At 49.4% G+C, this 115,343-nt stretch carries 95 protein-coding genes (2 of these 95 cut by a window edge); 38 read left to right on the forward strand and 57 right to left on the reverse strand.

Translation table 11 applies throughout. From position 1 onward, the window contains the following. Nucleotides 1-1,322, reverse strand: the 5' portion of a protein-coding gene (locus J3369_RS19660; RefSeq protein WP_349590144.1) for an MFS transporter. It extends 22 nt beyond the left edge of the window; the window shows 1,322 of its 1,344 coding nt (coding positions 1-1,322); it begins with the start codon at nt 1,320-1,322; the stop codon falls past the left edge of the window. Between the two features lie 172 nt (nt 1,323-1,494). Here J3369_RS19660 and uvrA point away from each other — a divergent pair, with 172 nt between their 5' ends. Together uvrA and J3369_RS19670 are read left to right on the forward strand one after the other, a co-directional pair. Then, entirely contained in the window at nt 1,495-4,317 is a 2,823-nt protein-coding gene (gene uvrA / locus J3369_RS19665; RefSeq protein WP_349590147.1) for an excinuclease ABC subunit UvrA, read from the forward strand. A 182-nt stretch (nt 4,318-4,499) separates the two neighbouring features. After that, nucleotides 4,500-4,982, forward strand: a complete 483-nt coding sequence (locus tag J3369_RS19670; RefSeq protein WP_349590149.1) for a DUF3299 domain-containing protein — start codon at nt 4,500-4,502, stop codon at nt 4,980-4,982. A 23-nt stretch (nt 4,983-5,005) separates the two neighbouring features. Here the strand turns inward: J3369_RS19670 and J3369_RS19675 are convergent, their stop codons facing one another. Both J3369_RS19675 and J3369_RS19680 read right to left on the reverse strand, forming a co-directional pair. Then, nucleotides 5,006-5,713 carry a 2OG-Fe(II) oxygenase gene (locus J3369_RS19675; RefSeq protein ID WP_119502898.1) on the reverse strand — a complete coding sequence of 236 codons (708 nt, stop codon included), beginning with the start codon at nt 5,711-5,713 and terminating at the stop codon, nt 5,006-5,008. 3 nt (nt 5,714-5,716) lie between these two features. Next, complete coding sequence (locus J3369_RS19680) at nt 5,717-6,124, reverse strand: acyl-CoA thioesterase (RefSeq protein WP_119502899.1); 408 nt, start codon at nt 6,122-6,124, stop codon at nt 5,717-5,719. Between the two features lie 453 nt (nt 6,125-6,577). Here J3369_RS19680 and J3369_RS19685 point away from each other — a divergent pair, with 453 nt between their 5' ends. Genes J3369_RS19685 through J3369_RS19695 form a run of 3 tightly spaced genes read left to right on the forward strand, consistent with a single transcriptional unit; the run spans nt 6,578 to nt 10,456 of the window. Next, nucleotides 6,578-7,237: a (2Fe-2S)-binding protein gene (locus J3369_RS19685; RefSeq protein WP_303572177.1), complete on the forward strand. Its 660-nt coding sequence runs from the start codon at nt 6,578-6,580 to the stop codon at nt 7,235-7,237. A 9-nt stretch (nt 7,238-7,246) separates the two neighbouring features. After that, nucleotides 7,247-8,227: an FAD binding domain-containing protein gene (locus J3369_RS19690; RefSeq protein ID WP_349590154.1), complete on the forward strand. Its 981-nt coding sequence runs from the start codon at nt 7,247-7,249 to the stop codon at nt 8,225-8,227. A 9-nt stretch (nt 8,228-8,236) separates the two neighbouring features. Beyond that, on the forward strand, nt 8,237-10,456 hold the full coding sequence (locus tag J3369_RS19695; RefSeq protein ID WP_349590157.1) for a xanthine dehydrogenase family protein molybdopterin-binding subunit: 2,220 nt from the start codon (nt 8,237-8,239) through the stop codon (nt 10,454-10,456). A 78-nt stretch (nt 10,457-10,534) separates the two neighbouring features. Here J3369_RS19695 and J3369_RS19700 read toward each other — a convergent pair whose 3' ends face one another. Beyond that, a complete protein-coding gene (locus J3369_RS19700; RefSeq protein ID WP_502877478.1) occupies nt 10,535-10,696 on the reverse strand; it encodes a type II toxin-antitoxin system CcdA family antitoxin in 162 nt (53 codons plus the stop codon). 530 nt (nt 10,697-11,226) lie between these two features. On the opposite strand from J3369_RS19700, the gene J3369_RS19705 reads away from it, so the two are divergent. Beyond that, nucleotides 11,227-12,522 (forward strand): hypothetical protein, encoded by a 1,296-nt coding sequence (locus J3369_RS19705; RefSeq protein WP_349590159.1) that lies wholly within the window; start codon nt 11,227-11,229, stop codon nt 12,520-12,522. A gap of 1 nt (nt 12,523) precedes the next feature. Here the strand turns inward: J3369_RS19705 and J3369_RS19710 are convergent, their stop codons facing one another. From J3369_RS19710 to J3369_RS19735, 6 genes are read right to left on the reverse strand one after another with little or no spacing between them, the layout of a single operon-like run. After that, nucleotides 12,524-13,504, reverse strand: coding sequence for a cation diffusion facilitator family transporter (locus J3369_RS19710; RefSeq protein WP_502877479.1), 981 nt, complete (start codon nt 13,502-13,504; stop codon nt 12,524-12,526). Between the two features lie 53 nt (nt 13,505-13,557). Then, complete coding sequence (locus J3369_RS19715) at nt 13,558-15,063, reverse strand: ATP-binding cassette domain-containing protein (RefSeq protein ID WP_349590161.1); 1,506 nt, start codon at nt 15,061-15,063, stop codon at nt 13,558-13,560. Beyond that, on the reverse strand, nt 15,060-16,721 hold the full coding sequence (locus tag J3369_RS19720; RefSeq protein ID WP_349590164.1) for an ATP-binding cassette domain-containing protein: 1,662 nt from the start codon (nt 16,719-16,721) through the stop codon (nt 15,060-15,062). Before J3369_RS19720 ends, J3369_RS19715 begins: the two co-directional genes overlap by 4 nt. Nucleotides 16,722-16,729: 8 nt before the next feature. Continuing rightward, complete coding sequence (cydX, locus tag J3369_RS19725; RefSeq protein WP_349590166.1) at nt 16,730-16,843, reverse strand: cytochrome bd-I oxidase subunit CydX; 114 nt, start codon at nt 16,841-16,843, stop codon at nt 16,730-16,732. An 8-nt stretch (nt 16,844-16,851) separates the two neighbouring features. Then, the gene (gene cydB, locus J3369_RS19730; RefSeq protein WP_349590168.1) at nt 16,852-17,988 is read right to left on the reverse strand and encodes a cytochrome d ubiquinol oxidase subunit II; all 1,137 of its coding nucleotides are present in this window, start codon (nt 17,986-17,988) and stop codon (nt 16,852-16,854) included. Further along, on the reverse strand, nt 17,985-19,559 hold the full coding sequence (locus J3369_RS19735; protein ID WP_349590170.1) for a cytochrome ubiquinol oxidase subunit I: 1,575 nt from the start codon (nt 19,557-19,559) through the stop codon (nt 17,985-17,987). The genes cydB and J3369_RS19735 overlap by 4 nt, the downstream gene beginning before the upstream one ends. Before the next feature lie 345 nt (nt 19,560-19,904). Between J3369_RS19735 and J3369_RS19740 the strand changes: the two genes are divergently transcribed. Beyond that, a complete protein-coding gene (locus J3369_RS19740; RefSeq protein WP_349590172.1) occupies nt 19,905-21,215 on the forward strand; it encodes a sigma-54 interaction domain-containing protein in 1,311 nt (436 codons plus the stop codon). Here the strand turns inward: J3369_RS19740 and J3369_RS19745 are convergent. The 11 genes from J3369_RS19745 to J3369_RS19795 form a co-directional block, all read right to left on the reverse strand. Beyond that, nucleotides 21,212-21,985, reverse strand: a complete 774-nt coding sequence (locus J3369_RS19745; protein ID WP_349590174.1) for a sulfite exporter TauE/SafE family protein — start codon at nt 21,983-21,985, stop codon at nt 21,212-21,214. The genes J3369_RS19740 and J3369_RS19745 overlap by 4 nt on opposite strands. A gap of 34 nt (nt 21,986-22,019) precedes the next feature. Beyond that, nucleotides 22,020-23,000 carry a DUF2955 domain-containing protein gene (locus tag J3369_RS19750; RefSeq protein WP_349590176.1) on the reverse strand — a complete coding sequence of 327 codons (981 nt, stop codon included), beginning with the start codon at nt 22,998-23,000 and terminating at the stop codon, nt 22,020-22,022. 100 nt (nt 23,001-23,100) lie between these two features. After that, on the reverse strand, nt 23,101-24,168 hold the full coding sequence (locus J3369_RS19755; RefSeq protein WP_349590179.1) for an HlyD family secretion protein: 1,068 nt from the start codon (nt 24,166-24,168) through the stop codon (nt 23,101-23,103). Next, on the reverse strand, nt 24,165-24,605 hold the full coding sequence (locus J3369_RS19760; protein WP_349590181.1) for a MarR family transcriptional regulator: 441 nt from the start codon (nt 24,603-24,605) through the stop codon (nt 24,165-24,167). The genes J3369_RS19755 and J3369_RS19760 overlap by 4 nt, the downstream gene beginning before the upstream one ends. A gap of 77 nt (nt 24,606-24,682) precedes the next feature. Then, complete coding sequence (locus tag J3369_RS19765) at nt 24,683-25,393, reverse strand: hypothetical protein (RefSeq protein ID WP_349590184.1); 711 nt, start codon at nt 25,391-25,393, stop codon at nt 24,683-24,685. Between the two features lie 5 nt (nt 25,394-25,398). Next, nucleotides 25,399-26,325 (reverse strand): EamA family transporter, encoded by a 927-nt coding sequence (locus tag J3369_RS19770; RefSeq protein WP_349590186.1) that lies wholly within the window; start codon nt 26,323-26,325, stop codon nt 25,399-25,401. A 95-nt stretch (nt 26,326-26,420) separates the two neighbouring features. Next, on the reverse strand, nt 26,421-26,630 hold the full coding sequence (locus J3369_RS19775; RefSeq protein WP_349590188.1) for a YgaP family membrane protein: 210 nt from the start codon (nt 26,628-26,630) through the stop codon (nt 26,421-26,423). Between the two features lie 2 nt (nt 26,631-26,632). Beyond that, nucleotides 26,633-27,964: a hypothetical protein gene (locus tag J3369_RS19780; RefSeq protein WP_349590190.1), complete on the reverse strand. Its 1,332-nt coding sequence runs from the start codon at nt 27,962-27,964 to the stop codon at nt 26,633-26,635. Between the two features lies 1 nt (nt 27,965). Next, nucleotides 27,966-28,784, reverse strand: a complete 819-nt coding sequence (locus J3369_RS19785; protein WP_502877480.1) for an outer membrane lipoprotein-sorting protein — start codon at nt 28,782-28,784, stop codon at nt 27,966-27,968. A gap of 12 nt (nt 28,785-28,796) precedes the next feature. Beyond that, entirely contained in the window at nt 28,797-31,334 is a 2,538-nt protein-coding gene (locus J3369_RS19790; RefSeq protein ID WP_349590192.1) for an efflux RND transporter permease subunit, read from the reverse strand. Between the two features lie 169 nt (nt 31,335-31,503). Then, nucleotides 31,504-32,820 (reverse strand): PAS domain-containing methyl-accepting chemotaxis protein, encoded by a 1,317-nt coding sequence (locus tag J3369_RS19795; RefSeq protein WP_303572194.1) that lies wholly within the window; start codon nt 32,818-32,820, stop codon nt 31,504-31,506. Between the two features lie 219 nt (nt 32,821-33,039). On the opposite strand from J3369_RS19795, the gene J3369_RS19800 reads away from it, so the two are divergent. Both J3369_RS19800 and J3369_RS19805 read left to right on the forward strand, forming a co-directional pair. After that, nucleotides 33,040-34,146, forward strand: coding sequence for a Gfo/Idh/MocA family protein (locus J3369_RS19800; protein WP_349590195.1), 1,107 nt, complete (start codon nt 33,040-33,042; stop codon nt 34,144-34,146). A gap of 109 nt (nt 34,147-34,255) precedes the next feature. Next, nucleotides 34,256-34,987 carry a MauE/DoxX family redox-associated membrane protein gene (locus J3369_RS19805; protein WP_349590197.1) on the forward strand — a complete coding sequence of 244 codons (732 nt, stop codon included), beginning with the start codon at nt 34,256-34,258 and terminating at the stop codon, nt 34,985-34,987. Here J3369_RS19805 and J3369_RS19810 read toward each other — a convergent pair. Beyond that, nucleotides 34,979-36,106, reverse strand: a complete 1,128-nt coding sequence (locus J3369_RS19810) for a hypothetical protein (RefSeq protein WP_349590199.1) — start codon at nt 36,104-36,106, stop codon at nt 34,979-34,981. The genes J3369_RS19805 and J3369_RS19810 overlap by 9 nt on opposite strands. Before the next feature lie 112 nt (nt 36,107-36,218). Continuing rightward, nucleotides 36,219-38,921 carry an ATP-binding protein gene (locus tag J3369_RS19815; RefSeq protein WP_349590201.1) on the reverse strand — a complete coding sequence of 901 codons (2,703 nt, stop codon included), beginning with the start codon at nt 38,919-38,921 and terminating at the stop codon, nt 36,219-36,221. A gap of 343 nt (nt 38,922-39,264) precedes the next feature. Between J3369_RS19815 and J3369_RS19820 the strand changes: the two genes are divergently transcribed. Further along, complete coding sequence (locus J3369_RS19820) at nt 39,265-39,825, forward strand: BON domain-containing protein (RefSeq protein ID WP_349590203.1); 561 nt, start codon at nt 39,265-39,267, stop codon at nt 39,823-39,825. 341 nt (nt 39,826-40,166) lie between these two features. Next, nucleotides 40,167-40,952, forward strand: coding sequence for a siderophore-interacting protein (locus J3369_RS19825; protein ID WP_349590206.1), 786 nt, complete (start codon nt 40,167-40,169; stop codon nt 40,950-40,952). A gap of 12 nt (nt 40,953-40,964) precedes the next feature. Here J3369_RS19825 and J3369_RS19830 read toward each other — a convergent pair whose 3' ends face one another. The 4 genes from J3369_RS19830 to J3369_RS19845 all read right to left on the reverse strand — a co-directional run bounded on the left by J3369_RS19830 (nt 40,965) and on the right by J3369_RS19845 (nt 42,958). Next, nucleotides 40,965-41,393 (reverse strand): hypothetical protein, encoded by a 429-nt coding sequence (locus tag J3369_RS19830; protein WP_119502924.1) that lies wholly within the window; start codon nt 41,391-41,393, stop codon nt 40,965-40,967. Between the two features lie 108 nt (nt 41,394-41,501). After that, nucleotides 41,502-41,951: a hypothetical protein gene (locus J3369_RS19835; protein ID WP_119502925.1), complete on the reverse strand. Its 450-nt coding sequence runs from the start codon at nt 41,949-41,951 to the stop codon at nt 41,502-41,504. Nucleotides 41,952-42,040: 89 nt separating this feature from the next. Continuing rightward, nucleotides 42,041-42,601 carry a CBS domain-containing protein gene (locus J3369_RS19840; RefSeq protein WP_303572203.1) on the reverse strand — a complete coding sequence of 187 codons (561 nt, stop codon included), beginning with the start codon at nt 42,599-42,601 and terminating at the stop codon, nt 42,041-42,043. A gap of 57 nt (nt 42,602-42,658) precedes the next feature. Further along, the gene (locus J3369_RS19845; RefSeq protein WP_303572204.1) at nt 42,659-42,958 is read right to left on the reverse strand and encodes a hypothetical protein; all 300 of its coding nucleotides are present in this window, start codon (nt 42,956-42,958) and stop codon (nt 42,659-42,661) included. A gap of 259 nt (nt 42,959-43,217) precedes the next feature. Here J3369_RS19845 and J3369_RS19850 point away from each other — a divergent pair, with 259 nt between their 5' ends. From J3369_RS19850 to J3369_RS19865, 4 genes are all read left to right on the forward strand, one after another. Next, nucleotides 43,218-45,599: a TonB-dependent receptor gene (locus tag J3369_RS19850; protein ID WP_349590210.1), complete on the forward strand. Its 2,382-nt coding sequence runs from the start codon at nt 43,218-43,220 to the stop codon at nt 45,597-45,599. Nucleotides 45,600-45,749: 150 nt separating this feature from the next. Then, nucleotides 45,750-46,616, forward strand: a complete 867-nt coding sequence (locus tag J3369_RS19855) for a DUF2608 domain-containing protein (RefSeq protein WP_349590213.1) — start codon at nt 45,750-45,752, stop codon at nt 46,614-46,616. A 5-nt stretch (nt 46,617-46,621) separates the two neighbouring features. After that, nucleotides 46,622-47,035, forward strand: coding sequence for an alternative ribosome rescue aminoacyl-tRNA hydrolase ArfB (arfB, locus tag J3369_RS19860; RefSeq protein WP_349591098.1), 414 nt, complete (start codon nt 46,622-46,624; stop codon nt 47,033-47,035). Between the two features lie 140 nt (nt 47,036-47,175). Continuing rightward, on the forward strand, nt 47,176-48,681 hold the full coding sequence (locus J3369_RS19865; protein WP_349590216.1) for a S10 family peptidase: 1,506 nt from the start codon (nt 47,176-47,178) through the stop codon (nt 48,679-48,681). A 93-nt stretch (nt 48,682-48,774) separates the two neighbouring features. On the opposite strand, the gene J3369_RS19870 is transcribed toward J3369_RS19865, so the two are convergent. The 3 genes from J3369_RS19870 to J3369_RS19880 all read right to left on the reverse strand — a co-directional run bounded on the left by J3369_RS19870 (nt 48,775) and on the right by J3369_RS19880 (nt 54,908). Then, a complete protein-coding gene (locus J3369_RS19870) occupies nt 48,775-51,108 on the reverse strand; it encodes a glycosyltransferase family 61 protein (protein ID WP_349590219.1) in 2,334 nt (777 codons plus the stop codon). Nucleotides 51,109-51,226: 118 nt separating this feature from the next. Continuing rightward, nucleotides 51,227-52,519 (reverse strand): NAD(P)/FAD-dependent oxidoreductase, encoded by a 1,293-nt coding sequence (locus tag J3369_RS19875; protein ID WP_349590221.1) that lies wholly within the window; start codon nt 52,517-52,519, stop codon nt 51,227-51,229. A 295-nt stretch (nt 52,520-52,814) separates the two neighbouring features. Next, nucleotides 52,815-54,908, reverse strand: coding sequence for a TonB-dependent receptor (locus tag J3369_RS19880; protein ID WP_349590224.1), 2,094 nt, complete (start codon nt 54,906-54,908; stop codon nt 52,815-52,817). Nucleotides 54,909-55,280: 372 nt separating this feature from the next. On the opposite strand from J3369_RS19880, the gene J3369_RS19885 reads away from it, so the two are divergent. The 7 genes from J3369_RS19885 to J3369_RS19915 all read left to right on the forward strand — a co-directional run bounded on the left by J3369_RS19885 (nt 55,281) and on the right by J3369_RS19915 (nt 64,635). Next, complete coding sequence (locus J3369_RS19885; protein WP_349590226.1) at nt 55,281-56,447, forward strand: porin; 1,167 nt, start codon at nt 55,281-55,283, stop codon at nt 56,445-56,447. Between the two features lie 141 nt (nt 56,448-56,588). After that, the gene (exaC, locus tag J3369_RS19890; RefSeq protein WP_119502934.1) at nt 56,589-58,106 is read left to right on the forward strand and encodes an acetaldehyde dehydrogenase ExaC; all 1,518 of its coding nucleotides are present in this window, start codon (nt 56,589-56,591) and stop codon (nt 58,104-58,106) included. A gap of 116 nt (nt 58,107-58,222) precedes the next feature. Beyond that, complete coding sequence (locus J3369_RS19895; RefSeq protein WP_349590229.1) at nt 58,223-59,191, forward strand: ABC transporter substrate-binding protein; 969 nt, start codon at nt 58,223-58,225, stop codon at nt 59,189-59,191. Beyond that, the gene (locus tag J3369_RS19900) at nt 59,133-59,969 is read left to right on the forward strand and encodes an ABC transporter permease (protein ID WP_303572213.1); all 837 of its coding nucleotides are present in this window, start codon (nt 59,133-59,135) and stop codon (nt 59,967-59,969) included. The genes J3369_RS19895 and J3369_RS19900 overlap by 59 nt, the downstream gene beginning before the upstream one ends. Continuing rightward, nucleotides 59,966-60,697, forward strand: coding sequence for an ABC transporter ATP-binding protein (locus J3369_RS19905; protein WP_349590231.1), 732 nt, complete (start codon nt 59,966-59,968; stop codon nt 60,695-60,697). The genes J3369_RS19900 and J3369_RS19905 overlap by 4 nt, the downstream gene beginning before the upstream one ends. 67 nt (nt 60,698-60,764) lie before the next feature. Continuing rightward, nucleotides 60,765-61,976 (forward strand): nitric oxide-sensing protein NosP, encoded by a 1,212-nt coding sequence (gene nosP, locus J3369_RS19910; RefSeq protein ID WP_303572215.1) that lies wholly within the window; start codon nt 60,765-60,767, stop codon nt 61,974-61,976. Further along, nucleotides 61,942-64,635 (forward strand): hybrid sensor histidine kinase/response regulator, encoded by a 2,694-nt coding sequence (locus tag J3369_RS19915; RefSeq protein WP_349590234.1) that lies wholly within the window; start codon nt 61,942-61,944, stop codon nt 64,633-64,635. Before nosP ends, J3369_RS19915 begins: the two co-directional genes overlap by 35 nt. 81 nt (nt 64,636-64,716) lie before the next feature. Here J3369_RS19915 and J3369_RS19920 read toward each other — a convergent pair whose 3' ends face one another. Further along, nucleotides 64,717-65,871: a rhomboid family intramembrane serine protease gene (locus J3369_RS19920; RefSeq protein ID WP_349590236.1), complete on the reverse strand. Its 1,155-nt coding sequence runs from the start codon at nt 65,869-65,871 to the stop codon at nt 64,717-64,719. Between the two features lie 134 nt (nt 65,872-66,005). Further along, a complete protein-coding gene (locus J3369_RS19925; protein ID WP_349590239.1) occupies nt 66,006-66,893 on the reverse strand; it encodes a LysR family transcriptional regulator ArgP in 888 nt (295 codons plus the stop codon). A 112-nt stretch (nt 66,894-67,005) separates the two neighbouring features. Here J3369_RS19925 and J3369_RS19930 point away from each other — a divergent pair, with 112 nt between their 5' ends. Next, nucleotides 67,006-67,614, forward strand: a complete 609-nt coding sequence (locus J3369_RS19930) for a LysE/ArgO family amino acid transporter (RefSeq protein WP_303572219.1) — start codon at nt 67,006-67,008, stop codon at nt 67,612-67,614. 39 nt (nt 67,615-67,653) lie between these two features. Here the strand turns inward: J3369_RS19930 and J3369_RS19935 are convergent, their stop codons facing one another. The 5 genes from J3369_RS19935 to J3369_RS19955 form a co-directional block, all read right to left on the reverse strand. Further along, nucleotides 67,654-68,319: a response regulator gene (locus J3369_RS19935; RefSeq protein ID WP_119502941.1), complete on the reverse strand. Its 666-nt coding sequence runs from the start codon at nt 68,317-68,319 to the stop codon at nt 67,654-67,656. A gap of 74 nt (nt 68,320-68,393) precedes the next feature. Continuing rightward, nucleotides 68,394-69,191 carry a lanthanide ABC transporter permease protein PedC gene (locus J3369_RS19940; RefSeq protein ID WP_349590243.1) on the reverse strand — a complete coding sequence of 266 codons (798 nt, stop codon included), beginning with the start codon at nt 69,189-69,191 and terminating at the stop codon, nt 68,394-68,396. Continuing rightward, nucleotides 69,188-69,925: a lanthanide ABC transporter ATP-binding protein PedB/LutE gene (locus J3369_RS19945; RefSeq protein WP_349590246.1), complete on the reverse strand. Its 738-nt coding sequence runs from the start codon at nt 69,923-69,925 to the stop codon at nt 69,188-69,190. Before J3369_RS19945 ends, J3369_RS19940 begins: the two co-directional genes overlap by 4 nt. Further along, nucleotides 69,922-70,878, reverse strand: a complete 957-nt coding sequence (locus J3369_RS19950; protein WP_349590249.1) for a YVTN family beta-propeller repeat protein — start codon at nt 70,876-70,878, stop codon at nt 69,922-69,924. The genes J3369_RS19945 and J3369_RS19950 overlap by 4 nt, the downstream gene beginning before the upstream one ends. A gap of 2 nt (nt 70,879-70,880) precedes the next feature. Then, a complete protein-coding gene (locus tag J3369_RS19955) occupies nt 70,881-72,128 on the reverse strand; it encodes a lanthanide ABC transporter ABC transporter substrate-binding protein PedA1 (protein ID WP_349590252.1) in 1,248 nt (415 codons plus the stop codon). Between the two features lie 230 nt (nt 72,129-72,358). On the opposite strand from J3369_RS19955, the gene pedF reads away from it, so the two are divergent. The 4 genes from pedF (at nt 72,359) to J3369_RS19975 (ending at nt 78,144) form a co-directional block, all read left to right on the forward strand. Further along, complete coding sequence (pedF, locus tag J3369_RS19960) at nt 72,359-72,805, forward strand: cytochrome c-550 PedF (protein ID WP_303572225.1); 447 nt, start codon at nt 72,359-72,361, stop codon at nt 72,803-72,805. A 5-nt stretch (nt 72,806-72,810) separates the two neighbouring features. Next, on the forward strand, nt 72,811-73,698 hold the full coding sequence (locus J3369_RS19965) for a substrate-binding periplasmic protein (protein ID WP_349590256.1): 888 nt from the start codon (nt 72,811-72,813) through the stop codon (nt 73,696-73,698). A 446-nt stretch (nt 73,699-74,144) separates the two neighbouring features. Then, nucleotides 74,145-75,911, forward strand: a complete 1,767-nt coding sequence (locus J3369_RS19970) for a methanol/ethanol family PQQ-dependent dehydrogenase (RefSeq protein WP_349590258.1) — start codon at nt 74,145-74,147, stop codon at nt 75,909-75,911. A gap of 103 nt (nt 75,912-76,014) precedes the next feature. Then, nucleotides 76,015-78,144, forward strand: coding sequence for a 4Fe-4S binding protein (locus J3369_RS19975; RefSeq protein WP_349590260.1), 2,130 nt, complete (start codon nt 76,015-76,017; stop codon nt 78,142-78,144). A 21-nt stretch (nt 78,145-78,165) separates the two neighbouring features. Here the strand turns inward: J3369_RS19975 and J3369_RS19980 are convergent, their stop codons facing one another. The 3 genes from J3369_RS19980 to J3369_RS19990 form a co-directional block, all read right to left on the reverse strand. Beyond that, nucleotides 78,166-79,185: a proline iminopeptidase-family hydrolase gene (locus tag J3369_RS19980; protein WP_349590263.1), complete on the reverse strand. Its 1,020-nt coding sequence runs from the start codon at nt 79,183-79,185 to the stop codon at nt 78,166-78,168. Nucleotides 79,186-79,231: 46 nt separating this feature from the next. Then, on the reverse strand, nt 79,232-79,705 hold the full coding sequence (locus J3369_RS19985) for an NYN domain-containing protein (protein ID WP_349590266.1): 474 nt from the start codon (nt 79,703-79,705) through the stop codon (nt 79,232-79,234). Nucleotides 79,706-79,883: 178 nt separating this feature from the next. Further along, nucleotides 79,884-80,789 (reverse strand): LysR family transcriptional regulator, encoded by a 906-nt coding sequence (locus J3369_RS19990; RefSeq protein ID WP_349590269.1) that lies wholly within the window; start codon nt 80,787-80,789, stop codon nt 79,884-79,886. 100 nt (nt 80,790-80,889) lie between these two features. Between J3369_RS19990 and J3369_RS19995 the strand changes: the two genes are divergently transcribed. Together J3369_RS19995 and J3369_RS20000 are read left to right on the forward strand one after the other, a co-directional pair. Next, nucleotides 80,890-82,062, forward strand: coding sequence for an MFS transporter (locus tag J3369_RS19995; RefSeq protein WP_349590271.1), 1,173 nt, complete (start codon nt 80,890-80,892; stop codon nt 82,060-82,062). A 236-nt stretch (nt 82,063-82,298) separates the two neighbouring features. Next, nucleotides 82,299-83,576: an aminotransferase class V-fold PLP-dependent enzyme gene (locus J3369_RS20000; protein ID WP_349590274.1), complete on the forward strand. Its 1,278-nt coding sequence runs from the start codon at nt 82,299-82,301 to the stop codon at nt 83,574-83,576. 23 nt (nt 83,577-83,599) lie between these two features. Here J3369_RS20000 and J3369_RS20005 read toward each other — a convergent pair whose 3' ends face one another. From J3369_RS20005 to J3369_RS20030, 6 genes are all read right to left on the reverse strand, one after another. After that, entirely contained in the window at nt 83,600-85,450 is a 1,851-nt protein-coding gene (locus J3369_RS20005; RefSeq protein WP_349590277.1) for a metallophosphoesterase family protein, read from the reverse strand. 123 nt (nt 85,451-85,573) lie between these two features. Next, the gene (locus J3369_RS20010; protein WP_349590279.1) at nt 85,574-86,854 is read right to left on the reverse strand and encodes a sensor histidine kinase; all 1,281 of its coding nucleotides are present in this window, start codon (nt 86,852-86,854) and stop codon (nt 85,574-85,576) included. Nucleotide 86,855: 1 nt separating this feature from the next. After that, nucleotides 86,856-87,527 (reverse strand): response regulator transcription factor, encoded by a 672-nt coding sequence (locus J3369_RS20015; protein WP_349590281.1) that lies wholly within the window; start codon nt 87,525-87,527, stop codon nt 86,856-86,858. Continuing rightward, on the reverse strand, nt 87,505-90,666 hold the full coding sequence (locus J3369_RS20020) for an efflux RND transporter permease subunit (RefSeq protein ID WP_349590284.1): 3,162 nt from the start codon (nt 90,664-90,666) through the stop codon (nt 87,505-87,507). The genes J3369_RS20015 and J3369_RS20020 overlap by 23 nt, the downstream gene beginning before the upstream one ends. Then, nucleotides 90,653-91,912 carry an efflux RND transporter periplasmic adaptor subunit gene (locus J3369_RS20025; protein WP_349590287.1) on the reverse strand — a complete coding sequence of 420 codons (1,260 nt, stop codon included), beginning with the start codon at nt 91,910-91,912 and terminating at the stop codon, nt 90,653-90,655. Before J3369_RS20025 ends, J3369_RS20020 begins: the two co-directional genes overlap by 14 nt. Next, nucleotides 91,909-93,279, reverse strand: a complete 1,371-nt coding sequence (locus J3369_RS20030; RefSeq protein WP_349590290.1) for a TolC family protein — start codon at nt 93,277-93,279, stop codon at nt 91,909-91,911. Before J3369_RS20030 ends, J3369_RS20025 begins: the two co-directional genes overlap by 4 nt. Before the next feature lie 169 nt (nt 93,280-93,448). On the opposite strand from J3369_RS20030, the gene J3369_RS20035 reads away from it, so the two are divergent. Beyond that, on the forward strand, nt 93,449-93,892 hold the full coding sequence (locus J3369_RS20035) for a DUF2721 domain-containing protein (RefSeq protein ID WP_119502960.1): 444 nt from the start codon (nt 93,449-93,451) through the stop codon (nt 93,890-93,892). Between the two features lie 43 nt (nt 93,893-93,935). On the opposite strand, the gene J3369_RS20040 is transcribed toward J3369_RS20035, so the two are convergent. The 5 genes from J3369_RS20040 to J3369_RS20060 form a co-directional block, all read right to left on the reverse strand. Beyond that, nucleotides 93,936-95,783, reverse strand: a complete 1,848-nt coding sequence (locus tag J3369_RS20040) for a serine hydrolase domain-containing protein (protein WP_349590293.1) — start codon at nt 95,781-95,783, stop codon at nt 93,936-93,938. A gap of 86 nt (nt 95,784-95,869) precedes the next feature. Beyond that, nucleotides 95,870-97,102: a diguanylate cyclase gene (locus tag J3369_RS20045; RefSeq protein WP_349590296.1), complete on the reverse strand. Its 1,233-nt coding sequence runs from the start codon at nt 97,100-97,102 to the stop codon at nt 95,870-95,872. Nucleotides 97,103-97,203: 101 nt separating this feature from the next. Then, entirely contained in the window at nt 97,204-98,247 is a 1,044-nt protein-coding gene (locus J3369_RS20050; protein WP_349590299.1) for a 5'-methylthioadenosine/S-adenosylhomocysteine nucleosidase family protein, read from the reverse strand. 123 nt (nt 98,248-98,370) lie between these two features. Further along, nucleotides 98,371-99,198, reverse strand: a complete 828-nt coding sequence (locus J3369_RS20055; protein WP_119502963.1) for a DUF4198 domain-containing protein — start codon at nt 99,196-99,198, stop codon at nt 98,371-98,373. After that, the gene (locus tag J3369_RS20060; RefSeq protein WP_349590301.1) at nt 99,199-99,744 is read right to left on the reverse strand and encodes a DUF2271 domain-containing protein; all 546 of its coding nucleotides are present in this window, start codon (nt 99,742-99,744) and stop codon (nt 99,199-99,201) included. Nucleotides 99,745-100,030: 286 nt separating this feature from the next. Here J3369_RS20060 and J3369_RS20065 point away from each other — a divergent pair, with 286 nt between their 5' ends. Further along, a complete protein-coding gene (locus J3369_RS20065) occupies nt 100,031-100,915 on the forward strand; it encodes a LysR family transcriptional regulator (protein WP_349590303.1) in 885 nt (294 codons plus the stop codon). A 49-nt stretch (nt 100,916-100,964) separates the two neighbouring features. Here the strand turns inward: J3369_RS20065 and J3369_RS20070 are convergent, their stop codons facing one another. Continuing rightward, entirely contained in the window at nt 100,965-101,138 is a 174-nt protein-coding gene (locus J3369_RS20070; protein WP_303572246.1) for a hypothetical protein, read from the reverse strand. Between the two features lie 376 nt (nt 101,139-101,514). Between J3369_RS20070 and gpmA the strand changes: the two genes are divergently transcribed. The 4 genes from gpmA (at nt 101,515) to J3369_RS20090 (ending at nt 105,591) form a co-directional block, all read left to right on the forward strand. Beyond that, a complete protein-coding gene (gpmA, locus tag J3369_RS20075; RefSeq protein ID WP_119502966.1) occupies nt 101,515-102,261 on the forward strand; it encodes a 2,3-diphosphoglycerate-dependent phosphoglycerate mutase in 747 nt (248 codons plus the stop codon). Between the two features lie 128 nt (nt 102,262-102,389). Next, nucleotides 102,390-103,109, forward strand: coding sequence for a glycosyltransferase family 2 protein (locus J3369_RS20080; protein WP_349590306.1), 720 nt, complete (start codon nt 102,390-102,392; stop codon nt 103,107-103,109). 61 nt (nt 103,110-103,170) lie between these two features. Further along, entirely contained in the window at nt 103,171-103,857 is a 687-nt protein-coding gene (locus J3369_RS20085) for a TVP38/TMEM64 family protein (RefSeq protein WP_349590308.1), read from the forward strand. A 3-nt stretch (nt 103,858-103,860) separates the two neighbouring features. Beyond that, nucleotides 103,861-105,591 (forward strand): ArnT family glycosyltransferase, encoded by a 1,731-nt coding sequence (locus tag J3369_RS20090; protein WP_349590311.1) that lies wholly within the window; start codon nt 103,861-103,863, stop codon nt 105,589-105,591. 6 nt (nt 105,592-105,597) lie between these two features. Here J3369_RS20090 and J3369_RS20095 read toward each other — a convergent pair whose 3' ends face one another. Together J3369_RS20095 and J3369_RS20100 are read right to left on the reverse strand one after the other, a co-directional pair. Further along, nucleotides 105,598-107,157, reverse strand: coding sequence for a serine hydrolase domain-containing protein (locus tag J3369_RS20095; RefSeq protein ID WP_349590313.1), 1,560 nt, complete (start codon nt 107,155-107,157; stop codon nt 105,598-105,600). After that, complete coding sequence (locus J3369_RS20100; protein ID WP_349590315.1) at nt 107,150-108,946, reverse strand: glycoside hydrolase family 3 protein; 1,797 nt, start codon at nt 108,944-108,946, stop codon at nt 107,150-107,152. The genes J3369_RS20095 and J3369_RS20100 overlap by 8 nt, the downstream gene beginning before the upstream one ends. Before the next feature lie 297 nt (nt 108,947-109,243). On the opposite strand from J3369_RS20100, the gene J3369_RS20105 reads away from it, so the two are divergent. Continuing rightward, entirely contained in the window at nt 109,244-110,443 is a 1,200-nt protein-coding gene (locus J3369_RS20105) for an anhydro-N-acetylmuramic acid kinase (RefSeq protein WP_349590317.1), read from the forward strand. 102 nt (nt 110,444-110,545) lie between these two features. On the opposite strand, the gene J3369_RS20110 is transcribed toward J3369_RS20105, so the two are convergent. Beyond that, a complete protein-coding gene (locus J3369_RS20110) occupies nt 110,546-111,109 on the reverse strand; it encodes a cytochrome b (protein ID WP_119502971.1) in 564 nt (187 codons plus the stop codon). A gap of 242 nt (nt 111,110-111,351) precedes the next feature. On the opposite strand from J3369_RS20110, the gene J3369_RS20115 reads away from it, so the two are divergent. After that, nucleotides 111,352-112,659 (forward strand): methyl-accepting chemotaxis protein, encoded by a 1,308-nt coding sequence (locus J3369_RS20115; protein WP_349590320.1) that lies wholly within the window; start codon nt 111,352-111,354, stop codon nt 112,657-112,659. 65 nt (nt 112,660-112,724) lie between these two features. Here the strand turns inward: J3369_RS20115 and J3369_RS20120 are convergent, their stop codons facing one another. After that, a complete protein-coding gene (locus J3369_RS20120; RefSeq protein WP_349590322.1) occupies nt 112,725-113,852 on the reverse strand; it encodes an S-(hydroxymethyl)glutathione dehydrogenase/class III alcohol dehydrogenase in 1,128 nt (375 codons plus the stop codon). A 127-nt stretch (nt 113,853-113,979) separates the two neighbouring features. Here J3369_RS20120 and J3369_RS20125 point away from each other — a divergent pair, with 127 nt between their 5' ends. Next, a complete protein-coding gene (locus J3369_RS20125) occupies nt 113,980-114,858 on the forward strand; it encodes a LysR family transcriptional regulator (RefSeq protein WP_349590324.1) in 879 nt (292 codons plus the stop codon). A 36-nt stretch (nt 114,859-114,894) separates the two neighbouring features. Here J3369_RS20125 and J3369_RS20130 read toward each other — a convergent pair whose 3' ends face one another. Further along, nucleotides 114,895-115,343: the 3' portion of a patatin-like phospholipase family protein gene (locus J3369_RS20130; RefSeq protein ID WP_349590327.1), read on the reverse strand. The gene runs 889 nt beyond the window's last position; 449 of the gene's 1,338 nt are visible here — the last part of the coding sequence; its start codon lies beyond the right edge, outside the window; the stop codon is at nt 114,895-114,897.

Consider the following 115,343-nt stretch of genomic DNA (forward strand, 5'->3'; position numbering starts at 1 on the left):
GCCCGCGCGGCCGACGTATCAAATGCTTTGGTGATTTTCAGATAAACTGCACTTTCATCACGGGAAGCCACCACTTCATGGACACCTTCCAGTTTATGCAGTTCAGTTTCCAGTACCGTAGGATCAACCTTATCGAATGATACCTGCATGGAAAGCCGCTTTAGCTTCATCACTTCTTTCAGGCCAAACAGTATGACCATCCAGACACACGCACCGATGGCGCCTGCGAGGTAAGCGGTTTTAGGTGTCCAGATGTCGGTCACAACGCCGGACAACACACCGCCCAGGAACGCTCCGAAGAACTGAAAGCTGGCATAAATGCCCATTGCACTGCCCTTCTGCCCGGCCGGAGCAATAGTAGAGACCAGTGCCGGCAGGCTGGCTTCAAGATAGTTAAACCCGGTAAAAAACAGAATGACGGCGGCAAACACGACCCACATGTGGTGGTCCTGCATATTCAGCATCAGAAAAGCGGTCATCATCAAGGCTGCAGCGGTAATCACCACGGATTTCGGCGTTTGTCCCCGGCTGATCCCCATCAGCACTATCAGACCGATAATCGACACGGCTAATACCGGTAAATAAATCATCCAGTGGCTCTCCAGTGTCATATCAAACTGAGTCAGGGTAATGGGCAACTGAACAAATAACAGGGTTATCATCATATGTAACGCCATCACGCTGACATTCAGTCGCCAGAGCTGGGGTGAAACAAACAGAGATTTGATTTCAGAAACATGCGGAAGGGTATCTCCGCTGGCGCTGATACTGACATCAGGCACCACCCATTTGACCAGCGGCATACAACAAATAGCAAGCACACCGGTGACACCAAATACACCGGACAATCCCCAGTTCTGGGCAATTAAGGGACCGACCAGTACCGCAAGATAGAATGAGAAACCAATGGCAATACCAATGACGGCCATGACTTTGGCACGCTGGGTTTCACGGCTCACGTCAGTGGCCAGCGCCATAATTGCACCGGCAATAGCACCCGCCCCCTGCAGGATACGTCCTGCAATCATCATCACCATACTGTCGGCTGATGCGGCGATGAAAGAGCCGGCGGCAAAAATACACAGTCCGAGCAGAATAACCGGTTTGCGGCCCCAACGGTCTGACATCATGCCCATGGGAATTTGCAGCGCTGCCTGAGTCAGTCCGTAACCACCTATCGCCAGACCCACCAGCAAAGGTGAATAATCAGGGTAATCCATCGCCGCCACGGCCAGCACGGGCATGACCATAAACAGCCCCATCATGCGCAATACATATACCAGCGCCAGTGCTAATGCGGCGCGAACTTCAAGTGCGTTCAAGTGTGTTCCCGTGCTTCTCTTTCTCAGGCCGCGAAGTGTAACACAAATCCAACATTCGCCCAGTGTCTGATAATGCTCCGGGTGTGATCCCACTAATAACTTAAACGTAGTTAATGATTAATTTTCGTGCCCGTTGTGGCATACTTTCTCTTTTGGCAATTCTCAGGCTTCAATGGATAAAATCGAAATTCGCGGTGCCCGCACCCACAACCTCAAAAACATCGATTTAACCCTTCCCAGAGACAAACTTGTTGTGATTACGGGTCTGTCTGGCTCCGGTAAATCCTCATTAGCATTCGACACACTGTACGCTGAAGGTCAGCGACGTTATGTTGAATCATTGTCGGCGTATGCCCGTCAGTTTTTATCGATGATGGAAAAACCGGACGTGGATCATATTGAAGGGTTGTCACCGGCCATTTCCATTGAACAGAAGTCGACATCGCACAACCCCCGCTCAACCGTTGGTACCATTACAGAAATTTATGATTACTTACGTTTAATGTTTGCGCGGGTCGGTACACCACGTTGTCCTGACCACGATGTACCGCTGGACGCCCAGACTATCAGTCAGATGGTAGATAAAGTGCTGTCTATGCCTGAAGGTACCAAGCTGATGCTGCTGGCACCGGTGATTCAGGAGCGGAAAGGTGAGCATGTTAAAACATTGCAGAATCTTGCTGCACAAGGCTTTATCCGTGCCCGCATCGACGGCGAAGTGTGTGATTTATCCGATCCACCCGAACTGGATTTGCGCAAGAAGCACACCATTGAAGTGGTGGTCGACCGGTTTAAAGTACGGGACGATCTGCAACTTCGTCTGGCAGAGTCCTTTGAGACAGCATTGGAACTGGCAGGCGGAAATGCCAAAGTCGCTTACATGGATGAGCCGGACGCGGACGAAATCATGTTCTCCGCAAATTTTGCCTGTCCTCATTGTGGTTACAGTTTAAGTGAACTGGAGCCACGGTTGTTCTCATTTAACAACCCTGCCGGTGCCTGCCCGACGTGTGACGGACTGGGAACAAGACAGTTCTTCGATCCGGTTCTGGTGGTCTCGAATGACGAGCTGAGTTTATCCGGCGGCGCGATCCGTGGCTGGGATAAACGAAGCTACTACTACTTTCAAATGCTGCAAGCTGTAGCCGATGCCTACAAATTCAGCCTTACAGCGCCTTTCAGCGAGCTCTCTGATGAGGCCCGCGATGTAGTGCTGTACGGTTCAAAGGGTAAGTCTCTAAACTTCAAGTACATCAACGAGCGCGGCGATGTGATGGAGCGCAAGCATCCGTTCGAAGGCATCATTCCGAATATGGAACGTCGCTACCGCGAAACTGAGTCCAATGCAGTCAGGGAAGAACTGGCTAAAAACCTGAGTCAGCAACCCTGTAACAGCTGCGGCGGAACACGACTGCGTACGGAAGCGCGAAACGTATTTATTGAAGGCACCAATCTGCCGAAAATCGCAGATATGTCTATCGCAGACGCCTTTAATTTCTTTGAAACACTGAGTCTGAGCGGGCAGAAAGCGCAGATTGCCGAGAAGATTTTAAAAGAAATTCTCGACCGCCTGGGCTTCCTGGTTAACGTAGGTCTGAATTACCTGTCTATGTCCCGCAGTGCCGACACCCTTTCAGGCGGTGAAGCGCAACGTATCCGTCTGGCCAGCCAGATTGGTGCCGGACTTGTCGGCGTTATGTACGTCCTCGATGAACCTTCTATCGGTCTGCACCAACGTGATAACGAACGCCTGCTGAAGACGCTCACGCACCTGCGGGATTTAGGTAACACCGTATTAGTGGTCGAGCACGATGAAGATGCTATCCGCGAGGCGGATTACATTGTTGATATCGGCCCCGGCGCCGGTGTTCATGGTGGTCAGGTCATTGCTGCCGGCACCATGCAGGACATTCTTGACAGTGAAGACTCACTTACCGGCAAATATCTGTCTGGTCGTGAGAAAATTGAAGTACCGGAAAAGCGCAACTGTGCGAAAGATGATAAATGGTTAACGCTGACAGGTGCCTCAGGCAACAACCTGAGAGATGTAACCCTGAAGATCCCGGTTGGCGTAATGACCTGTGTTACCGGCGTATCGGGCTCAGGCAAATCGACGCTGATTAACGATACCTTCTTTAAAATTGCGCACCGCGAACTGAATAAAGCCACCACATCTGAGCCGGCTCCGTACAAAACCATGGAAGGGCTGGAAATGATGGATAAAGTGGTCGACATCGATCAGAGCCCGATTGGCCGTACGCCCCGTTCGAATCCGGCCACTTACGCAGGCATTTTTACATCCATCCGTGAATTGTTTGCCGGAACACAGGAAGCCCGTTCACGGGGTTACAAAGTGGGCCGCTTCAGCTTTAACGTAAAAGGTGGCCGCTGTGAAGCCTGTCAGGGCGACGGTGTCATTAAGGTAGAAATGCACTTCCTGCCAGACGTATATGTGCCATGTGATGTGTGTAAAGGTAAACGGTACAACCGTGAAACGCTGGAAATTCAGTACAAAGCAAAGAACATCCACGAAGTGCTGGAAATGACGGTGGAAGAGGCCAGAGAGTTCTTTGACGCCATTCCAGCCATTGCCCGTAAGCTGCAAACACTGATTGATGTAGGCTTGTCATACGTGCGTTTAGGCCAGGCTGCAACAACGCTGTCCGGTGGTGAAGCACAACGGGTGAAACTGGCAAAAGAATTGTCGAAGCGGGACACCGGCCAGACACTTTACATTCTGGATGAACCGACTACCGGTCTGCATTTCCATGATATTAAACAGTTGCTGGCTGTACTGCACCGCTTGAGAGATCATGGCAACACTGTCGTGGTCATTGAGCACAATCTGGATGTTATCAAAACCGCTGACTGGCTTGTCGATCTTGGCCCCGAAGGCGGTTCAGGGGGCGGTCAGATCATCGCAGAAGGTACACCGGAAGACATTGCTAAAGCGAAGCAGTCTCATACCGGCCGGTTCCTGAAGCCGATGCTGTAAAAAACAGCTTCTCTGAAAAGCGGCGTGATCCGTTAAGGACACGCCGCTTTTTTGTATCTTTCGTCTATCAGGCATCAGCCATCGCTGAACGGCACTTTCCCCTTCAGGGATCCATGCGATAATAGTATCTGTATCCTGAAATGCTGCCTCCGGCGACACAGTAATAACGACAAGAGTGAACTATGGCTTTATCACACAAAATCACCGCAATGCTAACCCTGATCATGTCTGTCATGGCAATGCCAGCACTGGCAAATGAACCTGAAGAGGTATACTGGGAAGATTTGGTCCCGCCGGGCTTCAACGAACTCGCTCCGCCGCCGGTTGCCAGCCACGAAAGCACCATGGCGCAATTGCAGCCCGATGCCCCTGTGGTTGAAAAGTACAATGACAAGCTGGTAAAAATTCCGGGATTTGTGGTGCCGCTGGAAGGTACTGACGAACTGACCACAGAATTTTTACTGGTTCCCTATTTCGGCGCATGTATTCACGTTCCGCCACCGGCATCCAACCAAATCGTTCATGTGACCTTTGAAAAAGGCGTCGCCATCGAAGATTTATACGACGCCATCTGGGTAACCGGCACCCTGTCTACCGAAGGCTGGAAAGGCGATATCGCCTCAGTGGGCTACCGCATGACCGGTGTTTCCGTCGCCGCATACTGATCCGCCAGCATAATACGCAGTAATTACTGCGTATAAATTTGTTCAGCGCGGTTGAACAGCATCCATGAAGTGAGGATGTACTTATCATTACTCACCGGAATATTGCCCCGGTGAGTATGGGTAAAGTGAGCAGGTGCAATCACCATTCTGCCAGCTTTCGGCTTGATACTTTTTCCCTGATAGTAAAAATCCGTTTCCCCGCCTTCTTCTACATCATTTAAGTAAAACATAAACAGCATAACGCGGTGCAAGGCATCGTTGTGTTGAAGTTGCGGATAGACTTCTGAATGCCAGTACGGGTAACCCCCTTCTGCGGCTTTATAGCGCTGGGTATTGATATCCCCGATCCTGAACAAATAATTCACCATATTGGCCAGATTCGGGCGCCCCACTTCCGCATAGTTGTCGCCGGTAAGCTTCACCGGTTGCCCGGTCTGCGGATGTCTCACAGTCAGGCCTATAGGCCCCACCAGCGCAAAGAAATACTCATCAATATACTTTAACAGTTCATTTCCTGTTTTCGTCATCACCTCTTTGTGAAAGGGTTGGAATACAGGATCCTGAGTGAAAGAAACATCTGTGCTGCGCTTTTTGTCAGTATCAATCCCTCCGCCGGTTTTGCCGGGAGCAAGGTTAGCGCTGCCATCAAATGCGGCGATGATATCTTTACATAGCTCCGGTGACAGGACGTCGTCTGTTACCGTAATAAAATCTGTGTCTTTTCCGTACATCGACTAGTCCTTCAACCAATTCTGCATCTTTTCCCTTACTGCATCAGGAACAGGTTCGGCTTTTTGCGTGTTGTAATTGAAATGCACCATAGTGGTCGTTCCCGTTGCGCAGTGCTCACCCTCCTGCCAGATCTCCTGATACACATCAAAAGAACTGCTCCCCAGGCGCCCTACCCATGTTTTCACGGTGACGGATTTTCCGTAATAAATTTGCTTCAGAAAGTCGACCTTGTAGCTGGCCAGAATCAGTGGCCAGGCGGTTAAGTCCAGGTCTGGTACAAACAGCCGGAATAAAGGATCTCTTGCGGCTTCCAGCCATCCCACATGCACAGTGTTACCCACGTGACCAAGCCCGTCTGTTTCATAAAAGCGCACGTCAAACGTCGTTTCCATAGGTTCGGTTTTTGTCATCGTTATTCGTCCTGTCGTTGTATTGAGGAAACATACTCAGCATACCTGTTCGTCACTGCCGGCTAAAGAGCACACTGAAAACTAATATCAGCAAGCTATCCGTTTCTGTACATCACAGCAGACACAAGCACCGTTAATTTCTGTGAATGAAAAGCACCACAAATTGCGGATTTATCACGCGGATAAAGATCAATGAATCATTAAACTTTCGCCTATTAGTTCTCTTCATCAATCGCTAACAAATTGATTTTAATAAACTAAAATTATGAGAGCAGGTCTATCCCGTCCTTTCCATCCGCACAGGTTGATCTCAGCCATACACCGTCCCCGTAGGCATGTGGACCGTTACAGTGAAAGTTTATGCATCAGTTCACCATTCCACACTGAGTTTTTCTTGTGAATTTCACTGGCATTTATGCACCACCCTCACCACAGACCGAACAGGAGTGATCCATGGCACAAGATAAGTTGAAGCCATATCAGAAAAACGGAGAAGTTTTTAAAAGCAGCACGGCGTCCCGCTCACGCCGGAACTTTCTTAAGGGCGTTGGCATATCCGGCGTTGCCGTAGCGGCCAGTGGCTGCGCTGCCAGAAGTGCCTCAACACCGGAATCAGCTATTGAAGAGAATGGCCCGGAAGCGCTGTCGAAAGTAGCCATCACCCTCAAGGTCAATGGTGAAGCCAGGAAAATGAAAGTCCAACCCAATGCAGTGTTGCTTGATGTACTTCGTGACGACCTGCAACTGACCGGTACCAAGAAAGGCTGTGACCACGGTCAGTGCGGTGCCTGCAACCTGCATGTGAACGGCAAAGTCATTAACAGCTGTTTGAGTCTGGCGGTGATGCACGATGGTGATGACATCACCACCATCGAAGGATTATCAGAAAATGGTGAGATGAGTGCGGTGCAAAAAGCCTTTCATGAAAATGATGCCTTTCAGTGCGGCTACTGTACTGCCGGACAGATGATGACCGCAGATTATGTGATTCGCAGTGATGATATTCCGGCCAGTCCTGAAGCCTGGCGGGAAGCTATGAGCGGCAACATCTGCCGGTGTGGTGCGTACAAGAATATTCTTTCTGCTATGCAGCAAGCCAGCAAACACGTGTAAGGAGGCATCATGCGACAATTTTCCTACTTAAGAGCAGAAAATGCCGCACAGGCAGTGAAGGCAAAGGCGACACAAACCAATGCATTTCTGGCCGGCGGCTCTACCCTTATTGACTTGGTGAAGCTGGATGTAATGCAGCCCGACACCCTCGTGGATATCAACAGCCTGCCCCTGTACGACATTGAAAAATTAAAAGACGGGCGACTTAAAATTGGCGCGCTGGTCACCAATAACGACCTTGCCTGGCATCCTGAGGTAAAGGCCCGTTACGCTGTTTTATCAGAAGCCTTGCTCTCCGGAGCTTCAACATCTTTGCGTAACAAAGCCACTACCGGCGGCAATGTTATGCAGAAAGTACGCTGCCCGTACTACCGCGACGGCGTATCGCCCTGTAACAAACGGGCACCGGGTAGCGGTTGCTCTGCCATAGAAGGCAATAACCGTTCTGTTCACGCAGTGCTGGGCACCAGCGCACACTGCATTGCCAGCCATCCGTCGGACATGTGTGTGGCGATGGCCGCCATTGGTGCCACGATTTTGGTATCCGGCCCCAAAGGAGAGAGGGAAATTCCTTTTACCGACTTTCATTTGCTGCCGGGCAGCAGTCCGGACAAAGAGCACGATCTGGCCCCGGGCGAACTCATCACTCACGTAATCTTAGACAAGCCCTTGCCGGACAACCGGTCACACTACCTGAAACTGAGAGACAGAGCGTCTTATCAGTTTGCGCTTGCTTCCAGTGCCGTAATTGTGTCGCTCTCGGGCTCAACCATCAGCGACGCCCGCATTGCGATGGGCGGAGTAGGTACAAAGCCCTGGCGTGCGTTTGAGGCAGAGCAATCATTGAAGGGTAAAACACCGTCTCAGGCGGCATTTGAAAAGGCAGCAGCTTTGGCTTTTGCGGCAGCGAAGCCCCAGTCTCAGAATGGGTTTAAAATTCCACTGGGACAACAAGCGGTTGTCCGCAGCCTTAAAACCATCACCGCGTAGGAGGACACCATGACTATTGACTTAAATGCCAGCGACATCATGGGCGCCGCCCTTCCCCGCGTTGACGGACCGGATAAGCTGACCGGACGGGCAAAATATTCTGCAGATAACCATCTGCCCGGAATGCTTTACGGCTACGGTGTGTACAGCACTATCGCTAAGGGAAAAATCACATCCCTCGATACCTCGGCGGCCAGACAAATGCCGGGAGTCGTGGATGTGTTTCACCACAACCACTTCACAGACAAGCTTTACCATGTGCCTGCGAACATGGCCAAGGGGCTTAAAGTCGATGAGAGCCGTCTGCCCTTTGAAGATGACACCATCTATTATGCCGGTCAGCTTGTCGCTTATGTCGTGGCGAACAGCTTTGCGAAAGCCCGCGAAGCCGCATTGAAGGTGAAAGTCACCTATTCAGAAGCTCAATCTGTGACCTCTATAAAACAGGCCAGAGCGGCAGGTGTGTCTCCCATAGAGCAGAAACCTTCAGAGAAAAGCCGTGGAGACGCAGAGGCAGCCTACACCCAATCGGCGCACAAGCATGAAGCGGTTTACACCACACCTTTTGAAACCCACAACCCTATGGAAATGCATGCCACAGCGGCGCAGTGGGAAGACGGCAAGCTGGTGGTTTATGAAGCCACACAAGGCGTGACATTCAGCCGTAACACCCTCGCAAGGGTATTTGGTCTGGTTCCTGAGAATGTCGTGGTGCGTACGCCGTTTTTAGGTTCAGGATTCGGTGGTAAGTTGTTCACCTGGCCCCATTGTATTGCCACGGCGGCGATTTCACGGGAAGTGGGTAAGCCGGTGCATTTCATGGTCCCCAGAGCGCAGATGTTTACCACCACCGGCCACAGGTCTGCCACAGAGCAAACCTTTAAAATCAGTGCCGATACTGAGGGTAATCTGACGTCTATGACTCAGCATACGCTTAACAGTACATCAGAAATTGATATACGGGTGGAAACCGCCGGCCGTACCGCGCCGATTTTTTATAAGTGTCCCAATGTGGATATTGCCAACAGCGTAATTCAGATGAACACCGGCAGCCCTGCCGCCATGAGGGCGCCGGGTGCCGCGCCGGGTATCTTTGCGCTGGAATCAGCCATGGATGAACTGGCTGTGGCGATGAATATGGATCCGCTGACTTTACGCCGGAAAAACTTCACTGACCGTAATCAGGTAGAAGATTTACCCTGGTCTGATACCAACATCTTAGAAGCCTACGACAAAGGCGCGGCTAAATTTGGCTGGGATAAACGCAATCCGGAACCGGGTTCTATGCGCGATGGTAAAGACATCCTTGGCTGGGGTGTAGCAGCATGTGCCTGGGATGCGATGAAGTCATCCAGCAAAGCCAGGGTTTCCTTTTTAGCTAATGGTAAGGTACGTGTGTCATGTGCGGTGCAGGACATTGGTACCGGCACGTACAATGTCATGGCCCAGACCGTATCTGCCGCCACAGGCATACCGGTGGAAAAAGTAGAGGTTAAAATCGGTGATTCTGACTTAGTGGCCGGCCCGCTTTCCGGTGGCTCATGGGCAACAGCCAGTTTGCTTCCTGCAGTGAAGCAAGCCTGTGAGAATGCCATATCCGAACTGAAAACCTATGCGGTGATGGACAAGTCTCCTTTTGCCGGTGAAAGTGAAGAAGACCTCACATTTAAAAACGGGCAACTTTCTTCGCATTCAGGCACCGCACGGTCGTTCAGCGACATCCTCAAGGCCATTAAGGCAGGAAGCGCGGAAGGCGAAGGCAGTACCGATGGCGCTATGAAAGAAGGGTATTCCAGCCGGGTATTCGGCGCTCACTTTGTGGAAATTCGCTGGGATCCTGAAATCGCCGACTTACGGGTATCCCGTGTGGTCAGTGCCATTGATGTGGGCAAAATCGTTAATCACAAAACAGCAGCTAACCAGGTTGAAGGTGCCATTGTGATGGGTATCGGCATGGCGATGTTTGAACACACTGAATATGACGAGCGGACCGGCCGCCCCGTTAACAACAATATCGCGGAGTACCTGATGCCTGTTCACGGTGATATGCCTGACGAGCTGGAGGTAATATTTCTCGATAAACCCGACTATAACTTCAGTGAAGTGGGCGCAAAGGGTCTTGGAGAAATAGGCATCACCGGCCTCGCTGCCGCAATAGCCAACGCGGTTTATCATGCAACAGGTAAACGGGTCAGGGAATTGCCCATCACCCTTGAGAAGCTGATGTAACTACAGAACCAACAAAGGCGCTAACCAGCGCCTTTTCTTTGTTTAAATTCCGGTTCACGTACACATCAAACTGAGCCATTAAAACACTCTGAATTCGTCGCTAAAGTTACCGTTTTCATCAACAAATTCATTATAGCTCTCCATGGCCATTTTATTTTCCTGCTTCCACTTCTCAGATTCATTCTGCGACAGCTTTTCAGCTAGTGCCGTTTCCAGTGTTGCAGACAGATTGATATTCATTCCCCTGGCCTTTTTCAATAAATCGCTGTTAATACTCAGATTCGTCGCTTTTTTTGGTGCGCTTTAATTGTACAGCGTAGCTATAGTTCATTCCCGTCTACAAGATAGCAACCTCTTCCAGGACGCGATACAGCCAATCAAGCTGAAGGTGCCATTGTGATGAGTATCGGCAAGGCATTGTTTGAAAATACCGAATATGACGTTCGGGCCGGCCGCCCTGTTAAAAACAGGGCGGATATCTCAGATGGTTAGTCACGTGACGTACCTTAAAAACTGATTTTGATATTTCTTAAAAATAAATACTATAAGTTCCGTGTGGTTCCTACAAAAAGCCCCCTAAAAAAAAGGCATTCACGACTCATCACCACGCAGAGAAACGCATCGGCGACAAAACTACCGTTCTTGAGAAGCTGATGCAGCACGAAGACTGAACCGATATTAAATAAAGATCTGCTTAAAATTTACACAATATTTATTGAATATTTCTCGAATTAATTTTAAGTTTATATTTAACGAGAAAAGGAATTCTTATGAAAATCAAATTATCCAATTATATTCTTTCATTTGCTTGTGCTCCCATGTTGACCCTCTCACTGGAGGTAAAATCAGATGAAACTGACGAAGCCATTGACGCGCCTCTTACTCTGACCAGCGAAAATGTTTCGGAATTTTCAAAGAGCTTAAATCTGACTAATCCAGTTGTGGGAAAAGCTTATGAAGCATTACTTGCAATAATACAGGATAAGAACACAGACGCTGATATAGTTTGGGAAGGTGTTAAATCACTGCAGCTTTTGTTTAGTAACTTGAATTACTCTATTGATATCACAGATGTATTGCCAACTTGCAAATTGTCCGGGACTGATAAAAAAACAGACTTAAATTGTCTTGTGAAGAAAGTCGATATCCTTTCAGATCAATTAAGGGAAGCCAGTTACAAAGATCAATTACATTTTAATGGAAACTTAAGCCATCAAACCCGAACAAGATTTAAATCTCTTTTGACTGACGCGACATTAGTTGCTCAGAAGTTGACTGAAAATGAAGATAAAAATTACAAATATACGGCTAATAGCTTTGTAGAAGAACTCTCGCTATTTTCCCAAAAATACATAAATTCAGCGAGATTCATCGGTGGCATCGGTTTGTCTTACTCCTATATCCCCGCAGTTGATTACAAAATAAGAGAATCTCTTGATATTTCCCACCTAAACCTTCTTTCAACAACTCCTGAAGAAAACACTTTCAGTGGTAGTTTTTCACATAAAGGTTATCCATCACTCAGTGCCATAGGAAAAACACCTCATTTTACTATATCAGCTCGATTCCCGTTCCTTGATATAGAAAACAGCTTTTCAGCACCAGTCAAGAGAACAAGCTTAAATGACGATTCAAACTTCTTTTACCAAACAAGTATAGAATCAAAAATTTCCGTCAATTATGAAATATCTATTGAGACTTCACTAAGCAGAGCCTTCTCTGATATGTTTAACATTGAGTTGACCCCTAATCAATCTGACTTGACATTTGGAGTAGGCTTCACAGGAATTGATTGGGATTCAACAACCAACTATACAATTAAAGAAATTTCAAGTACTGAAATGGTTAACTTCTCACAAGGCGAAATTATTGACACTGTCACTCTGAGCGCTCAAAAATCCTATATAATCCCTCATTACAGCTTAAATTTTCACTATATTCTGGCGGACAGTTTAACATGCGGTATTTCCGCTAAATATCATCTTAAGAAGGATAAACCTGATTCATCTATAGACGTTAATGGCATGACTGTGGGATTTGAAATCAGGTATTATCCAACTTTTTAATTTATACATGGTCATGGTCATGGTCATGGTCATGGTCATGGTCATGGTCATGGTCATGGTCATGGTCATGGTCATGGTCATCAGTATCCCGGCAGACCTCACCGGGCATTTCAAGTTCAATGGTGGTATGTGCCAGATTAAACCCCGAAAGCTTGTCGTCTATTTGCTTTTTAAGGGCTCGTGCTGTGGCGGCATCCACGTCGCAGGCGAGCTCAATGTGAGCAGTCAGTACATGCTGTTCGCCGTCAAGAGACCAGAAATGGACATGGTGAAGGTTACTGACGTGTTCAACAGATAATAATGCTGAGTGAATTTCCTGCTGTTGTTTCGCATCCGGACTGCCCTGTAAAAATAAGCGTACCGTCTGATAAACGTAGCGGCCCACATTGAATAAAATAAACAGGGTAAACAACACCGAGAGTAAAGGATCGAGCACCGGCCAGTTAACGAATTGAAGCACAATTCCCACAATCAGTACGGCGACCCACCCGAGTACATCTTCCAGTAAGTGCCAGTTCAGTACCTTTTCATTAAGCGTGTTTCCGCCAGACAGCTTGTAAGCGGCTACGCCATTGACCACGATCCCTAAAATCGCCAGCGCAATCATGCCTTCAGTCACGGGCATTTCAGGTGCCCACAAACGGGGAATGGCTTCCGATAACACCCAAACGGAACCCACAATCAAAATCAGCCCATTGATCATCGCGCCAAGCAAACTCAGGCGCTTGTAACCATAAGTGTATTGTTCGTCGGCTTTTTTATGCCCTACTTTGCTGAGATACCAGGCCAGGCCTATGGATAGCGAATCCCCTAAGTCGTGAACGGCATCAGCCATAATTGCCACGGAGTTAGTGAGCCAGCCGCCGATAAATTCGATGATCGTGAAGATAAAGTTAAGCCAGAACGCCCAGCCGATGCGCTGCCCGTCGCTGACATGATGATGCCCGTGGTGGTGTCCGTGATGATGATCGTGGGAATGCAAAAGCGTCTCCGGCAGTTTTATTAAAAGCTGCCCCCAGTTTGCTGGCAAACCTGTTACATTTCAATCCATTGGTCTGCAGAACGCCGGATATCTTCCGGTGTGACATGGGTAGCGATAATCACCAGCGCATTTTCTGCCGCCGCAGTCAGCCCGGCGGCGACATATTGCTGATTGCCGGTATCCAGCCCTTCAAACGGCTCATCAACCAGCCAGACCTTTGGCGAAGCGAGCAAAGTCCGGCTTAACGATACACGTCTTGCCTCGCCACCGGAGAGTACTCTGCCTCCCTGTCCCAGCCACTCGTCCAGTTGTGAGAAATGCCCCAGACCGAATTGAGAAAGCGCATTATTCAGTGCCCGGTCGCTTTGAACAGACTCATCCGGCACCAGATTCATTCTTAATGTGGCCTCCAGCAATACCGGCGACTGCTCAGCATACACCCAACCCTTGCGTCTGCCGGCCGGCACAATATCACCATCAAAACGCAAATCACCTTTCGCCTGTACCAGACCGGCCAGTGCTTTAAGTAACGATGACTTACCGCAGCCGGAGGGGCCGGATAGCACAACCAGACCTTTAACAGGCAAGGTTGCTTCGATACCCGACAAAACATTTACAGCCTGAAAGCTTTCCAGTTGAATTTGCCCCCGGGGTTGGGTGTCGTGAATGGCCGGTAAGGCTATGGCTCCTGATTGAGCCAACGCACTTTTTGCCTGGCGGTAGCGCCCGAGGTGTGCGGCAGTCGTCACTGACCGTCCGAGCCAGTCGGTAATACTCAGTAGCAACATGGGAACAATCAGCGATGCCGGGTCGCCAAATCCCTTATCCTGATTGAAAGCAAACAAGGCCACCAGCGCCAGGATAGCACAGCCATGCAGCAACCATAATGCCCATTGTCCGGCTACGTCCGTGGCAAACTGATGACGCCACACTTTATCCAGCCCGGGAGCAGAGGCAAAATGAGGGTTGCGACGATTAACAGATAAATGCCACAAACTGCTGCTGTTAAAGAAATGCTCTGAATCGAACCGGAAACGCTTTTCTTCAGCGGTTTGTTTCGCTGACTGATTAAGTCCGTACACTACAAGCCACAATGTTAGTACGAGCCAGAGGCCCGCCATGACCCGCATCGCCAACGTGCCGGGCAGCGCCAGTTGCGTGACAATGCCCGTTGCCAGAATAACCAGCACAACCGCGCTTGCCTGATGGGCAACCCATCCCACCCATACCGACGACAACAGTTCAGTTTGCGCGGCAAGCTTTTCCACATCGCCTGCTTTTTCATGTAATACATGGTCTTTCAGCTTGCTGAACAGTTCACTGCGAAGCACCGTGGTACGTCCCAGCAAATCGTGATGCGCCAGCCACATGTGTCCGTAGCCGGCACCAATACGCACCAGCGCCAGGGCGCGGATGATGACTGCCGGCAGCATATAATTAAAGTTAACCGGCATCAGTGCGCAGGCCGCAATGAACCAGCTTGAGAATATAAGAATGAGCAGTCCGGCACTGGTGTGAGCAATGGCAAGCAATAAGCTGACTACGGGGATTTGCTTCATTCGCTGGCTCCTCTTGTTTCACCCTCTGTTCCGGATAATTCTGCGCTTGCGGTATGGAAAACACGTCCATCCTTTATCAGCCAGTGCGCGCTGAACCAGTCAAATGGCAATGGCTTGTGCGATGCCCAGATGACAGTTGCCTGCTGACAGTTACGATGGATGATGTGACAAATCGCTTCATGCTGAGACTGAGGCAAGTGGGCGGTGGGTTCGTCCAGAAACCACACCGGTGCTTGCCGGAGTAACAACCGGGCAATGGCCAGCCGCTGCGCCTGACCACCGGATAAAGGCGGATGCTCACCCATTGGCGTATCCAGTCCCGCAGGTAACATAGAAAGCCAGGCCCCCAGTTCCACACTGTCCAGTACCGCAAGTAACTGGGTGTCAGAACAGGTCATCGCCAGACACAAGTTCTCTCTTACCGTGCCCGGCAGAATAACCGGCGTTTGCGTAAGCAGAACGTAATCAGATACGGGCTTGACTAATCCCGGGCGCTGACCGCTCAGTAACTCCATCAGCACGGTTTTTCCTGCACCGGATGCACCATTTAAACGGATCCAGTCACCCGGGTTGATGCTAAGTGCATTTGTGCTTAACGCAGGTGACCGTGTGAGCTCTCCGGTTAGTATGATTGGTGCCACTTCGTCACGGCTTGCGGGCGCTTCGTCCGGCGGAGAATCACGTAATAAATCCTGAATCGCCTCCATGGCAGACTCAGCCTGTGCTTTTTGATGATAAAACTGCCCCAGCTTCTTCATCTCAGAAAGCAGTAAAGGAGCCGCTAATAACAGCCACAAACCTTGTTGAAGGTCTATAGTCTCGCCTAAATTAAACTCGCCAAGCAATGTAAACCCGATATACACAGCAATTAACGCAACGGCGAGGGTGGAGAAAAAATCCAGTACGGTACCAGACAAAAACGCCACCGACACCACCTTCATGGTGCGCTCTCTTAAGTGCTGGCCAGCAGTGTCTAAACGTCTGGCCTGTGCGTCATGGGCGTTAAACATGGCTAACAGCGGCAACGCGGTTATCCGGTCTGTAAACAGCCGCCCAAGCCGCTCAAGAGCAATAAAATGCTTGCGGTGCAATGCCGCAGCACCTTTACCAACCAGGATCATAAACAACGGCACAATGGGTAAAGTGATCAACAAACTCCCGCCCACAACTATGCTGACACTGAAAATGACCACAAGAGCAAAAAGCGGCACTAATACGGCCACCAGTTGCTGAACACGGTAATCAAAATGCCAGTTCACCACAGCAGGGATGTGCATTTGCCACAAGGTTTGCCAGTGAAAGGTTGAATGCTGACGCACTAAAGCATGTTGCTGACGGCCAAATGTGCGCAATAGCTGTTGCTGTAAGCGAGAGAGCAGTTTTAGTCTGCCGTGGTGATTCAACCAGATGCTGCAGCCCTGACTCAGCCACACGCCGGCAAGGCAAATTGCAGTAAACCATAACAGTGAGGACGAAGCGGCAACGCCGTCAATGATCCACTGCGACACCATGGCAGCAAAACCCCAGTATGCCGCAATGAGCGCAGCATCACGTAAAACGTGGAGGACGGTAAGCGCCACCAGAGCCCTGCGGGGAGCAGGGTTTCCGGTGGCGACAGATTGCTGGAACCAGCGGGTAAGTGAGAGGGAACGACTCAAATTATCCCTTATTCTTCAGTATCAGGGCGGTCCAGGTTCTCAGTAGACTCCAGCCACATGGCATTGATAATGCCAAATGAACAAGCCAGTAAAATGCCAAGGATCCAGGTGAAATACCACATAATGCCTCCTAGTAAATCGCGTGAGATTTATCTAAATCTGATTGTTTAACTCTTCCACGCATCACGTAGAACCCGTAGATGGTGTAAGACAGTACAATGGGTACAAATACACAGGCTACGAAGAACATCACACGTAATGTCATTTCACTGGATGTGGCATCCCACATTGTCAGGCTTGCATCCGGCATTGTGCTGCTTGGCATCAGGAACGGGAACATTGAGAACCCCGCCGTTAAAATAACGCCGGCTATCATGGCAGAACTGGACACAAATGCCCATCCCGCACGGCCTGCTTTTGAAAAGGCCGCGCACGCCAGGCCACCAGCAATACCCAGTGCCGGTGCAATCATCATCCAGGGATAGGTACCATAGTTGTTCATCCACGCGCCGGTTTCAGTGACAACGGTTTTGTGCAACGGATTTGAGACGGCATAAGTGTCTGCTACAGAGCTCATCACATATCCATCTATGCCGAAGGCTACAACCACGCCGGCCAGAATAAATAACGCCACAGTCACCAGAGACAGGATCACTGAGGTGGCACGGGCACGCACTTCAACAAAACCGTCTGTTTTCATTTGCAACCAGGTGGCCCCGTGATTAAGCAGTAATGCAACGGATACCAGACCGGTCAGGATGGCAAAGGGATTCAATAACCCGAAGAAAGAGCCGGTGTAGGTGGATTTCAACGTGTTATCAAATTCATAGGGTACGCCCTGCAACAGGTTTCCGAACGCAACACCAAAGATAAGTGCCGGAACAAATCCGCCGGCAAACAACGCCCAGTCCCAACGCTGACGCCACTTTGCACCAGGCAGTTTACTACGGTAGTCAAAGCCGATGGGACGCATCCATAACGCAGCAAGCGTAAGAAATAACGCGATGTAAAAGCCGGAAAACGCAGTAGCATAAATCATTGGCCAGGCAGCAAAAATAGCGCCGCCGGCCGTAATGAACCACACCTGGTTGCCGTCCCAGTGCGGGCCAATGGTATTAATCATCACCCGGCGCTCTTCGTCGGTACGCCCGATAATAGTAAGCAGCGAACCTACACCTAAATCAAAGCCGTCGGTAATGGCAAAGCCAATCAGTAACACACCGACAAGCACCCACCAGATCACCCGCAACACTTCATAATCGATCATGCGTTTGCTCCTTTTTCAGTTAAACCAATTACGCTTGCTTCATCCTGTTCATCGCCGGGAGGAACCGGTCCTTTTTTGGCGAATTTCTTCATCAGGTAGAAGCTGATAATGAACATCACGGTGTAGAACAAGGTGTAGCCCACCATAGTGAATACCACATCGCCCACACTCAGATTGGAAACAGACACATGAACCGGCAGTACTTCTGCAATAGACCATGGCTGACGACCAAACTCGGCGACGAACCAGCCTGCTTCACAGGCAATCCAGGGCAGAGGTAAACCGTAGAGGGCTGATTTCAGTAACCAGCGGGGCTGAGTAATGCGGTGTTTAGTGCTGTACCAGAACGCTGCCGCGAACAGAGCCAGCATTAAAAAGCCTGCCAGTACCATTAAGCGGAAGGAATAAAACAGCGGTGCAACAGGCGGAATACTGTAATCTACGGCACGCTCAAGCGCTTCAGGTGTAGGCCGTGTAATATCCTGCGTAAAGGGTTGCAGCAGCATGGCATAACCGAGGTTTTCTTTATTTGCGTCAAACAGGGCCTGCTCAGCCGGTGTGGCTGACCCGTCACGCACTGCATCCATGTGCTTGTATGCCTGTACACCGGATAAAATGCGAACACGGTGCTGCTCTTTCAAATCTTTAATGCCGGTAACTTCTTCATCAAAGCTTCGGGTGGCGATGATGCCCATGGCGTAGGGGATTTGAATGGCGTAGTCCATACGCTCTTCTTCGTCATTGGGAATGCCAAAGATGGTGAATGGCGCAGGCGCAGGATGGGTTTCGTACTCTGCTTCAACAGCGGCGAGCTTCACTTTCTGCACGTCACCAATTTCGTATCCGCTTTCATCGCCCAGAATAATGACTGACAACACAGACGCCAGACCAAAGCTCGCAGCGATAGCAAAAGAACGGCGGGCAAATGCAACATGCTTGTGTTTCAGTAAGTAATAACTGGAGATAGCCAGCACGAACATTGCGCCTGTGGTATAGCCTGCAGAAACAGTGTGTACAAACTTCACTTGTGCCACCGGATTAAAAATAACGTCAGCGAAGCTGGTCATTTCCATCCGCATAGATTCAACATTGAAGTCAGCGCCCACAGGGTTTTGCATCCAGCCGTTGGCGATAAGGATCCAAAGCGCCGAAAAGTTAGAACCGATAGCCACCAGCCAGGTAGCCATAAGGTGCTTCACTTTTGACATGCGGTCCCAGCCAAAGAAGAACAGTCCGACGAAGGTTGATTCAAGGAAGAAAGCCATCAGGCCTTCAATAGCCAATGGTGCGCCAAAAATGTCACCCACGTAATGTGAATAATAAGACCAGTTCATACCGAACTGGAACTCCATGGTGAGGCCGGTAGCCACACCAATCGCAAAGTTTATCCCGAACAACTTACCCCAGAATTTGGTCATCTGTTTGTAGATTTCCTTGCCGGTCATCACGTAAACCGATTCCATGATGGCAAGCAGGAAAGTCATACCTAAGGTAAGGGGTACAAAGATAAAGTGGAACATAGCAGTCAATGCAAACTGCCAGCGCGATAACTCCAGTAATGTATCGCTCATTAGGAACATCTCCCGATTAATTAGTAATTTGGCGAAATGTCGACGATGTAGCCGAATTTAATATCACTGGCAGAGCAGAAGTCGTGCCACAGAGTAACGTTGGCAATCACAGAAGCCTGAGATAAATCAAAAACCGCAATTATTGTGCGCAGAAAGCGTGAATAACGAACACAACAGGGATGTTTGAGCCACCGGACGACTTCGGATACATCGCAAATTTCATAGCCGCTACCTTACACCCTTCGAACAGGCCGCTATTTGATCCAACGCAAGCTTTCTCACCGGAAAAACAAAGTCATTTATGACACATCTTGTGACATAATTGTCATAACTCACTGAGGGGGCATGAACGTGAACATTTCTATTATTCAGTCGATGATCAATGCGATTGATAAGCCGGCGATTTTTATCACGCCGGATTATGTGGTGCATGCGGTTAACCAGCTCTACCGCGACACTTATGAAGAGCACATCATCACCGGTAAAAGTACCTGCTTCAGCGTGTCTCACAACAATGCTGTTCCCTGTGATCAAGCCGGAGAAGACTGCCCCCTTGCGGAATGCAAAAGTACACGAAGACCAAGCTCAGTGGTACACAATCACAAAACCCGCACAGGCGATTCTCACTGCCAGATCACAATGAAGCCGGTGGAAGACGAAGATGGTATGGTGCTTGGCTACCTGGAGGTGCTGGAGCAGATCACCTTCGCTTCTCCCCGTGCCGGTAATGCGAAACTCATTGGCAGTGCACCGTCTTTCAGGAATATGCTGCATCAAATCAGCCGCGCAGCACCGGCAGACATTGCCGTGTTATTGCAAGGAGAAACAGGCACCGGAAAAGAACTTGTCGCTCACGCAATTCACGAAAGCAGCCCGCGGAAAGACAAACCGTTTGTAGTCATTGAATGCACCGGACTGACTGAATCATTATTTGAATCAGAGCTGTTCGGTCACGAGAAAGGGGCATTTACCGGCGCGTCATCGTCGAAAAAAGGGCTCATTGACGTGGCCAGTGGCGGCACGGTGTTTTTTGACGAAATTGGCGATGTGCCAATGAGTATGCAGGTCAAGCTGCTGCGACTGCTGGAATCAGGCACTTACCGTCCTGTCGGCAGCCTGAAGCTTAAGCACTCTGATTTCAGGCTGGTCTGCGCCACACACAAAAACCTTAAACAGCTGGTTGAGAAGGGCGAATTCAGACAAGATCTCTATTACCGGATTGCCGGCTTTCCTATTGCCCTGCCTTCTCTGCGCCAGCGCAGGGAAGACATACCTGCACTATGCGGGCAATTCCTGGCGCAAGCCGGGCACACGAAGAAGGCCTTTAACAAAGATGCCCTGTCTGTACTCAGCCGTTATGCATTTCCCGGCAATATCAGAGAATTGCGCAACGTCACCGAACAAGCGGCTCTGTTATCGGTAGATGAACACATCACACCGGCGGACTTACCTTCCCATCTGACTGTACCGGAAAGCGAACAGGAGTCCGGCCCGCTCAGATTAAAAACACTGGAAGAAGCAGAGGAAGCGTACCTGTCTGAAATCATTTCAGCCTTCGACGGTACGCCGGAAGCGCTGGCAGACGTGCTTGGCATAAGCACCAGAACACTTTACAGAAAACTCCGGCGATACGGCCTGACGCTCAGCAAGCGTTAGAGAGACGTCACTGCCTGCCAGATAAGGCGCAGAGCCAGTATGGTAACGATAACTTTAAACAGCAGTGCAAAGCGCTCGTCAGACACTTTTTTCAGCACTTTCAACCCCAGCCAGGTGCCGGTAAAGCCGCTGACTACCATAGCAACTACCAGTGGCAACCACTGAAAAAAAGCAAATCCGGCAAAGCTGAAAACAAAGGCTTTAAGCAGGTGCTGAAATGTCATGCAGGTAGCAAATGTACTGGTGAGGGTCATTTTGTTGTCGGTATTCCGGTGCACAAACCCGGCGACCAGTGGTCCTGTCGCGCCCACAAACATAGTCGCAACCGTCGTCAGCGCACCGGCAATGCAACGGCCGGTTTTGCTCAGTTCCCTTTTCGCCGGTTTTGGTCCCCACACTAAAAATAAGATAAAACCCGCTACAGTAAACTGAATGGTGATTAGCGGCAGTTGCACCACAATGAAAGACGCAGCAACAGCCGCGGCCAGCGCACCGCCACTAAACCACTTCACCATGGCCCAGTCGATGTGCGATCGGGTCAGCCATGAACGGCTCCCGTTAGAACCCAGCTGAACAAGCCCGTGCACAGGGATCAACGCGGCTACCGGCACAACCGTTGCCATGGTCGCCAGCAACATAACACCGCCCCCGACACCGAATGAAGCTGTTATCATTGACGTAAGGCCTGCAAGAATAATCAGTCCCAGCGCCACAGCAGCTGACACTGCCCCGCCTCCGGTGAATAAATCTGTAAAGCTTGCTACTTCCAAGATTACTGTTTTCCTTCAATAAATTATCACTGCATCATACATTTCGCGTAATCGCGAAGCGATTTAAAAAACCATCCAGCAGCCATGCCAGGCTCATAAGAAGTGACAGTGCGACGACGACAGAGGAAAAGCGGTACATACTGCTGTACAGCATGTCTGAATTGGGCTGAAGGTATTGCCCGAACAAAATGCCGATAGTGGTTAAGGCACCAAAGCCCATACCTGAACCGGTGCGTTCAATCAGATGCAGCCGTGCCGTGAGCATGACGGTGATAAACATCGCAATCACGACCAGGGGAAGATAGCGGATCAGATCGTACATCAATAATTGCACAGTAATACCCAGCGCACACCCTAAGGCTACGCCTTTCGCCCGCTTCATGGAGTTTTCCAGCGAGCCGCGGAAGGTCATGGGAAACAGCACGAGTACCGTTGCTACCTGCGCAGACAGGGAATCTTTCAAATCGAAAATTTGAAAGACAACGAATGACAGCGTCGCCAGAATCGCCCCCATCAGCGTGCGGTGATTAATCTGTGCAAACGACACGTTATGCTGTGGTGGCGGCGCGATGGGGTCAGTCTCCGGAATCAGCCAGTAAAGCACCGCTGCAGAAATAACGGATATCAGCGTGGCGAGGAATGCCGCCATTGTCATATCGGTTAATGATGCATCCGGATAGCTTGAAAAATGGAGTAACACTGAGAGAGTGACTATCCCGGAGGCCCATAGCAGGAAGTGCGAACCTTTAGCCATCAACCTGAAATGAACAAAAAATACCGCAAACACACCCATTATCATTAAAGCCGGATGATGTTTGAAAAACACATTCAGCAGATAGATTTCCACCACATTCACCGCCACACCTACCATAAACTGCCAGGCAATCAGGCGGTCGAACTTAGGCAACATGCCCAGCAATAACATGGGATAGACAGCGAAAAATACGCCGTAAGGCCAGTTCATGTATTTACTGATGAGAAAACCGGCACAGCTGCCAAGGGCTATGCGCAACACCCGACGCTGGTCCTGCGGAGAATAATCCCCGGCCGAATTAATAAAGCGATGGTCTCGCTGCTTTTTCAGTATAAGACCGGACAACTTACTGATACCCATCTTAATAGATATAGTGCAACAGACTGACAACCTTCATCTGCGCTGCGCCTATCCAGTTAAAGATGCCGTCATCATGACGTTGCAGCAACACCGTCGCCCGTGCGCCGCTCACCATATCGGCGGGCAGAGCCTGGTCGGTTAATGCAACATACACACGGACACGCTGGGCATCACGTACCCAACGGTCGGATACGTCCGGTTCGGCCAGCTTCCCGTCCGGCAAAAGTTGTCCTGTAGCCACACCCAAATCTTTACTGACAACTGAAGCGTGAAAAACTTCCCCCGGAAGGGCATCAAATACCACCAGAGCACCTGCGTTATTGCCAATTTTACTCAGGCTCTTTTCACGAAAATCGGCAACGACACGCTCTTCACCTGTAACCACCAGCGAGAGCAGAGATTGATTTGCCTGAGCCTGAATGCCCGGCGAAAGTTGCAGGTTCGAAATGACACCATCTTCAGGTGCCACGACAGTTGTACGCGCCAGATCCAGCTCAGCCTGTTTTAGTGTATTTGAAGCAATACGAAGGCGCAGGTTATCTTCCCCTTCATCACCAAGCTCAACCTGTAGCGCTTTTTTGCGCTCCTGTGCAGCCTGCAGTCTCGCCCCGGCGGCTTCAACTTCAGCCATTTTTTGATCAACAAGTTGGGTACTGACCAGATTCTTAGCAGCTAATGAGGCTAAACGCTTATGTTCACGTTTGTCTTCAGCAAGGGTAACTTGTGTTTCGATAATACTTGCCTGTGCTTCGGCCAGCTGGGCGTGCAAATTGTCGTTAGTTTGCTGTGCTTCCCGCAGTGCCAGGCGGGCTTTTTCTACCGCCAGTTCGTAGTCAGTGCCGTCAATTTTAAACAGCACGTCCCCTTTGTGGACCGGCTGATTGTTTCGCACGGCAACGCTGATCACTTCACCCGACACTCTGGGTGCCACAGTCACAACAGGACGCTGCACCATGGAATGAGGTGTCATGGGAATATTGAAATCGGCAATAAAAATGTAAGCACAAATGGCAATGAACAGCACTAATGCGCCGCGCATCCATCGGTTAAATTGTGCATCTGCGGTCATGAATTCTCCGGAGTAGAAATATGGTTGGCGTTATCGATGACTTTACTCAGCAGAACGTGAAAGACTGACCGTTCTTCATCAGACAGGCCACGCAGCATCTGCTGGCGGCCCTCAAATGCTCTGGCCTCAACGGCCTGCATGAGTTCTCTGCCCTTTTCGGTAAACCAGAGGGTTTTTCGTCTGGCGTCATCGGGACAAGGCTTTCTGAGTATCAGCCCGGCCTCTTCTAACAAATTCAGCGTGCGTAGCAGCGAAGGTTGTTCAATGCCTATATCACCGGCCAGCTCCTTCTGGCTGCATCCTTCACCGGTGCGGTCGAGATGGAGCATGGCGATCCAGCGGGACTGAGTCAGGCCAAGATCCGCCATGTAGTGGTCTACGGCGTGCCGCCAGGCAAACGCCGCACGACTCAGTAACCATCCGATATTGTTTTCCATTTGCACTGCACACCCAATTAGTTAGCATGCTAATCATTTAAACATATAGTTAGCATGCTAATCAATAGGGATTTGAGCTATGCTGTTGGGATAGAAACTACCGGCGGTGCAGGGTTTGGTTGACTTTGTTTTCGTTGCTCTTTGATAAGATCCGCCATCCAAGCTATTGATGGATATGTTTTGTCACCATCAACCGCATTTCTGTAATCTTTCAACATAAAGCAATTTTCTTTGGGTTCGATCAGAAAACTAAACTGAGAAACAAATATGCCTGTGTCTGCAATATTTTGATGAGCTGCCAAAAAAAGCGTTTCCAGTAAATTCAAGTAGCATGAGATCAACCACCTCAGATGACTAACTTGACCTTGAGAAAGTGTATAGATTTCAGTATTACATGTATCAGTATTAACCTCTAACTGCTCCAAACCCACGAAACAGCCTTTAGCCATTTTTAACTGACTCTTGCTAATTTCAAAAACCTCTTCTTTGGAAAGAGACTTGCATTGTTCCGGCGATAGCGATTCGACAAATTTGCGACACAGACTTCCTCTCCGGTCTAAACTAGTGGCCCATTCACGAATCATCATTACAGAGTTTTCTCTTCTTGATCTCTCATGATCGGCTCTTAATGTTTCGACAGCAACGTTTAGTGCACCAGACGCGTTAACCAGAGCTTTTCTTTCGTTAGTCAAAGAACGTTTTGCGTTGAATAATTGATAAACTACTGCAGCTATCCCTATGGTTGTTGTGATATCTGCCATTACTGAAAAAACATTTTCCACTTCCATTTTTCTCATCCTTTTTTTTGCAGAAGTTTGTAGACTGAAAATGAGATAACTAAAACACCAACAATGTTGTAGTTAAAAATAAAATTAGTCCTAATTGTCTCAAGAATAAAAACAAAGACAGGAATTGTAGAAATCAAATATGCAACGGATTTCGGTCCCAAGGACTTAACTGAGTAATGAAGAAAAAAAATTGGAAGCGAAACTCCCATAAAACCCAAGAGCGAAGCTTTGAGAAGATTGGAATCATTACTTAACTCGAAGAACCCTTGCAGGTAAGAATATGGTACGACAACAATCAGTGTAAGCCAGAATCTATTTGCAAACACTGAGGCAGCTGAAAACCCCAGTTGATTCAACTGAAAAGAGAATATGTTATTCGCAGCACCAAAACACGCAACCAATACAGCAGTAGCCAATCCCAAAAATACATCAATGTCATCGACATTTTTTAGAGCTAAAAGCTGGTTTACGCTGGTAACGATTACACCAATTACAATTAAAACCGAAAAGAAATAGACCTTTGTAGATACAATAAAACCAAATAAAAAATGATTAATTATTATCGTACATAGCGGCAATAACCCAATAGAGATAGATGAAAATGATGTTGCATCCAAAATTGTTAAACTATAAAAAGTAAACCACCAAGTTACCAATGTTGTTAAATTTAAAATAAGCAAAGGTAAGATAGACTTTTTTTCAATCGTCAGTAAGCTATTGGTACCGTAGGTCGTTGACTTAGAAGCTAGTAAAATAGCATTAGCAAAACAAGTGGTAACAATGAAACACACAGCTATCAAATACTCCATATTGAGGGACTCTTCCTGGAGTAAGCTAACGCTGTAGACCTCTCTGCTGGCGCTAAGGACAACAAAAGCAAAGCAAAAAAGCACAGCAATGAAAATAGATTTCTCATTTTTGATGTGATCCATCACAATTCTCCTTGCGAAATATTAAATTATATCCTCCCAAACTACGGATACGTTCAAAAAATATACAATCAAGAGAGTGATTTCAACCTTTAATGTTACTGTGCCAGCTCTTTCTCCGTTTTGAAGCCGAAGAATTTTCTTAACACAATGGATGCAGGGCAAAAGCCGGTAAAGCTCTGCTGAAAGAGGTTTGCACCGATAAAAACCGTAAACCACACGAAGTAACTGCTGACGAAGTACGTGAGTGCAACACTCAATAACACCATCAATCCTGCGAAAGCCGTAAGAGCACGTTCTGCTGACATAATTATTCTCCGAAATAGTAGCGAAATGAGGCATAGATGTTAGAGGCATCTCTGAACTGACTGTAAAACGTATGTGGTTCGTCACCATAAAACAGGTTCAGTCCGCCGCTCAGTTGCCAGGTATCCACCGGTGACCAGGTTGCTTTCAGCCGCAGGTAGCCATCTCCATCAGTGGGTGAATAGAAGTTGAAAGCCTGCAACGATAAGGTTTGCCGCCAGGCCTGATAGCGTAATTGAGTGGTGAACACATGACGCCTTTGTGACGGTTCATATTGTGGCCAGAGCGAATTGGTCATCAGTGCTTCATGGTCATGAGTCAGCTCTGTGTACCACTGAATTCCACCAGTCAGATTCGCTATCAGCTCCTGCTCATACCCCACCAGAAAGCGGCTTTGATCATTGGGCAAACGGGGAGCATTACCCGATGTATCTTCACCATCGTGAAAAGCATATTCCAGTTTACCCAGCCCCGGTCCAACAGCACGTACTGCACTGAACCCGGTCACTGACAGTTCGCTGTAACGGGGCAGGCCATTCACATCAGCAGCTTGCGGCAATTTGCTGAAACCTTTGTAACCGTATACGGCAAGTTCAGTACCGGCGAGGGTCCGGTAAAGCCGCAATGCATATTCCGGTTTATCCGGTGTATTTTCATCACTGACTGTCAGTCTGTCTGATGTGTTTGCACCAGTCTGCGGATTAAAGTAAGAAAAAACATCACCGTTAATACCATTGTCAGGTTCAAACTCGGGCGTTATCACCACATCCACATTCAGAACATTGAAGTAACCACTCACTTTCATGGAAAGCGAAGGATACTTCAAATAGTCATCGTCCCGTCCGGCAAAGAAGGACTGGTAATCTTTCGGGAATAAGTCATTGAGAAACAGATAGTCGCCGGTTCCCCAGGTAAGGATCTGCTGACCAGCTTTTACGTCGACAGATTTGCCGGCTTCTCCTAAGAATCCTAAGTTACCCTGCCAGTACAATTCCCTGATTTGAGACTGCCAGCTATCTTCCGCACCGTTGTACAACGCATCGCCGCGAAAACTGATTTTTGATTCAGAAAACGTGTACGCCCCCTGCAACTGCATTCTCACATCGGCCAGCGTTGTATTGTCCGGATGGTAAGGATCGCTCTGCAACCGGATACCGCCGGCAACATCGAGAAAGCCGGACCAGTTGAATGGCGATATTGTTTCATCCCAATCCCCCATGTCTTCCCACAGATCATCCTGACCGCCTTGCTCTTCCGCGAACTGCCGGGCGTAACCCGTTGTGGTTAACCCGGACATCAGGCACAGTGCCAGTGCTACGGTAGCTTGCCTGTTCATACTATTTCAGCCACTGAACAGGTGGTGTACGAAGACTCCTTTCACTGAAAATATTATCATCCAGTCCCAGGTCATAACTCACATTTCTGAATTCCATCAGGGTGTAACCGCCTGATGCCAGATCCGTTACCTTAGAGCGGGTAACGGTGGGCTTTCCCTGTATTGTCTCCACAGACACAGCTTCAACGCGGCGATAATTTTCATCGTTTTCACGATAAAAATTAATCAACACCGGTAACGTGGTTTGTTTATCAATTTCAACGACGTAATAGCTGAATTCCACAGAATCAGGTGTTTTCGGACTTGCCTTTAAGATATAACGCTCAGTGGTTTCGCTTTGCAGCGTGAAGTGATCTTCACTGACTGCCCGTCCGGATACATCTTCATAGAAGAAATGGGAACCAGTGAAAGAGGTTCGCTTGTCTCCGGCGGAAATCCGCTTGACCAGATCCAGGGCCGGCAGATATAACCACCGGTCATCTTCCTGCTGCAGGCTGGCATGTTTCTCAACACGAAAAACCGTGTCTTTCACATCTGCCGGGCGACTGAAGAACACCATCATTTTCTGATCGCCATTGTCGGCAACATCTTTTCGCAAAATAGTGAACTGACGCATTTGCTTCCGTCCCTGCCCGTCCACAATCATCATTCTGGCGTCTGACCGTCCGTCATCTCCCGCATAATAGGCTGCTTTTTCCGATGCCGTTATTAAGGCGGTGACATCCACAGACTCAGCGGTGGCAAAAGCAGCCGGCAAGGTGAACATAATAGCGAACGATAACACCCTGACGTGTTTAAAATACTGTTGACCAATAAACATAAAATCTCTCCGTTATCCGGGGAACACAAAACGACGCAGCAGGCTCATGGCGGACGGCAGCACCAGTAAAGTGACCAGTGCTGAAATTGCCATAATAGCCGCCAGGAAAATACCTACCGTGATGTAGGGCACAAGTGGTGCAAACAGAAGCGGGGTAAATCCAAGTGCAATTACCAGCGCATTGCGGGTGATTGCGCTGGCGGGTTCACCAAACATTGCCTGTAAGGTGGTATCGACGCTCCCGGTTTCGTCATAAATTGCGCGGGCACGTTCCAGAAAGTGAATAGCGAAATCAACAGACAACCCCAGTGTCAGCGCTGACAAAACAGCGATTGGCATATCGTAGTCTTTTCCAACAAAGCCAATCATGCCGTAAATCAATGAAATGGTGATGGTAAGCGGCAGCATGGCAAGCATGCCGAAGACCAGAGAGCGGAACAACACCACCATCATAATGAACACCATTACAAACGCACCGGTCAGGCTTTCTGTCATGCCTTTTACCATATTGTCCTGCCAGACCACATTCAGATAAGCTTTACCTGCCCAGTGGTATTCAATGCCCTCAGGCAACGGGTTGTCTGCAAACCAGGCTGCAACTTTCTCTGTTACTGCGGTCATTGCCTGGTTATCACCACTGGTGAGTTGCAACCAAAGCAGGGATTGTCTGAAATCAGGGGTCACAAAATGCCAGAGATCACCGGGCCGGTGTGACGACTGATATTGCAACAATGTTTGCGCCACAGCCTGTTCAGAATCAGGCAGCGCGTAGTCTGCGTCTTCACCGCTTCTCAGTTCACGGTTCACCACTTTCACTACATCAGCGAGTGAGTTTGATTTACCGGTCAAACCGGTTTGACTCAGGTACCCTTGCAGTTCACTGATTTGATTTAATAAGTCAGGAGACTGAAACGTCTTGCTGGCAGACAGAGCCAGTTCAGTTTTACTCATTGCCCCCTCAAGCCATTCAATGGCCTCATCGTCTTCTGCGGCAAACAACGCATCATCAATGGCAAAGACCAGCGCTTCAAGAGCAGCGGCGCTATCAGAAGAAGCGACCTTTTTCAGCGTGTCTTCGCGCCAGGTGCTCAATGACGCCGGTACAGGAGTACTCATCAGGGATTCGGCGTCCGGTACCGGACGGTTATCTGTCAATACCAGGTAAGCATTGTAGGTACCGGCAAACTGTTCGTTCAGTACGCGATCTGCCACACGAATTTCATGCTCTTCTTTAAACCAGCGTACCGGATTATCGTTAATCTGAATGGTTGTCATGCCCCAAACAGAAAAAATGAACAGGACACCAAACAAGAAAATCCAGCCACGACGCCATGCCATAGCCGCCCTTCCGATATTTGCAGCAAACCGGGCGACTCCGGACTGAGACTGACCATCACCGTGCAGAGCCTGCTGAAGCCTGGCTAACGATGATTCACTCATCCGCGACACGTAAGCCGGCATAAAAATAAGTGTCAGCAGAAACGCCAGCAGGATACCGCTGCCCACAAAGGCGCCAAAAATCTGTACCGGCGGAATTGGCGTTAACATTAGCGAGAAGAATCCGGCAGATGAGGTCACAGAGGTATATAGCATCGGAGTAAACAAATGGGACACCACCCGGCTAATGACATCGCCTGCATCCTCGCCGGGCTTATAGCGGTCAGAAAACTCCGACAAAATATGAACTGAATCCACCACAGCAATGGGCATGAGAAAAATAGCAATCATTGACGACATGATATGAACAGTAAATCCCATACCAATCATCACGCCCATGGTCACAATGACCGTGACCATGGCAACAATCATTGGCGCAATGATAAGTGGCAGGTTGCGGAAGAAAAGGAATAGCAGGAAGAATATTGTGGCGCCGGCCAGCGGCGCAGAAATCCCCATCTGCACAAACATTTCGACACCAAACTGATCTTCAGCAACAGGTAAGCCGGTGATATACCATGACTGCTCCGACTCCGTTTTATCAATTTCAGTACGGATAGCCGTTGCGATGCGGTAGCTTTCATTTTTATCTGCGATGGGTACGTAAATCGCCGCAGCCTTGCCAGTTTCAGCCACCAGCGTGTCGTAAAGTAACGGCAACCTTTCGATGTGTTCTTTAATTCGCTCAGCAGCGGCTGTATCTTCCGGAGCCTTATCCATCAACCATTCAAACCGGATTGTCCCGGGGCCGGCCTGCGTTATGTTATCCACGGTGGATAAGGACATAAGATCCGCATCAATTACCCCGTCAATAGCCAGTATTGCACCGGTAACCTGTTTAATTTCTGCCAGTGTTTTCGGGGTGTAAATACTCTCTTCATTTTGCGTAACTACGCCCACCACAATGGCATCATGCATCGCGAAATCTTGCTTTACCTGATTGTGAAAAGCTCTTTGAGGATGACTGGCAGGCAGCATATTTTCAGGATCGGTATCGACCTGAAGGTGCGGGATCATGGCGGCAGCCGCTAATGTAATCAGCCCGACAAGCGCATAAACCCATAAAGCATGATTGACAGAAAAATTAAGAAAACGTGCTGACAGCTTTTTCACAGGATCACCAAAACAAACATAAGAATTTTATTATATAAATATTTTCTTATATTGCAACGCTTGTTTGCTTTAAGGAGTTTCCACGCAGGAGAAACAGATAACGAAGAGACAAAAAAACGCAGCCGGCTAATGTGCGGGCTGCGCTCTTAGTAAAGCAAACAGAGTGAGGTTATTTTGTCAGGTGATTGGCAAACTGACCGACGGCATCAACAACGGCACGGGCACCTTCCTGGATTTCGTCAATGACCGCACCGGCCTCTTCTGCGAAAGCCAGTCCGGTTTGTGCCCGTTCATCACCTTTATTCACCAGTTCTACTGCTTCTGCAGCCAATGTCTGGTTGTGTTTCACCACGTTTACAATTTCTTCCGTGGCTTCAGACGTACGGGAAGCAAGCTGACGCACTTCATCAGCAACAACGGCGAAACCACGTCCCTGATCACCCGCACGGGCCGCCTCGATTGCAGCATTGAGTGCCAGCAGATTAGTTTGATCCGCAATAGCGCTGATACTGCTGATAATAGTAGCAATCTGCTGGGACTGAGAGTCCAGTGCGTGGATCCCCTCTTTCGCCTTGTCCATTTGCTCTGACAGCGTAGACATTTCTTCCAGCACTTTATTGATCACCTCTTTACCTTTGCGGGCAACAGCATCGGTATTGTTAGAGGTGTGATAGGCGATATCGGCAGCATTCGCTACCGCTTGTTCCTGCTGAACCTGAGCGGTTATTTCTGTGGCAAACTTCACCACTTTATACAACCGGCCGTGGGTATCGTGAATAGGGTTATACGTCGCTTCCAGCCACAATGTATTGCCATGAGCATCTACACGTTGAAAACGACCAGCTACAAACTCGCCGCGATCGAGCTTGCTCCAGAATTGTTTGTATTTCTCTGAACTAGCTTCTTCATCAGTACAAAATATACGGTGATGCTTACCCTTTATATCTTTAAGACTGTATTTTACCGCCCCCAGGAAAGCAGAATTTGCCTCCAAAATATGGCCATTCAGGTCAAACTCGATTACCGCCGTGGATTTATGTAATGCCTCGACTAAGTCTTCATGCTCTTTCGACATGGTAATCGTTCTGGTGAGGTCGTTCAGGTTTACGGAGAAGTGATGCACTCTGCCGTTATTATCTAAAATGGGCTGCATCACGCCGCGAAGCCAGGCTTCCTCACCATTTTTACGGGTAAACTCAATGGCCCCGCTGTAATGATGATTACTTTCCATCGCCTGATGCAGTTTCTTGTAATAATCTGTGCCTTTCGCAATAGACGGAACAAAATCGAGAAGATGTTTACCTTCCACTTCTGAACCGCGGTAACCTAACTCTTCCTCGAACAGGCGGTTCACTTTTTCAATGCGGCCCGCGTGATCCAGTCTCACGAAAATCATCTCATCACGAAGACTTTCACGAACCTGTTTGAGCATGTTCAGTTCTTCCCGAAGCGCTTCGTTTTCTTTGACGAGGTGACGATTAAACATAAAATTTATTTCCAGTCGTTAATGAGTTTATGACTGCCGCACGTGTCTTTAATCCCGTGATTAGCAGTAAATATAAATTTACGTGATCTTTATCGGCAGAGTGGTCTAATTTCTTGATTTATAAAATTAACCATTTTTATATGTCAGTTTCAGGACATTGAAAAAGCACTTAATAATAGCTAGGCTAAAAACGGGCAAAAATCAAACAACAGGGCAATTATGTCTACACTCCACCGACGCCAGTTCGTCAAGCTCGCCAGTTCCGGTTTGCTCATCGCATCAGCAGTGCCGGTTTCTTCTGCGCTTGCTCTTCCCCGCCTTTCGAAAGACAAAGTGGGTGTAGCCCTGCTGGGATTGGGTAACTACAGCACACGTCTGCTTGCCCCGGCGCTGCAGGCCACCCGCCACTGTGAACTACGGGGTATTATTACCGGCAGTCCGGAGAAAATACCAGAGTGGCAGTCAAAGTATGGTATCCCTGATAAGAATACGTATACCTACGGGACAATGAACGACATTGCCAATAACGATGACATCGACGTGATTTATGTGGTCACCCCCACGGGCACGCACAAAGATTTCTCCGTTATGGCTGCCAACACCGGCAAGCATGTGTGGTGTGAAAAGCCTTTTGCAATGGATGAGGCTGAATGTCAGGCTGTGATTGATGCCTGCAGCCGCAACAAAGTGATGCTTTCTATCGGGTATCGCATGCAGCATGAACCAAATACCCGTCATTTTGCGGAGTATCATTTACGACAGCCCTTTGGTGCTTTCACCGGTTTTGAAAGTTATGCGGGCTATGCCGGTTCTGGCCGCGAAGCAAGCAACTGGCGGATGCAGAAGGCTATGGGTGGTGGGGCGCTGTACGATATGGGGGTGTATGCTATTAATGGCACCCGATTCATCAGCGGCAAAGAACCTGTAGCTGTGAGCGGGTATCACGAAAAGTCTCATCCTGACATATTCAAAGAAGTGGACGAAACCACTATTTTCACTATGGAATTTGCCGATGGTACCCGTGCTGACTGTGGAGCCAGTGTTGTGCGGGGCTTCAATTATTTCAAAGCAAACTGCAAGGAGGGCTGGTATCAGCTTAAACCTATGCAAAGTTACTCAGGCGTTACGGGTACGGCCAGTAACGGCGAAACCTTACCTGCGATCAGTGCCATGCAACAAACACTGCAAATGGACAATGATGCCAAAGCAATTCTGGGCACCGGCCCCGCACTGGTGACGGCCGGGGATGCATTGCGTGACGTGAAGATCATCAACGCCATCTTTAAGTCCGCTAAAACAGGAGAGCGTATTCTGCTTGACCAGTGACTTTCAACATTTCAGTACTTCCCGATCAAAAAGCGTCAATGTCCCGTAGCAATACTGAATCCCGACCGGATCGCCTATTGAAAACTGCTCATTGAACAAGGGAGGATACATGGCAAAAGTTGCACAGCTCTATCGCATGGTTACAAATGAACATATTTGTCCCTTCGGCCTGCGCTCAAAAGATTTACTTGAGCGGGAAGGGTTTCACATTGAAGACCACAAACTGACCTCGCGGGAAGAAACCGATAAATTTAAGCAGAAGCATGATGTAAAAACCACGCCGCAAACCTTCATCGATGGTCAGCGTATTGGCGGCTATGATGATTTACAGGCATACTTCGGCAAAGGCGACACGCCGCAATCCGGTACAACCTACACACCGGTTCTGGTGATTTTTGCCGTCGCATTGTTACTGGCTTTCGCCGTACAGAGCCTGCTGATGACACACTTTTTCAGCGTTCGTACACTTATGCTGTTTATTGCCTTTTCTATGACCTTACTGGCGGTACAGAAGTTACGGGACCTCTTCAGCTTTACTAACTCATTTATCACCTATGATTTACTGGCGATGAAGCACTTACGCTACGCCTACCTCTACCCCTTTCTGGAAGCTTTCGCCGGCATAGGCATGATTGCGATGTTGCCCGTGTGGCTGATTGCCCCCATTTCACTTTTCATAGGGTCGGTTGGCGCGGTTTCAGTTTATAAAGCCGTTTACGTGGACAAGCGTGAATTGAAATGCGCTTGTGTTGGCGGTGACAGCAATGTGCCCTTAGGCTTTGTATCCTTGTCTGAAAATCTGTTCATGATTTTCGGCGCACTGTTGATGATTTTACTCTGATGCAGAGGGCCGGTCTGACTCTGTGCGACAAGGTTGATACGAGGGGTCAGCAGATTTATCGGCGGCCTCTTTTATCAGGGCAGAAATAGCGTCTTCTTCACTGGATTGCTGCAATGCATTAAGCCAGGTATAGAAGAGTGCATGGTCATGCATCATCAAATCCAGAGCATCCGCAAGACGCGGATGCTCCGGTGTTGCATCAGCTTCCATTTCTTCTTTGACAGCATCAACCATCGCCATGTTGCCCTGCTTCGTATAAATATCGAGCTCCATATCATGACCAATTAATTTTTCTAACTCTAGTGGCGCTCTTGCCACCATATCTTTTGCAGCCGCAATGCATGCACTGGCAACAGCAGGCTCGTCAGCCATGCTCCCGCACCATGTTTTGAGCAGATTATATTTGTACGTACCGGCTGCCCATTTACCCATCGCATAAATCACAGCACCTTCAAGAGAAGCCACCTGCTCAGCTACCACGGAATCCAGCGCCAGGGAAACAAACCGGGCATAATGATTAGAATAGTTCTTAGCCTGCACCATATTTTCAAGAGAGGCCAGTACGGCCTCATGATCATTCTGCTCTATGTGAAATAACACGAGGTTCAGCCAGGTTTCGCCATCATCACGGCCAGCCTCTTCAGCCTGACGCACCAGTTGATGGTTACACACGGAGTGGGAACCGTTCAGACTGCAAAGTCGCAATGTTTCCCGGACAGCATCTGTATTACGGGGATATTCAGACAAAAATGATTGCCAGGCATTCATCGCTGCCTCATCTTCAAAGCTGGCCATCATGAGCGCGGCCAGGCGTGATTGCTCATTCTCTGAACTGAGGTTTTCTGCATAAAAGGCTTTTATTTTCTTTTCAATCAACGTGTAGTCGTCGGGACTCAACCGCGGACAGGAAGGGAAACGATCAATTACAGGCTCCGGCTCTTCAGTGCTTTCATCTTGTTGAGCAGTGACAGGAGGTTGCGGCTCTTCCGCAGGCGTGTTTATAACTCTTGTTTGTGGAAGCCGGGCCGTGCTATTAGCCGGTTTATCAGGTTTTAAAAAGAAGACAACACCGGCAAGGATGACTAAAGCAAGTGTCAGTATTATTCCGTATTTTTTCACCAACCGGTTCCATGGCAGCAAACTGTTTAACACAGCTTACTGAATGACAGGAAAGGGATAAAGCAAAAACAGTTACAGCAAGACGGGCGGGCCGTTTTTGACCCGCCACCTTTTATTCACCTTCTGGTTTATACATTTCCAGTACGGTCAGCAGCTCTTCTGCATCCACGGGCTTAGAGACATAATTTGAAAATCCGGCTTTCAGCGCTTTAACTCTGTCCGCGGTGTAAGCATAAGCGGTAAGCGCAACGGCGTTGAACTCACTGATTTCCTTATGCTCACTGCCACGGATTTTAGTGATGTAACCAATACCATCCAGCTCCGGCATGCCAATATCAGACAACAGCAAATTAAACGCCAGTGGTGTTTCGTTGAGAATTCGCCACGCAACCAGGCCATTTTTTGCCAGTGTGACTTGTGCACCATGACTTTCAAGGAACAGACGCAGGAATTTTCTGGCGTCTTCTTCATCCTCAGCCACCAGAATTCGCAGTCCGCTGAGCCTGTCACTGTGCGCCGCACTGCCTTCTACTACATCAGTCGCTTGTGTTTTTGGCAGCGGGCTGGCAACCGGCGCGATCGGAATAGTGACATAAAACGTGGTCCCCATACCTTCACCGTCGCTGCTGACCCATATGTCACCACCGTGCATTTCTACGATGCTTTTCACTATGGACAAACCGAGGCCCAGGCCCTGCTTATTGTGAGAGGCTTTGCCCTGGTAGAACCGCTCGAAGACGTGCGCCTGCTGTTCCTCAGACAACCCTTTCCCCGTATCGCGGACGAAAAGCTTGTAATTGGAATGCTCTCTGGCACCGCTGATAGTGACACATCCCCCTTTAGGCGTGAATTTCAGGGCATTAGATAACAGATTATGCACCACCTGCTTTATCCGCACTTTATCAGCCAGAATGGTGGTGTGTTCGTCCTGATAATAGCCGCTCAGCTTAATATTTTTGGCTGCAAAACCGGCCTCAAACTGTTTCGCCACATCCTGTACCGCTTCACTCACTGAAACAGACTGGACACTCAGCTTCATCGTGCCGGATATAATCCGCGACATATCCAGAATATCGTTGATCAAGTCAGCCTGTGTACTGGATGCCCGCTTAACAACATTAAGGGCTTCCACCAGCCTTTCATGATTGGATGTATCCATCAGGGCTAAATCTGTCCAGCCCATTATTGAATTAAGCGGCGTGCGCAGCTCATGAGATATACTGGCCAGGAACTGGTCTTTGGCTTTATCCAGTTCTTCCAGTTTTGCTACCTGGCTGTCGAGTGAACTTTTCATACCCAGTGCATAAGGGATAAAGAGTTGCTCAAAGCTCTCAATAAGTAATGTGTCATCCGTCGACCAGTCTTTGGATTGGTCCACAACTGACTCAATATAGGTATCGAAAGAGTCTCTCGGAGTGAGTGACTTGTTCACATCAGACTCGCTGGCAGCTTTGCCCGCCCAGCGGATTGTGGTATCCACCGGTTCCCGAAACCACATGGTGTAATACCCGTGACGACTGGACACGGGAGAAATGAACAGGCCTCTGACCCCGTTTAATTTAAAGTTGGCAATGATGTCATCGCTGATACGGGTCAGTGCAGTGGTTTTGGAATCACCGTTGCTGTCTTTGGCATAACTGTGAAACAGGTGAGATACGGTTTCAAAGCTTGGCGTTCTGCCAATCAGGTAGTGTGAGTTGGGCGTCACAACAGCAACACCACATACCCGCATGGTATTTAATAGTGCCGCCTGCACGTCTTTAATGCCGTCAAGAGGGTTACTCTTATTTGTCAGCGCATTGATGATACGGTTAAGGTGCTGCTGACGGGTCTGGTACGAGTTTCGTTTCACCTCAATACTCTTGCCGTGCATTTGATAGGTAAATACCTGACTTAAGCTTTCACAAATTAACCGCCGGCGTTGCTCAACATATTTGGGTTCACGGTGGTGGCAGGCAATCATGCCCCATAACTTGTTTTCGTAGATAAGGGACACTGAAAACGAAGCGCGGATCCCCATATTGCGCATATACTGCAAGTGCACAGGCGACACGCCCCGAATCATGGATAGCGATAAATCCAGAGGGCTGCGTTCACTTTCACTCAGTGACGGGATCAGCTTAACGGGCGTCTCATCGGTATCATAGACACAGCGCACCATGTTTTTTACGTACAGAGCGCGAGCCTGAGAAGGAATGTCTGATGCGGGAAACTTCAGCCCCTTGAACGGCACTAAATCTTCATGGCTGTCCTCACCGATAACCTCACCGGCATAGTCTTTATCAAATTTGTAGACCGCGACCCGATCGAAGCCGATGAATTCTCTCATTGCCGATGCGATCTTGTCTGCCACCGCTTCAACCGTTGGTAAATCAAATAAGCTGGGCAGTAACGGCCGGATATCCGTATCTGTGGGCGTCCACTTAGATGATATACTGCCTGCAAGCACCGGTGACGGCTCTAACTCCACTACCAGCAGTTCACCGCTTGCGTAGATGACACTGTTTACCAGTTGATGCCATTCCCCGTCTTTGTAGATTTTATTTTTAAAGGTCCACTCATAACTGTGCCGCCGGTCTGTGTTTCTGGCCTGCTCATACAGGGAAGACAAGATTTCCTGACCGTTGTCCGGCATTTCCACAATGTCAGTAAAGCATGACTGACCCGGATAGACCGGAGCAGCGAGAATGTCAGATAAATTCTCACTGGTGACTTTCACCTGACAGGAAACGGGGTCAACCGCTAGCAGGTAACCGAAAGTCTGTACGGATTCAATAAGGTGAATCTGTTCATCTTCACATTTGTTTGTATTCATGGCGGCATCAGTGGCTGGTGATCGACTTGTCCATTATGCATACATTCAAGACGACTGGTCGACCACGGAAGTAAATTTCAACTAAAGTATAAAGCCGGTATAGAGTAATGACTCGTTTCCCCCTCTACCCATAGTCAGTTATCTAAGTTTGTGTATGAAAATATAGACACACTGGCAGGTAAAATTTTCCCACACGTACTCTCCTCTTTTTTATCACACTGGATTAAAAACCATAAAAAATCCTTTAAAAACAGCACAATGACATCACATTTAGTACAAAAGTATAATCTGGCACGCCACTGGCATTATTGTTTGCAACAGACAACGAACAGGAGAACAGAGTATGAAACGGATAATTCCCGCTTTGACAATGACAGTCATGACTGTGTTCCCAACGCCACTTCTTGCTGAAGGGATTTCAGCCTCGCCAACGCAATCTGCAACGGATGATGCAATTGCAGGCAAGGTAGAAGCGGCACTCTTGTTTAGTGGTCAATTCGATACGATGGATATTCGCACGGATGTGAGCAAGGGACAGGTTATTTTAACCGGCAAAGTTAACAGTGAAGTTAACAGGACTCTCGCACAGGAAGTTGCGGCGTCACTGGATGGCGTAGTATCAGTTGAAAACAAGTTGGATGTTGTAAAGCCTGCATTACTGGAGGGTGATCTTGTCACCTTGCTCCATGGAGTCAGGGATGCGCAAATGGTGTCGTTGATACGCACACAACTTTTGCTGGAATCCGGACTGTCAGGCGACGACATTGATGTCCAAGCTTTACGAGGGATTGTAACCCTTACCGGCAAGGTTGAATCGCTCACAGAGCGCGATTTGATCATAGCCATTGCAAAGAACACTGATGACGTTGTTGACGTTAAAAGTGAACTGTCTGTTGACAGTTAATCTCCCCTCCAGGCCTTTCCCGGCCTAACCAAAACCTCTGATTTTCTCCCGCCATTTGGCGGGAGCTTTTTTTGGTATCGGGAATACTACGCAGATATAGTTTTTCATGTCGAAAAACGCGTTAGCCAGTTCTATATTTAAAATCACAAAACAACAGAGTGCTTTCATTGTTTTGTTTCCATGTGTATTCCTAAATGTCTTTTGCCGGAACCTTCGTGTTCCGGCTTTTTTTTCATTCTATTTTATCGGTTGTACAGATACCCACCATTCGTAACAATGCGTTGTCTTTAAGAATTGTTCTCATTTAAAATGGTGGTGAATTAATAGAAGAGAAAATAAGTATGGAAAAAAGACAGCCAAGACAACCCGCCTGTCTCACAGTAAAAGACAATATTGCAATTACTCCTCATATGCGTCGTATCACCGTGACCGGCGATGCTCTGAAAGCTTATCCCGATATCGATACAACGGCATACGTTAAGTTACTTTTTGATTTTGATGGTAATCCCTTGTCAGTGCCACCGGCATCCTTACAAGATGCGCAGCTTCGCACGTATACCATCCGTCAACTGGATCGCAGCAACGGCACCATGGATATCGACATGGCGCTGCATGGTGAAGGTGTGGCAAGCGGCCCGGCTTCACACTGGGCAAAAAGTGCAGCACCCGGTGATCAAATCTGTGTGGGCGGACCGGGCAGCTCCAAAGGTCTGGCAGACAGCTTTGACTGGGTATTATTTGCTGGCGATATGACATCCCTCCCGGCCATTTCTACCTATCTGGAAAAACTGGGGCCGCAAACACAGGGCTATGCCGTCATCAAGGTTACCACCGCAGATGATATCCAGCCTCTGGAGAAACCTGCCGGCGTAAACGTAATTTGGGTAACCGGTGCAAACAGTCTTGCAGATGAAGTGGCAGCACTAAGCTGGCTTTCGGGTACACCGGCAGCCTGGGTAGCCTGTGAGTTCTCAGATATGCGGGCACTGCGCCAGTTGCTGGCAAAAGAAAGACGCATCCCCCACGACCAGCTGTATATCAGCAGTTACTGGCGTGAAGGCCGGTCTGAAGACCAGCATAAGGTGGATAAGCGCAAAGATATGGAAGAATACGAAGCCAGCGCTTAAGCAACCGTCAGGCTAACGATGATACTGTTCTTCCTCTGTATCGTTAGCCGCATGAATATGCCCTTTAATATCGACGAAGGGCATAGCATCTCCTGCACGCATATCCTCAAGATAATCTGTGAGATATAAAATCCCCGCCAGGTTGTGACACACCGTTACCGGTACAGCATTCAAATGAAAGTTAAAGCGGTTCAGCCACTCAGAAATCAACCGGCTGTCGCCATCTGACAACGCAAACAGTAAATGGTACAGACGTATTAAAGCGACCTGAACTTCACACTCCTGCGACGTTTCCTCAAACCCCACATACAAACTCTGATCCAGAGCCACTTCTGAAATACCCAGTAAATTCGCGGCTTCCAGACGTGTCATGCCCATAGATTCATAAGCCATTACATAGGCTTTCATCACTACTGCCGGTGACGTTCCCATTGCATGCATACCCGACACTCCTCATTTTTCACTGATATTAAACAGTGACTTGCGAGAAACGTTCCAGTTTATGGATTTTTTACTGTAAAGGGGGCTTTTAAAAGAAAAGAGAGAGGATTACAGCACAGAAGCGGGAAGATGAGCACAGAATGCCTGTTCTGATTGCGCTGACGTTGAAAAGCCCGCTTCTTCAAGCCAGGCCTTTGCTTCAGAATACGTTGTGAAAAAATCGTACTCAACGTCAAGGCTGTCATACATTCTGGTGAGCTGCATGCGCGCGGTAACGCTCACTGAGGATTCAGCGGTTACGATAGCCACTTTCTTCAAACCTAACGGCACAACCGCAGCTATCCGCACGCCAAGTACGCGCTCAGCATCGGGAATAAGCAGGCTTTCGCCACGCAGTATCACAATATCAGACCATGTGTCTGCTTTTAACAGCTGACGTTCAATCCGGTAAGCTTCACCAAATGCCACCACGCATTCAGCATTCCAGGGCCCGTATGCCTGAGTCAGCATGATGTTGCCTGATAATGCTATATCGAATTCGCCGTGAACAAACTTCATAATTTTTACTGAGGGTGATGAAAACGGCGGAATTATACCAGAAAACCGGTGGCACAGTAATCTGTGCCAGCCGGTTTATCCGGTCCGTGTCAGGCTGCAATGACGCTGGAAAGCGCCGAGAATGACGGTTGTGCTTGTATATCAAGGGGAAGACGTAACTCTCTGGCAATATCACTCACACTTATAATGCCACGAATCACGTGTTCCTTGCGGTCAATCACCAGACAATGCTGCTGGCCATTGTCTTTCAGTGTTTCGATAATATCTTCCACTGTCGCCTGCTGGATCTGTTCGTAATCGAATGACTGCAAGGCTGACTTCGGCTGCATAAAGTCCGCCGCGATAAGATCGCTGCGGGACGTGCCCAGGGCAACTTTCTGCATAATACGCTGCTCAGTAAGGTCAGCCAGTGTCACGATACCCGCGAACTGGTCGTTCTTATCCAACACAATTTTCATTTTCACATGGGACTGTTTCATCAGATGCTCCAGTTCCGTCGCTTTGGCATCGTAATCGATTACCAGCGGAACGTGCTCTTTGAAATCAGTAAAAACAGTACTCGCAGGTGATTGCAGGGTCAATCGGTTTTGCGCTGCTGGCCAGGCGAGTTTATCGACATTTTCGGTTTTGAATAAGGGTAATACGTGCATGATAATTTCCTTTGTTTATTTGATCATGGATGGCCCGCAATAGCGGGAACATAAACATCAGGAAAATACCGGTGGCCCTCTGATACTGTAGGCCTGAATGAGGCCCCGCAAAGGGATCAACCGGATATCTGCATATTCGCTGAACGGCTGTATGACGATGGCGTTATGAACAGCACTTAAAATACCGTTGCCACTGTCTGTTTCGGCATCGGTGACGGTATTCTTAGTAACTTCAGGCACCTGCCCGTCACTGGCTGACATGACTGCGGCTGATTTTGCGCCCATAGCAACATCACTGCTATCACCCAAAACGGGTAGCAGAGTCAGCAACCATAGTGCAACAGCCCAAAAACGCATCGTGTTCTCCATTGATGTGAGTCAAAAAATTACCGGCTCACACTATAAACATACGATGATTTTCAAAAATTCAAACTACACTTCAGCGCAATAATCGGATACTCATCGCGTTTCGGGAAAACATAACGCCGGTGAATAACCCTGATTTTTAGTCGGGTATTCGCTACCAAAGTACCATCCCGGTTACCACCATAAGTTAATTTTCTGTAAACAGCGTCTATTCTAACCTGTTAGAAAGCACAAAAACTGGATCCATACCGTGACTGAAAGAGCCTTTAAACGAAGCCTCATCGCACTGACCGTAAGCTCAGTTCTGCCCCTGACAGCACACGCGGCGGTAAACTGGGACGAGCAGGAATTGATCGAGGTGACAGGGCAAACTCCGCTGTCTGCTTACAACGGCGATAACTCACAGGTGAATGCCACCCTGGGCTCAAAAGATATTAATCTTGTCAACGGTGGTTCACTGGCAAGGTTACTGGACAGCGAACTGCTGTCGGTATCGATTAATGATGTGACAAACAACCCTTTTCAGCCCGATGTGCAATACCGTGGTTTTACCGCTTCGCCTTTACTCGGATTACCTCAGGGTCTGTCGGTGTATCTGAATGGTACCCGCTTTAACGAGCCTTTTGGCGATACAGTAAACTGGGATCTGGTCCCCATGACTGCGCTGGACAACGTGAGCATAGTCAGCGGTGCTAATCCGCTGTTCGGCCAGAACACGCTGGGGGGCGCATTGTCCCTGCGAAGTAAAACCGGCTTCAGCTTTACAGACAACAAACTCACCGTACAGGGCGGTAATTTCGGCCAGAAAGGCGCTACCGTTGAAAGTGGCGGCAATAATGGTGAGTGGGGCTATTACGTCAATGCCAGTTTCTATGAAGAAGATGGCTGGCGTGATTTCTCCCCCAGCGAAGTAAAGCAATTATTTGGTACGCTGAGCCGTCAGACCAAAGACAGCCGGACACAATTAACATTGTCTCTTGCCGACAACGACCTGATTGGTAACGGAGCGATCCCGGTAGATCTCATTCCTCATGAAGGCCGTGACGCCATTTACACCCGCCCCGACCAGACAATGACTAACCTGACCTTTGTCAGTCTGAATCACGAATGGGACCTCAGCGATTCCGTTGAGCTTGCCGTTAACGTTTATTACCGTGAAAACGAAATTGAAACCTACAACGGTGATGACAGTGATTATGAAGAGTGTGAAACCGAATTTGGCGAAACGCTCTGCGAGGAAGGTGACGAAGACGACGATGATGAGGCAGAAGAGGACGCCGTCGACGACGATGACGATGATGAAGAAGGTGATACGCCGGTTCAGTTCGTTGGTTATCTGCCGGAAGTGCCTCTGGAAGACATCAGCGATATAGACCCTGATGAACTGGACGGCACAGCCAATACATCTCTCACTCAAAATCGCAGTTACGGTGCCAGTTTTGAGCTGAGTGGCACCAAAGCCGGCGATAACATTCACAACTGGGTATTTGGTGGTGGTTTAGACAGAGCAAACATTGATTTTAACAGCCGCACTGAGTTTGCCATTCTGGCCAACGACACCGCTGAAGATACCCGTGGCGTAACAGGTATCGGTGTTTATGATGCCGGTTCTGAGGTTTTCCTGAGAACTGATGTCACCCACTATCATCTGCTGTTAAGCGATACCATTACCCTGACTGATGAATGGCAAGTGTGGGTTTCCGGCCGCTTCAACCGCTCTGAAATAAAGATGATGGATCAAATTGAAACCGGCGAAGGCTCACTGAACGGCGACCATACGTTTAACCGGTTTAATCCTTCCGTTGGCGTGCAGTACCACCGGGATGCCCTCACACTGACAGCCAGCTACAGTCAGTCATCACGTACACCAAGTCCGGCAGAACTGTCCTGCGCGGACGAAGACGATCCCTGTAAACTGCCTAACGGCTTTGTGGCCGATCCACCACTGGAACAGGTTGTCACAGATACTCTGGAGCTGCGCCTGGCATGGGCTGAAGATAACCTGGAACTGGCCGGTGCGGTTTACCACAGCGACTCTGAAGACGATATTATTTTCCAGCAAGCCGGTGACCGCCCTTCCGTGGGTTACTTTGTGAATGTGGACAATACCCGTCGTCAGGGTGCCGAAGTGGCAGGCCGCTATCACTTTGACACGCTGTCTCTGGGCGCCAGCGCGAGCTACCTGAGAGCCACTTTCGAGTCTGAGTTTACTTCTTTCAGTCCGCAAAACCCGCTGGGCGGCAATCGTCAGGTTCAGGCCGGTGACCGTATCCCGGGCCAGCCAGCTTTCCAGACAGGATTTGATGCAGACTGGCAGGCAATGGAAAACCTTACCCTGAGCGCTACCGTTAACTACACCGGCGGACAATACTTCCGCGGCGATGAAGCTAACGAAAACCGTAAGCCGGGCGGATACACGCTGGTTGATGTATCGGCTTCCTGGCAGTTGTCAGAGGCGCTGGAACTGGGCCTCCGGGTAGACAACGTGTTCGACAAAGAGTTTGAAACCTTCGGGACCTATGGCGAAGCCGGTGAAGTGCTTGAAGGCATTTATGACGATGTGGAATCCACAGAATTCGTTGGCGTCGGACAGCCCCGTACGTTCTCAGCTTTCGCCAGTTGGGTATTCTGACCTCAACTGTCATCAGCCAATACACAGACAGCCCCGGTAAATTTGTTCTACCGGGGCTTTTCACTCCTGAAGACAACCTGATAGAGTAATGGGCTTTGCCATTTTAAATTGTTATTTTTCATGTTGAAGCAACGGATTTACTCATCATTAATGCCACTGCTCGTGGCGGCAACCTTATCAGCCTGCAGTGCCACAACACCGCCCCCGGTATCCGGCTCTGCGACCATTACAGAAACAGCAGATTTCGCTGAAGTTAACCAGGCTGTAGAAACTCTGAATGCCCGCTACGGTGCGGCGAATGTACTGATTGTGTCGGATATTGATAATACCCTGCTGACCAGCGCCTCCGACCTGGGTGGCGATATCTGGTATCAGTGGCAACGGGGAAAGCTGGATGTAAAACCCACACCGGCCCAGAAAGTATCGTGTTTGTTTGAAGATACCATCGGCATGTTATATGAACTCAACCCGATGACAGTCACCGACCCGCTGGTACCCGAAATTGTGGCCAGCTGGCAGCTTGCGGGCAATACGGTGATGGCACTGACATCGCGGGATCCCCGCTACCGCTCAGCGACCGAACGGGAACTCAAAAGTAACGGTATTGAGCTTGGTCAGTCTGCTCTGACACTGGAAAGCGGCGTCATGCCGGAATACCGCCACCAGATGGACCGGGAGCTGACTTACAGTCAGGGCGTAATGATGACCACCGGCATGGACAAAGGCAAAATGCTGCACTGGCTTCTGGATAAAACCGGCAGACATTTCGATGCCGTGATTTTCATTGACGATTCACGCAAGAATATCGACAACATGTATACCGCCTGGAAAGACGGCAACACAGACATGGATATTTTTTATTACACCAGCGTTGAAGATGCCAGAATTGCCCGTCACGGTACCGTACTCACACACGCGCAGGCGGATAAAATGGCTGCAGACTACGATAAGCTGAATAAAACCCTGCTGGACGTGTTCCCCGGCCGTTCAGATGGTCTGTGTCTCACGGTGAACTGATGGCAATGCTGGAAATCACACCGTCCCTGCGCATCGATGAAGCCGAATTGGATATGACGGCTATCCGCGCGCAGGGCGCCGGAGGACAGAACGTCAATAAGGTGAGCAGCGCCATTCATTTACGTTTTGATGTAAATGCCTCCTCGCTGCCGGACAATATAAAGTCCCGTTTGTTGTCGGTGGCCGACACCCGGCTGACATCTGACGGCGTGTTTGTGATTAAGGCACAAAACTTCCGCACTCAGGAGCAAAACCGGCAGGACGCACAGGCACGTCTGATTGAGTGGATTGCTCAGGCAACAAAAGTGCAGAAGAAGCGCAGACCGACACGCATCGGCAAAGGCGTTAAACAGCGCCGTGAAACCTCTAAGAAACAACAAAGTGAGCGTAAACAGATGCGCAGGAAAGTGGACTTCTGATCCCCCTCCTCTGCTGCACAACTGTAATTAGCCGCACCCACAGGTAAAGATAAAGATTCCCCCTGTACGCCCGTTTCCGCCTGTGATTATCTTATTGTTTTGTGCCGGTATGGCACGGGTTCAACAACCGGAATATAACAATGAAAACACTTTTCCTCGCCGGAATACTGGCTGCAAGCCTGTGTTCTCCTGTATTCGCCGCAGACAAACCTGCTGAGGACACGAAGACGGAAGTCCCTGAACTGACGTCCTTTGTCACCAAACATAAAGGTAAGTTTAACGGCAAAACTGTCTCATACACTGCGACGGTGAGTAATATGCACCTGACTAACAAAGAGGGTGACGTGACCGGCGATGCAGTGACAACGTCCTATGTGGCAGAATCAGATGAAAACCGGCCGGTAACTTTTGTTTTTAACGGTGGTCCGGGCTCATCTTCAGTATGGTTGCACATGGGTATTTTCGGCCCTAAATATGTGGAAGTACCCAGCGATGCGCAGGATGCAGGCAATGCGCCTTACAAAATTCTTCACAACCCGTTAAGCCCGCTGGATAAAACCGATTTAGTGTTTATTGATCCCATAGGCACAGGCTTCAGCCAGCTCGCCGGAGAAGGCACGGCCAAAGATTTCTGGAGCATTGCTGCCGATGCTGAAAGCGTCAGTGCCGTGGTAAAGCAGTGGATCGCGAAAAACAACCGCTGGAATTCCCCTAAGTTTATCGCCGGTGAGAGTTACGGTACCACCCGTGCCGCCGCCATGCTGCCGTATCTTAACGACAGAAAAAGTCCCCTGCGTATCAACGGCCTGATTCTTATCAGCCAGGCACTGGATTACGCCGGCAGCACCCCTGAAGCCGATAACATGATTTCTTTTGTGACCTACCTGCCAACGATGGCAGCGACCGCCTGGTATCACGGGAAAATCGACAAGAACAGTATTTCACTGGAAAAGCTGGTGGAAGATGCAAAAGCGTTTGCCACTGATGAATACCTGCCGGCTCTGTTTAAAGGCTCAGCCCTGCCTGCTGCAGAATTCGATAAAATCGCAGCAAAACTTGCCTATTTTACCGGATTGAATGAGACGCTGATCAAGCGGGGTAACCTGCGTGTGGATGCAACCCGTCAGCGCAAATTGTTACTGGCAGACCAGGGCATCGCACTGGGCCGCAGTGACTCCCGCTACACCATTGATGAAATTGACGATCTGGACATCACGCCCAAGTATGACGCCTCAAGCACTGGTGTTTCCGGTGCCTACAATGCGGCACTCAGACACTATCTGATGAATGATTTAAAAGTGACCTGGGACAGAGACTACCTGGTCAGCAACCGTGATGTAGGCCGCAACTGGGTTTACTACCGCGATTCAGGCAGAGAACCTCATACAGTCAATACCTCTGCAGATCTGGCTGAGGGAATGCGGGTTAATCCGTCTATGAAAGTGATGCTGGCCAGTGGCTACTATGACTACGCTACGCCACTGTTTGACGGCGATTACACTTTCGGCCGTTACGGTATTGATAACAGTCGCGTTATCAAACACAACTACGAAGCGGGCCATATGATGTATCTGCACAAGCCGGACATGGATAAGCTGGCGAAAGATATCAGCGCTTTTTACGACGACATGAAAGGCAATCGCTAATCTAAACCTCGATTACCTGTATTTGTTGACTCAGATGCCCGGCGGATAACCGGCGGGCATCCCTGTCCGGTGTCACTGGCAGTGTTTACAAGCTCAGTTTTTCCAGTTAGCGGGAAGGTCCAGCTTACCCTCACCTATCATCACGTTAACCCTCTGCTCAAAGCGGTTGAGATATTGTTTCGTCACCGGCTTTGTGGCCAGCGCAGTGGCATACTGCCTGTAGTAACGCACCACATCCCCGGCTGAGGCCTGCCTTAAAGCAGGCACATCAAGGGTTTCGCATTTAAGGCGTTCAGCAAGAAAATCCGCCAGCGCATCCGCATCAAGAAATGACAACGCACTGCCGTGAGCGGCACTGTTTTGCTTTGGCGGCACATACAAAGACTGCAATTCAACCAGATCACCAAAAAAGGCCACATCCTGACAGCGTGCAGTTAATAATGGACGGAACAGCACATCAGTCTGATTACGCCGTTGCAGAACAGTAATTTTTGCTTGGATTTCGCCCATCAGCTCGAGCACATGCAAAGCCGCCCCTTCAGCAAATACGATTTCTTCTGCGCTTTTGTAGTATTTCAGCTGAGTCACGATATCTGCGCTCTCAGGCTTAAAAATAGTGAAGCCCTGCCGCGCCATGAATGCAGCAAGATAACCTTCTCCGGCAAATGCCCCTCTCATGAGGAATGATTCACGGCTGACGTATAACCGCTTTGGAAGAGAAGGATCCGCCGCCACCCCCGATGCTTTTTCACGAGCAGTTAAAAAAGACAAATATTCCGCTGAAACCGGGTTCCTTGCGCGGAAAAAACTCTGCTGGGGTGAGACCCACAGTGATTCCGTACGAATATTTTTACCGGGTAAGACGATATTTTTTTTACTTACTCCAAGATATTCGAGAATTTCGTAAAAACGGGGAGGCAACACCGCTTTTTTAATAAATGATTTTTGTCTGAACCTTTGCGGCAGGAAGATAACCGGCATGTCGCCGTAGCTTTGTCTTATCTGCTGTAGCGGTGCCAGACGATGAACCGACTCTGCCAGAAAATGCCCGAAGTTACTGAAAACCGGACCGCCGTAGAAGAACTCACCCTTCTTAACCGCGCATGTTTCAGGCTGAGCAACTAAAAACTCTCCGTCAGTCACGTTTTGAGGAACAGGATCCTCTGAGCGGGCATTGGAACACCGGAACTGGGCGGCGAATTGAGGTACTTCCTGCGCAGAGCGGATACCGCCTTTGACAATCCCCGGGTTGGATCCCGGGCCTTGTCTAATAATCTCTGCCCGTTTCACGCAAGCCAGCTTCCCTTTAACCGGTTTGATTCCGGCCAGGGCACTGCGTCCCGACAGTGCGTCTTTCAGGCGCTTAACCGTGCCGGCTGCAAGCATCTTTCCTGTTCCCAGTACATAATGAAAACCTTTAAGGCGAAACTGCGCTCTTAGCTGCGCGTCTCCTTCAACAGATTCCGCCGAAGAAATAACAGATGCGAGAGACCGGAAAAGACCGGGCTTGTCCTGCTTAAGTTGTTGCAGCATATCACTGACAGCAGAGTCGTTCTCTTGCTGATCCCGCACTGGTAAAGCTTCAATTTTTTCATGCGCCCCGGCCAACCATTCCCACTCATGTTCGCTGAGCAGCGAACTGAAATCAGAGGCGGTTGAAGAGAGCTGGCTTTTATAGTCTGCCAGCAGGTTGTCATCAATGAGCCGGTAACGTGATTTGCCATCACTGACTGACTGCAAATAAGCATCCAGTTCAGCCTGCACAGCAGAGATTGGAAACTGATTTAACCAGCGTTTTAATTCCAGTGCAGGATATGAGTATGAAGTATTAATCGCGCCCCGGCCTGTGTCTGCCGGCATATCAATATCCAGCACACCGAGTAAGTCCTGAATGATACTTCCGTTGTCTTCAGGCAACTTAAATGCGAAACAATGAAAACAGGACGGACTGACACGCTTCTGAAGACTCTGCAATCGCTGCCACTGGCCGAGATTCAATCTCCTGCCGGCGCTGAAGGGCTTCGTATTGCCGTGTCTTTTCACCGACTGATTATAAATTGAGAGCTGATACTCGATGGGATTACGAATAAAGCAAAGGATCTCAACATCGGGGAGCGCATCGACAATGTCTGTGGCAATCCGGAAAAAAGACTCTGAACTGAACAGTAATATTTGATGCTCAGGCGAAGCGTGAAATTTATTGATAACAGCTTTCAGTTTTTGCGCATCGAGCGCCAGTTTTCCGTGCTCATCAACTTTACAAACAACTCTGGCATTCCCTGAACTGATACCATTTCCGTCTATGTCGTGTTTCGGATAATCCACCCCGAGACGGGAAAGAATATCGCGACGGGAATGAAGAAAATGTTGGATCGCCGAACTTCCTGTTTTCGGAGGACCAATATGAAAAATAACGCGCTTACTCAATACTTCTGCTCTATCCGGTTTGAACGGCGCAATTTTAGCACATCCCTGTTTGAGGTGGATGCTCTGACTTCAAACATAATAAAAAAATGCCGGGTGGTTCACCCGGCATATCTCACTATCAATGCAGCTTCAACTTCGGCCCTACAAAGTTACTCACTTTACGGCCCAGTAAGGTCATTGTGCCTTTAAACCACCCGTGCACTGAATACTGATGCATGTTGTACAACGAGATATACACCAGCCGCGCCAGACGTCCTTCAATGAACATACTGGAGTTAACCAGTGCGCCCATCAAACTGCCCACAGTACTGTATTTACTGAGGTGTACCAGTGAACCATAGTCACGGTATTCGTAGCTTTTAAGCGGTGCGCCTTTAAAGATATTAATGATGTTGGCCGCCGCCACACTGGCCATCTGATGGGCTGACTGCGCACGTGGCGGTACCCAGGAACCATCTTTCTGTTTAAAGCCGCAGCAGTCGCCTATCACAAAAATATTGTTATCGACGGTGCTTTGCAGATATTCATTGACCAGAATCTGGTTGGCACGATTAGTTTCGAAAATATCCATCTCAACCAGGAAATCCGGCGCTTTAACCCCTGCTGACCACACCAGCAAATCGGCATCGATTTCTTTGCCGTCTTTGGTTTTAAAGCCATTTTCTGTGGCTTCAGACACCATGGCTCCTTCCAGTACGTCGATCCCTAAGTCTGTCAGCGCTTTTTTCGCTGACCCGGCAATACGTTCGGGCAATGCAGGTAAAATACGGGGGCCGGCTTCTAAAATAGACACTTTTAAACGTTCAGCAGACATCTCCGGCATGCCGTAAGCACGGGCAAGATTGGCCACATGGTGAAGTTGTGCCGCCAGCTCTGTGCCTGTGGCACCGCCACCGACAATGGCCACGTGAATAACTTCCTGATCAGTACAGGATTGATTCACTCTGAGCAGTTGATTGAGCAGTGCCTTGTGAAAGCGCTCGGCCTGCGACAGGGAGTCGAGGAAATAACAGTGGTCTGCCACACCCGGCGTGCCAAAATCATTACATACACTGCCCATGGAAAGTACGAGGTAATCATATTCGATGGTACGTTCCGGCAGAATTTGATGCCCGTCTTCGTCATAGAGAGGGTCTAACACAATGCGTTTGTTCTCTTTGTCGAGACGTTGCATATTACCAAGCTGGAATTGATACTTGTTGCGCACCGCATGCATACGGTAATCAACACCGTCTGAGTTTTTATCGATAACGCCCGCAGCGACTTCGTGAAGTAATGGCTTCCATACGTGGGTTTTACTGCGATCGACCAGAATCACCTCAGCTAACCCTTTCCGGCCCAGTTTTTTACTCAACCGGGTAACCAGCTCCAGGCCTCCTGCACCACCGCCTACAACGACGATCTTTTTCATAATGTTTCCTTAAAGCAATTTTTCCAGCTATTGAATGTCTTGATGACGGTGTCATCCAATAGCTCGAAAAACTGCAGGTGGCCGTGCTGTGGAGACTTTTGGCGCTTCTGGCTGAGGGGAGCGTTGATTTTCAGAACACGGCGTAAACCCATCCATGGGGCCTCGGCAGCCGCTTCCCTGCGGCTGACGGTTCTGAGAAATCAACGCTCCCCCCATCCGCGCGCCAAACGTACTTCGAATCAACGCCCTCCCCGGCCAGAAGCGCCAGATACCACCTTACATACGGCTGGAACTATTATTCCCAACGATAAACGAGACTAACAATATAGTTTCTCAGACGACCGGGAAAATAACGGTCACCGCTGAACGACGTGTAATCTGCCCGCTCTGCATATGCTTCATCAAACAGGTTATTAATACGGCCGTAAACCGTCAGTGCCGGATTAATGTCCCAGCTTGTCCGTAAATCCACCACATCATGGCCGTCATATTTATGTGCGTTTTCGGGGTCAGTGTAGTAACTGCCCATGTGTTGCCATGCCAGTTCCGCCGTAATGGTTTCTGTGGGTGTGTACCGCAATTGGGTATTCGCGACGTGGCGGGGAGCGGTATCCATATCATTGCCGCGAATATCAATATCACCGGAAAGTTCTGAATGGCGATAAGTGTGTTTGGCGACGGTTCCGGCCACAATCAACGCCCACTCGGGGTTCATTTGCCATTCCAGTTCTGCCTCTGCGCCCACGTGACGGCTTTTACCATTATTAACGTAATAATAATCACTGTCGCGATAGATAAAGTTGTCTTTATCCATGTGATATACGGCAATATTGTATCGCAGCGATTCGCCTTTTCCTTTAACGCCAAGCTCAATGTTGTCGGCCTCTTCAGGTTTCAGCTCAGCAACAGTTTGTGCGCGCTGAAGGCGATACAATTCAGTCGCCTGGGGAGCGCGGTAACCTCGCGAAATATTGGCGTAAACCAGTGTATTATCATCTATCGAATAGGCTGCACCGAGTTTCGGTGAGAAATTGCTGAACGTGTCTTCACGGCTTTCCGGGCGGGTATAACGACAGCCTCCCATCCCGCATGCTGTGCCGTCTTCACGCACCCTGCCGCTGTTCATGTTGTTGGTATAATCGTAGCGCATGTGCTCGTAACGGGCACCGGCCGACCATGCCCACCGGCCATATTCCCAGTTCACCATAGCGAAAGGTGCAACTACTGTAGCATCAACGCTGTAATCGTAGTGCTTACCCGACGGGATAGTTTCTATCAGAAACGCGGAGCCGGTTGTAGCGCCGTCCTGATATTGCAGTAAGTCACCTTCGGTGAATTCACCGTCAATACCGGTGCGCAGGGTTATATTGTCAGCAATCCCGTGCCGCCAGAGGGACTGTATACCGGCGCCGCGCTGGCTATTTTGTTCAACCGGCTGGCCTGGCAGGAAGTGCATGAGAAAATCCATGTCCTGGTCTCTCACAAACGGGGTCACAATGATGTCGTCACCATTGTCCAGTGACAAAGACACTTTCGACCACAGCCTTAACGATCGCGCATTGCGGTAAGCTTCGGGGTTTTCATTCCCTTGTGCCAGCGCCTTGTCTTTATAACTGTCTGTACCGCTGATATAGCCGGCGGTGTCCTGCTCCAGATTAGTATAGGTGAGACCGGAATTGACCGAAAAAGCTTTACCGTCATAGCGATGTCGTAAGTTTACTTTTTCCTGATCGACGCCTTCATCAACCCGGTATCCCGTATCACGGGTCACGCTGGCGTTGATGCCCGCCCCGGTGTTTCCGGCATCATAGCCGGAACGTAATTTATAACGGCTGTATCCGTAAGAGCCGTAATCAACACCCGCCATACCACCGCCACGGGTAGTATCAGGCGTGATCACGTTAATCACGCCATGTACGGCATTAGAGCCGTACAATACAGAACCCGGCCCTTTTAGTACTTCGATGCGCTGCGCCATTTCGCTGTGAGCTTCAAACAGCTCGTTAATGTTACAAAAGCCTGCTGCTCTTAACGGAATACCATCTTCAGCGGTAAGCAGTCCGCCACAGGCGCCCGCGCCTGAAAGTACCGGTGAACGTAATGCCGGCAGGTATTCCTGTCCGTTACCCCGTTGTAATTGCGCGCCGGCAATCTGGTTCAGGGCCTCTTCAATATGGGTGGCAGAAAGCAGTGTCAGAGCGTTTTCATCCACCGCACTGACGGAAAAAGGCTGTCTGAAGGCCGAGGTCTCTGTGCGTGTTGCCGTGGTGGTAATGCGTTCAATGGAAGACTCACTCTCCGCCGCGATTACCTGCGAGGCCGTAGCGGCAAGCAGTACGGCCTGAGCAAGCACGGTTAGCCGTGATGTGAAGGGATATCTTGCGGTCATAACTCTCTCGTACATGGTGTTCTGACACTATGAATCAGTCTCATAGTAGGTGGAAAAATTCAGCCGGAGAAGCCCGTCTCACGGGCACTTTATGGCATTTTGTCCTGCTACTTTGCAGTCCCCCCGGAAGCCACTGACATAACTACTACTTTGGATCTACTCCTTCGGATGCATTTCGCTGGCGGACTAAAGTGTAACGGATTCCACCCTATCGACGAGTTTCCAATTTTGCCCCTGACAACAATACTCGAAACATCAAAAAAAGTTCGCTGGCAACGAATCAGCGGACAATGGGCATGAGTAACCCGGGATCGATGTGAATTGTTGCTCCGCCTATACGAAAACTAAACAATCAGAAGATAGGTGAAACACATGAACAACAAGAACGTAAGCCTCAAGCCTCTTGCCTTAGCCGTATCCGCACTGGTTTGCTCAAGCGCAAACGCTGCCGTTACTTTGTACGACAACGAAGAAGTCGCCACCGTATCAGTAGACGCGTCTTTCAACACATTTTACGTGAACAGCAGCTCTGAAAGCGATGCTGCCGGTACTTCACGTGATCAGTCACGGGTCAAAATGGGCTTTCTGCCAAACTGGCTGGGCATGAACTTCAGCAAAGAAGTTAACGGTCTTAAAATCGGTGGCCGCTCATCTTTCTGGGTCACAATCAACGACAGTAACACAGGTGTTACCTCTACCGGTATCGATGTGCGCCAGTTCTACGCCACTTTAGGTTCAGACTGGGGTGAAGTGTTGCTGGGTAAAGATTTTACATTGTTTAACCGTAACAACATCTTCCTCGACGAAATCCTGCTTGGTTACGGCAACGTGAATGACACACTGGGCCTGATTGACGGACAGGGCGTGTCTTTCGGCAACATCGGCAGCGGTTATACCTATCCGATGCCGGCATCTCAAATTCGTTATACCTCACCCACTTTCGCAGGTGGCCTGCAAGTCGCCATCGCTGCAATCGATCCTTCACCGGTTAATGCCGCTGACGACCGTCAGGAATCAGCTCCGCGCATTGAAGCTCAGGCAACGTACAGCACTGACTTTGACGGCGGTAACGTGACAGCCTGGGTGGGCTTCCTGAATCAAACTTCAGAGTCAGACACCATGGGTGACATCGACTCTACAGGTACTTCTTACGGCGTCAAAGTAGGTCTGGGTGACTTTACTCTGCACGCATCAGGTTACACAGGGGAAGGCATCGGCATCCTGCTTGGCCCAACCGAAGCAGCGCTTGGCCTTGGCCCTGTGACCATGTACGACATGAATATGAATGAGCTGGACAGTTCGGGTTACCTCGTTCAGGGCTCTTACAAAATGGACGCGCACCGCTTTGTTGTGTCTTACGGCGAAAACGAAATCGAAAATGCCGACTATATTGGACATGAGGGGATGCAGGTTGCGTGGTTCTACAACTACAACAGCAACGTGACATTTGCCGTTGAATACGCCACCATCGAGTTTACCGGCATCTTAGGTGATGAAGAAGCCGACACTATCGCAATCGGCGGTATCGTGAATTTCTAAGCCCTTAGTTTCAATGCAAGAGAAACAAAGGACACGTATTTCCGGTCACCGGGACCGGAGCCGCGACAGCGCATTTTCTGTCTGCAGGCTGAATCCCGGTATCTGGCAACGCTTTTAAAATTGAAAACCGGAGTAATAACTATGATTTACGCAGCACCTGGACAACAAGACTCGGTTGTAACGTTTAAAGAACAGTATGGCAACTACATCGGCGGCGACTGGGTCGCGCCTGTAAAGGGCCAGTACTTCGATAACGTTTCACCGGTTAATAATGAAGTATTCTGTTCTATCCCGCGCTCTACCGCTGAAGATATCGAACTGGCGCTTGACGCCGCTCATAAAGCAAAAGCTGCCTGGGGTTCAACCTCAACGACTGAGCGCTCTAACCTGCTCCTGAAAATTGCAGACCGTATTGAAGCGAACCTGGAAAAGCTCGCAGTGGCTGAAACCTGGGATAACGGCAAGGCTGTACGCGAAACCCTGAATGCCGATATTCCTCTTTCTGCTGATCACTTCCGTTATTTTGCCGGCTGTGTACGTGCACAGGAAGGTTCAATCGGTGAAATCGACAACAATACTGTGGCTTATCACTTCCATGAACCTCTTGGCGTTGTAGGTCAAATCATTCCGTGGAACTTTCCGTTGCTGATGGCAGCATGGAAAATTGCACCGGCACTGGCTGCAGGTAACTGTATCGTTCTGAAACCTGCTGAGCAGACACCTGCTTCAATTCTGGTACTGATGGAAGTTATCGGTGACCTTCTGCCTCCCGGTGTACTGAACGTGGTTAACGGATACGGTGCTGAAGCGGGTCAGGCACTGGCAACCAGTAAGCGGATCGCAAAAATTGCTTTTACCGGTTCCACCCCGGTTGGTTCTCACATCCTGAAGTGTGCGGCGGAGAACATCATTCCTTCAACCGTAGAACTGGGTGGAAAGTCGCCTAACATCTATTTCAGCGATGTTATGAAGCACGAAGACGAATTCCTGAGCAAGTGTGTGGAAGGTATGGTCCTCGCCTTCTTCAACCAGGGTGAAGTATGTACCTGTCCTTCACGTGCCCTTATCCAGGAAGATATGTACGATGACTTTATCTCTCTGGTTATCGCCCGTACTCAGCAAATCAAGCGTGGCAATCCGTTGGATACAGAAACTCAGGTGGGTGCACAGGCATCTGCTGAGCAGTACGACAAAATCCTCGGCTATCTGGAAATTGGTAAGAAAGAAGGCGCGGAGGTACTTATCGGTGGCGGCCCTGCCAGCATTGAAGGCTTCAACAAAGGCTTCTATATCGAGCCTACGTTGTTGAAAGGTCATAATAAAATGCGTGTGTTCCAGGAAGAAATCTTCGGCCCTGTGGTTGGCGTAACAACCTTTAAAGATGAAGCCGAAGCTCTGGCCATTGCCAATGATACTGAGTTTGGTCTGGGTGCCGGTTTGTGGACCCGTGATATGAACCGTGCATATCGCATGGGTCGTGGTATTGAAGCTGGCCGGGTCTGGACCAACTGTTACCACCACTATCCTGCACATGCTGCATTCGGTGGCTACAAAAAATCTGGTGTAGGTCGTGAGAATCATAAAATGATGCTGGATCACTACCAACAGACTAAGAACTTACTGGTTAGCTACGACGTTAACCCGCTGGGCTTTTTCTAAAAGCGTTGCCTGAAAAGGCGTAAGTCCGGTACCCGTCGCTCTGGCGGGTACCTTTTTCAAAATCTGGTCTACGCTTTGTAAGGTATTCCAACCATTTACGACACGTAACCTATTCTATGACGTCACTGTTCAGAATCCTTATCACCGCCTGCTTTCTGCTGTTTTCCGGCCTCACTGTGGCCAAAGAGACGGTGCGCGTGGGGGTACTGCAATACGGAACGGTGAACTGGGAAATGCAGGCCATCAGCAACACCGGTTTGCAGAAAAAATATAATATTCAGGTAGAAGCTGTTCCTCTGGCATCTGCTCAGGCATTACTTGTTGCCCTTCAGGGTGGCAAAGTGGACGTTATCCTCAGTGACTGGCTATGGGTCGCCCGTCAAAAAAACCTCTCCCGCGACTACCGTTTCGCGCCCTGGTCAACTAATGGCGGGCAACTGGTGGTGCGTAACGATCGTAATATTCAAACCCTGAAAGACTTAAAAGGGAAAACCTTAGGCATTGCGGGTGGCAAAACCAACAAGAACTGGGTGTTGTACAAGGCATACATTCAGCAGGCCGCCGGCCTCGAGCTGGGTAAGGATATTAATGTAAAATTTGCTGCGCCCCCCATGTTAAACGCGCTGGTTCAGCAAGGTGAACTGGACGGCGTGATTAACTTCTGGCATTTCGCAGCGCAACTTAACGCGCAGGGCATGCATACTCTGCTCACCATGCAAACCCTGCTGAACAACAGTGGTATAAAAGCACCTGTACCGTTACTGGGCTGGGTATTTTCTGCAGCATGGGCCTCACAGCACAGCAAGGCAATTAATGACTTTCTCGCCATGTCGGCAGAAATCAGGCAACGCATGCAAACCGATGACAGTCTTTGGGCGACACTGCCGGCTTTTACGAAATATCCGGCTCCGGCGCAGCCCTGGCTGATGGAAGGATTCCGCTCCGGTGCGATGACAACAACGTCACCGGACACACAGGCATCGCTGAATGTGGTGTTCGAAATGCTTTCCCGCAATCAGGAAGAGAATGATGTCACCGGCCCGCTCAACGCATTGCCAGCAGACATTCTCTGGCAGCGACACTGACGTGCATTGTCTTCCTGAAGACACCGTACGCTGGTATCAACTGCCGTTTTTCAAACGGCTGACATCCGTTGTGCTTTTGCTTACCATCTGGCAACTCGCCGTTACCATTTTTACTCCAGCTTTGCTTCCGGCTCCCTCAGAGGTATTTATAAGACTGGCAGAAGAGTGGCAGGGAACCATGCCTCTGCATCTTTCACAAACCCTGATCAGGGTCGCCATCGCTTTCTCTGCCGCCATGATACTTGGCACTGCACTGGGTCTGGCGATGGGCCACAACCGCAAAGTGGACGCATGGACTGACAGCTTACTGACGCTGATGCTGAACGTACCTGCTCTGGTTACTATTATTCTGTGTTTTATCTGGTTTGGTCTGAACGAATCAGCCGCCATTATTGCAGTCATCCTCAATAAAGCCCCCAATGTTGCCGTCACGCTGCGGGAAGGCGCCCGGGCCATCGACCCGAAACTCATGGATGTTGCCCGGGTTTACCGTCTGGGGCGGCTGCGCACTTTCAGAAAAGTATATCTGCCTCAAATTACGCCATATCTGATTGCCGCAGCACGGGGCGGACTGGCGCTGGTTTGGAAAATTGTGCTGGTGGTTGAACTGATTGGCTGCAGTGATGGCGTCGGCTTTCAGTTATCCAGCTATTTTCAGCTATTCGATATCACAGCCATTCTGGCCTACACCCTTGCCTTCGTTACTGTGGTGTACGGGATTGAAGCCCTTGTCCTGCGCCCGCTGGAAAACCGGCTGTCGGGGTGGCGTAAATCATGAACATTCATATCCGCCACAAGGCATTTGCAGCAACAACACTGATTTCAGACCTGACTATTCATACCGGCGAAAATGAAATTGTTGCCCTGGTGGGGCCATCCGGAGCGGGGAAAAGCACCCTGTTAAACATTATTGCCGGTCTTGATAAAGACTTCAGCGGCGACATCATTTTTGATGATCAACGTCCGCCCGGACTCATGTTTCAGGAAGCCCGCCTGATGCCCTGGCTCACGGTGCTGGAAAACGTCACTCTGGTCGCGCCGCCTGACCACCCGGATCCCACCGGCGAAGCCTTGTCTTTACTCACACTCACCGGCCTCGAGTCACAGGCTGAGAAGTATCCGTCACAGCTCTCCGGCGGTATGAGCAAAAGACTGGCACTGGCACGGGCGATGATGTTCAAACCCGGTGTCCTGCTGATGGATGAACCCTTTTCGTCTCTTGACGCACCGGCTGCAGAAAGTTTGCGCCAGTGCGTGCTATCGCTGAAGGCGACTTCGCCTTTCAGCATTATTTATGTTACCCACGATTTGAAGGAGGCCGTTGCTATTGCCGATCGCGTACTGATTTTAGACGCGAATCCTATGACATTGAAACATCAGGAATTTATCACTCTGCCCCGCCCCAGGTATTTACATGACAAAGCCGTCAGCGATGTTTGTGAGCCTTTGTATCGTGCCTGGCCGGGACTGTTGTACGGGAATGCTGATGAACGCAAAACCATGTAAACCAACACATCATTGTTGTTAAGCAATTGTGAAACAGATATTATTCCTCCATACCTCTGGAGGACACATGAGTCGTCAACAAGCACAACTGGCTGTCGCGCAGGACATCGTCAGCGGTGTAGCCCGCGCCGGGAGTGAACAACAAGACCCGGTGAAAGCTGCCGCGGAGATTTACCGTGCACTTGCTCCCTGTGAGCCAACCTGTGTAGTTTTTTACTGCTGCACCCGCTATCCGCTGGAATTATTAGCGCGGGAGTTATCCCGTTATTTTCCGGACATTACGGTGATCGGCTGTACTTCTGCAGGTGAAATTACCCCGCTGGGCTACAAAAAGCACAGCATCAGTGCATTCGGGCTGAGTCAGTCCCTGTTTGCTGTGGAATCTGTGCTGATTGAAAATCTCGCTGCGTTTACCAAAAGCGATGCGGATACGCTGGTTGACGGTATGCTGAATAACCTGCGCAAAAAGGCTGTCACGTCTTCACCTATTGATAAACAATGTTTTGCACTGTCGCTGCTCGACGGTTTATCTGTGCGTGAGGAACTGGTGATTAATGCATTGAGCGAGAGCCTGCATGAAATCCCGCTGGTCGGTGGTTCCGCAGGAGACGATCAGCATTTTGTTGATACTCAGGTGTTTTATAACGGCAAGTTTTACAGCGACGCTGCAGTGTTTATGCTGGTGAATACGGCCTGCAATTTTGAAGTGTTCAGTCAGCATCACCTTGCTCCTATGCAGGAAAAGCTGGTTGTGACTCAGGTTTCGCCGGATTTACGGGTTGTGCAGGAATTTAATGCCGAACCCGCTGCACTGGAATACTGCCGTATTAACAATCTGAAGCTGGAAGATTTGAATTCCCGCACCTTTGCCATGTATCCGCTGGCAGTTCAGATTGGTGATCATCTGTATATCCGCAGCATTCAACAGGTAAATGATGATTTAAGCCTTACCTTCTTCTGCGCCATCGATGCCGGTGTTGTGCTTACCCAGATGACATCGCCGGGCTTGTTGTCGCATACATCAATGATTTTCAATTTACTGGAAGAATCAGTCGGTGAAATTCAGTTACTCATCGGTTTTGACTGTATTCACCGCCGGGCGGAAATCGACGAGTATCAACTTGAAGAAGATATGTCTGAACTGTACATGGAACACAATGTCATTGGCTTTAGCACTTACGGTGAACAAATCAACGGGTTACATCTGAACCATACCTTTACCGGTGTTGCTATAGGATATCCACGTGACCAGGCCAACCCAGACCTTACCCTCACATAGGCCTTATCCGGCAGTCAATAACGACGTCGCTTCAGACGAACTGGAGCGCCTGCGTTACGAAAATGAAAAGCTGACAAAAATAAACGCGGTGCTGATGCGCCGTGTTGAAATGGGATGGGGCAACCACAGCGATGCCTATCAGTCTTTCGAAGATGCCGCTCTGCTTGCTGACAAAGTCAAAGAACGGACATTTAAGTTACAGCAAACGCTGCACCGTCTGGAAGAATCGAACCAGCAGTTAGACCAGGCCCGTCATGACGCCGAATTAAGCCGGATTTCTTCTGATCAGGACCGCCAGCGTCTTACAGATGCCATAGAAAGTATCTCTGAATCCTTTGTTCTGTTTGATGCCGACCGCAAAATGGTACTGGTGAACAACCGCTGCCGTGAATTCTGGACCCGCTTTGGCATTGTTTTTGAGATTGGCGTTACCACCTTTCAGCAAATTACCGCTGCGTCACTGCCTCTGGTTGATCACAGCTGTAAAGTACAGAGAAAAGTCAGTGCGTTTCCTGAGTCCATTACCCAGACCATTTTCAAACTGAAAGACGGCACATGGATCCAGATGTCTGAGCGGAAGACCGCTGAGAACGGCCTGGTGGTGGTATACACCGATATCACCAACATCAAAAAGACAGAAGAGTTACGTTATCAGACGGCCATGGCAGAGCAGGCACAGTTGCTGAAGTCGACGCTGGAAAACATGACAGAAGCGGTGGCCCTGATCAACGAAAACAACGAGCTGGAAACATGGAATCAGCAGTTCCTGGAGTTCGCCGGTCTGAAAGAAGCCGACGTAAAACGGGGTGTAAAGTACAACCAGCTGCTGGCGAACAGCGCTCTGCGTGAAGTACCCGCCTTGCCCATGGACGAATGCCTGAATGATGATGGCTTTGGTGAAACAGAAGTGGTGCTGGAAAGCGGTATTGTGCTGTTGTTTAAAAGCCATCTTATTCCTTCCGGCGGCATGCTGAACACTTTTACCGACATCACTGAACGCAGTCATCATCAACGCGCGCTGCAGGAAAGTGAGCAACGCATCCGTCTGATTACCGATGCTATGCCGGCGCTGATTTCTTACGTCAATAAAGACATGTGCTATGAATTCGTGAACCGGGAGTTTGAAAAGTGGTATCACCGCTCCCGTTCAGAAATCATCAGCCACCATCTGCGAAATGTACTGGGTGAACAAACGTTCAGTAACCTGCAAATATATATTGAACGGGCAATGCTCGGGCAATCAGTCAATTTTGAGGTTGAAACCACAATGGATAACGGCAACAGCCGGATTTCCAACAAGACCTACATTCCTCACTTCGATCAGGAGCGCAATGTAGTCGGCTTCTTCGCGCTGGAGCAGGACGTTACCGAGCAGCGGCGCACCGCCAAGGCGCTTAAGCATGCTTACGATTACATGGAACAGCGTGTAAACCAGCGTACCAAGAAGATTTCCGAGATAAATGCCCAGTTGCGCAAAGAAATTGAAGACCGTCAGCTGGCGCAAATCCACTTGCTGGAAGCCAAGCGGGAAGCAGAGCACGCTAACGAATCAAAAAGTAAATTCCTCGCTGCAACCAGCCACGACCTGTTGCAGCCAATGAATTCAGCCCGTTTATTTGTCAGTGCGCTGGCAGAGCAGACGCTGCAACCGGAAGCACAGAAACTGACCAGTTCACTGAGCTATTCGCTGGAGAATCTGGAGTCGCTGATCACGGCACTTGTGGATATTTCCAAGCTGGAGGCCGGTTTGATTGAGCCGGTGCTGGATGACTTTGCTGTTGAAGATCTCATGAGCAACCTTGAGAATGAATTCCGTCAACAGGCAGAAGCCAGAGGCCTGAAATTCCGTTTCCGCAACTCCTCCCGTGTAGTGAACTCGGATGGCTATCTGCTCGCCCGAATTCTTCGCAACCTGCTCAGTAACGCTATCCGGTATACCAATGAAGGCGCAATCCTTTTAGGTGCCCGCAGACGGGCACATGGTCTGGAAATTCAGGTGTGTGATACCGGGATCGGCATTCCCGAAGATAAACTGAGTGATATCTTCCAGGAATTTAACCGTGTTGAAGCGAAGAAACGGCGTCATGACCAGGGACTGGGCTTAGGTCTGGCTATTGTGGATAAACTTTCCACCGTGATGAACCATAAAATCCATGTGACGTCCGTTGAAGGGAAAGGCTCCTGCTTTACCGTTACCCTGCCCTACGGCACACAACGATTAACGTCTGACTTGCCCCGTAAATCCGCCGTACAGGACAGATTTAACAGTCATCTTGAAGGCGCAAACCTGCTTATTATTGATAACGATGAAGCCATTTGCGCCGGTATGGAAGAGTTGCTGGGCGGCTGGGGAATTCAGGTGACCAGCGTGCAGACACTGGAAGATTTGGGTAAAGAGGACTGGCTGAAAGACTTACAACCCGACATCATAGTCGCTGACTACCACCTTGATGACGGTGACACCGGTTTTGATGCCCTTGAAATCGTTGAGCGGGAACTGGGAACCGGCACACCGGTGATTATGATCACAGCGAACTACACCAATGAATTACGCCAGTCTGTGCGGGCAAAAGGCTACTCACTGCTGAATAAGCCAGTGAAACCCCATAAAATGAAACTGGCCTTGAGCAACCTGATGTCGAAGAAGGCCGGGGAATAATACCGGCCCGAATTAAAATCAACAGATGAAGTCGTGGTAACGCGCTGACTTCATACTGTGTTCTCAAAGTAGTCAGGCAGGTCACGCCCCGAGCTTTGCTATAAAAGTCCCTATACTGAACAAGGCCGCAGAAGTAAGCAGAAGGCAAGCACCTGATTCCAAACGATTACATTTTGAAAGGTCGGGAACAGGTTTATTGTTCCGGCAAATCAATAAGGAATAAGCTGCGCCGACGTAAAAACCGGTTATATGTGAGTAGAAGTCGACCGAATCCCGATGAACAAAAGAAACAAGAATATCCGCAAGAATGGTAAGCAGAATTATCTTTACTGAGGTAATCATAAAGCCGGGAGGTAGCACAGTCTTATACTTAACCCTTAAGACAAAGAATGCTCCGATCAGACCGTAAATTGCCCCCGATGCCCCGACCACATAATCAAATGATGAAAATACATGACTTACGAGGAAACCTGTAATGCCTGCAGTGAAAAATAAATTGCAGTACCTCACATTACCCAGTAAGACGCTAACAATTTTACTGTATATTGCCAGAAGGCAGATATTAAAAAACAAATGAAAGAAGTTCACATGTATAAAAATGGCTGAGAAAAACTGATAAAAATCTTTATTCCTGATTACTGACTTTCCCACTCCCCCAAGGTAAATGGCATCTGAAACAGTTTCATTCGAATAAAGCAGTGCATAAAGAATCGCCATTAAAGCCGCAAGCAACGAATACACCCAAACGTTATGACTATTTATTTTCTCTGCAAATGCCTGTGAATTATTAAGTCTGTCGCTTAACGCCAGCTTTTCTCCCAAAGCATGGTAAATAACCTCAATCTCTGACTTATTTTCTAAAGAGTGAGTATCTATAATTATGTGTGGATACTTGTGAGCGCTTATGGCTAATGTGAGGGAATCTTTGTGCAGGTGTATTGAGTTAATGTCATTCAGAGGTATACAGACATAACCCTTAAGGCTAAATATTTGAGGAATAATCAGCCTGTTCTGGTTCAATAAAATACAATGAAACGCTTTATTATTTCTGCACCCCAAATAGCAAGATAATAATAGCAATGTTGCAACTGATAACTCTACGAGTGCTAAAATCCATTTACCATCCAATGCAAAGAAAAAAAACAACAATAAAGCTGCTATCCAACAGTAGATTAAAGCCCTGTAAAGGGATTTTATTTTTGCTGTCAGGTATTTTCTGTCGTATCTGATTTTCATGATTAGATCTGTTCGGAGGATAATGATTCAGGAAAAAGCGTCACACTTTTCAATCGAAGTATAAACTGACCAATAAGACAGTTTGTATATTATGAGGCACGTGCTCTTTTCCTGGATCCGTACCATGACAAGTACTAAGCCAACCGCTTTGCAGATTCGCGCAGGGCAAACTCCCGCAGTGTTTGAAGTTGCGGACTTTCTGTTTGCCAGTAATGCCAGTACAGAGGCGTATCCACGTGATAACCCGGCATCAGGTCGACTAACTCTCCGTTTTCCAGCTCTTTATTCAGTTGCAGCACAGGTAACAAGCCGTATCCTATGCCGGCCAGCATAGCTTGCTTAAACCCTTCAGACGACGGACAGAGGTGCACCAGTGAGGGTGTTGTGCCGTTTACTTCCTGTAAAAAATCGTGCTGGAGCCTGTCATGCTCATTAAACACCAGGCAAGGAACATCGCTGAGCTGTTCAGGCCCGGTAATATTGTACCGGTGAATAAACGCAGGGCTCGCAATCACTTTGTACCGGAGTGCGCCCAGTGAACTCACTTTGCCCCCGTTTACTGCTTCTGCTGATGAGCATATGCAAACCATAACCTCTCCCGCTTTCATGCGCTGTAAGGCAATGGACTGATCTTCCGTAATGATTTCAAACTGAAACTGACATCCTGCTTCTTCTTCCGTTATCGCCAGTGCTGCCGGTAACCAGGTGGCCAGTGAATCCACGTTAGCCACAAGCTTTACTGTTAACGGACCGGATTGAACATCATGACCGGCAATACCCTGAACGTTCAGAGCTACTTCAAGTTGCCGGACTTGTTGCAAATGATTCAGCAGTCTTTTGCCCAGTGCCGTTGCAGAAGGTGGCTGTGTCCGCACCAGTACCGGCTGTCCCAGCAGTGCTTCTAACTGATGAATGCGTTTACTCACCGCTGACTGGGTCAGAAACATTTTCTTCGCCGCTCTCTCAAAGCCTTTTTCCGCAATCACATGGGACAGCGCATCAAGTAACTGATAATCAATCATGAATTTTAGGAATGTATAGATAGATATAGTCATTAGATTAATAGTAAAAATGCCATTAATCTAGCGCCTGTGTGTTGTCATCAACTTTTAAATTACTAAACGGGAGCCGGTTGTGCAGTCATTTTTATCCGGAATGGGATTAGGTATGAGCCTGATCATTGCTATTGGTGCACAAAATATCTGGGTGCTCAGTCAAAGCATGGCCGGTGCCAACCGGTTGGCAATTGCCCTGACCTGCATACTCTGCGATGCAGTACTGATTTTTCTCGGCGTTTTTACCGCCAGTGAAATCAAAACCTGGATCCCGGGACTCATTCCCTGGCTGACCTGGGCAGGTGTCGCATTTCTGCTTTATCTTGCTTTTGGTGCGGCCAAACGGGCTTACGAAGGGTCGTCGGGCCTGACTCTTCATGCAGAAAAAGCTGCCAAAGCATGGTGGAAAACCAGCCTTGCCGCGTTGGCAATCAGCTTACTCAACCCCCACGTATATCTGGATACCGTTGTCCTGCTGGGCAGTATCGGCGCGCTGCAACCTGAACCGCTGGTATTTGCATTCGGGGCGACAACCGGTTCAGTATTGTGGTTCGGCAGTCTGGTGCTGTTTTCTCCGGCACTGAAAAAGCTGCTGAAATCCCCGCTTCGCTGGCGTATTTTCGACAGCATTATTGCTGTAGCACTCTGCGCCATCGCCTGGCAGTTATACAACACACCTGCTGGCTGAACCCGGCCAGCCACTTCCGGTAAATTCTATTCTGTTTTTTCAACGCATCAGATAGTGATTGAAATCGATACTCGCCGCGCACAGTGCAGCCTGAATGCGGTTGTGTACGTTCAGTTTATTTAAGATGGCTGAAACATGAGCTTTCACTGTGGTTTCCGCAATATTCAGCTCGTAGGCGATTTGCTTGTTCGATTTGCCTTTCGCAATACACTCAAACACCAGCAGTTGTCTGCGAGTCAGTGCTGCAATTAATTTAGGGTCAATTTGCTGCGCGCTGTTCTCGTCTTTCGGCTTGCCGGTACCACTTTTACGGATAATATCCGGTGGCAGATAAACCTGGCCGGAAAGCACCTGCTCTAACGCAGCGACAATCTGTTCACAGCTGGATGACTTGGTGATAAAACCCACTGCACCGTAAGTAAATGCTTGCAGCACCACATTTTTATCTTCTTCTGCAGAGACAATCACAATGGGAATTTCGGGAAATTGATTACGAAACCGCACAATGCCGTTCAGGCCGTCCATACCCGGCATGTTCAGGTCTAACAGCACCAAATCAATATCAGGATTCTCTTCAGCCACTTCAATTGCAGCATCAAGGTCTGTACAGGTAATGGTTTTTGTTTCTGCTATATTCCGCTCGACAAAGTCGGTAATGGCATAGCGAAACAGTGGATGATCATCTGCAACCAGGATTTCTACCATAATTGTAAACCTTTTGTTAATTCATGACTGATAGTAGTAAATTCCGCACAGGCCTGTCGAGCACTATGCATGGGTTATTTACCCAGTTTCTTCTTTTGTTGCATTCCACGTTTAGGATCGTAGCCCCAAATTGCAATCCCGCAGAATAAGACGGTAGTTGCAAAGGTGACCCAACCTGCGGTGGGATTCCAGCTCTCATATAACGCAAAACGAATCAGTTCTACTGCGTGAGTAAAAGGATTATATTGCGAAATCCAGTATAACCACTCGTTCGACTCTTTCAGTTTCCACAACGGATACAGCGCAGATGAAAGAAAAAACATGGGAAACACCACGAAATTCATTACACCGGCAAAGTTCTCCAGTTGTTTGATGAAAGATGACAGTAAAAGCCCGAGAGCGCCAAGCATTAATGCACCGACCAGTAGTGCCGGTGCTGCATAAATATAGCCCATAAGCGGTACTTCGATACCCAGCAGATAGGCCAGTAAAAAGAAGACATAGGCCTGCAGTAACGAAATAATAGCGCCGGCAATGAGCTTACTTATCAGTAAAAACGGGCGGGGAAGCGGGCTGGTAAGCAGCACCTTCATACTTCCCATTTCACGGTCGTACACCATGGACAGTGAGCTTTGCATGCCGTTGAACAACAAAATAATGCCCGCCAGACCCGGCATAATATACACGTCATAAGTAATGTAGGTGTCATATGGCGGGATAATAGCGATACCCAGTGCAGCTCTGAAACCGGCGGCAAAAACAATCAGCCACAATAACGGCCTCACAAGGGCACTGACCAGCCGCGCCTTCTGATGCCAGAAACGCCACATCTCCCGCACCACAATGCCTTTGAATGCCATCCAGTACTTCATGCTGCGTCATCCTGTGTAGTCAGTTGCCGGTACAGGGCTTTTACGTCACCGGCCTGATATTCAGTGAGTGCAGTCTGACAGGGCATATCCATTAAAATGCTCCCCTGATGTAACAGGATAAGATTATCTTCAGGCAAGACTTCATCCACCAGATGGGTAGATGACAACACCGTAATGCCCTTCTCAGAGCACAGGTCGCGAATATGGCGGTTTATGCTGTCTCTGGTGGGCATATCCAACCCCACACTGGCCTCGTCGAGCAATAAAATGGCGGGTTCATGCAGCAACGCGCGGGCAATTTCTACTCTGCGGCGGTGGCCACCGTTTAATGAGCGCACTTTCTCATGCTGCCGCCCGGTCAAATCAAATCTGGCCAGTTCCCGTGCGATGGCTTCTTTCGTTGCAGAGGCAGACATGCCGTGCAAGCCGGCGTGGTAATTCAGGTTCTGGTAAACAGTTAAATCTAAGTCCAGCGTGCTTTGCTGAAACACGATCCCCAATGCCGCTAACGCCTTGCGCGGGGCGTTGGCTGTATCATAACCACCTACAAAAATGTCACCTTCCGCACTTTGCAGCAACTGACAAAGCAGGTTAAACAGCGTACTTTTACCCGCACCATTCGGGCCAAGTAACGCGTAGAAACGGCCCTGTTCCAGGTTCAGGTTCACATTGTGCAGTACTGTCTTTTGCTGATAACCGAACTGCAAGCCAGCGACAGATAACGCCAGGCTCATGGCTTCACCGCCACGCCCCAGGGATAACGTCCTACTTTCAGGGTTTTGATTACTTTTAATTTATCTGTATCGATGACTGATACATCGCCACTCACACCATTGGTGGTAAACAGTAAAGACTGATCGTTGGCGAAGGCGAGTTGCCATACACGACGTCCCACCAGCAGATAATCCAGCACTTCATAGGTTTTCGCATCGACTACCGCTACATGATTAGCCGGACCCAGCGCTACAAACGCATATTTGCCGTTATCAGTCAGTTTCACACCCACAGGCTGAATTTTATCCCTGTGTACACCCGGGATTTTGAAATTAATCACCTTTGTAATCGATTTGCTGTCCACATCAACAATGGAAACGGTTCCGCCAATTTCTGAAGAAGCCCAAACCGTTTTGCCGTCTTTGCTAAACTCCACGTGGCGGGGACGCTGATCGACCAGTGTGTTGTCTACCAGTTGCTGATTTGAGGCGTCAATCCAGTGCAGCATGTTAGTGGTTTCAGAGGTATTGATAACCCATTTACCATCGGGACTGGCAGCCATACCTTCAGGCTCCACGCCTACGTCAATCTGTGCAATCACATCCCGTTTTTCCGTATCAACAACGGTGACTACGGCGTCGTCTTCGTTGGCGATATACAGGTGATGATTATTAGGATGCAGCGCGAACTGCTCGGGATCTTCTCCAGAGGGCAGGTTATGAATGATCCTGTTGGTACTTACATCCAGGACCTGCACTGCATCTGAATCGCTGGCGCAGATATACAGGTATTTATAGTCATTGCTGAAAATAATCCCCCTTGGACGCATACCCACTTCGATGGTTTCAATTACTTCCAGTGAACCGGTATCAATGAGGGTCAATGTGTCATCTTTTTCGTTCGACACATAAGCAACACCCGCCAAAGCAGGGCTGGCGAACAGCATCATTGCGGGGAGAACCAACGACTTCATACTTACTCCTTGACCATGGAACAACGAACTTCCGACTTGTCATACCCCAGCGTATCTAAATCCGTCACGGGATGAAGAAAACCTTCCTGAGGAGACTGGGAAACCAGAGATTCCGGCTGCACTAACGGGATGGGCTGACGCAGTTGTCCGTTCCACTGGCGGAAGGTCAGTTTGCGTCCTTTGAACGCTGCCAGCTCAAATTTATCGCTCATAAGGTATTGATAAAGCGTAGCAGAGTTATTCGATTTTGTTCGGGTGACCGCTTCAGCAACGGCTCTGACAGCAAGCCAGGCGTTAAAGTCGTCGTCATTCATAGGGCGCTGATTCGCCTCAAAAAAGCGGTTTTGCAATTGGATAGCTCCCCACTGTTCAATACTGCGATGCCAGGAAGCGGCTTTGAGTCCGTGGGTACCGGCTACGGGACGGGGCAACCAGGTGTTATAGGGTAAATAAAAACCAAACAGGTTTTGTGTATCTGCCACCAGCACCACGTCATAATCTTCTCCCTGCGTCATGGCGGGCACTTCCTGCTGGGAAGTACGGCGTAAATCCGTGTCGAAGGTCCAGGTTTTACGCCCGGTAATTTTAGTACCAAAGCGCTTTGATGCCCGTTCAAAAGCCTGCGCCATAGCTTTATCGCCTTCACCGCTGCCAGAAACTAAAAGCCATTCCCGCCAGCGTTTTGCCATCAGAAACTGACCCAGCGCATCGCCCAGCATGACGTAACTCGGGGAAGTGTGCAGTAAACCGGCCCGGCATTGATTTAGCCGCCAGCTGTCAGATTTGTTTGTTGCATTGAGCATCAGCCCGGCGTCCGCACCGGGCAGGGCCAGAATTGCCTGCAAGGTACTGTCTGGCACATCCAGGATCAGAGGCCCGTTATTGGCTGTCAGCCACGCCTGTACTTTGCCGGTAAGGGCTTCCCCGCTGGCATCTTCCAGTACCGTCAGCGCGTAGTGATGTTTAAGAAAGCGACCGGTGGTATTGGAATCATCCGTCCCGAGCAAAGCGCCGGCAAAACCATTGTTCGCAGGAGTTTTAAACAGCGCCAGTGAAGTAGAAGACGTCAGTCCGGTTTGTTTTACATAGGCTATATTTACCGGTAAGTCGTCAGCAAAAGATTGTGTGACGGGCACCAGCAGGCTTAGCAGACATGGCATAGCCAGCAACCGCATCACATAACGTGATGCAGCTTTCAGCGGTATTGCCAGGCCAGGTGTCGCCATTATCGTTATTAGTGGGGCGAACATACCGGTACTCCTTTTGCGAAGGTGAACTAAATACTAGTTGATGACCCGTCCATTATGAATGAGCACAAAGGATGAAAGGTTTACTACCTTAGTACAATTGGACGAATCCGGCATATCACCTACCTTTTAAAACGTGTCTGGTTATGTCGCAAACACAACAAAACCTACTCAAGTTGTCCGCCAACTCTAACCAGCATTGACACTATCTGACAACTTTTGGAGATGTATAAATGAAAAATTTCTCAACCATATTGCGTAGTACGCTGGCAGCGGTTATCGCTGTATCTTCAGCGCAGGCCCTTGCTCATGGCGATGTTACACCACAGGCAGTGGACACCAGCGCGTTACCTCAACTGGGCGAGGAATGGAAAGCCACAAACCCTTACACTGGTAATGAGCTGGCAATTAAAATTGGTGACTCTGCCTACAACCAGAACTGCGCCCGTTGCCACGGCCTGGAAGTTATTTCTGGCGGTATCACTCCGGATCTGCGTAAACTGAATGACGAAAACGAATTTTTTAGTCCGGAAGAAGCTGACGACTGGTTCATGATGCGTATCCGTAACGGTGCAGTTATCGACGGCCGTGTTTACATGCCGCCATTCGAAGGCATCCTTAGTCAGGAAGCAATGTGGGCAATCAAATCTTACATCGAAACTCGCGGCACCCCCGAGTAACAGCTATGGCTCGCTTATTACGTTGCTGGATAACGGGCCTTGCGCTGACTGCCTTTATGGCAGTCAGCGCTTTTTCAGTTCAGGCCCGAAGCTATGACGATATTATTGAGTCAGGCTATATCACCATTGCGGTCTACAATAATTTCCCCCCTTATTCTTTTCTGGACGATGAATCTCCTGCCGGTGTCGACATTGAAGTAGGAAAAGCCATCGCTGCAGGACTAGGTGTTGAACCACGCTGGATGTGGATTAATGCCGATGAAAATCTGGAAGATGATTTACGACAGGCAGTATGGAAAGGTCATATCATTACCCGCCAGAAAGCGGATCTGATGATGCGCGTTCCTTACGACCGTAAATTCAGTTACGGCATTGACGGATACGGTCTGCCCCGTAATGAAATGGTGGTGATGTTCGGCCCTTATCACCGTGAAAAATGGGCGCTGCTGAAGAACACTGAAAAAACTAATGGCATCGACACACTGGCTATTTTCCAGTACGAGAAAATTGCCGTGGAAATCGACTCACTTCCGGACACCTTTTTAGGTTCGACCATTGGCGGCAGATTACGGAAAAACATGGTACATACCAACACCACCTTTGACGGCATAGACCTGTTCAAAAAAGGGGAAGTCGCCGCAGTCGCGGGCATGCAATCTCAGCTGGAGTGGGCACAGCCAGCCACTGATACTTTCACCATCAATGCTACCGGTCTTGCAGCAATGAGCATTAAAGCCTGGGATATTGGTATGGCGGTGAAAACGGATTACCGGCAGTTGGCTTATGCTATTGAAGACATCACCGTTCCTATGATCGAAGACGGTCGAATGAAGGCCATTTTTGACGACTACAAAATTACCTACACGGTACCCGGTTTATACGCCGGAGAATAACCGGGCATGACGGGGAGCGTGGTCCCGGTGTCATCACGCTTCCCATTTTTTATTAAATCTTCCCCGTCTGTTTCAGTGCTGATTCATCCCCAAACACACTGTTCCGCGCTCATCACGATTTGTTATGCAAACCACATAATCTATTGGCCTGACGTTATTTACCTGTGCTTCTCACCCTCCCTTTTTGACCCGTTTTTCAGGGTATTACTACCAAGGGAGTAAAAATGATAATCCAAGGTTTAATGGTTGTTAAAAAAACATTAGCTAATACTGACCATGTCGTCGTCCGAAGATGTTCTATGCTTAGGGTCCGGAGGACGGATTAACAATAATGCAAGGCCGTAAGAAGAACGCTCCCAACTAATACAACTGTTTTTCAGACGAGCCGCTTGTGTAAAAAGGTGGAAAGACCACCGAAGCACCTGTTGAACTACTGGAGAAACCTGATGAAAAGTCGAACAGTTTCACGTCACCTGATTAGCTCTGCTGTCGGTCTGGCCTTGTCTCTTAGCACCTTAGGCGGTGTTCAGGCGGCAGGCGTTACCGATAAAGACATACTTAACGACGCTAAAACCACCGGCGATATTTTAAGCTATGGCATGGGCCCGCGCGGACAGCGCTTCAGCCCGCTGGACACACTGAATACAAAAAACGTAAAGAAAATGCACCCTGTGTGGGCGTTCTCGCTGGGTGGTGAGAAACAACGCGGTCAGGAATCACAGCCTCTGGTACACGATGGCGTGATGTTCGTAACAGGTTCTTATTCACGTATTTATGCCATTGACGTAAAAACCGGTGATGAGCTGTGGCAATACGAAGCCCGTCTGCCAGATGGCATCATGCCTTGCTGTGACGTTATCAACCGTGGTGCAGCACTGTATGACGACCTGGTTATCTTCGGTACTCTGGATGCGATTCTGGTCGCCCTTGACCAGAAAACCGGCAAAGTGAAATGGCGTAAGAAAATGGGTGACTACAAAGCAGGTTACTCATTCACTGCTGCGCCTATGATTGTTAAGGGCATGGTTGTAACAGGTATCTCTGGTGGTGAATTCGGTATCGTAGGTAAAGTTGAAGCCCGCGATGCGAAAACCGGTGAACTGGTATGGACCCGCCCTACTGTTGAAGGTCACATGGGTTACCTGAACGGTAAAGAAAACGGTATCACCGGTGGTGAAGCTAACAAGACCTGGACTGGCGACCTGTGGAAAACCGGTGGTGCAGCAACATGGCTTGGCGGTACCTACGACCCTGACCAGGATCTGATTTTCATGGGTACAGGTAACCCTGCACCATGGAACTCTCACTTACGTCCTGGCGATAACCTTTACTCTTCTTCACGTCTGGCTATCGATCCTGACACAGGCAAAATCGTTTGGCACTTCCAGACCACACCACATGATGGCTGGGATTTCGACGGCGTAAACGAACTGATTGCGTTTGACTACAAAGAAAAAGGTAAAACTGTTAAAGCGGCCGCGACTGCTGACCGTAACGGTTTCTTCTATGTACTTAACCGTGAAAACGGCGAGTTCCTTCGCGGCTTCCCGTTCGTCAGCGGTATCACGTGGGCTGAAGGCCTGAATGATGACGGTACGCCAATTTACAAAGAGGGCGGTCGCCCGGGTAACCCTGCTGGCAGCGAGAACGGTGAGAAAGGTGAAACGGTATTCTCAGTACCTTCATTCCTGGGTGGTAAGAACTGGATGCCTATGGCGTATAGCCAGGACACCGGTCTGTTCTATGTACCTTCTAACGAATGGGGCATGGACATCTGGAACGAGCCGGTAAGCTATAAGAAAGGTGCAGCTTACCTGGGTTCTGGTTTCACTATCAAATCTGTTTACGAAGATCACATCGGTTCACTCAAAGCCATCGATCCTAAAACCGGTAAAACCGTTTGGGAATATAAAAACAACGCACCTCTATGGGGCGGTGTTCTGGCCACTGCGGGTAACCTGGTCTTTACCGGTACACCTGAAGGCTACCTGATGGGCTTCGATGCCAAAACAGGTGAAGAAGTTTACCGGTTTAATACGGGGTCAGGCATCGTCGGCTCTCCTGTTACATGGGAAATGGACGGTGAGCAGTACCTGAGTATCTTGTCTGGCTGGGGCGGCGCAGTACCTCTTTGGGGTGGTGAAGTTGCCAAACGCGTAAAAGACATTAACCAGGGCGGCACAGTCTGGACGTTCAAGTTGCCTCGCTCGTAACGCGGGCATCGTAGCAGGGTTTTGGTCCCACAACCCTGTTACGAGTTTTTATTCAAAGAGCTGGTATGGACCTGACGCCGGCTCTTTTTTAAGGACCCGCCTCATGACAGGATTCATCCATACTGCCTTTTTAAGAACCCTATTCTTCATTTCACTCTGCTTTAGCGCATGTGCCACTCTGGCCGAAGAAGTCAGTATCGATGATTCCCTTATCCAATCTATTTTTCCTAAAGCCACGCTCATTGGCGAAAAGCAAGCCGGTGTCCCCGTGCAACCGGTTTATCAGTTACAGGAATTGCTGGGCTATGTGTTTGCCAGTAACGATCTGGTGAATTTACCCGGCTTCTCTGGTACCCGTATCAATCTGCTTATCGGCATCGACACCGCCGGCAATGTGAAAGGCATTCGTATAATCAATCACCACGAGCCCATTTTCCTGCACGGACTGGGCCCTGAACCCATGCTCAATTTCATAAACCAGTATGAAGGTCTGAATGTGGGTCAGCGGGTGATTGTGGATTCCGCTGCAAAGAACAACGCGGATGATCCTTCTACGGTACATGTGGATGGCGTGACCAAAGCCACGGTTTCGGTGATCATCATTAATGACACCATTTTGCTGTCTTCGCTTAAAGTTGCTCGTCAGCTATTGTCCGGCTTTGCCAGTTCACCGTTGGCCACACCGAAAGAGATGTATGAAGAAAAAAGCTGGCAGCAGTTACTGGAAGAAGGTCTGGTTCGTCAATGGCGCATCAGCCAGCAGGACATGGCTGACGGCTTCAACATTGAGCTTGATACATTCCCCGGCGATACCTTTGACCTTTCTTACGACAACTTCGACGTGTATTACGCCTACCTGAACGCCCCGACTATCGGGCGTAATTTGTTGGGTGACAGCGAGTATCAACGCTTAATGGGTATTCTTAAACCCAATGAGCAGGCATTCCTGGTGATGTCGGTAGGTTTCTTCAGCTACCTGGAAGACGACTTCAAACCCGGCACGGTAGCCAATCGCATTTCGCTGACGCAGAATGATTTGCCCTTCCCCATGCGGGATTTAAACTTCTACAGTTATGCCGACCAGCAATTGGGCGCAGGCATGCCTGAGAGCGACGATGTACAGGTATTCGTGGTAAACACCCAGTCCGGATTCAACCCCGGTGATACCATGTCGCTGAACCTGAATATTGATATTGCCCGCAACCACCTCATCCGCAATCAACTGCACCTGCACGATGATTACAGCCTGCCGGAAACTCTGTTTGATTTTGCCGAAGCCGTGGTGGAAGAAGCGCCGAAAGCGCCTTGGGTACGCATCTGGGAAAACCGCATCGTGGATATTTCGGTACTGGTGGTGAGCCTGGTACTGGTCACGCTGATATTTATTTTTCAGCATCGCTTGTCAGCTAACGAGAAGCTATTTCGCTGGGTTCGCTGGAGTTTCCTCACCTACACGCTCATATTCATTGGCTGGCTGTGGCAGGGACAGCTTTCTATCGTCAATATTTATCCAATCCTGCAAAGTGTTATCAATGGTTTCGACATCAATATGTACCTGATGGACCCCATTCTGTTCATCCTCTGGAGCTACGTATTCGTTAGTCTGTTTATTGTTGGTCGCGGTATTTTTTGTGGTTGGCTGTGCCCGTTTGGCGCACTGCAGGAAATGGTGGGCTGGGTGGCGAAAAAGCTGCGTATCCGTCAGAAGAAGGTGCCTTTCGATGCTCACAGTAAACTCTGGTGGGTTAAATACGTCATTCTGATTGGCCTGGTGATCACCTCTTTCGCCTCAGTGAGAGTGGCTGAAATTGCCTCAGAAGTGGAACCGTTCAAAACCGCGATCACATTGCAGTTTGTGCGCACCTGGCCGTTTGTTTTGTATGCGGTTGCCTTGCTGATTGCCGGCCTGCGGATCAATAAATTCTACTGCCGCTATGTCTGCCCGCTGGGCGCTGGTTTAGCGGTGCTCGGGTACTTCCACGCCGGTGAATGGCTTACCCGTCGCAAGGCTTGTGGTAACCCCTGTACCCTTTGTCATCACAAATGCGACATCAAAGCCATCACGCCGAAAGGTGATATCAATTACAATGAATGTGTGCAGTGTCTGGAGTGTATTGTTTATTACAACAACGATGATTTATGCCCGCCGCTTAAGAAAGCAAAGCGGCAGGACAAGGCCGGGCGTAATAAAAAGCAGCGCAAAGGCGATGTAGAAATTTATACACCGGCCTGATTTCTGCCAGGGCACTTTTTGTTATTCAGGCTCAGTAGCTTGAGGGTCTTTCCTGTCCAGCCAGCTTTTCAACAATGCAAACGTAATGCGTGGCCGGTCGTTATAGAAACCGTGTGCGCCACCTGGCACCACAGCCAGTTCTGCCCCCGGCGTCAGTGCCAGATAGTCCTGCACCGTATCAATGCGTGCTGAGTCATACTGACCAATCATGAACAAAGTTTTCATCGGGTCAATGTCTGCCAGTAAATGGGTGGCATCGTAGCTTTTTAACACGCCGGTGGATGAGAACTCACTTGGTCCCCACATCTTGTTGTAGATAAGCGGATTAAAGCCGTTGCCGCCTACGTTATCGTAGTAGGCTTTGGCCGCTTCAGTACCAATACCACGGGTGTAGTAGACGGAATAAAGTTTGGTATAAGCCTTACGACAAACGTCGCCTTCCGGTGGCTTCGCTGATTCACACTGTTTCAGCGCTGCCTGTACGTCTTGCGGGGCGGCTTTTACCAGCAGGTTTGCATCCATGATCCAATGTGGCGTCGAAATAAACGTGCCTCCCAAAACCGTAGACACGGTGTGCCGGGGATATTTAGCCGAGTATTCCAGTGCCAGCGCCGAGCCCCAGCTATGGCCCACAACATGCCACTGTTCTATTTCGAGTGTCTTGCGAATCGTCTCAAGAGAATCAACGAAGCGTTCTACCCGCCAGTTGGCCGGGTCGTTTGGCTGCTCTGATTTACCGCTGTCGAGTTGATCGTACATGATCACCATGCGGTCGTTGGCCAGTTCCGTCATACCGGCGAAGCCATTATGCGTACCACCCGGACCACCGTGAATAAATATCACCGGTGTGGCGTTTTTATGTTCAAGGCCGTTTAAGCGCACATAAATCTTGCCGCCTTCCACCGGTACCATCAGTTCCTTCTCAGGCTGAGCCCAGGCTGCGGTTTCTGCCACCGAATGGAAAGACGTTACACAATAAGAGAGAACAGTGAGTAATGATAAAGCCACAGCTTTGGCTGATGACGGGAGTTTGAAGCGCATGAGCTAATCCGTTTATAGTCGTTATTTTGGGAACAAAAAAAGGCGCTCAGAGTAGCAGATTATCCGTTACCGGCACAAAGCGGTCAGCCGCACGTTTCAGGCTGTCGGCAGTCAGCGCTTCAACACCGTACACTTCCACTTCGCATTGATACTTATCCCGTGCACGCTGAACCAGCAAATCAAAATCACCGTCGCCGGATACCAGTACAAGTACGTCGCAATGTTCCGCCGCTTCCATCATATCTAACGTTAAGCCCACATCCCAATCGCCTTTGGCACTGCCGTCAGCGCGTTGGATAAACGGTTTAAGCTTCACCTCAAAGCCAATAGCCCTAAGAATATTCTGAAACTGCTTCTGCTTTTCGTCATTGCGATTGATGGCATAAGCATTGGCTGTCACCACTTCCCTGTCGTGAGTCACCTCAGCCCAGAAACGGTTGTAGTCGAAGTTGCGCTTAAACGCACTGCGGGTGGTGTAATAGACATTTTGTACATCGACAAAAATACCGGTTTTTTTCACAACAGACCTTAAATACTTAAATAGCGTTAACCATCAGCAAACCCGGAGCAACCTGCGTAGCGCATACTGACAATAAAGGTTGTCATTCTAACAAAAACGCTCTCTGTCCGTTGCAAAAGAAAACCTTATTTGCAGTTCATGTGAACACAGGCAGAGTGATATAAGCGATAAATGATCCTTAGGAATTAGAAGCCATTTTCTCAACCAGATAATCCACAAACACCCTCACTCTGGCGGGCATGTGTCGCCCGCCGATAAACACAGCATGGATGACTTCTTTGTCTTGTGGATTGAAGTCTTCTAGCAGTGGAACAAGTTGTCCCGATGCGAACGCCTGTTCGATATGAAAGTTGCCGACCCGGGTAATGCCAATATCAGCCATGGTAAGTTCAACCAATGTTTCACCATTGTTAGACGTCATATTTCCTTCTATGGGCAAAATGTAATCTTCACCATTTTCACGAAAAGGCCAGCCGGGCTCTATGCGCTGGAAGCTGAAATCCAGGCAATTAAAGTGCTTTAAGTCGGCGGGGGTTTCAGGTATACCCGCCTGCGCTAAATAATTGGGTGATGCGACCACAGTTCTGCCGGTTTCACCTAAGCGCCTGGCGGTTAAATTGCTGTCAGGTAAAGGACCAAAGCGTATTGCGACATCGATGTGTCCGTCGGCCACATTACTGATTTTATCGCTCACTTCGACTTCTATTTTGATGTTGGGATAGCGCTCTAAAAACTCTTTGTACAAGGGAATCATGGTTAGACGACTGTAAGCCGTTGCAGTACTCACTTTAATTAAACCGCTTGGGCTGGCGCGATCAGCAATGGCGCGCTCGGTCTCTTCGACATCTTTTAAGATCCGCCTGGCAGCCAGGGCATAAGACTCCCCTTCACTGGTTAAGTAAAGTTTGCGGGTAGAACGGACAAGCAGCCGTACACCTAAACGCTTTTCTATGCGGGTCATCATCCGGCTCACTGCCGATGGTGTCAGGCCCAGTTCTCTTGCTGCTCCGCTTAAACTGCCGAGTGTCGCCACCGTTAAAAAGGTTTCCATTTCAGCCGTTTTATCAGCTTTAACTTGTTTCATTTGTGAATCCAATGCAAAACAGATTAGCTTCTCACCCCACTACTCTGTGATTCTTTATGTCGTTATATTCCCTAACATCATAAATAAACCTGAGTTCAACATGAAGATTAACTTTCCACTGATGGCACTGGCCATTGGTGCTTTTGGAATTGGTGTAACGGAATTCTCTCCTATGGGAATGTTGCCTGTGATAGCAGATGACTTAGGCATCTCTATTCCAACAACGGGCATTCTCATTAGTGCATATGCTTTTGGGGTACTGGTGGGTGCGCCGGTCATGACTTTACTGTTTGCCAATATGCCGCGCCGTCGCCTGCTGGTTTTGTCCATGGGCATTTTTACCCTGGGTAATTTAATGAGCGCGCTGGCCGACAGTTACAGCGCATTGATGATTAGCCGCATTATTACCTCGTTCAATCATGGCGTATTCTTTGGTGTTGGTGCTGTGGTAGCAACTCAGTTAGTGCCGCCGAATCAACGCGCCGGGGCGGTTGCTGCAATGTTTTCAGGGCTTACTATCGCGACCGTTGGCGGTGTGCCGCTGGCAAGCTTTGTGGGCACAACGCTGGGCTGGCGAAATGCGTTTCTGGGCATTGCGGCAATCGGCTTAGTGGCAATGATAGCCTTGCGCTTTAGTTTGCCTCCGTTGGTGAATCAGGAGAAGGCGAACATTCGTAATGAATTAGCCGTGTTAAGCAAAGGTTCTGTATTGGCAGCGCTCCTGTTAACAGTGGTAGGTGCCAGTTCTATGTTCACGGTATTTACTTACATTGTGCCAATTCTGCAGCAAGAAACTCATGCTTCGACGACTTTTGTCACGGCCATGCTGGTGCTTTACGGCGTGGGGCTTGCGGTGGGTAATGTGCTGGGCGGACGCTATGCCGACCGCACTTTGTACGGCACATTAATCGTATCGTTAATTGCGGTCATTCTGCTGCTGGTGATCTTTACCGTTACCATGTCTTCTTCCGTTGTCGTTGTGCCACTGATTTTCCTTTGGGGCATTGCCAGCTTCGCTGTGGTTCCACCGCTGCAATCATTGGTGGTTCAGGAGGCCAGCGAAGCGCCGAATCTGGCTTCGGCCATGAACATTGGTGCGTTCAACCTTGGTAATGCGGTTGGCGCAGCTTTAGGTGGCGGCGTTATAAGTGCAGGTCTTGGATTACCAGCAGTAGCCTTAGCTGGCGCAGGCACCGCATTACTGGGGCTACTCATGGTGTTAGTTGCCAGCAGAAGGAAAACAAGCTTTGCTTTGAGCACCTGCCCGGAATAAATAGTCAGATAGCCGGCCAGCAAAAGGATGCACCTGCTTATCGTGCAGGTGCCTTTACGGGGCTGACAAGCTCCTCCTCTCCCTCACTGCTTCACTGTCCATATCTCCTGACAACTGCATCTTCGGCTAAATTTTCCGCACATCCGTCTCAAAACCGGGACTTTTACATTTCAGGGTTATAGCGTAGTAATTGCAACAATATAACATCATTAAAAATAATAAGGTTCGGGGAACACATGTCACCCAGAAGACAGTTTTTAAAATATTCAGCGGCATTTGCCGCATCATCTACCGCTTTATCTTTATCTGCCCAGCAATTTGAGAGTCCCCCTGGTTCAGCTGAAACCGTGGCCAGGGATGAGCACTTTTGGCAAGTCGTACGCAGTCAGTTTGATGTGCAAAACGACATCATCAATCTGGAACAGGGCTACTGGGGAAAAATGGCTAATCCTGTTCAGCAAGCCTTCTTTGAACACACGAAGAAGGTCAATCATGCCATGTCCTGGTACGTGCGTAAGCAGTATAAAGCCGACTTTCTTGCCGCGCGGGAGTCTGTTGCTGACGCTTTGAAGGTTAAAACTCATGAGATCATGCTGACCCGCAATGCCACGGAATCATTTGTGAATTTGATCACTCAGTTCAATGATTTTAAGGCAGGTGATGAAATCTTGTGGGCAGATATCGATTACCCCGCCTACCAGGACATGATGGTCTGGTTAAGTGACAGCAGAAACGTTAAAGGTCACGAGTTATCACTTCCGGCCTCCGGTACAGATGATGATTATATTGATGTGTATCGCAAAGCATTTGAGCGCAATCCACGTATAAAACTGATGCTGCTTACTCATGTGAGCAATCAGCATGGCCTTGTTATGCCGGTTAAGCGTATTGCACAACTCGCGCGGGAACATGACATCTATGTTATCTGTGATACCGCTCAGTCCTGGGGATTACTCGACTTCACGCCGGATGAACTTGGTGTCGACTGGGCAATTTTCAATTTGCACAAATGGATTGGTTCACCGGTGGGTGTAGGCGCTCTGTATATGCGGGAACAAACCTTAGCACCTGTAATGCCCTTTCCGGGCGAAGATCCGGGCGACAATGACGTGGCTAACCGCGTACATCTTGCAACGTCTGACTTCGCCAGTTTCTTAAGCGTGCCAGATGCACTGGCATTTCACCACAAAATTGGCGGCAAAAATAAAGAAGCGCGGTTGCGGTATTTGTGGGAAAGCTGGACGTTACCGCTGAGGGAAAACCCTGAAGTTGAAATACTTGGCGCAGCCAGCTCAGATAATGCATCTGGTATGGGTGGCTTTCGTTTAAAAGGCAAAAGCAGTCCCGAAGAAAATCAGGTGTTACAAAAACGCCTGGAAGAAGATTTCGGTATTTTTACCGTTGTCAGAAATGACTTATCCAGCGGCAGCAATATCCGCGTGACACCGCAAATTTTCACGCCGGTTGCCCACATGCAGAAGCTGGCAGAAGCGATCACCACAATCGCAGGCTGACAACAGGGTGCATAAGCGCCCTGTTAGACCCCCTTCACCGTAATTGACGTAACATCACGTAATACCGCCACGTCGCTGAGCAGTTCGACAAAGCGCCTCACCTGTTGCGATTGCACAGGGGCGGCTTCTGGCAACTCACAATGTAACGTGGCATCACTAAGACGCTCGTACACGACTTCCCGTCCACCAAGGTCAGCAAACTGACCGGCATTCCTGATACGGTAATAATCATTAGCCAGTGTGATGGCGGGCATTGTAAGCAGTCCTTCATCTGTAACGCGACTGACATTGGCACATACCAGCGTTTCCAGTGCGTCACCAACCGTTTTGCTTTGAATGAAAGTAGCCAGCGGCTTAGGCCATTCACGACCCACATAACGCTGTCGCACCACTTCTTTTAAATGCGCGTCGGTAAAACGCAGATAGTCCGGCGCATCCAGAATGGTGTTATCCCAGTTTATCAGTCCCGCCTGCTTGCGGTATTGCCACTCTTTAGCATACACAGGGAACAAAGTATCGAAACGGGCAACTTGCTGCTGAATGATGGTATCTACCTGAGCGCTGCCATCATTGTTCAGGGTAACCACGCTGTAGCCTGGCTGATAGGCAGCCAGCGACGGCACCTGCACATTCACCAGCCCGCCTGTGTCTTCAGGTTGTGCAATGTCGTACAGGTGCATGTGCCCTGCCATGTGCAGCCGCAATCCGAGATCAGACAGGATCTGCGTTGTCGATGCTGACGGCATACGTTTGAGTTGCATACCGGTGTCTCCGAACAGCTCAGCCAGTTGTTTCTGTGTGTTGTCGTAGAAGTCCGCCATGGGAAAATGGCTGAATGCAATCAGGCGCTTGTCTTGCTCTTCTGCCCGCTTTACCACGCCGGCGATCCAGTCAATGAGCTCAGGTTTATAGTCCACCAGCGCGTTGTAACCTGCATTCCCTGAACCATTAAACTCCAGCGACGAAACCTTTCCTTCAGGTGTATACACATTAGCGTCTATAGCCAGTAACCAAAGGCCTTCTACCGGTTCAACCAGATAGCTGGCATCCGGCATAAAAATACAAGATTCCCCGTTCTCTTCAGTCGTATTGCTGTTCTCGCCCGTATCACTTTCCTCACTTCCGTTGCCGGGGTCGCACCAGCGCCAGCCGCGCTTACTGACATCGGCTGTCCCAAAGGGTGTTTCATACAACACATCCTGCGATGACGGGCTGAAGCCCTGTGATTTCAGGGTTTCCATGATGTCAGCATAGCCCCATTCCCGCAGTGCATTGCTGCATTGCCATGCCGATTTGTTCAGGCAGTCGGGGTGATCAGGACTCATCACTGCCACTTCTTTACCGCTGCGATGCAGGAAGTCTTTCTTTCCTCCGGCACGGGAGAAGGGGCGCACGGGATCGTGGTTGCCGGTGATTGTATAAAAGCGCATGCCGTATTTATTGGTGTATTCAGCCAGAATGTCAGCCAGCGCCCTCACATTGGCGGGCTGTCCGTCATCAGAAAAATCTCCGGGCAACGCCACCAGCTTAATGCCTTTGGCAGCAATCTCATCCAGTGCTGCGCGAAAAACAAAGTAGTTTTCATTGAACAGCCGGGTACTGTTGAGCTGTGCCTGCATGCTGCGCATCAACACCGGCGTTTGTGCTCCCTGCGAGCTGTCACCTGAGAGCGGGGTATCTGCTATCAGTGGCAGTTCAGATGCATCCAAATCTTTAGCTGCAGCGAAGAAATCATGCAAGTGAATGTCTGCAAGAAAAGCAATTTGAACCGGTGCAGGCGTGTTCCCTGCAGTCTTGTTTTGTTCAGAGGGAGACTTGTCTGTTCCGCACCCGGCGAGACTAATGAGTAAAAGGAAAATAACCGGAAATTTCATAAAAGAACCTGTTTATGGATGGCTGACAGTCCGCAAGCACCTGGCGATTATTAATTTACAGACGATAAAGACAAACGAACGGGGACAAATTTTGTCCCCTGATATGACTGCCGGTCAATTGGCTTAACTGTTAAGTACAATACTCACTTCACAGCCATCAGCAGTAAAGCGGTGCTGATAGGTCCAGCCAAGCTTGGCTGTGACCCTTTTTACCAGTTCCAGGCCGAGACCGTAACCTAATTCGTCGTTTCCTGCAGGATCATCGCACTGCTCCGCATCGTCTTCACGGTTGACGATCGTCAGGGTATGACCAGACTGGCTGATGGTGACGGTACCACTTTGGGTATGCTGAAATGCGTTACGGATAAGGTTACCGCATACAATGCGAAGGGCTGTCGGCGAAATAGAGCAAACAGCCTCATCAGTAGCAAGTTCCACGTTCACCTGTTTTCCGGTAAGCAAATACTGTAAATCCTGCACCAGCGCAGACAACATCCCTCCCGGCTGAATGTCAGATACGGCCAGTTCATCATGGTCCTGACGGCTAAGCCAAAGCAGGGTTTCAGTAAGATCGGTCATAGTGTGGGAAGCATGGTCAATGCGACGGATGGCGTTTGCGCCTTTTGACGGCCCTTTTTCTTCCAGTTTATGCAACAGCTCCACACTGGAACGGATCACCGCAATAGGTGTGCGAAGTTCATGGCTGGCGTGGGAAACAAACTCCCGCTCTCTCACCAGTCCTTCCCGCACATGTTGCAGGCTGGAGTGGACAATACCCGCCAACTCATTAAGCTCCTGATATTTGAATTCCGGCACGGGTTGTTCCAGTGTTTGCTCATTAAGCCCCTGTGCCCATAACCGCAATCGCTCCACAGGTCTCGATACGCTGCGCAGCAGGATCATCAGCACCCCTGCGAACAACACCAGTACGCCCAGCCCAAGGAGCATGGACCAGCCTTCATGGGAAATCATGAATTCAGGTTCGTCATCGAGTTTAAGAGAGTCAAATACCTGAGCTACGTACCGGTCGGGATATCTGCCATGACGATCGGAAATTTTTACCACAAATACGGCACTGGACGGCCTGAAGAAGATAAACGATCGCTCAACGGCTTTATGTAAATGGAATGGCCGGAGTTTGTCCGGGATGAATTTTGTTTTTACGCTGTCCGGAAAATCCTTCCAGTCGGCGGCAACAATAAAACTTAATACTTCTTTCGGTTTGCCCGGCTCAACCTTGATCTCTCTCGCGGCCGCTATCATGTTGCCACGCATGACGCCGTCCATGCCGGCAAAAAAATTCATCATTGCAAGGACACTGAAACCGGAGATGACGACTGTTCCCATTACCAGCAGGGCAATGAGAATATAGCGTCTCAAACTCAGACTGAAGCCACGAACCATACTATTGCGCTCCGGAAACTAATTTGAAACCTACACCGGTGGCAGACTGCACATCCAAACCGCTTTCTTTCCCCAGAGCCTTTCTCAAATGATGAATATGTACTTTCAGGCTATTGGAGTCCGGCCGGTTTTCGCCCCACACGGCCTGGGACAGCATTTCACGGGATACCGGCGCAGGATACGACCGCACCAGCTGTTCGAGTACGATAAACGCTGTAGGACTCATTTTCACCGGCTCACCTGCCAGCGTGGCAGTTTTTCCGTTCACATTCACACACAGTTCACCGCATCGCAATTGCTTTACCTGCCCGCTTCGTCGTAGCGACAGCGCCTGCAAACGCGCAACCAACTCAGCCATGGCGAAGGGTTTTACCAGATAATCATCAGCCCCTTTAGCAAACCCTGCCAGCTTGTCATCTAACTGATCCCGTGCGGTGAGCATGATAACCGGCGTATCGTCGCCCTTTTCACGTAACCGTTCACACACAGACAGGCCATCCAGTCTCGGCAGATTAATGTCCAGAATAACTACGGCATATTCGTTTTCAGCCAGAAAATTCAGTGCCGCCACACCGTTACTGGCATGATCGCAGTCGAAATCTTCCAGTGCCAGATAATCAACAATGTTCCCGGCTAAATCTAAATCGTCTTCAACCAGCAGTAATGTGGTCATCACGGTCTCCGAAACGTTTTCTTAAATGCTCACGGCCACGCACCATCAAGCTTCGCACATCTTCATTAATTAACACCAGTGCAGGAATTAACAACAGGGTGATGACAGTAGCAAACAGAATACCATAGCCCAGCGATGCTGCAGCAGGGATCAGAAACTGTGCCTGTTTGGAGGTTTCCCCCAGAATAGGATACAGCCCTGCAAACGTCGTCACGGATGTCAGCAATACTGCCCGCAGGCGGCTGCTGCATGACTCGATAATGGCGTCCTGCACATCGGCACCAAAACGGCGTAACTCGTTATAACGGGAAACCAGCAGCAACGAATCGTTCACCACCACGCCGCTGAGGGCAAGAATACCGTTCAGAGACAACAGACTCATCATCAAACCGTTACTCCAGTGACCGAGGATAGCGCCTACCACACCAAAGGGGATTGCCATCATAATGATCACCGGCTGAACATAAGATTTAAGCGGAATGGCAAGCAAAGCGTAAATGGCCACCAGTGCCAGGATAAACACCGTTTCCATAGAGCTTTGTGTTTCTTCCTGCTGTTCTGCTTCACCGGCAAAATGCACTGACAAATCCGGATACTGGCGGGTAAGCACCGGCACCAGTTCACTGTTCAGTTTTTCCACCAGCTCAGTGGAGGTGATTTCATCACTGACAACGGATGCAGAGACAGTAAGCGCCCGCAAACCATCAATCCGGGTGATTTGCTTCTGCTGGCTGTCAGGGATAATACGGGCAACCACGTCCAGCGGTACCACAGTGCCGTCGTTCAAACGCACTCTGGCGTTCAGGATATCGGCAGGGTTTGCCCGGTCATCTTCAGGGTAACGTACCCGCACTTTTACTTCGTTTTTATCGCGCAGATAGCGCTGTACAATTTCACCACCAAATGCACGCAGCAGCTGCTGTGACAAGCTTTTGGTGTCCATGCCCAGTGCGCGGCCCTGCGGCGTCAATTCGAAACGCAACATGGCTTCCCCCGGTGTCAGTGAGCTTTCTACACTGTGCACACCATCGATGTTAGCCAGCGCTTCACGGAACGCAGCTTCTGCTGCCGTCAGCGTACTGTCACTGATGCTCTTCAGCTCCACCTGGAAGGCGTTTACCATTTCCCTGCGGGACTGAATTTTTAATTGCTTCACCCCTTCAGGTTCACCGGCAAGCTCACGCCATTTCGACGCCAGTTCATCCAGCGAGTAAGGTTGACCCTCTGCCAGTGAAACAATGATGCTGCCACTCTGATCACCGGACGCCGTCACCTGCAAATTGGCGATGCCTGAACCTTCAAGGCCCAGATTATTCATCAGAAAATCATCCGCTTGATTAAGTGTGCTTTCGAGCCGTGTCAGGTTTTTCTCGTTCTGACCGAAGCTGGCATCACTCTGCAACGTCATTGACGCTTCCACTGTGTCTCCCGGCATACTGGGGAAAAAGCCTACCCGCACCACACCGTTCATTGGCATACCAATCACCAGAATAAACAGAGCGACAAACAGCATGACGGCGGCATAGCGATATTGAATGGCTTTGCGCAGCGCCGGCTGATACATCCGTTCGTTGAAGAAGTTTAAACCGCGATCAGCACCGCGCTGCACTTTGCCCCACAGATCAGCAATGCCCTTACGGGGTTTTCTGTGTGTCGGTAAATGGGCCAGGTGAGAAGGCAAAATGAGTTTTGATTCCACCACCGACAGCAGCAGACAGATGGTAACAATCATGCCGAACTGGGAATAAAGCTTACCCAGCCCGCCTTCCACGTTAGACAATGCAAAGAACGTCGCAACAGTCGTCAGTACCCCGAACAATGTAGGTACGGCAACCCGCATGGTGCCTTTTATGGTGTTTTGCAGCGTGTCTCCGTATTTTTGCCTGGTAGCGTAGACACTTTCTCCCACCACCACGGCATCGTCCACCACGATACCCAGCGCCATAATAAACCCGAAGGTGGTCATTTCGTTGATGGTCATATCAACGAAGCTGTCAGTCATGAAAAACAGGGTACCAAAGAAGATAAACGGCAAACCGGCGGCCACCCAGAATGCCACGCGAAGATTCAGAAACACTGCCAGCGTGATAAACACAAGCACAATGCCTGACAGCGCATTCTTAGTCAGCAGGGCGAGGCGGTCGGTAATCATGGTGCTGCGGTCATACCAGGTTTCCAGCTCTACGCCTTCCGGTAACAGACCCCGCTCATGCCATTCTTCCACCACGCTTTTCGCCTGTGCCACCATGTTCACCACATCGCCGTTTTCATCCATCACGATTTGGATACCATAGCCGTTCACACCATTGTACCGGGCCAGCGTGTAGGCATCATCGGCAAACATGTCGGTCACGTCAGCCACATCACCGATTGTCAGGAATGTGCCGCTGTCGTCGGCCAGTAGCGGAATGTTGGCAAAATCTTCTGCGTAATAAGCCTGTTCAGAGGCCTTAAGGCGGATCACCTTCTCTTTGTTCCGCAGGCTGGTTGTAAGAGCGGTAGCCGACTCCTGATTAATGGCATCAGCGATATCAGACATGGTCAGTCCGTATGCCTGTAACTTAGCCTCATCAATTTCGATGGACATCATGGGGTCAATAAAGTTAGGCGTACTGACCTCACGAATTCCGTCTTTGGCGAGTAAATCCCGCTCCAGCTGATCGCCCAGTTGTTGCAATGTGGCGTGGTCAGTATCACCGTAGAGCTGCACCCAAATCACGTGATCCTGCCTGCGGCCTTTGGATATCACCGGCTTTTCTGCATCAGACGGAAAATTGAAGATACTGTCTACCTTGGTTTTCACATCCGTAAGCAGCGTATCAAGATCGTAATCACTTTCCTTTTCAATCTGTACATTACTGCCACTGGCTGTAGACGTAGAGGTAATGCGCTTAATCCCGGGCACACCTTCCAGCGCATTTTCGATATTAATCGCAATGCCCTCTTCGGCCTGTACCGCGTCACCACTGTCGTAGGTCATGGAGACATTGATAAAGCGGGGATCCATGCTGGGGAAAGCTTCTTTACGGATATCACCCAAAGACGCAAGACCAACAATGATCATTCCCAGCATTAACAGATTTGCCGCCACCGGGTTGCGGGCAAACCAGCCGATGATACTGCTGTTATTCGCCGCCATTGCTGACCTCCGCTACCGGATTCACTTTCATATTAACGAGGTAACTGTTCAGCGGCCGCACAACCACTTTCGCACTCTCCATGCCGGCAACCGGTGTAATGTAGGCGTGACCGTTTTCCATAAACAATACCTGCGGAGTAAATTTATCCAGCGTATTATTTTGCGTGACGTACCAGACTTCCTGTTTCTGCGAAATTGCAGAAGACGGAATTTGCCACACATCCTGCCACTCACGGCCGGCAATTTCTGCTACCACATACGTACCAAAATACAGCGGAGATGCCTGAGCAAGCGGGTCGTTGACTACCACGATCGCGCTTCGTTGACGGGATGTGGTGTCCAGATGCTGCTCTACCCGTTCAACCACACCTTCCCAGCGGGTTAAACCGTCCATGTCGGTCAGTGTGACCGGCCAGGGCGCTTGTTTCAGTGTCGCCGGTGACGGCAGATTGTTCCACTGTGTCGCTGACAGCGGTATGGCGATTTCTGCCACATTCGTGGCATACAATGCAGCAATTTCAGCGCCCGACTGCACAAAGCTGCCGGGCTGAATGCTACGGGTTACCACCACACTGTTAAACGGTGAAGTAATTTGAGTAAAGGCCAGGTCACGCTGCGCCTGCGCCAGCGCTTTTTCTGCCTGGGCAACTGTAGCTTCTGCCGCAGCGAGTTGCGGTCCGCGCAGAACCAGAGAAGATGACGGCTCACCTTCCAGTCCGGAGCGTTGCCATTCAGACAATGCCTGCTGACCCTGTAAGCGTTCTTCTTCCAGCGCCACCTTTGCGTCTTCCAGCGTAGCCTGTGCTGCTGCTACGGCCTGTTCATAATCGGTATTGTCGATGATGGCCAGCACATCCCCTTTATCAAACTGTGCGCCGGTTTCAAACCGTTTACTCAACGACTGTACCTGTCCCGACACCTGCGCAGATAACGTCAGATTAAAACGGGGATTTACCTGACCATAACCTTCTACATTGGCCTTATGAGACTTTGCTGCCACACTGACCACGCCCACTTCAGGAATGGTAGTGTTTTGCTGTTGCCCTGCGCCCGGCATATTGCCTGCCGGTGCACCCGGCTGTGTCTTTTCTTTGCCATTTTCTTTGCCGGCAGAATCAGGCTTTGCCGCAGAAGCAGAAGACGGCGGTCCCGGTGGTGCACCATTCCCACCAATTAACATAACAGCGAGAATGACCACGCAGACTGCGCCCAGAGTGATGAAAAGGGTTTTACGTTGCTGACTCATGACGATACTCCAAGGCCGAGTGCCAGCCCTAAATCGATACGGTTTGAAAGTTGATTGCGCTGAAGCTGAACCAGTTGTGCTTCAAGGGAATAGGTAGTCTGGGTAACCGACAATAAATCGAGAATATCACTCAGGCCCTGACGGTACTGACTGGTGTAGTTATCCTGACTGCGCCGGGAGTTACTGTAAGCCTGACTGATATGCTGTTGCCGGCGCTGATAGCTGTTTTCCAGATCCAGAGTTGCCTGCACTTCCTGTACAGCGGTAAGCAGGGTGTCCTGATAGTTCCACCAGCTGTTCAGTGTATCCAGCTCTGCCAGCGCGATATTGGCCCGCAGCTCACCGCCCTGAAACAGCGGTGCTGTAATACTGCTCAGCAAGCTCCACACAGGTTCTTTAAACAACGACAGCGCGGGTGTTGCGCCTGAGTCACTCAGGGCTGCATTAATATTCAGTGACGGCAGTAATTGCTTGTACGCCACTTTTTCAGAGGATTCGTTAGCTTTAATCTGATAATACGCCGCCATCAGATCAGGACGCCGTGCCAGGTCCTGTTCCGGAAATGCAGCCAGCGGCAATACAACATCAGGGAACGACTCGCTGATGGCAACATCAGCCAGTGACATATCGCTGCGCCCCAGCAAAACCGCCAGCGCACGTTTTGAACTGGCCAGATTATTTTCATATTCAGCAATATTGGCCCGTGACGTTGCACTGCTGGTACGGGCTGTATCCAAATCTGCCAGTGTGCCCAGACCGGTGCGGTAACGGTTTAAAATGATGTTCTCGCTGTTCTCCAGCGCGGCCAGCTTCTTCTTTTCAATATCCAGAATTTTCTGCTGGCTGATGATATCGAGGTAGCTCTGCATCACACTGGCCGCCAGCGTGGCCCTTGCCGACTGCAACGCCGCCGCATTACTGCGGGTAGTAAAAGCCGCAGCATCTACGCTGTCACCGATGCGGTTCCAGATATCAATTTCCCAGCTGACATTCACCGAAGCACTGTAGGAGGTGTCAGTATTTTCACTGTTATTACCGGACAAGCTGGCCGATGCCTGTGGCAGGCGGGACGCATTGGCAGACGTCTCCCGTATTTTTGATTGCTTCAGTGTAATGAGTGTTTGCTGCAGACCGGGGTTGTGCACTATCGCCTCGTCCACCAGCGCCTGCACGGCTTCTACCGGCAACAACTGGTCAAGACTGGCTGTTCTCACAGCAGAGTCTGACTGAGGCAACCAGGAAACCGTGTTCCCCATTTCCTCAGTCACCCGTTCACTTAATGCTTTATCAGTGGTGTCTCCGGTGCTGGCACACCCAGACAGTATTAATGCGATGCTCACTGTGAGCACCGGCAAATTCATCTTCATTACTACACCCGGTTTACTCGTATGCTGCAACATTACATCAGTCAGGGTTAAGGCCGGGTTAACGCCCTGATTGCACCGTTTAATATGGGCCAGTCAGAACCCGGGCGGGTGAAATTGCACGGGGCATAGGATAAACTTGCGGGGTTGTTGAATTAGCAGGTTTTATTCATTGGATACTTTAATCACCCCCCTTTCTGAACTCATTAAAATTGCCGTTGCGCCGGTATTTTTGCTTGCCGGTATCGCCGGCTTTCTGAACGTGATGTCTGGCCGTCTGGGTCGTATTTCCGACCGCGTACGGGTAGCTGAACGGAATATCCAAACCTTTGCTGATGCTGAGCGGATCCAGAAAAACAAACGTGAAATTATTATGCTGTGGCGCAGAGTGGGTGTGATTAACTGGGCGATCGGCCTGTGTGTGACCGCAGGTTTACTGGTGTGCTCGGTGATTGTTACTTTGTTTTCCGGTGAATTATGGCGCATCAATCTCGATACGCTGGTCATCACACTGTTTATTCTGGCAATGGCATCACTGATATCAGCTTTACTGGTATTTCTGGTAGAGGTGCGGCTTGCTACCAAAACCATCGAATACACCCGTAACGTACACTGAGAGTGCGGCTGGCTGACAGCATTGCGCTGTCAGCCCTTACTGTTTATGTCCAGGAAACGATGCCGGCCGCATTAAAATACGCAAGATAAGCGACAACCATCAACTGCAGCACAACGAATATCAGCACAAAGCCCTTCAGCCAGCGGGATGCATCTGAACGGCTGTAAATGACCGACTGAATGCCTGCCCATACTGTCACCAAAGGCAGAACAACAGAGCTGATAAACAAGACAACCGACATTAAACTGGGTGCCGCCAGATAAGCAAAGGGATTGCTCATGCCAATGCCGAGCGAGAGCAGAAAAACAAATGCACTGACCGCTGACAGTGACATCCACTTACGTAGTTGTTTTTCGTGTACCGTGGTAATTTTCCCCCTGGCGTTATTTATCAGCCAGACCGGTGTATACAACAGCGCAATAAGTAAGAAGATTAGCCAGGCAGATAACACGACCTTATCGGCAACAGCGTTGAAGGCTGAGACTTTCACCAGTACGCGATCACCGTAATGAACAACCTCACCGGCAAGGGGATCCGTGGCCGCTGCCATCACAATCTCACCCTTTTCGTTTTGCCAGCGATTGTCACCGGCGTAGGTTAATTCCCGGTTCCAACCCGGCGGAAACACGCTGGACAGCTTAGCTCCGTCATCCTCCACATGGATCATAACGGGAGCGACCAGACGCTCGATAAAATACTGCTTTTCTATACGGGTATTAATAAACCGGTAGTAGCCGGACTTTTGCCTCCATTCATCCGGTACCGGCTGACTTATCACTGAAGGGGTATCTGTCTGCGAAACCAGGAAGTCACTGATTTTTCTTCCCGCCTTATACAGCACTCTGGCATCATCGCTGTTCTGCAAAATCACAAACCCGTATCCACCCTCCGGAGAATACACCAGCTCTGATGTCCAGCCGGTTAACGCCCCGTCATGCCCCCGGTAGGCATATCCGCCGTAGTAGCGGGCAAAATTATAGATGCCGTAACCACCATCGAATTGATGCACATTCGTGGTATCACTTACCTCCATGCGGTTGACACTGTCTATGCTGAGCAGTGGCGAACCGCGTCCGGTAAAGAATGCCAGCAGCTTAGCCTGATCATTGATACTGGATGAGACGCCGCCTGACGGATACATCAACAGGTGTTGATGAGGCACAACCTGACCACCGCTGACGCCGGATGCAGCATCGCTGTCTTGCTCAGGCTCTGCGTAAAACGTATTTTCAAATCCAAGGGGAACAAAGAGGGTATCGCGGATATAGTCTGTAAAAGGCTGACCGGTTACCTGTTCTATCAGCATAGCGATGACCACCGCCGCGGAATTAGAGTACGCATGACGGGTGCCGGGCGCCCAGCGGGATACCCTGCTGTCAGGATTTATCCCGAAAGCTTCACTGAGGGGCATGACATCAGCGTTGTCGTACACGTGTTCCTTCAGCGACAAATCATCCCAGCCGGTGGTACTTTCAAGTAAATGCTTTACTTTCAGCGGATGAGTCTCTTGCCAGGGGTTTTCAAATTGAAGATCAGGCAAAACGTCCCTGACATTGTCTTCAGGATTGATGCGTCCCTGTTCAATAAGTCGCATAGCAGCGATACCCACGAACATTTTACTGATGGAAGCAATACGGTAAGTCGTGGAAGGCGTTACCGCCTGAGATGAGCCGGGCGCTTTTACCCCGAAGGTATTAATATGGGCGGCCTGGCCGGGTTGAATGACAGCCCAGGCCATTGAGGGAATGTGGCTGTCTTCTAAGATTTCTTCAATAGCAGCGTCGAGTTCATCCACAGAGGCCGGCACACTGTCACCGGCCGCACTGAGAGCAGGGAAAAGCATAATAAAAGCGAGCCAGCACATCGCCGGCAGACGGGAGACACGGGTCATACAAATATCCTTTTGCAAATTGTAATTCTTTTACTGGCCAGTCCCGGACCAAAGACACCGCTATATTTGCTGCTCAGAGAACAGCGCTAATCCATATCGACAATCTGATCCTTGCCTGAATATTTAGCACGGTATAACCGTGCATCAGCTTTATCTACCAGCTGTTCCAGATTCTGCATCTCTTCCGCACACACGCCTATGCTGCAGGTAAGATTGAGACGATGCTCGGTGAACTCATGCTCGCGGACTCTTGTCAGAAAAATATTCAAATCGTCCAGCAAAGCAGCATAATCACGGGTGGAAATCACAGTGAATTCCTCACCGCCATAGCGGGCATAGAGATCTTTACCGAAACAATCTCCCATCAGACTGGCAAATTCCTGTAACAGATGGTCGCCGGTTTTGTGTCCGTAGGTATCATTAACCTGTTTAAAGTCATCAACGTCAATCATGGCTACAGTAAGCCCGCCCAGACGCCCTTCATTTTTGAACAGTGCCTCACCCTGTTCAAACAGGTAACGCCGGTTGTATGTTTTTGTCAGCGGGTCCAGATTCGCGGAATCGCGGATGGTGACCAGCATCTCCTGGGCTTCGAGGTTTTGTAGCACCCGGCAGAAGAACTCTTCGTGATAAAACGGCTTACTCAGGAAGTCATTAGCGCCGCTTTTAATGAACTTGGCAGATAACACACTGTTACCGTTGGCAGATAAACCAATAAACACCAGGTCCTGGAAGTTACGATCCTGACGCACGGCTTTAACCAGTTCAAAGCCGTCCATATTCGGCATCATGTAGTCAGAGATAACCAGTTTAATATCCGGATTTTCAGCCAGTACCTGCAACGCTTCCACTCCGTCAAATGCTGACAACACCTGAAAACGGAATTTGCGCAGAAAAGCACACAGGTAAGAGTTGCTGGTAGTGGAATCATCAACCACCAGTACTTTGGTGGTCAGATTTTTACGCAGGCGGTCAATCAGCTTGATAACCTGCATGTAAGAATAGCGGGATTCTTTAGTGATGTAGTCCAATACGCCTTTGTCGATGAGAGAGGTACGTAATGTCTCATCAAAGTTACCGGTCAGTACGGCCGTAGGCACGTCATGAGAGAGCATCAGCTCTACGATTTCACCACGCGGAGCGTCGGGCAGGTTCAGGTCGACTATCGCTGCCAGAAATTCTTCGCCGCTATCCAGCTTTTGCTTTGCTTCAGCATAATCCGAACACAGCACACTGTGAAAGTGGGGGTTATCTTCCACCAGCTTATTTAAAATTTTACGGACTATCTGACTGTCTTCGACAACGAGAATTTTAAACATAACTACAACCTGAACAACTTGTCATACCAGCATAACCAATAAAAAAGAATAATGCGTTAACAAAATACGAAAGTTATACTGATGTATAACCTTCGCAGCCATTAATCTTCCCTGGCTAATGCGTCGAGTACAGCAAACAATACGTTTGCACCCACCCGCGACACTTCCTGATCGTAGATATGCTCTACATTTACGCCTTCCTGCCCGCCGGCAAGATCGCTGATTGCACGAATTATAACCCAATCTACATCATTTATCGTGCAAACCTGACCGACTGCTGCAGATTCCATTTCTGTCACTTCGGCTTTAAATACATCACGTGTCCACTGGCGGTATTCGCGGTTATCCAGAAATACCGAACCGGTCACGCCGTTACCGCCTACCGTTAATTTTGCTTTGCGTTCGCCCAGAATCATCTGGTCCGGTAAGGCCAGCATGGCACTTCTTGCTGCATCCAGCAAACGGGGAGTCGCAGAGAAATAAGCCGTATCCACCGGCTCATTCAGGCCGTCTTTAATGATCAGCACTTCGTCTGGCTGGATGAAGTGAAAGTTCTTGTATGCCGGCAGGTGCGGGTCCACTTGTCTGCGCTCCGGCTGCTCCTGCAAAAATCTGGCGTAATATTCCGGCAACACGTAATTGCCCGGGTTTTGTTTATCTGGATTGGTGTACACGCTTTCATCATGATAGTACCAGCGCTCAGGCACAATCACGTCACCGGGCTGCCAGTCCGGATTCACCGCGCCGGCAATCCCCATGTACACCACCTGTTTCACAGGAAAATAATCGAAAGCCATCTGCATGGTCAGTGCAGCATTGGCGATACTCATGCCCGTCGCAAATACAAGAATGGGTTCGTCATGATATTTACCTATACGGTAAGTCACACCTTTGTACTTCACGACCTGCGTGATCTGAGCGCCGGGATCAGCCTCGATACGGCCCAGAATCCCCTTCATTTCAGGCCCGTATGCCACCACGACGGCAGTAAAACCTTCCTGTTGAAACTGCTTTGGTCCGAAAGCTTCCGTTGAAAGCGTGGTATCAGCGGGGGCTACTACGGCGGGCGTTGCACAGCCACCCAGCATCAGCAACGAAAATAATGCAAAAACCAGTGAGCGGGCACCGGTGATGGAAAGGGTCATAGATAAAATCCGGATGTGTAAAAAGAATTAAGGATTTTAAGCGGAAATACTAAAGAAACACAATGCGCAGTTACCCCGTCAGTGAGCGGTAACTGCGCTGCCATTTAGCTAAAAATAAATGGTTTACAGAGGTAATACTTCCATTACCAGAACGAACATACCACGGCGTTTCTGCGCCGGTGCTTTTGCGTTGTCATCTTCAAACTCAGCTTCCAGCCAGTACATGCCCGGTTCCTCAAAGGTAACTGCAATCTGGCCGTCAGCGTCAGTTGTAAGGTTCATCGCATCGTCAGTATCACGATACTTTTCACCGTCTTTTACAATAGTCACTTTCGTGCCGGTGGCTGCACCGCCATCCATCAGAAATCCAAGGCTGATTTCTTCACCGGTATACAGGTCATTCGGATGCGTTTTACCATCCAGCTCCAGGCCTTTACCTGAAGGTTTGATGGCGTCTTCTGAAGGTTCACCCAGAGTAGCAAATACGTTAATCCGGCGTGATGATTCAACCACTTCCAGACCGTCTGCTTTTTTCGGTACCGCTTTGTTGAATTCTTCCAGCGTGCCGGTTTTACCGCGACCGGGCCACATCTGACGCTTGCCGTCTGCGTCTTTCCAGAATGCCATCAGCGACTGGGATGCCGTTTCAACACGGTACGTGCCTTCTTCCTTCACATTGATGTCGAAAACACTGCGGTAGCGCAGTTTCTGTTCGTGCTGCTTCGCCACTTCTTTACCGGAAGGCGAAGTCACCGTAATACCTTCTGTGCCCAGTGCGAAGTGATCAGGAGTAAAAATGCCGTTTGCTACGGCAGCATCGAAGCTGATCCACTCGTCATCGCCGGACACAACAGTGGTTGTCGGCTTAATCCATGCACGGTGAGCCAGTGCCGGTGTTGCGATTAAAGACAAGGCAACAACGCCGGTACCGATCAGATGTTTAATTTTCATTTATGGCTCCAAAGTTAATTCAATTTCAGACAGTTCCTGATCACCTTCTGCAACCTGATGTTGCGATGCAGAAACAGGCAATGTGACAGGCACGCTTAATACTTCACGGCCACCCAGTTCCCGGGCAGCTTCAACGTACAGGGTGTATTCTCCGGCAGGAATATTATCGAACTGTCCGGACAAGTCGATGGTGTGCTCACCGGGACGACGGGTGGCACCACTTATACCGTCCATCGGTAAATCGGCGCTGCGGCCACTGCGACGCCACCACAGGCGCAAATCTTTCAGCCATTTCTCGCCTTTACCGTTTTCCATTTCCACGTCATACCATACGGCAATGTCTTTTACCCGCTTCTGCTTCGCATCAGCCAGCCAGACGGCAACATAAGGTGCATGATATTCGGCCACAGATAAACGGGGCAAGGTAACCTTTACTTCACTGGCATGAGACAAAACAGGAAAAACAGCGAGAGATAAAGACAGAACGGTACCAGCTAACCCACGGCGTTTTGCTGATGACAATTGGCGTACCACGGTACATCCCATTAACAGACACTCCTTAAATGAACAATTTTAATGTCAGCGCACATTCATATTCCCGGTATATTCCGGGTCGGAATCTTCCCCTTTCTCCTGATAAGCCCGCCGGAACAAGCTGTTTATCCCGTTGTCCTACAGATTGAACGTGATGGAATCGACTCTTTCAGCCTGCACCCTTATTCTGGCTGAGTAAGGATTATCAAGAAATGAGAATTATTTCCATTTAGACTAAACTGACTCGCATGAATTCTCAACTCATTTCTTCTGAGATTTCACAGGAATCATTCGCTATATGAACACCAAGCTTCTCCGTTCGCTGCAAATTTTCGTTGAAGTTGCTAATACCAGCAACATGAGTATCGCAGCCAAAAAACTTCACATGACCGTGTCTGCCATCAGCCAGCAGTTGCGCAAACTGGAACAGGAAATCGGACTCAGTCTGTTTAACCGTAACACCAGACACATCAGCCTGACAGAGGCCGGTCACATTTATTATAAAACCAGTATGGAACTTATCCGTGTGGCAGAAGAGGCTCAGCACCAGATTGAGCAACTTCAGGAAACACCCTCAGGCCGCTTACGTATTGTCGCGCCGGAAGGGTTCGGTGGTGGTCTGCTGAGTAAACCTTTGCAGGCATTACTGTCTGAATTTCCGAAAATTAAAGTGGCACTGGAATTAACCAGCCAGACTACTGATGTCATTGCCAGCGGTGCGGATCTTGCGATTTCATTGCAGGAAGTAAACGACGTCAATCTGCACTGCCGTCATCTGGCCACCTGGGATCTGATTGTCTGTGTGGCAGCAAACCATCCGCTGGCAGATCTGGATACCGTTAACAGTACTGATTTAGCACCCCATGCGTATATTTCTCATCCGGGAATGCGGGATTATGTGGAATCACAGGAAGGAAAAGATAAAGCTCTGCCTAATCCGCCCCGTCTGATGGTGGACTCGGTACAAGCTTTGATCCGCCTGACTCTGGATGGCCTTGGTTATGCCGTGCTGCCTGAGCCGGAAGTCAGAGAGTACATTGAAACTGGCAAACTGGTAAACATTCTGCCTGAATGGAAAGCGTCGAAATATGATGTCTACGCGGTTGCACCGAAGCATGATGCAACACCAGTAAAAACACTGGCTGCGGTTAAGTGTTTGCAGGAATCTTTTTCACTGATATAGAACGCTTTGTTCTAAATGAAAAAAGGCCGGTTAAACCGGCCTTATCTCTTTAATTGGCGTAAACGGGGTGAGATACCGCTTTGTTCACTAGTTGTGAAGTTCGTGTGCCCCGTGCCTTATAGCGATATTGCTTACCGGTACGGGTTTCATTTTCAGCCCGGCTTTCGCCTGTTTTAATGGCTTTTCCACGTTTACGTTGAATTTTGATCGTATCAAGACACATAGTTATCACTCCTGACTAACTTAGACATGCCTGAGCTATTCGCCCGCGGTCGTTAAACCGCGCATATTGTATAGCCCGGGATGATAATCCTTACTGCCGGTTTGTCGCTCAGTTTATGCTGACTGGCGCATCCGGAAATTCATACTCACTGTTGATAAAGCACATTTCAGACCAGACTGATTTTTGACACATGCCTCATTCTCCTGAAACGCCCGTATGGTCAAGCTTTGAGCAAAATCATCTGGTATAACATCTTTCCTCAAACTGGATTTTTAACCGCGAATAAAGGATGATAGCGGCACTTTCGAATGTAAAATTGGCATAGCAGTGTGTATGCCTTTACCATTTTTCTATTACCAGGACTTAGGGAACTTCTATGTATAAATTGGTACTTATCCGTCACGGCGAAAGTCAGTGGAATCTGGAAAACCGCTTCACTGGCTGGCACGATGTGGATTTGACTGAAACCGGCGTTGCGCAAGCACAGAACGCGGGTAAACTGATGAAAGATGCAGGCTTTGAGTTTGACATCGCTTATACCTCTGTACTGCTGCGCGCAATCAAAACACTGAACATCGCGCTGGAAGAAATGGGACAGCATTACCTGCCTGTACAACGCCACTGGCGTCTGAACGAACGTCACTACGGTGGCCTGACAGGTCTGGATAAAGCAGAAACTGCAGCAAAACACGGTGAAGACCAGGTGAAAATCTGGCGTCGCAGCTTCGACGTACCACCTCCGGCAGTTGAAGAAAGCAGCGAACACTTCCCTGGCCATGACCGTCGTTACAGCCATGTTGATCCAAGCATTCTGCCCCGCGCAGAGAGTCTGGCGCTGACCATCGACCGCGTACTACCTTACTGGCACGACGTTATCCGTCCTACCATTCAGGATGGCAAACGCGTTGTTATTGCCGCTCACGGTAACAGCTTACGTGCACTGGTTAAGTATCTGGACGGTATGTCAGAAGAAGAAGTGCTGGAACTGAACATTCCTACCGGTGTACCTCTGGTATACGAACTGGATGCCGATCTGAAACCAATTTCTAAAGAATACCTGGGCGACCCTGAAGCGATCAAAGCGATGATGGATGCCGTTGCCAAACAAGGTAAAGCGAAGTAATTCGTATCTATTATGCACACGCTGAAAGACAGCGTGTGCCTTATCTTCATTCTTAAGCTTTTCTTAAGTTTCTATCTGTATGATTCCATCTGATTCGCAGTACAACGTTATGTTGAAGAGGAACTCAGTTGGATCTTTCTGTCATTATTCCTGCCAAAAATGAGCAGGACAATATTGCCCCTCTCGTTGAAGAAATTATTCAGACTCCCGGTCTGCAATGCCTTTACGAAATTATTTATGTTGATGATGGCAGTACTGATGACACCGCCGGCAGGATACTGGCTGTGAGCAGAACTGCTTCTGTGCCTGTACGACTCATCCGGCACAAACGCTCTGTGGGACAAAGCACCGCCATATTTACCGGCGTAGCCCATGCAAGTGGAAAACTGATTGTCACCCTTGACGCTGACGGCCAGAACAATCCTGCTGATATACCCGCCATGCTGAAGGCCGCTGCTGCATTTTATGATTCAGAACATTTCTGTATCGCCGGTTACCGCAAAGCCCGTAAAGATACAGCCTGGAAGCGATTTCAATCAAAAGTCGCCAACAAGATTCGCAGCTCACTGCTTGGTGATGACACACCTGATACCGGATGCGGGCTGAAAGTTTTTCCCGCAGAAACATTCAGACGCCTGCCGTATTTTGATCACATGCACCGGTTCTTACCTGCCCTCATCCGCCGGATGGGCGGTAAAATTGTTGTCATTGAAGTCTCACACCGCGACCGTCAAACCGGTACATCCAAATACAATATGCTGGGCCGTCTGGGTGTAGGGATAGTGGATTTATTTGGTGTGCTCTGGCTGCAAAGACGCTGCAAACATGCGGACATCATCAGTGAATAAGCCAGAGGGAAAATTCACTGTGTCGCAAATCAAGCCAGTCTTACTTAAGCTTTTTTTTGTTATGCTGATAATCTGTGGCGTGAGCTATGCCATTGATGTTCTGCCTGTTTTTTCCGAATTTAATCAGCAGTGGATTGATGCGCACACCCGCAATAACGGCCTTAAGGGTGCTTTGCTGTTTTTAGTAGTTGCTGTCTGCTTACTCTCTGTCGGCGTGCCGAGGCAAGGTGTTGCCTTTCTCGGCGGCTATGCATTCGGGTTCACTGAGGGCTTTGTGTATTCCACTATTGCTGCAACAGTGAGCTGCTCCCTTTGCTTTCTTGTCTCACGCCTGTTTGCCCGGAAACTTGTACAGCGATTGTTCCCGGTAAAAATTATCAGGATCAGCAGCTTCCTGTCCGGCCAGACCTTTTTGAAAGCCTTTGTGATTCGCTTGCTACCGCTGGGTAACAACTTAATTACCAATGTAATAGCCGGAGTAACGACGGTTAAACCCCTCCCTTTCATTACAGGATCTGCATTGGGTTATATGCCGCAAATGGCAATCTTCGCGCTGATGGGTAAAGGTATCGTCGTACAGTCAGGCTGGAAACTCGCTTTCAGTGTGTGCATGCTGGGTGTCTCAATGCTGCTCAGCATCTATCTGTACCGCCGCTATAAGGCAGATAAAATGTTGAATGACTCTTCGCCCTCCTGTCCGGCAGAGTCAGCTCACAGCAGTACGTCATACAAGGCAGAGGTAAAGTAAATCATGTGCAGCGCAAAAGTGGTCTCTCAGCCATCAACAGCATGGCTGGCGCATCCTTACTTACCCTGGCTTTTCTTTTTGTTCGCAGCAGTGCTTATACTGGCCGGTACCGGTTTACGCTCGCCGTGGCCCGCAGATGAGCCCAGGTTTGCCCTTATCGCAAAAGAAATGGTGGAGTCGGGACAATGGCTCTTTCCACTACGGGGCGGCGAGTATTATCCGGATAAGCCCCCCGTCTTTATGTGGTCTATCGCGGTGTTTTATGCGCTTACCGGCTCACTGAAGCTGGCCTTTCTGCTTCCGTCCGCCCTCTGCAGCTTACTGACTTTATTTTTGGTGTATGACCTGGGAAGCCGGTTATGGAACAGGCAAACCGGTCTGGTGGCCGCAGCAACTTTGTTGTTCAGTTTTCAATTCGTCTTGCAGGCAAAGTCTGCACAAATTGATGCGATGGCGACATGCTGGATTACCCTCGGTTGCTACGGTATGTTGCGCTTCATGCTGACAGAGCGACGCTGGCGCTGGTACTTCACGGCGTTCTTTTTCATGGGGGTGGGAGTAATAACCAAAGGGGTTGGATTTCTGCCTGTATTCATGCTGATCCCTTATGCGTTATATGTTTTCAGGTTTAAGCAAAGCGGACCGACTTCTTTACGTGATATTGGCAAATGGATCGCCGGCCCGGCGATTATGCTTGTCACTATCGGATTGTGGTTAGTTCCTATGTTACTGGTTGTCGAAAGCAGTCATGACCCGTTGCTGCAACAATATCGCGACAACATCCTGTTCCGCCAGACAGTCACCCGTTACGCAGACTCATGGCACCATATCAAACCATTCTGGTATTACGCGCTCAATGTGATACCCGCATTCTGGCTGCCCTTAAGTGTTGCATTACCCTGGTTGGTCCCGAACTGGACAAAAGCACTCCGTGCCGGTGACGGCAGAATACTTATTCCGCTGGGCTGGGTATTGCTGGTTTTGATTTTCTTCAGCATCAGTCCGGGCAAACGGGGAGTGTATATATTGCCGGCACTTCCTATGCTGGCACTGATTGCCAGCCCATACGTTACAGAGATTGTAAAACGTAACGGGTTCAGCAGGTTAATCACCGTTATCATCAGCGCACTTTCTCTGGTGTTGCTAACGGCAGGTGTTGCCGGACTTGCCGGTGTCGATAAGTTACTCACATTGCAGGAAAAATTTGAGGTTACGCCCTGGTGGTGGTTTATCTTAACCGGCAATTGCGGACTGGCGACCCTGCTTTTAGTTCGCGGAAAGAATACTCCGTTGCGCTGGCCGGTTTTTATGTCCTTATTGTGGGTATCATGGAGCACATGGGGATATGTGCTGCTGGAAAATGTGAAAACACCGGTTAATGTTTACGACAATATACGGGCGCACCATGGCGATAACATCGAAGTCGGTCTGGTAGATTTTGCTGAGCAATTTATATTATTTTCGCCCTATCCGGTTACTCATTTTGGCTTTCACACACCGACTGAAAAACAACTGGCCAAAGCGTACGAATGGCTGGAAGACAACCCCTCACGGTTTGTGCTTACTAGCAAAAATAATTTGAAGGGGCTGTGTTTTGACTCTGAGAAAGCAGAGCCTGCCGGTTATGCGCACCGGAACGAGTGGGTTTTATTGTCGTCTGACAGCAAACTGGAGCAGTGTACAATTTCCGCTGAAGGGATCCCTGAATACCATTACCGGCCGGCAACCAGGTAATGCCGGTTACCAGAAACTGTCAACCACACTCAGAATTGCCTGCCAGGCAGGTTTTACAGACGGATAGGTACCATCCCGGCGTAAACCGTTGTGCTGGCGGTTTGTCAACATGATGACAATCAGGCCATCGTCAGGCCGGAACATCAGTTGAGTACCGGTAAAGCCGGCATGACCGAAGCTTTCCCGTCCCTCCCCGTCTTCGTAACGCCAGAAGCCCAGCGCCTGACCAGTATCGTAAGGCGTTTTAAGAAACGCTGCCAGCGTCTCAGGCCCGGTCAGCATGGCATTACCATAACCGCCACCATTGAGCAGCGTCTGGCAATAAATTGCAAGATCCGGCAGAGCAGAAAACAGACCGGCATGACCTGCCACACCTTCAAGTGCGTACCAGGCGTTGCCGTCGTTTGCCTCACCGGTTAGGGTGTAATCACGGTAGCCATCAAAATTGCGCTCAAACGGCGGGTTTTCTACTACCGGGTATGGTGTGGAAGAACTTACCATGTGTTGCTCGTAGGGATTGCCCTGCGATGTGGCGGCGATATTATCCAGCCAGCTTTCCGGTGGTAAATAGCGGGTTCTGTTCATGCCCAGTGGCTGATAAACAAACGAGTATACGTAGTCGTTAAGCGGCATTTTGCTGATCTGTTCAACGATTTTACCCAGTAACATAAAACCGATATCAGAATATGCCCGTTTTTCAGCAATCCCGTAACGTCGTGGCAGCGACGCCAGCCAGGCGAAGACAGAACCACGGCTTTGCCTTTTGTGCAGCCAGAGTGGTTGCCACTCCCATAAGCCGCTGCGGTGGGTCAGCAGTTGCTGCACAGTGATGCCGGCTTTATCTGTTTGACTGAAGCCGGGCAGCAAGTCGCCCAATGTGTCGTCCAGTGACAACCGGTGTTCACTGACCAGATGCATCACCGCAGCAGTGGTAGAGACCACCTTCGTCACGGACGCCAAATCAAAAACCGTGTCTGCCGTGACCTTGCGGGGAGATGACAGCGAATGCAGACGCCCGGAGTTCATTAACTGATACTGCGCCATACCCTGTCCCGCGGAATACAGCACCTTACCCTGTCTGGCGACAAGGAGAGCAACGCCGGGAAACAGGTGCTTATCGGGGTCAGTGCCAATAAATGGCTGCATCGTTTGTTGCAATGCCTTTCTCTGCGTGGCGGTTAATCCTTCTTCCGGTATTTCAAATTCCAGTTCCGGATAGTCTACCGACACCGCTACATCGCCGGTTTTCACCTGTACTGACAGTGCATTTTCACCGGTTTTCACCGCATCTTTACTGGTCAGTATATATTGCTCATTTTCAGCCGGATCCAGTGTACCGTCAAAGACCACCCGGTCATTCACTTTAATGCGCGCTTCGCTGACAACAGCCGGCATAATACGCAATCTGGCGTGGTCACCGGGCACTGAAAATACACCAGTGAGAGGTGTTGAGGTAGCTTCAGACTGCAATACCAGTTGCCCCTGCAACTGTGCGGCATGGGCTGACACACTGGTCGCCATGCCGATAACTGCGGCTTTCAGAAACGTCCGGAATGGTTTAGTCATGAGCCCCGGGCGTGCCTACCTCGTCCAGAGATACCGGGATCCCGCCCTGCGGCTTTAACATGCCGGTAAGTACTCTCACCAGGCTGTCCATCGTGCCGCCAGTATAGGGCGCGTCAGGTTCATCAGACAGGGCATACACATTGGCGTTATAAGTCGCCAGCACCGCATCGCTGAAGGTATTCAGTTGCATGGCGTCGTAAGGCATCCGCAAATACACCAGGATACTGCGTTTTCCTGTTTCTTTGACTTGTTCGAGTAATGAAGGCAATAAAGCCTGCGCCTCATCAAACCCCATGATCTGCTTTGTATTAACATCCATATCTTCCATACCGCCCAGTTCTACCAGACTGGGCGCCGGTGTCATGCTGCCAACCACAACTGTATCTGCCTGCGCCATGGCACTGTCCAGCGAAGGCCTGTTAAGTTGCTGCAAGCTCATGCAGGTAACCTGCTGCTGCGGACGGTACAGTGACATGTGATAAGACACCGCACGGCATACGGTTTCCTCCGGCATGAGAACCAGTACGTTACCGGTTTCCGGAATGATAAAGTCAGCCGGTTTGCCTTTAACAACCGCAATGGCAGCATCAGCAAGTAACTGAGCTCGCAGCTTGTTGTCTGCCAGAGAAGCCGCCAGTTTTTCAGGTGAAGGGGTAAAATGTGCAGCCAGCCCGAAGTCAGCTTTTGTTTTCCGGATCCTTGCGGCAGATTCTGCAATTAACTCTCTGTCGAGCTCACCCTGCAATACCTTTTGTGTAAGGGCATCGAGTAATTCATTGAATGCGCGGATACCACTGTCACTGTGGACCGGCAGTGGCATCACGACGATATCCGTTCCGGCAGAAAACGAAGCCGCTACGGCATCAGTCTGGTCAAAGAATTTTGCGATGCCGGCCATGTTCATGGCATCAGACACGATGAGCCCTTTAAAACCCAGCTCATCACGCAGGATCCCGGAGAGAATTTTTTTCGACAATGTCGCCGGCTTAATTTGTGGCTGACCGGACTTGTCGTTGAGTTTACTGTCATCTAATTGCGGATACTGAATATGTGCCGTCATTACCATGGCCGGCGACGCCTCACGGATAATCGTTTTAAACGGGTACAAGTCCACCGCATCAATCATTTCGCGGCTGTGATCGACCACCGGCAAAGCCAGATGGCTGTCTGTGTGAGTATCACCATGGCCGGGAAAGTGCTTCAGTGTGGCCAGAATGCCCTGCGACTGCATGGCTTCAACCTGCGCTTCGCCGGCTTGCGCCACCACTTTCGGATCCTGCCCGAAAGAACGCACGTTAATGACAGGATTCGCCAGATTGGCGTTTACATCCACATTGGGAGCGAAGTTGGTATTAATACCTAACAGCTTAAGCTCCTGCGCCATGATTTCAGCGCTTTCACGGGCAAAGCGGGTACCATGTTTTCCGATGGTTGCGCCAATCGCCATATTGCCGGCAAAGTCAGTTGTGAAGACCCGCGGAGTTCTGAATACACGCCCCCCTTCCTGATCAACGGCAATAAACAGCGGCTCTCCGTCACTTTTCCCCGCCGCAGCCTGCTGCAAATCGCTGGTCAGCGAGGCAATCTGGCCTGGCCAGGATAAGTTTTCACTGAACAAAATGACGCCGCCCACGCCGGACTCAGCGACGAAGTCTTTTAACTCCTGCGGTAAAACCGTAACCGGCTCGCGGCATTTTTCTTCGTTGCCGGCACAAAAATAGCGGAAGTCAGGCATGAGTTTTTGCGCAATATCGCGCCGTATACTTTGCGTATCAGAGTCAGCAGTCATAGCATTAGCAGGAATCAGGTTAAGGCAGCTTAAGCATACCGCTATTTGAAAATATCGTCTGCTCAAGTGGCGGATTAGTGGCATAGAATATCTTTACCCCGATAGTCAGTAATCGTAATTCAGGAATTGGCTGAGAGATTTTTTATCTCATGTTACATTTTTGATCAAGAATATTTTATTTTTATATGCTAGGTTTGTCAGGTTTATTTCGCCCTGAAACCCGCTTCCGGATAAGCAGTATAAAACGGTTTCCGGCACCCTGTACCGGCACAAATACCTAACCGGCAAAAGATGATAATGAATAAATTTATTGAACGCCTGTACCATATTGGTAGCAAACCACAGCGAAAAATTCTCGGACTAATGAGCGGTACATCGCTGGACGGCCTGGATATCGCGTTGTGTAACATCACTGGCTCAGGAAAAGAGACTGAAGCCCGTATCGAGAGGTTTATGACTGTCGATTATGACGTCAAATTCCGCCAGGCAATTCAACGTGTATTTGCAAAACGGGATGTAGACTTGCAGGAAGTCACATTACTGAATGCGTGGGTAGGCGAATATCATGCGTCTTTAATCAATAAAGCACTGAACCAGTGGCAAGTGGATAAAGAAGCTATCGACTGTATTGCCAGTCACGGCCAGACCATTTATCACTGCCCGCGGGAACAGCACGGTTTGCCTGAATACGGCAACGGTACATTACAAATCGGCGATGGTGACCGGATTGCTACAGGCACCGGCATTATTACACTCTCTGATTTTCGTCAGAAACACATCGCCGCAGGTGGTGAAGGCGCGCCACTGGCGGTTTACGGAGATTTCCTCGTGTTCAGCCACGACCAGGAAAACCGTGTTTTACTGAACATCGGCGGCATCGCCAATTTCACCTGGCTGCCCGCCGGTAATCATCCCGCCGAAGTATTCAGCACCGATATCGGCCCGGGCAATACCATCATTGATGCCTTTGTATCCCGGCACTATGCACGGCAGCGCTTCGATAAAGACGGCGCCATCGCATTGTCAGGAAACGTGAATGAAAACCTGCTGAATGAGTTGCTGCGCCATGATTTCTTTTCCTGTCCGGTACCAAAAACCACAGGACCTGAGGTATTCAACCTGGATTATCTGAATCAGGCACGATTACGCAGTCAAACCCTGTACATTCCTAACGAAGACGTTGTAGCAACACTGACAGCTTTTACCGCTAAAGCGATTGCTCACGGCGTTATCATGACTGCCACCAGCACGTCAGCGATAACGGTGTACGTGAGCGGTGGCGGCGCGCGAAATAAAGCACTCATGGCAGCTATCGCGGATGAACTGCCGGACTTTATCAGTCTTAAAAATTTGTCTGAACTGGCCATAGATGCCGATGCGAAAGAAGCCCTGCTATTTGCCATTCTCGCCAATGAAACGCTGGCCGGCAGCCCTTGTTTTGAAGGCAATCTGTTCGGTATTCCCAATACCAACATGGGGAAAATAAGCCTGCCGTAGAAGATTGTTCAGCACCGATATACGCCAGCGCGGGTTTACGGGTAGCAGTGTGACAGGAAAAAGAGCGTGCCCGGTGAAGGGCACTGAGCATTTGCTGCTCCTTTATCCGATATTTTTTCCGCGCATACGCTGCAACGTACCGTCTTTATCTATGATGTGATGTTTAAGTGCCCCCGCCACATGAAGAATGATGGCTGCGATGAGCAGATAGCCCACAATTTCATGCACTTCACCTGCCGCCTCTGAAAGGCCTTCGTTTCTTGGCAGCACATCCTGAGGATTAACGGGGTCATGGTTAGCGGGAATTAAATCAAACCCGAAAAACGGAACGTTATGCCCGCCCATCGATGACATGATGATGCCGGACACTGGCAGGATAAGCGTACCGAGGATCAGTACCCAGTGAATCACACCGGCCAGCATATGCTCCCACGCTTTATAGTCTCCCGCCGGCACCGGCCAGCCATTTTTCACCCGCCATACGGCACGGGCAAAAGCAAATACCAGAACGACCACGCCGAAAGACTTGTGTAATGGATACAGGCTGTAGTCATGATTCTCTGTCATGTAAATACCGACAGCTAATAAAGCGATCATCAATATCGCCACTATCCAGTGAAGAGATACGGTGATTTTACTGAACTGAAACTTTGAATCTGCACTCATGGGCTTTCCCATCCTTAAATTTTAGGGCCTGAGTTAAACCGGACCGGGCGGTCAAACACGCGACTAAAGTATGATATATAACGCATATTTATACCTATAATAATCACTTTAAAAGCATGGGAATAGATAAATTTCATTCTATTTCAGTTAATTAAGTAAAACTAAACTTTTGACTAACTCACATAGCTGGCGAATAAAAGTACCATAAATATGAATACTAATAACAATGCGCGAGAAATGAGATGTTAGCTCTTAAGTCTACATACGAAAAAGAAATCGCCGGATTAACACAGGCAATAAGCGAGCATAAGGCTTTTTCTGATACGGTCAAAAGGCATAACGCTTATATAATCTTCACCCCCGACGGCAACGTTTTAGAAGTCAATCAGATTTTTGCCAGTATTTTTGGTTTTCAAAGCAGTGACCTTATCGGACAACATCACAGCTCCCTTTGCTTCAGTGAACTGACGAACAGCACCGCATACGCTCAGTTCTGGCGGGATCTTCGGGATGGCCGTGCCCAGTCCGGACAGTTTCATCGCAAGCACCGCAGTGGCGAAGGTGTATGGCTGGAAGCATCCTATGAGCCAGTGCTGGATGAGAGTGGCAACGTAACCGCAGTCCTAAAAATCTGCCACGACATCACTCAGCAAAAAGAAATGGCCGAAGCCAACAAAGCGATTTCTGATGCCCTGGACCGTTCAATGGCAGTGATTGAATTTACCCCGGACGGCACAACCCTTAACGCAAACGGGAATTTTCTGGCCACCGTGGGCTACAGCCTGAACCAGATTCAGGGCCAGCATCACCGCATGTTCTGCTACGAAGATTTCTACATCGACAATCCTAATTTCTGGGACATTCTCGCAGCGGGCAATTTCCAGTCCGGCCAGTTTAAACGCAAGAATGCAGCGGGCGAAGTGCTGTGGCTTGAAGCCACGTACAACCCCATTTATTCCGCTGACGGTAAAGTCTATAAAATTATTAAATTTGCCTCAGACATCACTCAAAAAGTGATTGAACAAAGTAACATTGCCAGTGCATCAGAGCACGCGGTGTCGATTTCAGAAGAAACGTCACAAATTGCATTACGAGGAACAGAATCACTGACCAATTCCGTGGGTGTATTTAACGCCACTTTGAAAGAAGTTGATCAGGCAAACGTACTGATTGAGCAACTGACTGCCCAGTCAGCCAACATTGAATCCATCGTTTCTACCATCCGCAGCATTGCTGACCAAACCAACCTGCTGGCGCTGAATGCGGCTATCGAGGCAGCCCGTGCCGGCGATCAGGGACGTGGCTTTGCCGTGGTAGCAGACGAAGTACGCCAACTGGCTAAACGCACCAGTGACTCCACGGTAGAGATTGAATCGGTAGTAGGCGAAAACAAAGGTCTGGCGCAGCAAGCCAGTGAGAAAATGACCGAAGTGAAATCCAAAGTTGACCTGAATGCTGAGCAAATCGGCAGTGTGCAGGCTGTGATGGATGAAATATATCAGGGTGCGGTAAGCGTAACTGAGAACGTTGCCCGTATCATGAACCAGTAAGTCCAACCGACTAGGGGCAAGGACGCCCCGAACTTCGGGACGCCATACCGTATGATTACGATGTGTTATGGTGCCATGTGGATCACAGAACGGATGCTCTTCCCTTCGTGCATCAAATCAAACGCTTCGTTGATTTCTTCCAGTGGCATAGTATGGGTGATGAAGTCATTCAGAGCGAATTTACCCGCCAGATAATCTTCAACAATACCGGGCAGTTGCGAACGACCTTTCACGCCGCCGAATGCAGTACCACGCCATACACGACCGGTCACTAACTGGAACGGACGGGTTGAAATTTCCTGACCGGCTCCGGCTACACCGATGATCACTGATTCACCCCAGCCTTTGTGGCAACATTCCAGTGCTGAACGCATCACATTCACGTTGCCGATACATTCAAAAGAATAGTCAACGCCGCCATCGGTTAATTCAACAATCACTTCCTGAACCGGCTTGTCATAGTCTTTAGGGTTGATGCAGTCAGTCGCCCCTAATTTCTTGGCCAGTTCAAACTTGGATTCATTCAAATCGATACCGATAATACGGCCTGCTCCCGCCATGGTTGCACCGATAATGGCAGATAAGCCAATACCGCCCAGTCCAAAGATAGCAACGGTGTCACCTTCCTGAACTTTCGCCGTATTGAGTACCGCGCCCATACCTGTGGTCACACCGCACCCCAGCAGGCACACTTCTTCAAGTGGCGCATCAGGATTAACTTTAGCCAGCGAAATTTCAGGCAGAACCGTGTACTCGGAGAACGTGGAGCAACCCATGTAATGATAAATTTGCTTACCATTACAGGTGAAACGGGTTGTACCGTCAGGCATCAGACCTTTACCCTGAGTTTCACGTACCGCGCTGCATAAATTGGTTTTACCTGATGTACAGAATTTACATTCTCCGCACTCTGCGGTGTAGAGCGGGATAACGTGGTCGCCCACTTTCAGAGAGGTTACCCCTTCGCCAACTGACTCAACAATACCACCGCCTTCGTGGCCCATGATGGCAGGAAATACGCCTTCGGGATCCTCACCCGACAGAGTAAATGCGTCGGTATGACACACGCCTGTGGCAAGAATTTTTACCCGCACTTCACCCGCTTTCGGCGGTGCAACCTGAATTTCTTCAATAGACAGCGGCGCTTTCGCTTCCCACGCTACCGCGGCTTTACAAGTAATTACGTCAGCCATGTTGTTTTATCCTTTATTCGATGTGTGTCGGACTATTCTAAACAGTCGCAGTTATGTAACAATATACGCAATATGAAAATCACTTTTTCATAAATGCAATAATAGACCTATTTACCAGCAGGGCTTTATGAACAGAGACGGTATTGTTGAATTTGTGGCTGTTGTTGAGCAGCGCAGCTTTACGCTGGCAGCGAAAAAACTGCGTATCTCTACTGCAAAAGTAAGCCGCCAGGTCAGTGCACTGGAAACCCGTCTGTCATCGAGGCTGTTAAACCGCACCACCCGTGTGGTGACGCCGACAGAGCTTGGTCAGCAGTTCTATCATCAATGCCGTCACATTCTCGACCAGCTTGATGACGCAGAACGCTTCGTCTCCGAACAACAGCTCACTCCTTCAGGCAAACTCATGCTTACTGCCCCCGTAACTTACGGTGAGCGGATCATTGCACCGGTCGTTAATGACTTTCTTACGCTGCATCCCCGCATTGAGGTCAGCCTGAATCTGACAAATCAGGTTGTGGACTTAGTACAGGAAAACTACGATCTGGCTATTCGTCTTGGTCACCTTGAGAGCTCATCGCTGATTGCCCGCCGGTTAGGCTCGCGGACGTTATTCACCTGCGCCTCACCGGAATATTTTGAGCAGCATGGCCTGCCTCAGTCGGTGGCCGACCTTGCCAGGCATCAGTGCATTGCCGGCACATCGGCCCACTGGCAATTTAATGTAAATGGCAGAGTTGTCACCTACCGGCTTCCAAACGCACGACTGCGTTGCAACAGTGGCGTAGGGATCCGTGATGCTGCCCGTAAGCACCTGGGCATCATTCAACTGCCTGATTATTACGTCGCTGATGATATCGAATCAGGCCGCCTGAAAGTGATACTGCCGGCACAACAAATCGATGATGACGGGATATGGGCGGTATACCCGCAAACCCGTCATGTATCAACCAAAGTCAGGTTGTTGCTGGACTATCTGATTACCCGCTTAGGCCCCGGCGCGTAAATCGGCACCGCAGGGCCGGCTTTGCCGGTTCTCACCTTATGCCGGAATTGCCGGTTCGGGGCTTTCAGGTTCTGGTTCAGGGGGCTTTCCTGTAATGCTGGCAATAAGGTCTGCCGCATTTTTCTGACGGAATGCCCGATACTCTTCCCAGTCAAATGACTTCAGAAACGCCACAGCCGCATCACAGCCATTTACAATCAGCTTTTCTTTGTCTTCCGGCGACATATCAAAGTCGAGCCAGCCAATGTCTGTTGTATCAATTTCCTTCACCACCCGGTTGTAATCTTCAAAATGCTCATGGCGGTATTCTTTATCAGTGTTGCCTTTGGCAATATCCACCACATTAGAGATAAAGTTCAGCAGCGAAGAGTTGTCGAAGCGATCTACATCAAAGCCCAGCTTGGCACCGAACGTGGGCATTGAAGGCACCTTGCTGGGTTTCGCGTGAAATTCGTCAAAGGGAAAATTTGATAACAAGCCACCAT

It is taken from the genome of Alteromonas sp. NFXS44, assembly GCF_040148705.1.
Taxonomy (GTDB): Bacteria; Pseudomonadota; Gammaproteobacteria; order Enterobacterales; family Alteromonadaceae; genus Alteromonas.

What these genes read in the sequence shown, in the direction of transcription:
- J3369_RS19845 (WP_303572204.1), bottom strand. Translation starts at nt 42,958, where the DNA reads ATGCGTTTTTGGGCTGTTGCACTATGGTTGCTGACTCTGCTACCCGTT.
- J3369_RS20020 (WP_349590284.1), bottom strand. Translation starts at nt 90,666, where the DNA reads ATGGCGGCGAATAACAGCAGTATCATCGGCTGGTTTGCCCGCAACCCG.
- J3369_RS20105 (WP_349590317.1), top strand. Translation starts at nt 109,244, where the DNA reads ATGAATAAATTTATTGAACGCCTGTACCATATTGGTAGCAAACCACAG.
- J3369_RS19970 (WP_349590258.1), top strand. Translation starts at nt 74,145, where the DNA reads ATGAAAAGTCGAACAGTTTCACGTCACCTGATTAGCTCTGCTGTCGGT.
- J3369_RS19815 (WP_349590201.1), bottom strand. Translation starts at nt 38,921, where the DNA reads ATGAATACAAACAAATGTGAAGATGAACAGATTCACCTTATTGAATCC.
- J3369_RS19690 (WP_349590154.1), top strand. Translation starts at nt 7,247, where the DNA reads ATGCGACAATTTTCCTACTTAAGAGCAGAAAATGCCGCACAGGCAGTG.
- J3369_RS19980 (WP_349590263.1), bottom strand. Translation starts at nt 79,185, where the DNA reads ATGCGCTTCAAACTCCCGTCATCAGCCAAAGCTGTGGCTTTATCATTA.
- J3369_RS20095 (WP_349590313.1), bottom strand. Translation starts at nt 107,157, where the DNA reads ATGACTAAACCATTCCGGACGTTTCTGAAAGCCGCAGTTATCGGCATG.
- J3369_RS19695 (WP_349590157.1), top strand. Translation starts at nt 8,237, where the DNA reads ATGACTATTGACTTAAATGCCAGCGACATCATGGGCGCCGCCCTTCCC.
- J3369_RS19715 (WP_349590161.1), bottom strand. Translation starts at nt 15,063, where the DNA reads ATGAAGCAAATCCCCGTAGTCAGCTTATTGCTTGCCATTGCTCACACC.
- J3369_RS20055 (WP_119502963.1), bottom strand. Translation starts at nt 99,198, where the DNA reads ATGAAAATTAAACATCTGATCGGTACCGGCGTTGTTGCCTTGTCTTTA.
- J3369_RS20070 (WP_303572246.1), bottom strand. Translation starts at nt 101,138, where the DNA reads ATGTGTCTTGATACGATCAAAATTCAACGTAAACGTGGAAAAGCCATT.
- J3369_RS19770 (WP_349590186.1), bottom strand. Translation starts at nt 26,325, where the DNA reads ATGGATCACATCAAAAATGAGAAATCTATTTTCATTGCTGTGCTTTTT.
- cydB (WP_349590168.1), bottom strand. Translation starts at nt 17,988, where the DNA reads ATGATCGATTATGAAGTGTTGCGGGTGATCTGGTGGGTGCTTGTCGGT.
- J3369_RS19765 (WP_349590184.1), bottom strand. Translation starts at nt 25,393, where the DNA reads ATGGAAGTGGAAAATGTTTTTTCAGTAATGGCAGATATCACAACAACC.
- J3369_RS19925 (WP_349590239.1), bottom strand. Translation starts at nt 66,893, where the DNA reads ATGATTGATTATCAGTTACTTGATGCGCTGTCCCATGTGATTGCGGAA.
- J3369_RS19855 (WP_349590213.1), top strand. Translation starts at nt 45,750, where the DNA reads ATGCCACTGCTCGTGGCGGCAACCTTATCAGCCTGCAGTGCCACAACA.
- J3369_RS19895 (WP_349590229.1), top strand. Translation starts at nt 58,223, where the DNA reads ATGACGTCACTGTTCAGAATCCTTATCACCGCCTGCTTTCTGCTGTTT.
- J3369_RS20125 (WP_349590324.1), top strand. Translation starts at nt 113,980, where the DNA reads ATGAACAGAGACGGTATTGTTGAATTTGTGGCTGTTGTTGAGCAGCGC.
- J3369_RS20120 (WP_349590322.1), bottom strand. Translation starts at nt 113,852, where the DNA reads ATGGCTGACGTAATTACTTGTAAAGCCGCGGTAGCGTGGGAAGCGAAA.
- J3369_RS20005 (WP_349590277.1), bottom strand. Translation starts at nt 85,450, where the DNA reads ATGAAATTTCCGGTTATTTTCCTTTTACTCATTAGTCTCGCCGGGTGC.
- J3369_RS19785 (WP_502877480.1), bottom strand. Translation starts at nt 28,784, where the DNA reads ATGTTTATTGGTCAACAGTATTTTAAACACGTCAGGGTGTTATCGTTC.
- J3369_RS20025 (WP_349590287.1), bottom strand. Translation starts at nt 91,912, where the DNA reads ATGAGTCAGCAACGTAAAACCCTTTTCATCACTCTGGGCGCAGTCTGC.
- J3369_RS19740 (WP_349590172.1), top strand. Translation starts at nt 19,905, where the DNA reads ATGAACGTGAACATTTCTATTATTCAGTCGATGATCAATGCGATTGAT.
- J3369_RS19795 (WP_303572194.1), bottom strand. Translation starts at nt 32,820, where the DNA reads ATGTTTAATCGTCACCTCGTCAAAGAAAACGAAGCGCTTCGGGAAGAA.
- J3369_RS19835 (WP_119502925.1), bottom strand. Translation starts at nt 41,951, where the DNA reads ATGAAGTTTGTTCACGGCGAATTCGATATAGCATTATCAGGCAACATC.
- J3369_RS20100 (WP_349590315.1), bottom strand. Translation starts at nt 108,946, where the DNA reads ATGACTGCTGACTCTGATACGCAAAGTATACGGCGCGATATTGCGCAA.
- J3369_RS19935 (WP_119502941.1), bottom strand. Translation starts at nt 68,319, where the DNA reads ATGGTAGAAATCCTGGTTGCAGATGATCATCCACTGTTTCGCTATGCC.
- nosP (WP_303572215.1), top strand. Translation starts at nt 60,765, where the DNA reads ATGAGTCGTCAACAAGCACAACTGGCTGTCGCGCAGGACATCGTCAGC.
- J3369_RS19680 (WP_119502899.1), bottom strand. Translation starts at nt 6,124, where the DNA reads ATGACAAAAACCGAACCTATGGAAACGACGTTTGACGTGCGCTTTTAT.
- arfB (WP_349591098.1), top strand. Translation starts at nt 46,622, where the DNA reads ATGCTGGAAATCACACCGTCCCTGCGCATCGATGAAGCCGAATTGGAT.
- J3369_RS20040 (WP_349590293.1), bottom strand. Translation starts at nt 95,783, where the DNA reads ATGACCCGTGTCTCCCGTCTGCCGGCGATGTGCTGGCTCGCTTTTATT.
- J3369_RS19990 (WP_349590269.1), bottom strand. Translation starts at nt 80,789, where the DNA reads ATGAAACAAGTTAAAGCTGATAAAACGGCTGAAATGGAAACCTTTTTA.
- J3369_RS20110 (WP_119502971.1), bottom strand. Translation starts at nt 111,109, where the DNA reads ATGAGTGCAGATTCAAAGTTTCAGTTCAGTAAAATCACCGTATCTCTT.
- J3369_RS19800 (WP_349590195.1), top strand. Translation starts at nt 33,040, where the DNA reads ATGTCTACACTCCACCGACGCCAGTTCGTCAAGCTCGCCAGTTCCGGT.
- J3369_RS19755 (WP_349590179.1), bottom strand. Translation starts at nt 24,168, where the DNA reads ATGACCGCAGATGCACAATTTAACCGATGGATGCGCGGCGCATTAGTG.
- J3369_RS19950 (WP_349590249.1), bottom strand. Translation starts at nt 70,878, where the DNA reads ATGAAGTCGTTGGTTCTCCCCGCAATGATGCTGTTCGCCAGCCCTGCT.
- J3369_RS20030 (WP_349590290.1), bottom strand. Translation starts at nt 93,279, where the DNA reads ATGAAGATGAATTTGCCGGTGCTCACAGTGAGCATCGCATTAATACTG.
- J3369_RS20050 (WP_349590299.1), bottom strand. Translation starts at nt 98,247, where the DNA reads ATGACCCTTTCCATCACCGGTGCCCGCTCACTGGTTTTTGCATTATTT.
- J3369_RS19940 (WP_349590243.1), bottom strand. Translation starts at nt 69,191, where the DNA reads ATGAAGTACTGGATGGCATTCAAAGGCATTGTGGTGCGGGAGATGTGG.
- J3369_RS20090 (WP_349590311.1), top strand. Translation starts at nt 103,861, where the DNA reads ATGTGCAGCGCAAAAGTGGTCTCTCAGCCATCAACAGCATGGCTGGCG.
- gpmA (WP_119502966.1), top strand. Translation starts at nt 101,515, where the DNA reads ATGTATAAATTGGTACTTATCCGTCACGGCGAAAGTCAGTGGAATCTG.
- J3369_RS19805 (WP_349590197.1), top strand. Translation starts at nt 34,256, where the DNA reads ATGGCAAAAGTTGCACAGCTCTATCGCATGGTTACAAATGAACATATT.
- J3369_RS19920 (WP_349590236.1), bottom strand. Translation starts at nt 65,871, where the DNA reads ATGAAAATCAGATACGACAGAAAATACCTGACAGCAAAAATAAAATCC.
- J3369_RS20010 (WP_349590279.1), bottom strand. Translation starts at nt 86,854, where the DNA reads ATGGTTCGTGGCTTCAGTCTGAGTTTGAGACGCTATATTCTCATTGCC.
- J3369_RS19700 (WP_502877478.1), bottom strand. Translation starts at nt 10,696, where the DNA reads ATGAATATCAATCTGTCTGCAACACTGGAAACGGCACTAGCTGAAAAG.
- J3369_RS19945 (WP_349590246.1), bottom strand. Translation starts at nt 69,925, where the DNA reads ATGAGCCTGGCGTTATCTGTCGCTGGCTTGCAGTTCGGTTATCAGCAA.
- J3369_RS19685 (WP_303572177.1), top strand. Translation starts at nt 6,578, where the DNA reads ATGGCACAAGATAAGTTGAAGCCATATCAGAAAAACGGAGAAGTTTTT.
- J3369_RS19875 (WP_349590221.1), bottom strand. Translation starts at nt 52,519, where the DNA reads ATGAAAAAGATCGTCGTTGTAGGCGGTGGTGCAGGAGGCCTGGAGCTG.
- J3369_RS19865 (WP_349590216.1), top strand. Translation starts at nt 47,176, where the DNA reads ATGAAAACACTTTTCCTCGCCGGAATACTGGCTGCAAGCCTGTGTTCT.
- pedF (WP_303572225.1), top strand. Translation starts at nt 72,359, where the DNA reads ATGAAAAATTTCTCAACCATATTGCGTAGTACGCTGGCAGCGGTTATC.
- J3369_RS20000 (WP_349590274.1), top strand. Translation starts at nt 82,299, where the DNA reads ATGTCACCCAGAAGACAGTTTTTAAAATATTCAGCGGCATTTGCCGCA.
- J3369_RS19900 (WP_303572213.1), top strand. Translation starts at nt 59,133, where the DNA reads ATGATGTCACCGGCCCGCTCAACGCATTGCCAGCAGACATTCTCTGGC.
- J3369_RS19670 (WP_349590149.1), top strand. Translation starts at nt 4,500, where the DNA reads ATGGCTTTATCACACAAAATCACCGCAATGCTAACCCTGATCATGTCT.
- J3369_RS20115 (WP_349590320.1), top strand. Translation starts at nt 111,352, where the DNA reads ATGTTAGCTCTTAAGTCTACATACGAAAAAGAAATCGCCGGATTAACA.
- J3369_RS20015 (WP_349590281.1), bottom strand. Translation starts at nt 87,527, where the DNA reads ATGACCACATTACTGCTGGTTGAAGACGATTTAGATTTAGCCGGGAAC.
- J3369_RS20065 (WP_349590303.1), top strand. Translation starts at nt 100,031, where the DNA reads ATGAACACCAAGCTTCTCCGTTCGCTGCAAATTTTCGTTGAAGTTGCT.
- uvrA (WP_349590147.1), top strand. Translation starts at nt 1,495, where the DNA reads ATGGATAAAATCGAAATTCGCGGTGCCCGCACCCACAACCTCAAAAAC.
- J3369_RS19760 (WP_349590181.1), bottom strand. Translation starts at nt 24,605, where the DNA reads ATGGAAAACAATATCGGATGGTTACTGAGTCGTGCGGCGTTTGCCTGG.
- J3369_RS19820 (WP_349590203.1), top strand. Translation starts at nt 39,265, where the DNA reads ATGAAACGGATAATTCCCGCTTTGACAATGACAGTCATGACTGTGTTC.
- J3369_RS19675 (WP_119502898.1), bottom strand. Translation starts at nt 5,713, where the DNA reads ATGTACGGAAAAGACACAGATTTTATTACGGTAACAGACGACGTCCTG.
- J3369_RS19975 (WP_349590260.1), top strand. Translation starts at nt 76,015, where the DNA reads ATGACAGGATTCATCCATACTGCCTTTTTAAGAACCCTATTCTTCATT.
- J3369_RS19775 (WP_349590188.1), bottom strand. Translation starts at nt 26,630, where the DNA reads ATGTCAGCAGAACGTGCTCTTACGGCTTTCGCAGGATTGATGGTGTTA.
- J3369_RS19705 (WP_349590159.1), top strand. Translation starts at nt 11,227, where the DNA reads ATGAAAATCAAATTATCCAATTATATTCTTTCATTTGCTTGTGCTCCC.
- exaC (WP_119502934.1), top strand. Translation starts at nt 56,589, where the DNA reads ATGATTTACGCAGCACCTGGACAACAAGACTCGGTTGTAACGTTTAAA.
- J3369_RS19830 (WP_119502924.1), bottom strand. Translation starts at nt 41,393, where the DNA reads ATGCATGCAATGGGAACGTCACCGGCAGTAGTGATGAAAGCCTATGTA.
- J3369_RS20085 (WP_349590308.1), top strand. Translation starts at nt 103,171, where the DNA reads ATGCTGATAATCTGTGGCGTGAGCTATGCCATTGATGTTCTGCCTGTT.
- J3369_RS20060 (WP_349590301.1), bottom strand. Translation starts at nt 99,744, where the DNA reads ATGGGATGTACCGTGGTACGCCAATTGTCATCAGCAAAACGCCGTGGG.
- J3369_RS19955 (WP_349590252.1), bottom strand. Translation starts at nt 72,128, where the DNA reads ATGTTCGCCCCACTAATAACGATAATGGCGACACCTGGCCTGGCAATA.
- cydX (WP_349590166.1), bottom strand. Translation starts at nt 16,843, where the DNA reads ATGTGGTATTTCACCTGGATCCTTGGCATTTTACTGGCTTGTTCATTT.
- J3369_RS19780 (WP_349590190.1), bottom strand. Translation starts at nt 27,964, where the DNA reads ATGAACAGGCAAGCTACCGTAGCACTGGCACTGTGCCTGATGTCCGGG.
- J3369_RS19840 (WP_303572203.1), bottom strand. Translation starts at nt 42,601, where the DNA reads ATGCACGTATTACCCTTATTCAAAACCGAAAATGTCGATAAACTCGCC.
- J3369_RS20045 (WP_349590296.1), bottom strand. Translation starts at nt 97,102, where the DNA reads ATGTTTAAAATTCTCGTTGTCGAAGACAGTCAGATAGTCCGTAAAATT.
- J3369_RS19885 (WP_349590226.1), top strand. Translation starts at nt 55,281, where the DNA reads ATGAACAACAAGAACGTAAGCCTCAAGCCTCTTGCCTTAGCCGTATCC.
- J3369_RS19880 (WP_349590224.1), bottom strand. Translation starts at nt 54,908, where the DNA reads ATGACCGCAAGATATCCCTTCACATCACGGCTAACCGTGCTTGCTCAG.
- J3369_RS19905 (WP_349590231.1), top strand. Translation starts at nt 59,966, where the DNA reads ATGAACATTCATATCCGCCACAAGGCATTTGCAGCAACAACACTGATT.
- J3369_RS19735 (WP_349590170.1), bottom strand. Translation starts at nt 19,559, where the DNA reads ATGAGCGATACATTACTGGAGTTATCGCGCTGGCAGTTTGCATTGACT.
- J3369_RS19825 (WP_349590206.1), top strand. Translation starts at nt 40,167, where the DNA reads ATGGAAAAAAGACAGCCAAGACAACCCGCCTGTCTCACAGTAAAAGAC.
- J3369_RS19995 (WP_349590271.1), top strand. Translation starts at nt 80,890, where the DNA reads ATGAAGATTAACTTTCCACTGATGGCACTGGCCATTGGTGCTTTTGGA.
- J3369_RS19965 (WP_349590256.1), top strand. Translation starts at nt 72,811, where the DNA reads ATGGCTCGCTTATTACGTTGCTGGATAACGGGCCTTGCGCTGACTGCC.